This is a genomic window from Pantoea sp. X-Soil-YNGN-775 (assembly GCF_059730575.1).
Genome location: NZ_AP035945.1, coordinates 57462 through 172804, shown reverse-complemented (window position 1 = coordinate 172804; position 115343 = coordinate 57462). Strand labels below are relative to the sequence as shown.

Annotated in this window: 95 protein-coding genes, 5 tRNA genes and 4 other RNA genes (2 of these 104 cut by a window edge); 32 read left to right on the top strand and 72 right to left on the bottom strand. The window is 57.0% G+C overall.

Annotation, left to right across the window (positions count from 1 at the left end):
- The 9 genes from corA to AC6I8I_RS00740 all read right to left on the bottom strand — a co-directional run.
- Positions 1–102: the beginning of a magnesium/cobalt transporter CorA gene (gene corA / locus AC6I8I_RS00780; protein WP_031375037.1), read on the bottom strand. The gene continues 852 nt to the left of window position 1, outside the view; 102 of the gene's 954 nt are visible here — the first part of the coding sequence; the start codon lies at positions 100–102; its stop codon lies beyond the left edge, outside the window.
- A gap of 178 nt (positions 103–280) precedes the next feature.
- Entirely contained in the window at positions 281–337 is a 57-nt protein-coding gene (gene ysgD / locus AC6I8I_RS00775; RefSeq protein WP_409455982.1) for a YsgD/CorL family protein, read from the bottom strand.
- A 66-nt stretch (positions 338–403) separates the two neighbouring features.
- Positions 404–2566: a DNA helicase II gene (gene uvrD, locus AC6I8I_RS00770; RefSeq protein WP_233985650.1), complete on the bottom strand. Its 2163-nt coding sequence runs from the start codon at positions 2564–2566 to the stop codon at positions 404–406.
- A gap of 157 nt (positions 2567–2723) precedes the next feature.
- The gene (yigB, locus tag AC6I8I_RS00765; RefSeq protein ID WP_312054747.1) at positions 2724–3440 is read right to left on the bottom strand and encodes a 5-amino-6-(5-phospho-D-ribitylamino)uracil phosphatase YigB; all 717 of its coding nucleotides are present in this window, start codon (positions 3438–3440) and stop codon (positions 2724–2726) included.
- Complete coding sequence (gene xerC / locus AC6I8I_RS00760; protein ID WP_497828240.1) at positions 3437–4342, bottom strand: tyrosine recombinase XerC; 906 nt, start codon at positions 4340–4342, stop codon at positions 3437–3439. The genes yigB and xerC overlap by 4 nt, the downstream gene beginning before the upstream one ends.
- Positions 4339–5043, bottom strand: a complete 705-nt coding sequence (locus tag AC6I8I_RS00755; protein WP_031375040.1) for a DUF484 domain-containing protein — start codon at positions 5041–5043, stop codon at positions 4339–4341. Before AC6I8I_RS00755 ends, xerC begins: the two co-directional genes overlap by 4 nt.
- A complete protein-coding gene (dapF, locus tag AC6I8I_RS00750; protein WP_312054752.1) occupies positions 5040–5864 on the bottom strand; it encodes a diaminopimelate epimerase in 825 nt (274 codons plus the stop codon). Before dapF ends, AC6I8I_RS00755 begins: the two co-directional genes overlap by 4 nt.
- Positions 5865–5892: 28 nt before the next feature.
- Positions 5893–6093, bottom strand: a complete 201-nt coding sequence (gene lptM / locus AC6I8I_RS00745) for an LPS translocon maturation chaperone LptM (protein ID WP_031375042.1) — start codon at positions 6091–6093, stop codon at positions 5893–5895.
- A gap of 146 nt (positions 6094–6239) precedes the next feature.
- On the bottom strand, positions 6240–8798 hold the full coding sequence (locus AC6I8I_RS00740) for a class I adenylate cyclase (RefSeq protein ID WP_312054755.1): 2559 nt from the start codon (positions 8796–8798) through the stop codon (positions 6240–6242).
- Positions 8799–9111: 313 nt separating this feature from the next.
- Between AC6I8I_RS00740 and hemC the strand changes: the two genes are divergently transcribed.
- The 4 genes from hemC to hemY are packed head-to-tail and all read left to right on the top strand — an operon-like array spanning position 9112 to position 13136.
- Positions 9112–10053, top strand: a complete 942-nt coding sequence (hemC, locus tag AC6I8I_RS00735) for a hydroxymethylbilane synthase (RefSeq protein WP_312054757.1) — start codon at positions 9112–9114, stop codon at positions 10051–10053.
- Complete coding sequence (gene hemD, locus AC6I8I_RS00730; RefSeq protein ID WP_312054759.1) at positions 10050–10778, top strand: uroporphyrinogen-III synthase; 729 nt, start codon at positions 10050–10052, stop codon at positions 10776–10778. The genes hemC and hemD overlap by 4 nt, the downstream gene beginning before the upstream one ends.
- Positions 10779–10803: 25 nt before the next feature.
- Positions 10804–11937: a uroporphyrinogen-III C-methyltransferase gene (gene hemX / locus AC6I8I_RS00725; protein ID WP_031375046.1), complete on the top strand. Its 1134-nt coding sequence runs from the start codon at positions 10804–10806 to the stop codon at positions 11935–11937.
- 2 nt (positions 11938–11939) lie between these two features.
- Positions 11940–13136, top strand: a complete 1197-nt coding sequence (gene hemY, locus AC6I8I_RS00720) for a protoheme IX biogenesis protein HemY (protein ID WP_312054762.1) — start codon at positions 11940–11942, stop codon at positions 13134–13136.
- A 569-nt stretch (positions 13137–13705) separates the two neighbouring features.
- Here hemY and AC6I8I_RS00715 read toward each other — a convergent pair.
- The 22 genes from AC6I8I_RS00715 to trxA all read right to left on the bottom strand — a co-directional run bounded on the left by AC6I8I_RS00715 (position 13706) and on the right by trxA (position 29939).
- Positions 13706–13835, bottom strand: a non-coding RNA gene (locus tag AC6I8I_RS00715) — RtT sRNA.
- A gap of 33 nt (positions 13836–13868) precedes the next feature.
- Positions 13869–13998, bottom strand: a non-coding RNA gene (locus AC6I8I_RS00710) — RtT sRNA.
- A 33-nt stretch (positions 13999–14031) separates the two neighbouring features.
- A non-coding RNA gene (locus AC6I8I_RS00705) (RtT sRNA) lies at positions 14032–14160 on the bottom strand.
- Positions 14161–14192: 32 nt separating this feature from the next.
- A non-coding RNA gene (locus AC6I8I_RS00700) (RtT sRNA) lies at positions 14193–14321 on the bottom strand.
- A 32-nt stretch (positions 14322–14353) separates the two neighbouring features.
- Positions 14354–14430 (bottom strand) — tRNA-Pro (locus AC6I8I_RS00695).
- Between the two features lie 20 nt (positions 14431–14450).
- A tRNA-Leu gene (locus tag AC6I8I_RS00690) sits at positions 14451–14537 on the bottom strand.
- 16 nt (positions 14538–14553) lie between these two features.
- Positions 14554–14629, bottom strand: a tRNA-His gene (locus AC6I8I_RS00685).
- 102 nt (positions 14630–14731) lie between these two features.
- Positions 14732–14808, bottom strand: a tRNA-Arg gene (locus AC6I8I_RS00680).
- Positions 14809–14966: 158 nt separating this feature from the next.
- Positions 14967–15707, bottom strand: coding sequence for a lipopolysaccharide N-acetylmannosaminouronosyltransferase (gene wecG, locus AC6I8I_RS00675; protein WP_312054764.1), 741 nt, complete (start codon positions 15705–15707; stop codon positions 14967–14969).
- 25 nt (positions 15708–15732) lie between these two features.
- Entirely contained in the window at positions 15733–17076 is a 1344-nt protein-coding gene (gene wzyE / locus AC6I8I_RS00670; RefSeq protein WP_312054766.1) for an ECA oligosaccharide polymerase, read from the bottom strand.
- A complete protein-coding gene (gene wecF, locus AC6I8I_RS00665) occupies positions 17073–18140 on the bottom strand; it encodes a TDP-N-acetylfucosamine:lipid II N-acetylfucosaminyltransferase (protein ID WP_497828239.1) in 1068 nt (355 codons plus the stop codon). The genes wzyE and wecF overlap by 4 nt, the downstream gene beginning before the upstream one ends.
- A complete protein-coding gene (wzxE, locus tag AC6I8I_RS00660; RefSeq protein WP_312054770.1) occupies positions 18137–19387 on the bottom strand; it encodes a lipid III flippase WzxE in 1251 nt (416 codons plus the stop codon). Before wzxE ends, wecF begins: the two co-directional genes overlap by 4 nt.
- Complete coding sequence (rffA, locus tag AC6I8I_RS00655; protein ID WP_312759233.1) at positions 19387–20517, bottom strand: dTDP-4-amino-4,6-dideoxygalactose transaminase; 1131 nt, start codon at positions 20515–20517, stop codon at positions 19387–19389. Before rffA ends, wzxE begins: the two co-directional genes overlap by 1 nt.
- Positions 20504–21211 (bottom strand): dTDP-4-amino-4,6-dideoxy-D-galactose acyltransferase, encoded by a 708-nt coding sequence (rffC, locus tag AC6I8I_RS00650; RefSeq protein ID WP_497828238.1) that lies wholly within the window; start codon positions 21209–21211, stop codon positions 20504–20506. The genes rffA and rffC overlap by 14 nt, the downstream gene beginning before the upstream one ends.
- On the bottom strand, positions 21189–22070 hold the full coding sequence (gene rfbA, locus AC6I8I_RS00645) for a glucose-1-phosphate thymidylyltransferase RfbA (protein WP_497828237.1): 882 nt from the start codon (positions 22068–22070) through the stop codon (positions 21189–21191). The genes rffC and rfbA overlap by 23 nt, the downstream gene beginning before the upstream one ends.
- An 18-nt stretch (positions 22071–22088) precedes the next feature.
- On the bottom strand, positions 22089–23159 hold the full coding sequence (gene rfbB, locus AC6I8I_RS00640) for a dTDP-glucose 4,6-dehydratase (protein WP_497828236.1): 1071 nt from the start codon (positions 23157–23159) through the stop codon (positions 22089–22091).
- A complete protein-coding gene (gene wecC, locus AC6I8I_RS00635) occupies positions 23156–24415 on the bottom strand; it encodes a UDP-N-acetyl-D-mannosamine dehydrogenase (RefSeq protein ID WP_497828235.1) in 1260 nt (419 codons plus the stop codon). Before wecC ends, rfbB begins: the two co-directional genes overlap by 4 nt.
- Entirely contained in the window at positions 24412–25542 is a 1131-nt protein-coding gene (wecB, locus tag AC6I8I_RS00630; protein ID WP_497828234.1) for a non-hydrolyzing UDP-N-acetylglucosamine 2-epimerase, read from the bottom strand. Before wecB ends, wecC begins: the two co-directional genes overlap by 4 nt.
- Positions 25543–25552: 10 nt before the next feature.
- The gene (wzzE, locus tag AC6I8I_RS00625; RefSeq protein WP_312054981.1) at positions 25553–26623 is read right to left on the bottom strand and encodes an ECA polysaccharide chain length modulation protein; all 1071 of its coding nucleotides are present in this window, start codon (positions 26621–26623) and stop codon (positions 25553–25555) included.
- A gap of 3 nt (positions 26624–26626) precedes the next feature.
- Positions 26627–27715, bottom strand: a complete 1089-nt coding sequence (gene wecA, locus AC6I8I_RS00620; protein ID WP_312054782.1) for a UDP-N-acetylglucosamine--undecaprenyl-phosphate N-acetylglucosaminephosphotransferase — start codon at positions 27713–27715, stop codon at positions 26627–26629.
- A gap of 280 nt (positions 27716–27995) precedes the next feature.
- Entirely contained in the window at positions 27996–29255 is a 1260-nt protein-coding gene (rho, locus tag AC6I8I_RS00615; protein WP_031375060.1) for a transcription termination factor Rho, read from the bottom strand.
- Positions 29256–29606: 351 nt separating this feature from the next.
- Positions 29607–29939, bottom strand: coding sequence for a thioredoxin TrxA (gene trxA, locus AC6I8I_RS00610; protein ID WP_003851963.1), 333 nt, complete (start codon positions 29937–29939; stop codon positions 29607–29609).
- Positions 29940–30056: 117 nt separating this feature from the next.
- Here trxA and rhlB point away from each other — a divergent pair, with 117 nt between their 5' ends.
- Complete coding sequence (rhlB, locus tag AC6I8I_RS00605) at positions 30057–31349, top strand: ATP-dependent RNA helicase RhlB (RefSeq protein WP_031375061.1); 1293 nt, start codon at positions 30057–30059, stop codon at positions 31347–31349.
- A 7-nt stretch (positions 31350–31356) separates the two neighbouring features.
- Positions 31357–32841 (top strand): guanosine-5'-triphosphate,3'-diphosphate diphosphatase, encoded by a 1485-nt coding sequence (gene gppA, locus AC6I8I_RS00600; protein WP_312054785.1) that lies wholly within the window; start codon positions 31357–31359, stop codon positions 32839–32841.
- A gap of 58 nt (positions 32842–32899) precedes the next feature.
- Here the strand turns inward: gppA and rep are convergent, their stop codons facing one another.
- Positions 32900–34921, bottom strand: coding sequence for a DNA helicase Rep (gene rep, locus AC6I8I_RS00595; protein ID WP_312054787.1), 2022 nt, complete (start codon positions 34919–34921; stop codon positions 32900–32902).
- 75 nt (positions 34922–34996) lie between these two features.
- Here rep and ppiC point away from each other — a divergent pair, with 75 nt between their 5' ends.
- Entirely contained in the window at positions 34997–35278 is a 282-nt protein-coding gene (gene ppiC, locus AC6I8I_RS00590; protein ID WP_031375064.1) for a peptidylprolyl isomerase PpiC, read from the top strand.
- Here the strand turns inward: ppiC and AC6I8I_RS00585 are convergent, their stop codons facing one another.
- Both AC6I8I_RS00585 and pdeH read right to left on the bottom strand, forming a co-directional pair.
- A complete protein-coding gene (locus AC6I8I_RS00585) occupies positions 35279–37339 on the bottom strand; it encodes an AsmA family protein (protein ID WP_312054789.1) in 2061 nt (686 codons plus the stop codon). It lies immediately after the preceding gene.
- Between the two features lie 63 nt (positions 37340–37402).
- Positions 37403–38176 carry a cyclic-guanylate-specific phosphodiesterase gene (gene pdeH / locus AC6I8I_RS00580; protein ID WP_497828233.1) on the bottom strand — a complete coding sequence of 258 codons (774 nt, stop codon included), beginning with the start codon at positions 38174–38176 and terminating at the stop codon, positions 37403–37405.
- 283 nt (positions 38177–38459) lie between these two features.
- Here pdeH and kdgK point away from each other — a divergent pair, with 283 nt between their 5' ends.
- Both kdgK and AC6I8I_RS00570 read left to right on the top strand, forming a co-directional pair.
- A complete protein-coding gene (gene kdgK, locus AC6I8I_RS00575; protein WP_497828232.1) occupies positions 38460–39392 on the top strand; it encodes a 2-dehydro-3-deoxygluconokinase in 933 nt (310 codons plus the stop codon).
- 382 nt (positions 39393–39774) lie between these two features.
- A complete protein-coding gene (locus AC6I8I_RS00570; protein ID WP_031375068.1) occupies positions 39775–40647 on the top strand; it encodes an alpha/beta hydrolase in 873 nt (290 codons plus the stop codon).
- 4 nt (positions 40648–40651) lie between these two features.
- Here AC6I8I_RS00570 and AC6I8I_RS00565 read toward each other — a convergent pair whose 3' ends face one another.
- The 19 genes from AC6I8I_RS00565 to AC6I8I_RS00475 form a co-directional block, all read right to left on the bottom strand.
- Complete coding sequence (locus AC6I8I_RS00565; RefSeq protein WP_497828231.1) at positions 40652–42148, bottom strand: M16 family metallopeptidase; 1497 nt, start codon at positions 42146–42148, stop codon at positions 40652–40654.
- A gap of 246 nt (positions 42149–42394) precedes the next feature.
- Positions 42395–43684 carry a dicarboxylate/amino acid:cation symporter gene (locus AC6I8I_RS00560; RefSeq protein ID WP_312054795.1) on the bottom strand — a complete coding sequence of 430 codons (1290 nt, stop codon included), beginning with the start codon at positions 43682–43684 and terminating at the stop codon, positions 42395–42397.
- 225 nt (positions 43685–43909) lie between these two features.
- Positions 43910–45916 carry a biofilm formation regulator HmsP gene (gene hmsP / locus AC6I8I_RS00555; protein ID WP_312054797.1) on the bottom strand — a complete coding sequence of 669 codons (2007 nt, stop codon included), beginning with the start codon at positions 45914–45916 and terminating at the stop codon, positions 43910–43912.
- A 173-nt stretch (positions 45917–46089) separates the two neighbouring features.
- Entirely contained in the window at positions 46090–47097 is a 1008-nt protein-coding gene (locus AC6I8I_RS00550; RefSeq protein WP_497828230.1) for a family 8 glycosyl hydrolase, read from the bottom strand.
- A 9-nt stretch (positions 47098–47106) separates the two neighbouring features.
- The gene (bcsD, locus tag AC6I8I_RS00545) at positions 47107–47550 is read right to left on the bottom strand and encodes a cellulose biosynthesis protein BcsD (protein WP_312054799.1); all 444 of its coding nucleotides are present in this window, start codon (positions 47548–47550) and stop codon (positions 47107–47109) included.
- Complete coding sequence (locus AC6I8I_RS00540; RefSeq protein WP_497828229.1) at positions 47550–51353, bottom strand: cellulose biosynthesis protein BcsC; 3804 nt, start codon at positions 51351–51353, stop codon at positions 47550–47552. The genes bcsD and AC6I8I_RS00540 overlap by 1 nt, the downstream gene beginning before the upstream one ends.
- 11 nt (positions 51354–51364) lie before the next feature.
- Positions 51365–53971: a cellulose biosynthesis cyclic di-GMP-binding regulatory protein BcsB gene (gene bcsB, locus AC6I8I_RS00535; RefSeq protein ID WP_312759217.1), complete on the bottom strand. Its 2607-nt coding sequence runs from the start codon at positions 53969–53971 to the stop codon at positions 51365–51367.
- Positions 53968–56079 (bottom strand): UDP-forming cellulose synthase catalytic subunit, encoded by a 2112-nt coding sequence (gene bcsA, locus AC6I8I_RS00530; RefSeq protein WP_312759216.1) that lies wholly within the window; start codon positions 56077–56079, stop codon positions 53968–53970. Before bcsA ends, bcsB begins: the two co-directional genes overlap by 4 nt.
- 53 nt (positions 56080–56132) lie before the next feature.
- Positions 56133–56936, bottom strand: a complete 804-nt coding sequence (gene bcsQ, locus AC6I8I_RS00525) for a cellulose biosynthesis protein BcsQ (RefSeq protein WP_312054804.1) — start codon at positions 56934–56936, stop codon at positions 56133–56135.
- Positions 56927–57553 carry a cellulose biosynthesis protein BcsO gene (bcsO, locus tag AC6I8I_RS00520; RefSeq protein WP_497828228.1) on the bottom strand — a complete coding sequence of 209 codons (627 nt, stop codon included), beginning with the start codon at positions 57551–57553 and terminating at the stop codon, positions 56927–56929. Before bcsO ends, bcsQ begins: the two co-directional genes overlap by 10 nt.
- Positions 57554–58055: 502 nt before the next feature.
- Positions 58056–59078: a dipeptide ABC transporter ATP-binding subunit DppF gene (gene dppF, locus AC6I8I_RS00515; protein ID WP_312054808.1), complete on the bottom strand. Its 1023-nt coding sequence runs from the start codon at positions 59076–59078 to the stop codon at positions 58056–58058.
- Complete coding sequence (gene dppD, locus AC6I8I_RS00510) at positions 59068–60054, bottom strand: dipeptide ABC transporter ATP-binding protein (RefSeq protein WP_312759212.1); 987 nt, start codon at positions 60052–60054, stop codon at positions 59068–59070. The genes dppF and dppD overlap by 11 nt, the downstream gene beginning before the upstream one ends.
- Positions 60055–60066: 12 nt before the next feature.
- On the bottom strand, positions 60067–60969 hold the full coding sequence (gene dppC, locus AC6I8I_RS00505) for a dipeptide ABC transporter permease DppC (RefSeq protein ID WP_094120946.1): 903 nt from the start codon (positions 60967–60969) through the stop codon (positions 60067–60069).
- Positions 60970–60978: 9 nt separating this feature from the next.
- Positions 60979–61998, bottom strand: coding sequence for a dipeptide ABC transporter permease DppB (gene dppB / locus AC6I8I_RS00500; protein ID WP_312054812.1), 1020 nt, complete (start codon positions 61996–61998; stop codon positions 60979–60981).
- Between the two features lie 171 nt (positions 61999–62169).
- Positions 62170–63780: a dipeptide ABC transporter periplasmic-binding protein DppA gene (gene dppA, locus AC6I8I_RS00495; protein ID WP_312054814.1), complete on the bottom strand. Its 1611-nt coding sequence runs from the start codon at positions 63778–63780 to the stop codon at positions 62170–62172.
- A 1122-nt stretch (positions 63781–64902) separates the two neighbouring features.
- A tRNA-Pro gene (locus AC6I8I_RS00490) sits at positions 64903–64979 on the bottom strand.
- Between the two features lie 126 nt (positions 64980–65105).
- Entirely contained in the window at positions 65106–66797 is a 1692-nt protein-coding gene (gene eptB, locus AC6I8I_RS00485) for a kdo(2)-lipid A phosphoethanolamine 7''-transferase (RefSeq protein WP_312054816.1), read from the bottom strand.
- 327 nt (positions 66798–67124) lie between these two features.
- The gene (locus AC6I8I_RS00480; protein ID WP_031375563.1) at positions 67125–67553 is read right to left on the bottom strand and encodes an organic hydroperoxide resistance protein; all 429 of its coding nucleotides are present in this window, start codon (positions 67551–67553) and stop codon (positions 67125–67127) included.
- Positions 67554–67648: 95 nt separating this feature from the next.
- Positions 67649–68113 carry a MarR family winged helix-turn-helix transcriptional regulator gene (locus tag AC6I8I_RS00475; RefSeq protein WP_312054819.1) on the bottom strand — a complete coding sequence of 155 codons (465 nt, stop codon included), beginning with the start codon at positions 68111–68113 and terminating at the stop codon, positions 67649–67651.
- 63 nt (positions 68114–68176) lie between these two features.
- On the opposite strand from AC6I8I_RS00475, the gene AC6I8I_RS00470 reads away from it, so the two are divergent.
- On the top strand, positions 68177–68770 hold the full coding sequence (locus AC6I8I_RS00470) for an HD domain-containing protein (protein ID WP_312054820.1): 594 nt from the start codon (positions 68177–68179) through the stop codon (positions 68768–68770).
- A gap of 42 nt (positions 68771–68812) precedes the next feature.
- On the opposite strand, the gene AC6I8I_RS00465 is transcribed toward AC6I8I_RS00470, so the two are convergent.
- Entirely contained in the window at positions 68813–69106 is a 294-nt protein-coding gene (locus AC6I8I_RS00465; protein ID WP_031375566.1) for an HTH-type transcriptional regulator, read from the bottom strand.
- Positions 69107–69830: 724 nt separating this feature from the next.
- Here AC6I8I_RS00465 and AC6I8I_RS00460 point away from each other — a divergent pair.
- From AC6I8I_RS00460 to AC6I8I_RS00435, 6 genes are all read left to right on the top strand, one after another.
- The gene (locus tag AC6I8I_RS00460) at positions 69831–71429 is read left to right on the top strand and encodes a gamma-glutamyltransferase family protein (protein WP_497828227.1); all 1599 of its coding nucleotides are present in this window, start codon (positions 69831–69833) and stop codon (positions 71427–71429) included.
- A 259-nt stretch (positions 71430–71688) separates the two neighbouring features.
- The gene (locus AC6I8I_RS00455) at positions 71689–72405 is read left to right on the top strand and encodes a DUF3053 domain-containing protein (protein ID WP_497828226.1); all 717 of its coding nucleotides are present in this window, start codon (positions 71689–71691) and stop codon (positions 72403–72405) included.
- A 442-nt stretch (positions 72406–72847) separates the two neighbouring features.
- The gene (locus tag AC6I8I_RS00450) at positions 72848–74782 is read left to right on the top strand and encodes a PTS mannitol transporter subunit IICBA (RefSeq protein ID WP_312759204.1); all 1935 of its coding nucleotides are present in this window, start codon (positions 72848–72850) and stop codon (positions 74780–74782) included.
- A 95-nt stretch (positions 74783–74877) separates the two neighbouring features.
- Entirely contained in the window at positions 74878–76026 is a 1149-nt protein-coding gene (gene mtlD, locus AC6I8I_RS00445; protein WP_312054829.1) for a mannitol-1-phosphate 5-dehydrogenase, read from the top strand.
- A 64-nt stretch (positions 76027–76090) separates the two neighbouring features.
- Positions 76091–76636 (top strand): mannitol operon repressor MtlR, encoded by a 546-nt coding sequence (gene mtlR, locus AC6I8I_RS00440; protein WP_312054831.1) that lies wholly within the window; start codon positions 76091–76093, stop codon positions 76634–76636.
- Between the two features lie 104 nt (positions 76637–76740).
- Positions 76741–77103 carry a YibL family ribosome-associated protein gene (locus tag AC6I8I_RS00435; protein WP_031375572.1) on the top strand — a complete coding sequence of 121 codons (363 nt, stop codon included), beginning with the start codon at positions 76741–76743 and terminating at the stop codon, positions 77101–77103.
- A gap of 8 nt (positions 77104–77111) precedes the next feature.
- Here the strand turns inward: AC6I8I_RS00435 and AC6I8I_RS00430 are convergent, their stop codons facing one another.
- From AC6I8I_RS00430 to AC6I8I_RS00420, 3 genes are all read right to left on the bottom strand, one after another.
- Positions 77112–78074 (bottom strand): VirK/YbjX family protein, encoded by a 963-nt coding sequence (locus tag AC6I8I_RS00430; protein ID WP_312054834.1) that lies wholly within the window; start codon positions 78072–78074, stop codon positions 77112–77114.
- A 212-nt stretch (positions 78075–78286) separates the two neighbouring features.
- Positions 78287–78904, bottom strand: coding sequence for a superoxide dismutase [Mn] (sodA, locus tag AC6I8I_RS00425; protein ID WP_312054836.1), 618 nt, complete (start codon positions 78902–78904; stop codon positions 78287–78289).
- A 257-nt stretch (positions 78905–79161) separates the two neighbouring features.
- The gene (locus AC6I8I_RS00420; RefSeq protein ID WP_497828225.1) at positions 79162–80502 is read right to left on the bottom strand and encodes an aspartate aminotransferase family protein; all 1341 of its coding nucleotides are present in this window, start codon (positions 80500–80502) and stop codon (positions 79162–79164) included.
- Positions 80503–80679: 177 nt separating this feature from the next.
- Between AC6I8I_RS00420 and AC6I8I_RS00415 the strand changes: the two genes are divergently transcribed.
- Positions 80680–81456 (top strand): DeoR/GlpR family DNA-binding transcription regulator, encoded by a 777-nt coding sequence (locus tag AC6I8I_RS00415; protein ID WP_497819504.1) that lies wholly within the window; start codon positions 80680–80682, stop codon positions 81454–81456.
- Here the strand turns inward: AC6I8I_RS00415 and fdhD are convergent.
- Positions 81453–82277, bottom strand: a complete 825-nt coding sequence (gene fdhD, locus AC6I8I_RS00410; protein ID WP_409455981.1) for a formate dehydrogenase accessory sulfurtransferase FdhD — start codon at positions 82275–82277, stop codon at positions 81453–81455. The two genes, AC6I8I_RS00415 and fdhD, sit on opposite strands and share 4 nt — an antisense overlap.
- Positions 82278–82672: 395 nt before the next feature.
- Here fdhD and fdnG point away from each other — a divergent pair, with 395 nt between their 5' ends.
- From fdnG to AC6I8I_RS00385, 5 genes are read left to right on the top strand one after another with little or no spacing between them, the layout of a single operon-like run.
- The gene (gene fdnG / locus AC6I8I_RS00405; protein WP_497828224.1) at positions 82673–85723 is read left to right on the top strand and encodes a formate dehydrogenase-N subunit alpha; all 3051 of its coding nucleotides are present in this window, start codon (positions 82673–82675) and stop codon (positions 85721–85723) included.
- Positions 85724–85735: 12 nt separating this feature from the next.
- Positions 85736–86641, top strand: a complete 906-nt coding sequence (gene fdxH / locus AC6I8I_RS00400) for a formate dehydrogenase subunit beta (RefSeq protein WP_312054842.1) — start codon at positions 85736–85738, stop codon at positions 86639–86641.
- A complete protein-coding gene (fdoI, locus tag AC6I8I_RS00395) occupies positions 86638–87279 on the top strand; it encodes a formate dehydrogenase cytochrome b556 subunit (protein WP_312054843.1) in 642 nt (213 codons plus the stop codon). Before fdxH ends, fdoI begins: the two co-directional genes overlap by 4 nt.
- Positions 87279–88205 carry a formate dehydrogenase accessory protein FdhE gene (fdhE, locus tag AC6I8I_RS00390; protein ID WP_497828223.1) on the top strand — a complete coding sequence of 309 codons (927 nt, stop codon included), beginning with the start codon at positions 87279–87281 and terminating at the stop codon, positions 88203–88205. Before fdoI ends, fdhE begins: the two co-directional genes overlap by 1 nt.
- Before the next feature lie 18 nt (positions 88206–88223).
- Positions 88224–88835 (top strand): glutathione S-transferase, encoded by a 612-nt coding sequence (locus AC6I8I_RS00385; RefSeq protein WP_312054847.1) that lies wholly within the window; start codon positions 88224–88226, stop codon positions 88833–88835.
- A 76-nt stretch (positions 88836–88911) separates the two neighbouring features.
- Here AC6I8I_RS00385 and glyS read toward each other — a convergent pair whose 3' ends face one another.
- Both glyS and glyQ read right to left on the bottom strand, forming a co-directional pair.
- Positions 88912–90981, bottom strand: a complete 2070-nt coding sequence (glyS, locus tag AC6I8I_RS00380; RefSeq protein ID WP_312054849.1) for a glycine--tRNA ligase subunit beta — start codon at positions 90979–90981, stop codon at positions 88912–88914.
- A 9-nt stretch (positions 90982–90990) separates the two neighbouring features.
- Positions 90991–91902 (bottom strand): glycine--tRNA ligase subunit alpha, encoded by a 912-nt coding sequence (gene glyQ / locus AC6I8I_RS00375; RefSeq protein ID WP_031375581.1) that lies wholly within the window; start codon positions 91900–91902, stop codon positions 90991–90993.
- Positions 91903–92122: 220 nt separating this feature from the next.
- On the opposite strand from glyQ, the gene AC6I8I_RS00370 reads away from it, so the two are divergent.
- Positions 92123–93118 carry an acyltransferase gene (locus tag AC6I8I_RS00370; protein ID WP_312054851.1) on the top strand — a complete coding sequence of 332 codons (996 nt, stop codon included), beginning with the start codon at positions 92123–92125 and terminating at the stop codon, positions 93116–93118.
- Here AC6I8I_RS00370 and AC6I8I_RS00365 read toward each other — a convergent pair.
- Positions 93103–94035 (bottom strand): GlxA family transcriptional regulator, encoded by a 933-nt coding sequence (locus tag AC6I8I_RS00365; RefSeq protein WP_312054853.1) that lies wholly within the window; start codon positions 94033–94035, stop codon positions 93103–93105. The genes AC6I8I_RS00370 and AC6I8I_RS00365 overlap by 16 nt on opposite strands.
- A 13-nt stretch (positions 94036–94048) precedes the next feature.
- A complete protein-coding gene (gene yieH, locus AC6I8I_RS00360) occupies positions 94049–94708 on the bottom strand; it encodes a 6-phosphogluconate phosphatase (RefSeq protein ID WP_069728629.1) in 660 nt (219 codons plus the stop codon).
- 151 nt (positions 94709–94859) lie between these two features.
- On the opposite strand from yieH, the gene AC6I8I_RS00355 reads away from it, so the two are divergent.
- The gene (locus AC6I8I_RS00355) at positions 94860–96173 is read left to right on the top strand and encodes an NCS2 family permease (RefSeq protein ID WP_089561622.1); all 1314 of its coding nucleotides are present in this window, start codon (positions 94860–94862) and stop codon (positions 96171–96173) included.
- Positions 96174–96222: 49 nt separating this feature from the next.
- Here AC6I8I_RS00355 and AC6I8I_RS00350 read toward each other — a convergent pair whose 3' ends face one another.
- Together AC6I8I_RS00350 and AC6I8I_RS00345 are read right to left on the bottom strand one after the other, a co-directional pair.
- A complete protein-coding gene (locus tag AC6I8I_RS00350) occupies positions 96223–96999 on the bottom strand; it encodes a hydroxypyruvate isomerase family protein (RefSeq protein WP_497828222.1) in 777 nt (258 codons plus the stop codon).
- Between the two features lie 52 nt (positions 97000–97051).
- Positions 97052–98371 (bottom strand): MFS transporter, encoded by a 1320-nt coding sequence (locus AC6I8I_RS00345; protein WP_046289492.1) that lies wholly within the window; start codon positions 98369–98371, stop codon positions 97052–97054.
- A gap of 335 nt (positions 98372–98706) precedes the next feature.
- Between AC6I8I_RS00345 and AC6I8I_RS00340 the strand changes: the two genes are divergently transcribed.
- Positions 98707–99618 (top strand): sugar phosphate isomerase/epimerase family protein, encoded by a 912-nt coding sequence (locus tag AC6I8I_RS00340; RefSeq protein ID WP_312054861.1) that lies wholly within the window; start codon positions 98707–98709, stop codon positions 99616–99618.
- A gap of 43 nt (positions 99619–99661) precedes the next feature.
- Here the strand turns inward: AC6I8I_RS00340 and AC6I8I_RS00335 are convergent, their stop codons facing one another.
- The 8 genes from AC6I8I_RS00335 to rpmH form a co-directional block, all read right to left on the bottom strand.
- Positions 99662–100522 carry a sugar phosphate isomerase/epimerase family protein gene (locus AC6I8I_RS00335; protein WP_312054863.1) on the bottom strand — a complete coding sequence of 287 codons (861 nt, stop codon included), beginning with the start codon at positions 100520–100522 and terminating at the stop codon, positions 99662–99664.
- Between the two features lie 320 nt (positions 100523–100842).
- A complete protein-coding gene (locus tag AC6I8I_RS00330; protein WP_312054865.1) occupies positions 100843–101592 on the bottom strand; it encodes a 4'-phosphopantetheinyl transferase family protein in 750 nt (249 codons plus the stop codon).
- 189 nt (positions 101593–101781) lie between these two features.
- Complete coding sequence (locus tag AC6I8I_RS00325) at positions 101782–102372, bottom strand: malonic semialdehyde reductase (RefSeq protein ID WP_497828221.1); 591 nt, start codon at positions 102370–102372, stop codon at positions 101782–101784.
- Positions 102373–102665: 293 nt separating this feature from the next.
- Positions 102666–104030 carry a tRNA uridine-5-carboxymethylaminomethyl(34) synthesis GTPase MnmE gene (gene mnmE, locus AC6I8I_RS00320; RefSeq protein WP_497828220.1) on the bottom strand — a complete coding sequence of 455 codons (1365 nt, stop codon included), beginning with the start codon at positions 104028–104030 and terminating at the stop codon, positions 102666–102668.
- Positions 104031–104121: 91 nt separating this feature from the next.
- Positions 104122–105768 (bottom strand): membrane protein insertase YidC, encoded by a 1647-nt coding sequence (gene yidC, locus AC6I8I_RS00315; RefSeq protein ID WP_312054871.1) that lies wholly within the window; start codon positions 105766–105768, stop codon positions 104122–104124.
- Positions 105769–105770: 2 nt separating this feature from the next.
- Positions 105771–106028, bottom strand: coding sequence for a membrane protein insertion efficiency factor YidD (gene yidD, locus AC6I8I_RS00310; RefSeq protein WP_072051038.1), 258 nt, complete (start codon positions 106026–106028; stop codon positions 105771–105773).
- Complete coding sequence (gene rnpA / locus AC6I8I_RS00305) at positions 105992–106351, bottom strand: ribonuclease P protein component (protein ID WP_312054873.1); 360 nt, start codon at positions 106349–106351, stop codon at positions 105992–105994. The genes yidD and rnpA overlap by 37 nt, the downstream gene beginning before the upstream one ends.
- Positions 106352–106365: 14 nt before the next feature.
- Positions 106366–106506: a 50S ribosomal protein L34 gene (gene rpmH, locus AC6I8I_RS00300; protein ID WP_003849659.1), complete on the bottom strand. Its 141-nt coding sequence runs from the start codon at positions 106504–106506 to the stop codon at positions 106366–106368.
- A 596-nt stretch (positions 106507–107102) separates the two neighbouring features.
- On the opposite strand from rpmH, the gene dnaA reads away from it, so the two are divergent.
- From dnaA to AC6I8I_RS00265, 7 genes are all read left to right on the top strand, one after another.
- Positions 107103–108515, top strand: a complete 1413-nt coding sequence (gene dnaA / locus AC6I8I_RS00295) for a chromosomal replication initiator protein DnaA (protein ID WP_312054875.1) — start codon at positions 107103–107105, stop codon at positions 108513–108515.
- A 4-nt stretch (positions 108516–108519) separates the two neighbouring features.
- Positions 108520–109620 (top strand): DNA polymerase III subunit beta, encoded by a 1101-nt coding sequence (dnaN, locus tag AC6I8I_RS00290; protein WP_094119855.1) that lies wholly within the window; start codon positions 108520–108522, stop codon positions 109618–109620.
- A 314-nt stretch (positions 109621–109934) separates the two neighbouring features.
- Entirely contained in the window at positions 109935–111020 is a 1086-nt protein-coding gene (recF, locus tag AC6I8I_RS00285) for a DNA replication/repair protein RecF (RefSeq protein WP_312054879.1), read from the top strand.
- 18 nt (positions 111021–111038) lie between these two features.
- Positions 111039–113447, top strand: coding sequence for a DNA topoisomerase (ATP-hydrolyzing) subunit B (gene gyrB / locus AC6I8I_RS00280; protein WP_312054881.1), 2409 nt, complete (start codon positions 111039–111041; stop codon positions 113445–113447).
- 197 nt (positions 113448–113644) lie between these two features.
- Positions 113645–114124, top strand: a complete 480-nt coding sequence (locus AC6I8I_RS00275) for a NanQ anomerase/TabA/YiaL family protein (RefSeq protein WP_312054883.1) — start codon at positions 113645–113647, stop codon at positions 114122–114124.
- A 100-nt stretch (positions 114125–114224) separates the two neighbouring features.
- Complete coding sequence (gene yidA, locus AC6I8I_RS00270) at positions 114225–115034, top strand: sugar-phosphatase (protein WP_312054885.1); 810 nt, start codon at positions 114225–114227, stop codon at positions 115032–115034.
- A 130-nt stretch (positions 115035–115164) separates the two neighbouring features.
- Positions 115165–115343, top strand: partial view of a FadR/GntR family transcriptional regulator gene (locus AC6I8I_RS00265; protein WP_312759181.1) — the 5' portion only. Its footprint extends 520 nt past the window's final position; the window shows 179 of its 699 coding nt (coding positions 1–179); the start codon lies at positions 115165–115167; the stop codon falls past the right edge of the window.

The window sequence follows — 115343 nt, the reverse complement described above, 5'->3', positions numbered from 1 at the left end:
TTCGATCAGATCGACCCAGACGGAGGTGGTCAGTTTGTCGTTTTCGTCTTCCAGCTCCAGACGCGTCAGGCGGCTGTGATCCAGTTTAAATGCGCTCAGCATAGCAATACTCCCCATTGCAGACTAAATGGGACAAGGCATTCCGCCGTTCACTAAACGGAACGGGCAACCTGAACACGGAAACACAGTTTCAAAGGTAAATCAGTGCTGACTCGTGCGACGGGATTAGAAAAGGGAGGTCGCTGATAACCGCTAAGGCTACCCGCGTAGAGAGGTAGCCTTAGATGTTATTCCTGTTATCCAGGTTATTGAGCCAGCATCGACTGGGCGTGTCCAAGGCATTGTCCTCTCATGATAATAGTGGGCGCATGTTACGCTGAGACGAAAATGTCGTCAACCGCAGCTACAGGGTTTCCAGTTTGGCGTAAGCCGCCACTAACCACTTGATTCCCTGCCCCTGGAAAGCCACCTGCAGGCGGCTGTGCTCGCCGCTACCTTCCAGATTAATGATGGTGCCTTCACCAAATTTGGCGTGATGAACCCGCTGGCCGAGCGCGAAACCGCTGTCATTTTTGCTCACCGGCGCGCCCATCCGCTGGTGATTCACCGGACGGCTGACGCTGGCGCGTAAGCGCACTTCTTCAATGCACTCTTCCGGCAGCTCGCCGATAAAACGCGAAGGGCGATGATACACTTCCTTACCATACAGTCGGCGGGTTTCGGCATAGGTCAGCGTCAGCTTGATCATCGCGCGGGTCACGCCAACGTAAGCCAGTCGACGCTCCTCTTCCAGCCGGCCGCCTTCATCCAGCGACATCTGGCTTGGGAACATGCCCTCTTCCATGCCGACGATAAATACCTGGCTGAACTCCAGCCCTTTCGCCGAGTGCAGCGTCATCAGCTGCACCGCATCCTGCCATTTATCAGCCTGGCCTTCGCCCGCCTCCAGCGCCGCGTGCGATAAAAAGGCCTGCAACGGCATTAAGTCTTCATCTTCATCCTGATAGCTGAACTGGCGCGTGGCAGTCACCAGCTCCTCAAGGTTTTCGATTCGCGCCTGACCCTTTTCGCCTTTCTCCTGCTCGTACATCAGCCACAAACCGGAGTCTTTGATCACCCGGTCGGTCTGGACGTGCAGCGGCAGCTCTGCGGTTTCCGTCGCCAGCGAATCGACCAGTTCACAGAAACGTTGCAGCGCCGACGCGGCCCGGCCGGCCAGCGCGCGGGTTTGCAGCAGTTCGCGCGTTGCCTGCCACAGGGTCATCTGCCGTTCACGCGCGGTCTGGCGCACCACGTCGAGCGTACGATCGCCCACGCCACGCGTTGGGGTGTTGACCACGCGCTCAAACGCCGCGTCATCATTGCGGTTGGCCATCAGACGCAGATAAGAGAGCGCATCTTTGATCTCCTGACGTTCGAAGAAGCGCATACCGCCATAAATACGGTACGGCATACTGCTTTGCAGCAGCGCCTCTTCCAGCACACGCGACTGGGCGTTGCTACGATAGAGAATGGCGCAATCATTCAGGGCGTTGCCGTTTTCCATCCACGTCTTGATGCGGTTTACCACAAAGCGTGCTTCGTCCAGCTCATTGAAGGCGCAGTAGATCGAGATGGGCTCGCCGTCGCTGCCGTCGGTCCACAGCTCTTTACCCAGACGGCCGTTATTGTTAGCGATCAGGGCGTTGGCGGACTTCAGAATGTTGTTGGTTGAGCGATAGTTTTGCTCCAGACGGATGGTTTCCGCGCCGGGGAAATCCTGCAGGAAGCGCTGGATGTTCTCGACCTGCGCCCCGCGCCAGCCATAGATTGACTGATCGTCATCGCCGACGATGATCACCCGGCTGCTGTCGCCCGCCAGCATGCGGATCCACGCATACTGAATGTTGTTGGTATCCTGGAATTCGTCCACCAGCACGTTGGTGAAGCGTTCGCGGTAGTGATTCAGAATGTGCGGCTTATTGAGCCACAGCTCATGGGCGCGCAGCAGCAGTTCAGCAAAGTCGACTAAACCGGCCCGGTCACAGGCTTCCTGGTAGGCCTGATAGATGCGCAGCCAGGTCTGCTCGACCGGATTGCCATAACTTTCAATGTGCTTTGGCCGCAGACCTTCATCTTTTTTGCCGTTGATGTACCACATACCCTGACGCGCCGGCCACTGCTTCTCATCAAGATTCATCGATTTGATCAGGCGTTTAAGCAGGCGCAGCTGGTCTTCACTGTCGAGGATCTGAAAGTCCTGCGGCAGATTGGCATCCAGATGGTGGGCTCGCAGCAAGCGGTGCGCCAGGCCGTGGAAGGTACCGATCCACATGCCGCCCTGGCTGGTGCCGATCAGCTGCTCGATACGGTGACGCATCTCGGCCGCCGCTTTGTTGGTAAAGGTCACCGCCATAATTGAATAAGGTGAACAGTTTTCGACCGACAGCAGCCAGGCGATGCGATGGACCAGCACCCGCGTTTTTCCACTGCCCGCGCCTGCCAGCACCAGCAGGTTACTGCGCGGTGCCGCAACGGCCTCGCGCTGTTTGTCATTCAAACCGTCGAGCAGTTCAGAAACGTCCATAAGCCCCGTTTACCAAAGAAAAAAGGTCGTCGCCCGATCTATTACGCCTGACGCCAGGCGACGGCTGTGAGTGTCCGGCCTGCGGCGGGAAAACACCCGGCTGCCGCCACGGCCGCAGCGCGAAAGTAAGGGAGACGACTGGATAAATTTACAGCCATTATAGCAGTGAGGTGAGTGATGCCAACTGCGAAATTTCGACATGCGGCAACAGACGCGCATCGGCGATATGCATCAGGTTACCCTGACGCAGGTTAATCCAGCAGGCCTGCATACCGCAACGCAACGAGCCTGCCACATCGGTGGTGAGATCGTCGCCGACGTGCAGAATGTGCTGAGGAGCAATGTTAAGCCGCTGTGCCGCCCGCTGATACATATCCTGCCACGGCTTCGCACGCCCATCCGGCCCCGCCCGCAGCGTGAACCGAAAGTATTCTGCAATGCCCATTTTTTCCGGGCAGGCATTGCCGTTGGTAACCGCCACCAGCGGAACTTTCTCCGCCAGCATTTTCAGCGTCTGATGGGTCTCATCCGGCATCTCAACCTGGCTACGCCATTGATGAAACACCGCCATGACCTGCTCCGCGCCGGCCGTCGCCTCAGCAGCAGACAAGCCGATGTTCAGCATCGCCAGCTCAACAGAACGCCGACGCCACTCCGACACATCATGGTAGATTTCCGGTTCGCGCAGCAGCAACTCATCGCGCAGTGCCTGGTAAGCCTGCGGCGTAAAATCACGCAGCGCCGGATGAAAGGCCTGTAACGCCGCATGCGACTCAGCGGTGGTCCGGCGGATCACCGGATGGTTATCATACAGCGTGTCATCAAGGTCAAAGGTGATGGCTTTGATGGCAGCCAGCGGACGATAAAACTTCATTCGTTCTTTCCTCGTTTGGCCCGGGGATGCGCAGCATCATAGACCGAAGCCAGATGCTGAAAGTCGAGATGGGTATAAATCTGGGTGGTCGAGAGGTTGGCATGGCCCAGCAGCTCCTGCACCGCGCGCAAATCACCGCTCGATTCCAGCAGATGGGTCGCAAACGAGTGCCGCAGTTTATGCGGATGAATATGGCTGGTCACGCCCTGCTTAATGCCCCATTCGGCGAAACGCTTTTGCACGTTACGCGCCGAAATCCGGTTGCCGCGCGTAGAGAGAAACAGCGCGTCATCCTGGCCGCCAAAGCTGGCGCGCAGCGGCAGCCAGTGCTGGATCCAGCTGACCGCGGTGCGGCCAATCGGCACACGCCGCTCTTTGCTGCCCTTACCCACCACCCACGCTTCGCCGGAATCGAGATCGACATGCCGACAATCCAGATTCACCAGTTCAGAAAGACGCAGACCACCGCCGTACATCACTTCCAGCATGGTGCGGTCACGCACCGCCAGCGGATCGCTGGGATCGATCTCCAGTAGCTGGTTTACATCATCCACATCAATATTTTTCGGCAGATGGCGCGCCTTACGCGGCGTCATCACCCCTTTCGCCGGGTTCGCGCTGAGCAAACCCTGGCTGACCTGCCAGTCGAGAAAGCTGCGCAGCGCGGAGAGGCGTAATGCAAGACTGCTGGCGGCCAGACCGGCGCGACGACTGCGTGCCGCCATGCTGCGCACCTGCGCCGGTTCAAGCTGCGTCCAGGCACCGAGCTTCATCTCATCGGCAATCGCAACCAGCGCCGCCAGCTGGCGGGCATAGCTGCTCTGGGTCAGCGGGCTAAGCTGGCGCTCCACCTTCAGGTAGCGCAGAAATCCGTCGACGGCCTCCTGCAGCGCGCTGCTCATGCGCGTTCAATCCAGCGGGTCAGCAAATCAGGCATCATCTGCGACAGGTGCTGCAGCAGCAAAGTACCCATGCCGGATTGATAATGCTGGCTGTCGCGGCTGCTGAAGATCAGCACGCCGAGATCGCCGGCTTCGCCCATCAGCGACATCGCAACCGAACCGATCGCTTTCGCCTGCGGCAGCAGCAGCAATAATTCCGGGCCATTGATATTGCCCAGATAGTGATGCTGATTGCCGAAGCGCTGGATGCGCAGCGGCTCAAAGGCCTGACGCGACAGGCTAAGCTGGAAGAAATCCGAAGGCGCACCGAGCTGCCATTTATCGCTGAACAGCCGCACGTTGGCTCCGGCCAGGCCGAGTTCACGCGCCCAGCGGTGCAGGCGGTTCAGCATCTCCTGCAGCGAATCGGCCGCCGCCAGATGGCTTTGCAGCGCCAGCAAGCGGTCAAACAGCTCGTGATTGGCGGTAGCCTGTTCCATCAGCAGGGTAATCTCTTCTTCCAGCTGCTGGATATGGTTACGCTGCCGCGCCATGTGCCACTCAACCAGTGACACGCTGCCACGCACCGGATGCGGCACCGCCATCTGTTCAATCTGGCGGGCATTGCGGATGAAGAAATCGGGATTTTGCCGCAGATAATCACTGACGGCCTGATCGTCCAGCAGGACCGTACTGTCCGCCTGCTCTTCGATATTTTTCATAGATGAATAAACCCATCGTAGACATGTGTGGCGGGACCGGTCATATAGAGTGGCTGACCCGCCCCCTTCCAGGCGATATGCAGCGTTCCGCCGGGCAGATCAACGCGCACTTTCGGCGCCAGAATACCCTGCTGAATGCCACACGCAACGGCAGCACAGGCTCCGCTGCCGCACGCCTGCGTTTCCCCTGCGCCGCGTTCATACACGCGCAGACGAATGTGTTCCGGATTGATGATTTCCATAAAACCGACGTTAACGCGATCCGGGAAGCGCTCATGGCTTTCCAGAATCGGCCCCAGCAGTTCAACCTGCGCGGTTTTCACGCTGTCGACCTGAATAACGCAGTGGGGATTGCCCATCGAAACCGCCCCGAGCATTACCGTCTGCTCGGCCACGCGTAGCAGATAGAGATTCTCGGCTTTATTGGCGCGAAACGGCACCTGCTGCGGCTCAAAGTTGGGTTCGCCCATGTTGACGCGCACCTGATCGTCCGGCGTGACGCTTAGCACCATCCGGCCATTTTGGGTGCTGACGCGAATGTCGCTTTTGTTGGTCAGGCCTTTCAGCTGAACGAAGCGGGCAAAGCAGCGCGCGCCGTTGCCGCACTGCGCGACTTCACTGCCATCGGCATTGAAAATGCGATAGTGGAAATCGAGATCGGGATCGTATGGCGGCTCAACGATCAGCAATTGATCAAAACCGATCCCCAAATGACGATCGGCCAGCCGGCGGATCAACTCCGGCGAGAAAAAGACGTTTTGCGTCACCGCATCGACCACCATAAAGTCGTTGCCGAGACCGTGCATTTTGGAGAACTGCATTTTTAGCTCCGCCGGATAAGCCATGATATTAGTTCGCTTGCGCGCTCGAATCGCCGGTCACCAGACCGTTCACATCCGCTTTAGAGGCGTCTGCTTTCTGGCGTTCAGTCGGGGCTTGTTGCTTTTTCGGCTGGTCCTTCGGCGGGAAATAAAGCGGCCCTTTCAGACCACAACCGGCAAGGCTGGTCACGGCCAGCGCCATCGCCAACAGGCTTATCACTTTCTTCATTCTTTATGCTCTTCATGTCCTTTACCTGGATGCTTATCATCGCAGTTGAAGTTGGAAAAGCAACAGGAAATCCCCGCAAATAGCGTGAGCAGAGTGTCAGGCCGGGCAGATGACGGCCGCCTGAACAGGCAGGCGGCCGATCGGGTTCAATGCACCTGATAGCGCGGTTGATAGTCGCCGTTGTCGTTGTCAGGTGGCGAGGCGCACAGCTGCGTCAGCGTCTGGCTGCGGAACGGAATCACCTGGAAACGTTCACCGGTATTCACGATCTGATAGAACTGCGGCAGGTTGAAGTTGATAAAACTGGAACCGTAGGTAAAGCGATCGTGCGACGACGAGTAGAAACGACTAACGTCACGCACCAGCTCCTCTTTGCTGCCTTCGCAGTGATGATAAACCTCGACCCGGTTGGTCTCATCAAGAATATAGATGTTGAAACCGCGCTCATCGGTGGTGTTTTCAAAGAAAAACTGGATGATGCCTTCGCTGGCATAGCCGTTAACCACCGGCGGCAGCGGCGTCTGGTTGGTTTCCACCTTGATCGACAGGCCGTGCAGCTTGTTATTGGAAATCGCGCCGTAAAATTCGACGGCGTTTTCCAGCTTCTGTACCGAAACGCTCATGCGTTCAAAGAACAGACCCCAGGTCTGGCCGGCCATGCGCAGCGCTTTGAAGCGGCCCGGCTCCTGTCGCGTACTGGAGAGCCGCAGCTCAATGCATTCCGACACCAGTTGCTGCACGCGGGTCCGGATCAGCCCGCGCAGATGCTGGCTGTAGCAGAACACTTCAACCGTATCGGGCGGCGCGGCATCCTGATGCATCTTGCCAAGAATGGTTTTCAGCCCTTCGATCATCGCCTGTTCGCCGCTGAAGTGCAGCGTACGCACTTCATTCCACGAGTTACGGTAGAGCAGGTCGATACTGCCGATCAGGCACTGTTGCTGCTGGCCGAAGCTGAACACGTCGAGCTTACGGAAGTCGAAGTGCACCACCTGATTACGGAACGCCGAGGTCGGATCGTGCTCGAGGTTGACGATAATCGCGAGGTGACGAATTTCACACGGGCTGTAGAGCGCTTTTGGCGTCGGGGCCGGCAGGCGAAGCGGGAAATGACTGGAGACGTCATTGACCAGCTCCTGCAGACGCGCCAGATCGCAGATCTCATTGCCTTTAATGTGCAGCCGGGTTTTGCGGGTCAGCAGACCGTTGAACCACGCCCACGCCACCAGCTTATTCAGATAGCGGTTATATTCCAGCGGCTGATGGCTGATGATCGAGTCCATGTCCGGTGCCTGATTATACAGGTACCAGCCCGCGCGGTTGGCCCGGCCTGGCGGCACATGAATAAAGGTCAGGTTCGGCTCAGAAAGATCGGGCGAAATCTGTGGGTTGACCAGGGTAACCTTGCCCGGCAGTGCTTCAAACGCGGCGTACAGTTTACGGGTCAACACGCCGATGTCCTGCGGACTCGCGCTGACGCTTAAATTGTTGCGGCGGGCAAACCGGATCAGGTTGCGATAACTCTGCATCATCGCATCCAGCAGTTCGTTGTGCGCTTCACGCACCCGCTCGATTTTCCACTCTGCGCGGTTATCCAGGATGGCAATTTTCTCGTCATCCCAGCCCCACTCTTTCACCAGCTGCGACAGAATTTCACGCCGCCAGCCGGTGCGATGCTGATGCTCTTCGGTGCTGAGTTTCTCGCACACTTTGAGGTAGAAACAGCGGCGCACCAGATCGAGACGTGGCTGATCGTCCACGCTGGTCAGATAATGCGTGACGCGTTCCAGCATCATGCAGTAGGGATCAAGCCCGAAGCAGATGATTTCGCCGTCGTGCAGGCGCTGTTTGATGTCCATCGCCAGCAGTTGCGTATTCGGATATTCCCAGCTGTAAGCTTCCAGCAGCAGGGTTTTCAGCACCGCTTTATACGGCGAGTCGATACTTTTATACAGCTGCCACAGGCTGGCACCGAAGTACTCCTCCGCCGACAGCGTGCCAAGGCCGCCCAGATCGAGCCATTCATTCGGCGTCAACACACCTTTGGCGTAGAGCGACATCACGTAGTCGTCATAATGGTGCTCTTCTTCGCCGGGCACCATGTTCCACAGAATGCGTTTACCCGCCATGCGCACCGCAGTACGGTAAAACTCATCAAGCAGCAGAATGTGTTGGGTCGAGCCGCAATCTTCTCCGCCCAGATTACCGCTTTCGTTATGGCGGAAACGGTTCTCATCGATCAGGAAGAAGCTCACTTCCACGCCCATGGAGACGCACCATTTCTGCAGCATGGTACATTTACGCTGCAGATTAAGGCGCTCTTCATTGTCCAGCCAGGATTGATGACAGACCCAGATGTCGAGATCCGACACGCTGTTCTGACCGACCGACGAAGTGCTGCCCATCGAATAAATCGCGGTGATCGGCATTTCGCCTTTTGGCGCATCGGCAAGGCGCAGGTCGCTGTCGCCGGTCAAATCGGCCAGTAGCTGACGCTGATTTTCATCAGGCGTGAAGAAGCTGATGCCATGTGGAACGCTACCTTCAAGGTAACCCGGCATCTGCGGATGTTGATAATGTAATAAGGTTGGCAGCAGACTGTAGACGCGCTGAAAAGCGGGTCCCATGGCAGCCAGTGCACGATCGACGCGCAGCTGGTTGATTGCATCCAGTCTCTGTTTCAGTGTCTCAATGTAGAGGTACAAGACGTTTCGCCTGATTGTCCCAGTGTTTAAGCACCCTGTTTCCACCATCTGCCGCTTATAAAGTGAAAAAGTGGGCAGATTATTGCTGGAAACGTGATCAATCTAACACTCGGCAGATTGACCGTAAAGAAAGTTGCGCTACTTAACAGTTTAGCACGTTCTTACTGGCTTCCCGCCTTTTCAGCACCGGTATCAAATGAGACTTGATAAATCGGGCCTAATCCGCGAGCAGGCCGTTTTCAATCCGTTGAAACTGACAGCATTCCCCCATAGATGATAGGATATTCAGTGAACGATCAAAATGGTTAACAGCATGTTAGACAAAATTTTCAGAATTGCTACAAGACAAAGCCCGCTGGCATTATGGCAGGCACATTATGTACAGCAACGCCTGATGAGCGCTCATCCGGGCCTGCAGGTTGAACTGGTGCCGATGGTCACTAAAGGTGACATTATCCTTGATACGCCGCTGGCAAAAGTGGGCGGCAAAGGGCTGTTTGTCAAAGAACTCGAACAGGCAATGCTGGATGGCCGGGCCGATATGGCGGTGCACTCAATGAAAGATGTGCCGGTCGATTTCCCTGCCGGTCTGGGTCTGGTCACCATTTGTGAGCGCGATGATCCGCGCGATGCGTTCGTTTCTCATCACTATGACTCTATTGATGCCCTGCCGCACGGTGCGGTCGTCGGCACTTCCAGCCTGCGCCGTCAGTGTCAGATTAGCGCTCGTCGTCCGGACCTGGTGATCCGTTCGTTGCGCGGTAATGTCGGTACCCGACTCGGCAAACTCGATGCCGGCGATTATGACGCCATTATTCTGGCCGTCGCCGGGCTGAAACGCCTCGGACTCGAAGACCGAATCCGTCAGGCCCTGCCGGCGGATGTCTCCCTGCCTGCGGTCGGCCAGGGCGCGGTCGGCATTGAATGCCGTCTGAACGACAGCCACTTAATCAGCCTGTTGCAGGCGTTAAACCACGATGACACCGCCGTCTGCGTCAAAGCAGAGCGCGCCATGAATACCCGCTTAGAAGGCGGTTGTCAGGTGCCGATCGGCAGCTTTGCGGTGCTGGAAGGCGATGAGCTCTGGCTGCGTGGCATGGTCGGTGCGCCGGATGGCAGCGTGATGGTCAGCGGCGAGCGCCGTGGGCCGCGCGATCAGGCAGAACAGATGGGCATTTCACTTGCCGATGAGCTGCTGAACGGCGGCGCGCGTGAAATCCTGCGTGAAGTTTACCAGGGGCAACCGCCGGCATGACCATTCTGGTGACGCGTCCGGAACCCGCCGCGGCAGAGCTGGTATCACGCCTGCATGCGCTGGGTAAGCAGGCCTGGAGCCTGCCGCTGATTGAATTCGCGCCGGGCGTCGATCTGCCTCATCTGCCGCAAAAGTTAGCCGAACTGCAACCTGGCGATTTGGTTTTTATCCTGTCGCAGCAGGTTATCCACTACGCTCAACACGCTGTCACAGCGTGGCCCGCCGGGCTGGACTATTATGCAATTGGTCGATCTACTGCGCTGGCGTTCCATACCGTCAGTGGTCAGCAGGTGACCTGGCCACATGCGCATGAAACCAGTGAAGAGTTAATCCAGTTAAACACGCTGCAGCAGGTCGCCCATAAGCGTGCGCTGATTTTGCGCGGTAACCCTGGCCGGGAGCTGCTGGCGGAGACCTTAACGCAACGCGGCGCAGAGGTGTCGTTTGCCGCCTGCTACCAGCGCTGTCAGAAACACTATAACGGTGCGACAGAAGGCCGGCGATGGCGCGATCGCGGCGTCTCGGTGCTGGTGGTGACCAGTGGAGAAATGTTACAACAGCTTTTTTCGCTGTTCCCCGCGATCGATCGCGAGGAATGGCTGCTCAACTGCCGACTGATCGTCGTCAGTGAACGTTTGGCTACCCTGGCCGCAGGATTGGGTTGGCAGGATATTCAGGTAGCCGATGGTGCCGATAACGATGCGCTGTTGCGCGCGTTACGCTGAACTTTAACAATGGGATGTGCCACATATGACGGAACAAAAAGACTCCTCCGCCATGGTTGAAGAAACCACCCCAGCGGTCGACCGCTCTGCTGCCAGCAACGCCACACCACCCCGTAAAGCAAAAAACGGTGGCATGGTGCTGGGTGCGGTTGCGATCGTCATTGCGCTGGCGATTGGTGCAGGTTTATACCTTAATGGGAAACATCAGGCTGATTTACAGGCACAAACCAACCAGCGCCTGAGCGAACAGCTTAGCGCGCTTCAGCAGCAGGCCAGTAACGACAAACAGCAGCTAACGCAGCAGCTGAGCAGCACCGAAACCGCACTGCAGAAGGCGGAAGCCCAACAGGGCGCCTCCGCCAAAGAGCTGGAAACGCTGCGTGAGAAAGTGGCGGTGATTTCAGGCAACGACGTGCGCAGCTGGTTGCTGGCGCAGGCGGATTATCTGGTGAAACTGGCGGGTCGCAAACTGTGGAGCGATCAGGATGTCACCACCGCCGCCGCGTTGCTGAAAAGCGCCGATGCCAGCCTGGCTGACATGAACGACCCGAGCGTGATGAATGTCCGTCGCGCGTTAACCCAGGATATCAGCACCCTCTCGTCGGTCAGCCAGGTCGACTATGATGGCGTGATCCTGAAGCTGAATCAGCTATCGAACAATGTCGACAATCTGCGTCTGGCCGACAACGACAGCGATGATGCGCCGATGGACAGCGACGGCGGTGAGCTGTCAGGTTCAGTGCGCGAATGGCGGCAGAATCTGGTGAAAAGCTGGCACAACTTTATGGATGACTTCATTACCATCCGTCGCCGTGATAACACCGCACAACCGCTGCTGGCACCTAATCAGGATGTTTATCTGCGTGAGAACATTCGTTCCCGTCTGCTGATTGCCGCTCAGGCGGTTCCGCGTCATCAGGATGAGATCTACAAACAGTCGATCGACACCGTCTCCGCCTGGGTTCGCGCCTGGTACGATACCAACGATGCCGCCACCAAAGCTTTTCTCGCGCAGCTGGATGAGCTGAGCCAGCAGAGCATCAATATGGATCTGCCAGACAATCTCGAAAGCCAGCCGTTACTTGAGCAGCTGATGCAAACCCGCGTGCGGAACCTGTTAGCGCAACCCTCTGCCGCTGCTAATCAGCAGGGAGGCTAAGCATGCTTAAGGTATTTATCCTCTTTATCCTGCTGATTGCTGGCGTGGTGCTGGGACCGATGATCGCCGGCCATCAGGGCTACGTGCTGATTCAGACCGATAACTGGAATATCGAAACCAGCGTTACCGGCCTGGTGATTATTTTGATCATCAGCCTGCTGGTGATTCTGGCCGTGGAATGGCTGCTGCGCCGCGTGCTGCGTACCGGTGTCCGCACCCGCGGCTGGTTTACCGGCCGTAAACGTCGTCGCGCCCAGCGTCATACTCAGTCCGCGCTGATGAAGCTGGCGGAAGGTGACCATCGTCAGGTTGAAAAGCTGCTGTCTAAAGATGCCGATCATGCTGATGTGCCGGTTGCCAACTACCTGCTGGCGGCGGAAGCAGCACAACAGCGCGGTGATGAAGTGCGCGCCAATCAGCATCTGGAGCGGGCGGCTGAACTGTCAGACAGCAACACCATCCCGGTGGAAATTGCCCGCGCGCGTATTCAGCTGGCGCGTAACGAAGATCACGCCGCGCGTCACAGCATCGATCGTTTACTGGAAGTGGCACCGCGCCATCCTGAAGTGCTGCGCCTGGCCGAACAGGCTTATATCCGTACCGGCGGCTGGAGCGCGCTGCTGGATATTCTGCCGGCGATGCAGAAAGCACAGGTTGGCGATGAGGATCACCGCACTGCCCTGCAGCAACAGGCGTGGCTGGGCCTGATGAGTCAGGCGATGGCCGATCAGGGTAGCGACGGACTGAAGCGCTGGTGGGGCAATCTGAGCCGCAAAACCCGTCAGGAAACCACGCTGCAGGTCGCGATGGCTGACCACCTGATTGAGTGTGACGATCACGATACCGCGCAGTCAATCGTGCTGGAGGGGCTGAAACGCCACTATGACGATCGGCTGGTGCTGCTGATGCCGCGCATTAAGAGCGGCAACCCGGAGGCGCTGGAGAAAGCGCTACGTCAGCAGATTAAACAGCATGGTGCTACGCCGCTGCTGCACAGTACGCTGGGTCAGCTGTTGATGCGTCATGGTGAATGGCAACAGGCGGCCGAAGCGCTGCAGCAGGCGCTGGCACAGCGTCCTGATGCGTTTGACTATGCCTGGCTGGCGGATGTATACGATCGTCTGCGTCGCCCGGAAGAAGCGGCGAAGATGCGTCGTGAAGGCTTATTGCTGACGCTGAAGAACAATCCCGGCGCCTGATCGGCCGGAGAGAAAGATAAAAGCCGGGCTTGCCCGGCTTTTTTGTGCCCGACATTGACCGCCAGCCGGCAGTAAACCGCAGATAAAAAAACACCTGCCATTGGCAGGTGTAAGATCAGGTCGGTAAGACAACCGGCAGGTACCTGACTCAACGTGGTGTCTGTTAACCCTGTAAGACTTTCGCGATACAGGCAGGCAGACAACAGGTACCTAAAAATTGGCTCTGCATCATTCCCAGGTTTATGTAGCATCAGCAAACATAAGAGGTGGAATGAGCATCTACAGGTTTATTATTGCATAATTCATGCCAGCTTAGATTTTATTTTTTAAAAGCTTTTAAATCAGCTATTTAATAATGATGCAGGATAAAGTGGCGTGGGCAGCCTGCCGCGAGTGTCGGTATTCAGCGACACCGGCCCGCTTCGCTGTCTCTCTCTGGAGACAGCCGTGCGTAATCGCCTCGCATTGTTATAAAATCAACGGGTTATCTGTCGCAGAATAGCGACGCAACCGGTCATTCGCTAAACGACAGGCGAAAAAACCTGTCTTTTCAGACAGGTTGCTAAAAATGGTCGGCGAGAGAGGATTACCTGGCTCTGCGAGCCTGCCCTGCGGGCCGTTGCTGAAGCAACGTTTGTCTCGCTGCGCTCGGCTCAAACCTCCTTCGGAGGTCCTCATCCTCTTTTGCTACAGACGAAAAAAAACCTGTCTTTTCAGACAGGCTTCTAAAAATGGTCAGCGAGAGAGGATTACCTGGCTCTGCGAGCCTGCCCTGCGGGCCGTTGCTGAAGCAACGTTTGTCTCGCTGCGCTCGGCTCAAACCTCCTTCGGAGGTCCTCATCCTCTTTTGCTACAGACGAAAAAAAACCTGTCTTTTCAGACAGGCTTCTAAAAATGGTCAGCGAGAGAGGATTACCTGGCTCTGCGAGCCTGCCCTGCGGGCCGTTGCTGAAGCAACGTTGTCTCGCTGCGCTCGGCTCAAACCTCCTTCGGAGGTCCTCATCCTCTTTTGCTACAAACGAAAAAAAACCTGTCTTTTCAGACAGGTTTCTAAAATGGTCGGCGAGAGAGGATTACCTGGCTCTGCGAGCCTGCCCTGCGGGCCGTTGCTGAAGCAACGTTGTCTCGCTGCGCTCGGCTCAAACCTCCTTCGGAGGTCCTCATCCTCCTTTGCTACAAACGAAAAAAAACCTGTCTTTTCAGACAGGTTTCTAAAATGGTCGGCGAGAGAGGATTCGAACCTCCGACCCACTGGTCCCAAACCAGTTGCGCTACCAAGCTGCGCTACTCGCCGATTTTTTTAACTGTTTTGCCTGGTGCGAAGAGAGGGACTTGAACCCTCACGTCCGTTAAGACACTAACACCTGAAGCTAGCGCGTCTACCAATTCCGCCACCTTCGCGTATCCCAGCAAAATCTGGGGTGGCTAATGGGACTCGAACCCACGACAACTGGAATCACAATCCAGGGCTCTACCAACTGAGCTATAGCCACCACTGTACCGAATGTTACAAGTTTAAAACCTGCAGCATTTAAATCTTTACTGCCAACTAACGCGGTAAATCAAACCACCGAAGCTCATGCGCACAAACGATATGGCGCGCCCGACAGGATTCGAACCTGAGACCTCTGCCTCCGGAGGGCAGCGCTCTATCCAGCTGAGCTACGGGCGCGTAGCGCCGTTGCGGATGTGCATACTAGAGATAAGCGCCCATCGTGTCTAGTGCTTTTTGAATAAAAAAACGCGTTTGATTACGCTTTGTGCATTTCGTCGACAAATAGTGCATTTCTCCCGACTCGCCGGGTAAAAATGCGGCATTAATCAGCAATATCAGAGATCGCCGCGCCAGTGATAGCGCAAATATCTCAGCAGTTTTAATTGCCTGCGCCAGCGGCTCGGCTGCCTGATCAGCCGATAGAGCCATTCCAGTCCCAGCCGCTGCCAGATTTTAGGTGCCCGCTTCACATGGCCGGTGAAAACATCATAGGTGCCGCCAACGCCCATATAGAGCGCACCAGGCCAGTGGGCGCGGCACGCCAGCATTAACAGCTCCTGGCGGGGTGAACCCAGCGCAACCGTCACCAGCTTCGCACCGCTGGCGGCCACGCGGGCAAACAGCGCATCCTGCTCGGCTGGCGCAAAATAACCATCCTGCGCCCCGACAATGTTCACATTCCACTGCCGCCGCAGCTTGTCGCAGGTTTCATCCAGCACCGCCTGACGCCCACCAATCAGAAATACCGGGGTACCCTCACGTCCGGCGCGCTCCATTAGCGCTTCCCATAAGTCTGCGCCAGCAATGCGCTGTACCGAAGCCTGCGGGTATTTTTTACGGATTGAACGAACGATACTGATGCCGTCCGGATAAGCGAACTCGGCCTGGGTTAACAGGTTACGTAATCCCTCATCCCGTTCGGCAGTCAGAATCTTTTCTGCATTGATGGCGACTAAGATGCCGCTCCGCACGCCCTGCGGCGGCATTAAAAAATCCACCGCCGACGGCATGCTGTCGAAGCCATACAGTGCGACGCCGCGAATCCGGTACTGCGGCGAGTCAGGTAACTTTGTCATATCTTCCGTCAATCCCAGAGGTTAATCAGGAGGGGCTATGCAGCACCCGCTCGCTGCGATCGCGAATTAAACCGGCGCGATCCAATAACCAAAATAGTAATTTAGCCACTCCCAGACAGGCGGCAAAAATAATAGCGAAAAACACCACGCGTGAGCCAAACGCATCCAGCCCTTCACGCGCCAGCACGATCATGTTGAACACCGCGCCAAAACAGAAACTTTGCAGAATAGCTCCGCTGTAGCGATTGGTTTCCTGGCAGCCACGCGCATAGAGCGCATCGAAGACTTTGATAATCATCCCCACCGCCACCGCGCCGATCGGAATCGCCCAGACGCCGCCCATTACCACCAGTGAACCGATCAGCGTCGGCGAAATCGCCAGTCCCGAATGGTTATTCAGCACTTCCCAGGTGAAGTAGTTAGCGCTGTTCAGCACCGCCAGCGGACGATCCGGCCACAGCCAGCTGGGAATAAACACATAAAAATCACGCCAGAGCGGCGCCAGCCCCTGGAACTCAATTTTGGCATAGTTATCCAGCAGTAATGCCAGGTTCTCCCAAGGCGAGAAGGTATCACGCGTCAGGTAGAGAAAGGTATAAAAGGCTTCATCGCCCATCACGTCGAGGTTATAACGGCGCAGCGCCAGCCAGAACATGCCGGCAATCGCCATCACACCTGCGGTTGCCAGCATCCACAGGGTAATCCAGCCGCGGGTGATGCCTATAAACAGAAACAGGGCAAACGCGATAATGATATTGGCACGGGTTCCGCCGACCAGCGCGTAGGTCAGCAGACCAAAAGCGACGGTCACCAGCAGAAACAGCAGCCAGTTGCGTCGTGACGGACGCAAAAAATAGGGGATCAACATCGCCGGAATAAAGAAGTAGAAGAAGCGCTTGAGCGCCACGCCAGAGACTTCGCTGGAGAAGATCTGGTTATAGGCGGTCAGGCGGAACAGCAGAAAGCCGTTGTGGATGAAAAAAACCGTCACGGTGCCCAGCGCCACCAGCGCCAGGATCACGCAGGTCAGATGAGTTTCGACCCGATTCATCTGCAGCCAGGGTTTAGCCGGCGGGGCGTTAGCGGGCCGCAGTCGGACCTTATAGCTGACGTAATAGAGGGCATAAAATCCGGTGGCCGACAGCAGCGCCTGCAGCAGAGACGCCACCGGCACCACCTCAACATTAAAGCGGAACACCAGCACGCTGGTCAGCGGAAACCCGAAGTAAAAAGTCAGTAAGAACAGCAGTGTGAAGAACAGATGGAAGTTAAAACGCACGCGCTTAAACTCCCGCCAGGTCAGGGTGAGAATAAAACCCAGCGACAGCAGGTAGACCGCCAGCAGACCGCTAAACTGCATCAGGCTCATGACAACTCCCCTTCGCTGAGGCGTAATGCTGAGCGCCATCCGGCCAGATAGCCGGGCGCAAAAAAGGCTATCGCCTGTTTGTCGCAGCTCGCTAACTGACGACGCGCCTCGCTAATCACCGCAGGCGTGAGTGCATCTTCGCTGAACAGCACCGGCAACTGCTGCTCCGCCACATCACGCCAGAATGGGTTTTTACGACTCAGCACAAAGGGCACGTTGGCCTGGATTAACAGACACAAGGTCCCGATCCCCTGCTGACGTTCAAACATAAAATAGCCGACGTGGCAGCGCGCCAGCAGCGCTAAATAGTCATCAAACGCCATTTTCTCATCAATCAGCTTCACCTGTCCCTGCGGAAACAGCGCCTCAGCCGCCGCTCTCACCTGACTGATATAGGCCTGATTGTTCGGCGGATAACCCAGCGGTACCTCAATACGCAGCTGGTCGCCAAACTGCGCGTGAATCGCCTTGAGTCCGTCGATATGCCGGTTGCTCGGATCGCCTGAATTTCCCAGCAACAGAGTAAACGTCGGATCGGGCGCAGCATGGACCGCCACATCCGGCATGCGGGTCGGGAAATAGAGTAACGAACCGGGTACCCGGCGATGGCGTTGCTGGTAATGATGCAGATCGCCGCGCGTGGCAAAAACGTGCGCCACTCGCCCCTGCGCCATCCGGCGCAGAAAATAGAACAGGCGAAACTTCAGGCTGCGAGAATCTTCATACAGATCTGCGCCCCACACGTGCCAGAACAGCTGGGAACGATGCAGCTTGCCGCTGAGTAACGCCAGCCAGAGCCAGGGATTGAACTGGCCGTGGCAGAAGAAGCGTTGCTGACGCCGCCTGGCACGCTGCAATACCGCCTGCGCCAGCGCTTTTTTACTGGCAAAGCACTCAATCTGTAAGGCGCTGAACGGCGAAAAACTCTCAGGCTGTGGCGTTACCACCATAAAATGGCGTGGCGTAGCCGTGGGCTGTTCAACGCTCAGTACATCGTTGAAGAAGCGCAGCACCGTGAGGTTGTGGTGGGGAATATCCGATCCCAAAACGTGAATTAAAGTCATTTTTTCCGGCAATAAATCATAAAAGCGCCACAACACAGGGCAAAGTAAGCCATATAGGTAAACATGTAAGCCTGCGCCGCTCCCGTTGCGCCCTGTAACGGAATTAGCCAGCGCGAGAACAGCGTCAGCAATACAAACTGGCTGATCTCAGTCAGAACATAAAAGCGCAGCGAGGCTTTGGCGATCACCAGATATCCGAAAACATAGGCTCCCACTTTAAAAACATCGCCACACAGTTGCCAGACAAACAGATCGCGCATGCCACGGAACGCGTCGGAAAACAGCAGGCTGATGGCAACATCCCGCAGGATCCAGACCGCGAAACTGGCCACCGCCACCGCCGGCAGCACAAAGCGCAGCGCCCGGCCAATTTCCTGTGCAATATCGCGTTTGTTATCCAGTCGCGCCAGCGTCGGCAGCAGCCAGACGCTGAAAGTGGCGGTAATAAATTGCAGATAGGCATCGGAGATACTGGTCACGCCCTGCCACAGTCCGACCTGCGCCCAGCCTTGCTGCGCCGCCAGCAGGTTACGCATCATTACCCAGGCCACCGGTAGCGTCACGGTGGTAATCAACGCCATCAGGGTATATTTAGCCAGATTACGCGCCAGCTCGGGCTGCCATTGCGGACGCAGCCAGCTGAGCGGCAAAGGTACGCGGCGCTTCAGCAAGATCACAGCCGGCACCAGCAACAGGGCCGGCACCAGCGCCAGACCGATCAGTGCGCCCTGATAACCACCCAACCACCAGCACAGCAGATAACCCACGACGCCAATCAGGCTGCCGAGAATCAGCGCCAGCGCATTGCCGCGCGCATCACGATACCCTTTCAGCAGCGCCAGACTAAAGTTCGCCCACGCGATACCGAGCTGAAGAAACGCCACCACGCGGATCACGTTCTGATAGCGATCGTGACCAAAAAGCGCATTGCTGATCGGGCCTGCCGCCAGCAGGAACAGCAGCGCCAGCACGCCGGAAAAGCCCAGCACCAGGGTTGAGGCGGTGCCAACCAGCGCTCGTAACCGCTCGGGCTGCTGCTGATACTGCGCCACATAGCTGGTGACGCCGTTGAAAATTCCGGCCCCCGCCAGCACACCCAGCACGGTGATCAGCTGACGAAAGTTACCCGCCTGACCGACGCCCTCCGGCCCGAAGCTGACCGCCAGCAGTTTGACCACCAGCAGTCCGGCAACGATTTTTACCAGCGTGGACGACGCGGTCCACACTGAAGCTTTGGCCAGTGACATCAGGAAAAGAAGCTCAGCAGCGAGCTGATAACCGTGCTCTGGTTGTTATCCGACAGGTTATAGAACAGCGGCAGGCGCAGCAGGCGTTCGCTCTCAACGGTGGTGAAGCGGTCGTCGCCAACAAACTGCGAGAAACGCTGGCCAGCCGGCGAACTGTGTAGCGGAATATAGTGGAATACCGTCAGTATCTCGGCCTCTTTCATCCAGTTAATCAGCGCCTGACGATCGTCCTGATCGCGCAGTTTGATATAGAACATATGCGCGTTGTGCTCGCAGCTGGCGGGGATTACCGGCAGCGCGATTCGTCCCTGCTCTGCCAGCGGCTGTAACGCATCATGATAACGTTGCCAGATGCGCAACCGCTGCTGGTTGATACGTTCAGCCGCTTCCAGCTGCGCCCAGAGATAGGCTGCCTGCAAATCGGCCATCAGGTAGCTTGATCCCATATCGCGCCAGGTATATTTATCCACCTGACCGCGGAAAAACTGGCTGCGGTTAGTGCCTTTTTCGCGAATGATTTCGGCACGCTCGACCAGGCTGGCGTCATTAATTAAGGTCGCCCCGCCTTCACCACCGGCGGTGTAATTCTTGGTTTCATGGAAGCTGAAACAACCAATGTGACCTATGGTGCCCAGCGCACGGCCTTTGTAGCGTGACATCACGCCCTGCGCCGCATCTTCAATGACAAACAGCTTATGCTTCGCCGCCAGCGCCATTATGGTGTCCATTTCACAGGCGACGCCGGCGTAGTGCACCGGCACAATAGCGCGGGTTCTTTCGGTGATGGCGGCTTCGATCAGCGTCTCGTCGATATTCATGGTATCGGGACGCACATCGACAAACACGATGCGGGCGCCGCGCAGCACAAAAGCGTTGGCGGTAGAGACGAAGGTATAGCTCGGCATGATCACTTCATCGCCCGGCTGCAGATCGATCAACAGCGCGGCCATCTCCAGTGACGCGGTACAGGAGGGCGTCAGCAGCACTTTTTTACTGCCAAAGCGCTGCTCCATCCACTGCTGGCAGCGACGGGTAAAACCGCCGTCTCCGCACAGCTTGCCGCTGTTCATCGCCGACTGCATGTACTCAATTTCCGTGCCCACAACCGGGGGTGCATTAAATGGAATCATGACCTTTCCTGTAGAACCAGTAGGCGGTGCTGTCGATACGGGCACCGCTGCGTAAATAGAGGCGCATCGCCGTGAGATTACTGAGCTGAGTGGCGACCCGAAGCTGCGCCAGTCGCCGCACCCGCGCCCAGTCCGCTGCCGCCAGCATCAGCCGTTGGCCCAGTCCCTGGCCCTGCGCGTCAGGCAGCACCGCCAGCAAACCGATACGAGCGTCGCCGTCCACTTCACGCAACGAGACGAAGCCCTGTAGCTGGCCTGCCGCATCCGCAGCCACCAGGCATTGATGATCAAAGGTGCCACGCACCGCGTTTTCAATCCACTGGGCGTAGAAACGACCGCTGGCGTCGGGCGCATACCACGGCGCACGAAAGCGACTCTGACTGAACAGCTGTGAGGCCGCCTCGCGCAGGGCCGGAATTTGCGCCTCGCGTGCAATGCGAATGCCGACCTGTCGTTCGGTCTGGTTAATCAGCAGCGTCAGATCCGCTTCACCTTCCACCAGCTGGAACCGGTGCTGCTGCAGCGTATCAATCAGCGCGGTCTGGCTGGCGGGCACTTTGACCTGCAGCAGCGCGCAGGGATGTTGCAGCGCTGCATCCAGAGCGGTGTCACCGTTAAGATCCAGCCGCACGGTTTCAATACCGAAGAACTGGCTCTCCCAGCTAAGGGGATTAATATTGACGTGGACGGGCATGTAACAGATCCAGCAGGTATTGGCCGTAGCCGGTTTTAGTCAGCGCTTCGCCTGCCGCACGTAGCTGGTCATCACTCAGCCAGCTGTTACGCCAGGCGATCTCTTCCAGACAGGCGATCTTGAAGCCCTGACGTTTTTCAACCGTCTGCACAAACATGCTCGCTTCCACCAGGCTGTCATGGGTGCCGGTATCCAGCCACGCGAACCCGCGTCCCAGCAGTTCGACGGTCAGCTCACCGCGCTCAAGATACATCTGATTAATGGCGGTGATTTCCAGTTCACCGCGTGGCGAAGGCTTAACCTGTCTGGCGAAGTCGACTACCTGATTATCATAGAAATAGAGGCCGGTGACCGCCCAGCGAGACTTCGGCTGTTTTGGCTTCTCTTCAATAGAGATCGCTTTAAAATCATCATCAAACTCCACCACGCCGAAGCGTTCGGGATCCATCACCTGATAACCGAACACGGTCGCGCCGCGGTTCTGCTCTACCACTTTTCTTAGCTTCGGACTGAATCCCTGGCCGAAGTAAAGATTGTCGCCCAGTACCAGGCAGCAGTTATCGTCGCCAATAAACGATTCACCGATGATAAACGCCTGCGCCAGACCGTCCGGATGGGGCTGAACCGCGTAACTGAGCCGCAGACCAAATTCCGCTCCGTCGCCCAGCAGGCGCTCAAATTGCGCTCGATCTTCCGCCGTGGTAATCAGCAGAATATCGCGGATACCCGCCAGCATCAGTACTGACAGCGGGTAGTAGATCATTGGTTTGTCATAGACCGGCAGCAGTTGCTTAGAAACTGCACGGGTGATGGGATGTAACCGCGTTCCCGATCCTCCGGCTAAAATGATGCCTTTCATCGCTGCTCCTTTCGCTGATTATTGCGATAAGCCGAGGCGCTCACCACGGTAGCGTCCGTCGAGAATGGCCTGCCACCAGTCGGGATTCGCCAGATACCAGGCAACCGTTTTACGCATGCCGCTTTCAAAGGTTTCCTGCGGCAGCCAGCCCAGTTCACGCGCGATTTTGCTGGCATCAATGGCGTAGCGCTGGTCATGGCCGGGGCGGTCGGTTACGTAGGTGATCAGGTCGCGATAATGGGCCAGCCCCTGCGGTTTTTGATCTGCAGCCAGCTCTTCCAGCAGGCTGCATACGGTTTCCACCACCTCAATATTGCGTCGCTCATTATGGCCGCCAATATTGTAGGTCTCGCCAGGCTTGCCATGACTGACCACCTGATACAGCGCGCGGGCATGATCTTCGACATAGAGCCAGTCACGGATCTGTTGTCCGTTGCCGTATACCGGCAGTGCTTTGCCCGCCATGGCGTTGATGATGGTCAGCGGGATCAGTTTTTCCGGAAAGTGGCACGGACCGTAATTGTTTGAACAGTTGGTGACCAGCGTAGGCAAACCGTAGGTTCGCCGCCAGGCCCGGACTAAATGGTCGCTACTGGCTTTACTGGCAGAGTAAGGGCTGCTCGGCGCGTAAGGGGTAGTTTCGGTAAAGTATCCCTGACTATCATGCAGGTCGCCGAACACCTCATCGGTAGAGATGTGGTGAAAGATAAAGGCGGCTTTGCGCGCGGCATCCAGCGCCTGCCAGTAAAAACGCGCCGCTTCCAGCAGCTGGTAAGTCCCGACAATGTTGGTTTCGATAAAGGCGATCGGTCCGTCAATAGAGCGATCCACATGACTTTCCGCGGCAAGATGCATCACGCAGTCGGGTTGATGATGGGCGAAGATCTGATCGAGCGCCGGCCGGTCGCAAATATCAGCCTGCTCAAAGATAAATCGTGGCGAATCGGCGACGCTGCTCAGCGAAGCAAGATTGCCGGCATAGCTGAGTTTGTCGACCACCACCACCTGGTGGTCCGTTTCGGCAATCAGAAAACGAACCAGCGCCGAGCCGATAAAGCCGGCACCGCCAGTAATCAGAAAACGTTTCATCGCCAGACGCCTTTGGTATCGACCACCCACTGCTGGCGCACCCCGGCGGCATCCACTGCGCGGAAAGCACGATGATCCACCAGCATTACCAGGATATCGGCCTGTGCCAGCGCCTGCTCACTGGAGACCAGCGTGGCTTTATCCCTGAGGGACGCCGGAATCTGGTCGATGTGCGGTTCAACCACCCAGGTGCTGCCGCTGTGCCAGTCAGCAATCAGTCGGGCGACAACCATCGCCGGGCTTTCGCGCAGATCGTCAATGTCCGGCTTAAAGGCCAGACCGAAGCAGGCAATGGTCAACTCAGTGGCACGCTTACCGGTTTGCGTCAGGCTATCCGCCAGCGCCGTTTTAACCTGATCCAGTACCCATTGCGGCTTAGCGTCATTGACCTCACGCGCCGTGCGGATCAGGCGCGCCAGCTCAGGATTTTGCGCCACAATAAACCACGGATCGACGGCGATGCAGTGACCGCCGACGCCCGGTCCGGGCTGCAGAATGTTGACGCGCGGATGGCGATTCGCCAGCGCAATCAGTTCCCAGACGTTAATCCCCTGAGCGGCGCAAATCAGCGACAGCTCATTCGCAAAGGCGATATTAACGTCACGGAAGCTGTTTTCGGTCAGCTTACACATCTCAGCGGTGCGGGCGTTGGTTTCCACACATTCGCCTTTTAAAAACAACCGATAGAGTTCACTGGCGCGGGCCGAACAGGCTGGCGTCATGCCGCCAATCACCCGATCGTTATTAATCAGTTCCACCATCACCTTACCCGGCAGCACCCGCTCCGGACAGTAGGCGATATAAATATCGGGCGTTTCACCGTGCTGCGGGAAACGCAGATCGGGACGCGCAGCGGCCAGCCAGTCAGCCATCTGCTCGGTGGTGCCAACTGGCGAGGTTGATTCAAGAATCACTAAATCGCCCGGCTTCAGCACCGGCGCGATCGACTCCGCTGCAGCCTGCACGAAGCGCAGATCGGGCTGATGGTCTGCCTGAAAAGGCGTCGGCACGGCGATAAGAAACGCATCGGCGGCTTCCGGCTGGGTTGTCGCCCGCAGATCGCCGCGCGTGACGGCGGCGTGCACCACCTGGTCTAAATCAGGTTCTACGATATGAATCGCACCGCGATTGATGGTTTCAACCGCCCGGGCGTTGATATCCACCCCCACTACTTTTTTTCCCTTTGAGGCAAAAACGGCTGCCGTTGGCAGCCCAATGTATCCCAGTCCAATCACGGAAATGGTTTGAAAACTCATAAGTCGGCTCGGTTATCTTTTAAGGCTTGCAAAATACGGCCACAGGCTTTGCCATCGCCATACGGATTATGGGCATGGCTCATCGCCTGCCAGGCATTATCGTCCGTCAGCAAGGTGCTGACCTCGGCTACGATTCTGTCGATATCCGTCCCCACCAGTTTTACCGTACCCGCATCGATCGCTTCGGGCCGTTCAGTGGTATCGCGCATGACCAGTACTGGTTTGCCCAGCGAGGGCGCTTCCTCCTGAATGCCGCCCGAATCGGTGAGAATCAGCCAGGCGCGGTTCATCAGCCAGACAAAAGGCAGGTACTCCTGGGGCTCGATCAGAATGATATTTTCAATGCCGCTGAGTATGCGGTTAACCGGCTCGCTGACGTTGGGATTGAGGTGCACCGGGTAGACGATTTGCGCCTCCGGATGCTGCCGCGCAATCTGTGCCAGTGCGCTACAAATCCGCTCAAAACCGTCACCGAAGCTTTCACGCCGATGACCGGTCACCAGCACCAGCTTCTTGCTGGCGTCGAGAAACGGATAGCGCGCCGCCAGCTGGGCATTCAGATTGCAGTCATCCAGCACCCGATCGCGCACCCACAGCAGTGCATCAATCACCGTGTTGCCGGTCACCACGATGCGCGCATCCGGCAGGTTTTCCTGCAACAGGTTCTGGCGCGAACGCGAGGTTGGCGTGAAATGGAGACGGGCAAGATGGCCGGTGAGTTTGCGGTTCCCCTCTTCCGGCCACGGTGACGCCAGATCGCCGGTGCGCAGTCCGGCCTCAACATGGCCGACCGGGATTTGCTGATAAAACGCCGCCAGGCTGGCCGCTAAGGTGGTGGTGGTGTCGCCATGAACCAGCACGATGTCTGGTCTGAAGTCGAGCAACACGGTTTTCATGCCCTCTAAAATGCGGCAGGTGATCTCGGTCAGCCCCTGCTCAGGACGCATAATATTCAGGTCATAGTCCGGCTGCAGCTGAAACAGGCGCAGCACCTGATCGAGCATTTCACGATGCTGTGCCGTGACGCACAGACGCGAGTCAAACACCGGATCCTGCGCCAGGGCCTGAACCAGGGGCGCCATTTTAATGGCTTCGGGACGGGTACCAAATACTGTCAGAACTTTCACACTGTTTCTCTCAATGACGCTGGTCTGACATCAGACGCGGACGACGTGCCAGCGCCACACCAGCCCCAACCAATGCCCCTACGGCACCCCACATAATCATCATGAACAGGCGGCGTGGACTATCACGCGACACCGGCTCTTCGGGGGTACGCAGGTAACGGTAAGTCTGGAATTTACTGTTCAGCGTCGGGCCGGCGACCAGCGTGGTCAGCATGGCTCTGTTCTGATCATAGCTTATATCGAAGTTCGGGCCGGTGGCGCGCAGGGTCTCGAGCTGCCCTTGTAAAACCGGCTTGCCCAGCAGAAACAGGTCGCTGTCCGCCAGGTTTTCGCCCGCTTCGCGCGCCTGTTTTTCATTAATGCCTTGCTGGCTGGCAATCTTCAGTGCCTGTTCCAGACGATGCTGCTGACGCTGAAACACCGCATTGGCCACATCTTCCTGCCGCTTAACCTGCGCCTGAAGCTGAGCCGTCCGCGCCTGCCAGGCCCCTTTGAACTCTTCGTTCAGATGACGGGCTGCACGCTCACTGGCGTAGGCAATGTACTGGCGCAGCAGGTTATTCGCATCGCCGGCGGTTTCTGCTTTTAGCCGCACGTTATCCGGCAGGTTGTGCGCCGCATCGGCGGGCGTGAACAGAATATTGCTGATCATATCGTCAAGCAGCGCAGCATCGTTGTGCGCATTACCGGTTTTTCGGCTTTTATAATAATCGGTTTGCTGCCAGAACTCGCGGCGTGTATCCCACGAGGCTAGCTGCATGGTGAATTCCTGATAGACCTCATCCATCACCGTGGGCGACGGAGCGGTCAGCGTCAGGGCGTTGTTACGCACATCCAGATTGGCGAGGAACTGCTGCTGCGCATAGTAAGATCCAAGCATGTTCACCGTCGGACGATCGGTGACCGCCGTGGTGCTCCAGACTTGTTTCATCAGCAGCGTCGCCAGCCAGGCGACCAGCGCAAACAGCAGCGCCAGTCCGACAATCCAGCGCTTGCCACGCCATAAACGGCAACATAAGCCGCGAATATCCAGTTCGTTGTCCACAATTTCAGCAGGCATGGCAGCGTTATCCTTTGTCAGCGCTTAGCGGGGTAAGTTTTTTTTGGCGTCGCGGTAATGGCTCAGACGGCGTTTGATCCGCCGGACACGTCGCGCCACGCGCCACGCATGCTTCAGGCAGTAGCCGTAAACCATAAAGGCCACCAGGAACAGCAGCAGCATCACCCATTCGGGAATGAACGCCAGGTATTCGCCTAAAACGCCGATACCGGCGAGGATCGCGGCGGCAACGGTAATCAGGACAAAGGCCTGACGCGAGCTAAAACCGGCGCGCATGATCAGATGGTGAATATGCTGGCGGTCGGCAGAGAACGGGCTCATGCCTTTACGCAGACGGCGATACATAATCGCCACCATGTCCATTAATGGAATGGCAATCAGCCACAGTGCGGTCACCGGCGTAATCGGATGGCTCAGGCCCTGAGTGGTTTCCAGCAGGATCCAGATGATGGTGAAGCCAATCATCGTACTGCCCGCATCGCCCATAAAGACTTTGAAGCGACGGCCGAGGAAGCCGAGGTTAAGCAGGATGTAGGGCAGCGTGGCGGCGATCATCGCAAAACACCACATGGCGAGGCTGGTCTGGCCATCAAAGTAGAGGATGATGCCCATAGCCGCGAAGGTCACCGAGGAAAGTCCGCCCAGCAAGCCGTCAATCCCGTCGACCATATTAAAGGCGTTGATCGCCGCCCAGACGGCAAACAGCGTCAGCACGTAGCCAAACGGCCCAACGATCAGTTCAAACGGGCCGACGATAAACCCGAGGCTAAGCAGATAAAGTTTGGCACCGACCATCATCACAACCGCGACCATCGCCTGCACCACGGCACGGATTTTCACGCTGATATCGAAACGATCGTCCAGCGCGCCAACCAGCACCAGTACCCCGGCGCACCCCAGATAGAGCAGCGCATGCGGCAGATAATAATTGGTTATCGCGAAGGTGAAGCAGATACCTGCGAACACAGAAATGCCGCCAACCAACGGAATCGCGCCATGATGACGTTTACGTGAGTTAGGCTTATCAACTAAACCAATTTTTTTAGCTGCTTTTCGAGCAAAAAAGAGGAAAGCCAGGGAAAAGAGAAAAATTAAACCAAGCTCAGTACTCATAGTGAGTAAATTCACGTTAAACGCTCTCAGCTAACATCCCGGGCAACAATACGCGAAAAAGTGCGTTCATCGCTGCGTCGGATTCCGAATTCTGCATAAAGAGATGCACGAACGGTCATTAATTCGTCACCACTACCACAGTCATTATAAATGCTCCTGTCAGTGTTCAATCCTATAGCTCACAAATGAAAAACGCCACGTTGAGACGTGGCGTAAGGTCGATTTTCTGCGCATTTAAGCTAAAAAAGCCGAATCTGTGGTTCGGCTTTACAGTATCGGATTAGGAACGCTTCATCATATCGAAGAATTCATCGTTGGTTTTGGTCATCGCCAACTTGTTGATGAGGAACTCCATCGCGTCGATCTCGCCCATTGGGTGAATAATCTTACGCAGGATCCACATCTTCTGCAGCTCTTCCTGAGAGGTGAGCAGCTCTTCTTTACGGGTACCAGAACGATTGTAATCAATCGCCGGGAAGACGCGTTTTTCTGCGATTTTACGTGAGAGATGCAGTTCCATGTTACCGGTACCTTTAAACTCTTCGTAAATCACCTCATCCATCTTCGAACCGGTGTCTACCAGCGCAGTCGCGATGATGGTCAGGCTACCGCCCTCTTCCACGTTACGTGCCGCACCGAAGAAACGCTTCGGACGGTGCAGGGCGTTGGCATCGACACCACCGGTCAGGACTTTACCTGATGCCGGAACCACAGTGTTGTATGCACGTGCCAGACGGGTGATGGAGTCAAGCAGGATGATCACGTCTTTCTTGTGTTCAACCAGACGCTTGGCCTTTTCAATCACCATTTCAGCAACCTGAACGTGGCGCGAAGCGGGCTCATCAAAGGTAGAGGCGATAACTTCACCTTTGACCAGACGCTGCATCTCGGTGACTTCTTCCGGACGTTCGTCGATCAGCAGCACCATCAGGGTGCAATCCGGGTAGTTGTACGCCAGGCTCTGCGCGATGTTCTGCAGCAGCATGGTTTTACCGGCTTTCGGCGGTGCCACGATCAGGCCACGCTGACCACGACCAATCGGTGAAGCCAGGTCCAGTACACGTGCGGTTAAATCTTCCGTTGAGCCATTACCCCGCTCCATACGCAGACGTTTATTCGCGTGCAGCGGCGTGAGGTTTTCGAACAGAATCTTATTACGCGCGTTTTCCGGCTTGTCGTAGTTAACTTCATTAACTTTCAGCAGCGCAAAATAACGTTCACCCTCTTTTGGGGGACGAATTTTGCCAGAGATGGTGTCACCTGTGCGGAGGTTGAAGCGGCGGATTTGGCTGGGGGAAACGTAGATATCATCAGGACCGGCGAGGTAGGAGCTGTCTCCGGAACGGAGGAATCCAAATCCATCCTGCAGTATCTCCAGCACGCCATCACCGAAGATGTCTTCGCCGCTTTTCGCGTGCTGCTTCAGGATGGAGAAGATAATGTCCTGCTTGCGCATGCGAGCCTGATTTTCCAGCCCCATATTTTCGCCGAGAGTAATCAGCTCAGCAACCGGCGTATTCTTTAATTCGGTAAGATTCATAGTGATGGGTTCTTAAACTCGGGGTAATACTCGAAATGTTTGTCGTGAATGGTATGGCAATTAATCCATGCCGTTAATGGCTCTTTTCGACTCTTCTCGACGATCATCGTCTGGGATGGCGACCTGGAAGCGAGGAGACGGTCGATTGCGATGCCAGAGTTGGAGCTAACCGTCAGATTGCTAAACCGTTCTATCTCTATAAGGTACAGTGCGACAGGGTTTAACAAGGGAAAACTTTAGATGCTAACTACAAGGTAAGTTCGTAATGCAGTATTGGTAACTTAGCACGCCTGAAAGCGAACGTCCAGCAGCAGGAGATAAATTCACCACTGCCGAACGTTCAGCCCTGAATTACGCCAGGTTGGCGTTCAGGAACTCTTTCAGCTGGCCTTTAGACAGCGCGCCCACTTTGGTCGCGGCGACTTCACCATTTTTAAACAGCAGCAGCGTCGGGATACCACGAATGCCGTATTTCGGTGCCGTGCCTGGGTTATCATCAATATTCAGCTTAGCGATGGTCAGTTTGCCATCATACTCTTCTGCAACTTCATCAAGGATTGGGGCGATCATTTTGCAAGGACCACACCATTCAGCCCAGAAATCTACCAGTGTAACGCCGTCGGCTTTCAGCACGTCGGTGTCGAAACTGTCATCAGTCAGATGAACGATTTTATCGCTGCTCATGTTTTACTCCACAAGATTATGCCTGGCGAATTGGCGTAATATAAACCAATGTAGGTTGACTTTATTTCATCGGATACGCTTTCGTAAAGCGATAGTAAGCTGATATTCTACCACACTATGAGCAAAACACACTTAACTGAACAGAAGTTTTCCGACTTCGCCCTGCACCCAAAAGTGGTTGAAGCCCTTGATAGTAAAGGCTTTCAATACTGCACGCCGATTCAGGCGTTAGCCCTGCCCTTTACGCTTTCCGGGCGTGATGTTGCAGGCCAGGCGCAAACCGGTACCGGCAAAACGATGGCGTTTCTGACGTCAACGTTTCATCATCTTCTCTCTCATCCTGCGGCCGAAGGTCGTCAGGTTAACCAGCCGCGGGCGTTAATTCTCGCGCCAACGCGTGAACTTGCAGTGCAAATTCATGCCGATGCAGAACCGCTTACCGCCTCAACGGGCCTGAAGCTGGGTCTCGCTTACGGCGGTGATGGCTACGATAAACAGCTGAAAGTGCTGGAGCAAGGCGTCGACATTCTGGTCGGAACCACCGGTCGTCTGATCGATTACGCGAAGCAAAACCACGTTAACCTCGGTGCCATTCAGGTGATGGTGCTGGACGAAGCCGACCGCATGTTCGATCTCGGCTTTATTAAAGATATCCGCTGGCTGTTCCGCCGGATGCCTGCGGCGACTCAGCGCCTCAGCATGCTGTTCTCCGCTACCCTCTCTTATCGGGTTCGTGAACTGGCGTTTGAGCACATGAACAGTGCTGAATATGTTGAAGTGGAACCGGAACAGAAAACCGGCCACCGCATTCAGGAAGAGCTTTTCTATCCGTCTAACGAAGAGAAAATGCGCCTGCTGCAAACCCTGCTGGAAGAAGAGTGGCCGGATCGTGCCATTGTGTTCGCCAACACCAAGCACCGTTGCGAAGATATCTGGGGCCATCTGGCTGCGGATGGTCACCGTGTCGGCCTGCTGACCGGCGATGTCGCTCAGAAGAAGCGCCTGCGCATTCTTGACGACTTCACCAAAGGGGATGTGGATATTCTGGTTGCGACTGACGTTGCCGCCCGTGGTCTGCATATTCCTGCCGTCACCCACGTGTTTAACTACGATCTGCCGGACGATTGCGAAGATTACGTTCACCGTATCGGTCGTACGGGTCGCGCAGGTGCCAGCGGACATTCTATCAGCCTGGCCTGTGAAGAGTACGCACTGAACCTGCCGGCGATTGAAGAGTACATTGGTCACAGCATTCCGGTCAGCAAATACAACAGTGATGCATTACTGACCGATCTGCCGCCGCCTAAACGCCTGGCGCGTAGCCGCACCGGTAACGGTCCGCGTCGCGGAGGAAATAACGCCAATCGTCGCGGTGCGCCACGCAACAACAACCGTAAACGTTCGGGTTAAGCTCACCATGCTAAGCGCATCGTCACTTTATGCTGCGATTGATTTAGGTTCTAACAGCTTTCATATGTTGGTGGTGCGCGAGGTGTCTGGCAGTATTCAGACCATCGCGAAAATTAAGCGCAAGGTACGCCTTGCGGCCGGTCTGGATAAAAGCAACCATTTGTCAGCTGAGGCGATGACGCGCGGCTGGCAATGCCTCAAACTGTTCTCTGAACAACTGCAGGACATCCCTCTCGATCAGATCCGCGTGGTGGCGACCGCCACGCTGCGTCTGGCAGCGAATGCGCAGGAATTTCTCGACACGGCGCAGCAGATTCTCGGCTGTACCATCAACGTGATCAGCGGTGAAGAAGAGGCGCGCCTGATTTATCAGGGCGTGGCGCACACCACCGGCGGTTCCGATCAGCGTCTGGTGGTGGATATCGGCGGCGGCAGCACTGAGCTGGCGACCGGTGATGGCTCGCACGCCACGGTGTTGTTCAGCCTGTCGATGGGCTGCGTCACCTGGCTGGAACGCTTTTTCAGCGATCGGCATCTGGCAAAGGAAAACTTTGACCAGGCTGAACAGGCGGCACGTGAAATGATCCATCCGATTGCCGCGCAACTACGGCAACAGGGCTGGCAAGCCTGCGTCGGCGCCTCGGGCACAGTACAGGCGCTGCAGGAGATCATGGTGGCGCAGGGCATGGATGAGCGTATCACCCTGAATAAACTGCAGCAGCTAAAGCAACGCGCTATTCAGTGCGGCAAGCTGGAAGAGCTGGAAATTGAAGGGCTGACGCTGGAACGGGCGCTGGTGTTTCCCAGCGGCCTGTCGATTCTGATCGCCATCTTCCAGGAGCTCAGTATCGATAGCATGACGCTGGCGGGCGGCGCGCTGCGTGAAGGGCTGGTCTATGGCATGCTGCACCTGCCGATCGATCGCGATATCCGCACCCGCACGCTCCAGAACGTGCAGCGTCGTTTTAGCATTGATGTTGAGCAAGCCGATCGGGTCCGTCAGCTGGCAGAAAGCTTTTTCCGTCAGGTCTGTACGCTATGGAAGCTGGATCAGCGCTGTCGTGACCTGCTGCTCAGCGCCTGCGCTATTCATGAAATTGGCCTGAGCGTCGACTTCCGTCATGCGCCGCAGCACGCGGCTTACCTGGTTCGTCACCTCGATCTGCCTGGCTTTACCCCGGCGCAGAAGAAGTTGCTGGCCTGTCTGCTGCAAAACCAGAGCGGCAGTATCGACCTGGCGCTGCTGACGCAGCAAAACGCCTTACCGCCGCGGCTGGCGGAACGGATGTGTCGTCTGCTGCGTCTGGCGATCATCTTCTCCAGTCGCCGTCGCGATGATACCCTGCCTGCGGTCCGGCTGCAGGCCGACGATGATGCGCTGCATCTGACCTTGCCGGCTGGCTGGCTGGAGGCGCATCCGCTGCGCACCGAGCTACTGGAGCAGGAGAGCCATTATCAGTCCTATGTACACTGGTTATTGACCCTGTCGTGATCGGGCGTGAAGTCAGCATGAGGCGAACCGCCGTCGCCTCAGCGCTTTACCCGCCGACTTAGCCTTTCTTCGCCTTATCCAGCATCGCTCGCAGGCCCGCCACGCGGCTCTGCCCGGTTTTCATCCGCTCTTCAGCACTGACCACTTTGCGCTCCGTTTCCCACTGTAGATCGTCCTGCGGCAGCTCCAGCAGAAAACGACTCGGTTCCGGCCGCACTAACTCGCCATATTGCCGACGTTCGCGACATAAGGTAAAGGTCAGCTCCTTCTGCGCCCGGGTGATGCCGACGTAAGCGAGACGCCGCTCCTCTTCGATGTTGTTCTCATCAATACTGCTCTGATGCGGCAACAGTCCCTCTTCCATCCCCACCAGAAACACATAGGGAAACTCCAGACCTTTAGAGGCATGCAGCGTCATCAGCTGCACCTGATCAAGCTCTTCGTCGCTTTCCCCGCGTTCCATCATGTCGCGCAGGGTAAAGCGCGTCACCACCTGCGCCAGGGTCATCGGCTCATCCAGATCGCTGCCTTCCAGCATCTCCGTCATCCACTGAAACAGCGTATTGACGTTCTTCATCCGCATTTCTGCCGCTTTCGGACTGCCCGAGGTTTCAAACAGCCAGCTTTCATAATCGATGCCGCGAATCAGGTCGCGTACCGCATTGACCGGCTCGCGTTCGGTCAGCTGGATAATCTCATGCAGCCAGTGGGTGAAGCGTTGCAGATGTTCCAGCCCGCGCCCGCTCAGCGTCTGCCCCAGCCCGACATCAAAGCTGGCGTTAAACAGACTCTTATTGCGCAGGTTGGCCCATTCACCCAGTTTTTGCAGCGTCGCCGGGCCAATCTCGCGGCGCGGCGTATTCACGATGCGCAAAAAGGCGCTGTCATCGTCGGGATTGGTCAGCACGCGCAGATAAGCCAGCAGGTCCTTGATCTCCGGGCGAGAAAAGAACGAAGTGCCGCCAGAGATGCGATAAGGAATACGGTTCTGCATCAGAAACTTTTCAAACACCCGCGACTGATGGTTGCCGCGGTAGAGAATCGCGTAGTCTTTGTACTGCGTCTTGTTGATAAAGTGATGAGCGATCAGTTCACCGGTCACCCGCTCCGCTTCGTGCTCTTCACTGTTGGCGGTCACCACCTTCAACTCGCTGCCCTGGCCCAGTTCTGAGAATAAGCGCTTCTCAAACACGTGTGGATTATTGGCGATCAGGATATTCGCCGCTTTCAGGATGCGCTGGGAGGAGCGGTAATTCTGCTCCAGTTTCACCACTTCCAGCGCGGGGAAATCCTCTTTCAGCAGCACCAGGTTTTGGGGTCGCGCCCCGCGCCACGAGTAGATCGACTGATCGTCATCGCCCACCACGGTAAAGCGCGCCCGCGCGCCAACCAGCAGCTTAACCAGCTCATACTGACTGGTATTGGTGTCCTGATACTCATCCACCAGCAGATAGCGGATGCGCTGTTGCCAGCGTTCACGCACCTCCTGATTACGCTGCAGCAGCAGCGTCGGCAGCAGGATCAAATCGTCAAAATCCAGCACATTACAGGCTTTAAGATGCTGGTCGTAAAGCGCATAGCAGTGGGCGAAGATTTTATCGCGCTCCGATTGCGCCAGTGCGGCCGCCCGGGGCGGATCGACCAGATCGTTTTTCCAGTTTGAAACGGTAGAGATCAGCTGTTGCAGCAGGGTCTTATCCTCTTCCAGCCACTCTTTGGTCAGCTCTTTCAGCAGGCCAAGCTGATCCTGATCGTCAAACAGCGAAAAGTTGGACTTCATGCCCAGCGCCGCGGTTTCACGCTTGATGATTTCCAGCCCCAGCGTATGGAAGGTCGAGATCATCAGGCCGCGCGCCTCTTTGCGGCCCAGCGTCTGCGCCACGCGCTCTTTCATCTCTCGTGACGCTTTATTGGTGAAGGTGACCGCGGCGATATGGCGCGCCTGGTAGCCACACTCGCGAATCAGATGGGCGATTTTATTGGTGATTACGCGGGTTTTGCCCGATCCCGCGCCCGCCAGCACCAGACAGGGACCGGTAACAAATTCGACGGCGCGTTGTTGGCTGGGGTTTAAACGCATAGGAAAAATCGCTCAGTTGAATCAAAAGAAAGGGGTTTATACTGGGCGGCAATTATACACAACCGAGATAGCAACATGGCGAAAACCGCGGCGGCTTTACACATCCTGGTAAAAGAGGAAGCGCTGGCAAAAGAGATTCTGGCGAAACTGGCTAAGGGCGGCAACTTTCAGCAGCTGGCAAAGAAGCACTCAACCTGTCCTTCCGGCCGCAATGGCGGTGATTTGGGGGAATTTCGTCAGGGACAGATGGTGCCGGCCTTTGATAAAGCGGTCTTTACCTGCCCGCTGTTAACGCCTTACGGGCCGGTAAAGACCGGTTTTGGTTATCACATTATCAAAGTGCTCTACCGCAGCTGATTATTTCTGCTGCTTCATCTGCTGCAATACGGTGCTGCACTGGTTGTCGTCGTTATCACTCGGCGAGATCAGTGCCAGCAACGCCGCAGCCGGACCGACCACGGTGCCCAGCGCCACTGCCGCTGCACCACGGGCCAGCAGCGGACCGGCTTTCACGCCAGCATCCGGATTTTTAAAGGTGCCGCGTACATAGAGCGGTGAACGCAGGGTGATGATGCGCACCCCTTTACTCTCCGGATTGACCGAAAGATCCATCCGCTCGGTGGCAAAGTTGGCGTTGCCGGTGACGTTAATCACCGCATTTTCGGTATCAAACACAAACAGGTTTGGCGTCGCCAGACCGTTTTGCAGTTTGATATCGGTAGCGGCGCAGTTAATCCGTACCTGATCGTCGCCAAACAGCTTGCCTACCACGTAGTTACCGACGTTCAGTCCGGCAATCTCCATCAGGCTACGGCTGATCACGCCGTCGTTCATCAGCAGCTTCAGCTGGCCGTTACTGGTCGCCAGCAGATCGGCCACCGAGTTACCGGTACCGGTGAAGCTGGCATCACCGTTTAGCTGGCCGAGACTGTTTTGCATCGCCTGAACATCCGGGAATAGCTGACGCAGGCGCAGCTTACGCGCATGAATATCAGCCCGGCCGCGCATCGGCGAGCGATCGCCTTCCAGCCGGATCGTACTGTTGAGCGTGCCGCCCGCCATGCCAAACCGCAGAGGATCGAGCAACAGATCGCCATTTTTTAGCTGCAGATGGGTGTAAAGGTCGCTCAGCGGCAGTGAATTGCTGTGTTCAATGCGTTTCCCACTGAACTTAACGTCGGCATCCATCACGTCCCAGTTTTTAGTGTCGAACCGATCGTGTGGCAACACCCGATCGGCCGGCTGGTTCGATTTCTCACCGCGCCGCGATTTTGCCTGCGCGGTTTTGTCGCTGCCTTTACCGGAGTCGACCCCAATCAGCGGCCCCAGATCGGCCATCCGCAGTTGGTCAGAGGTCAGCTCACCGCTGAGTCGGGGGCGCGGTTTGCCCTGACTGTAGGTCAGCGAACCATGAATATCGCTGTCGCCAATGTGGCCGTTAAATTTCTGATAGTGATAGACCGCGCCCTTATCGTCGTTGAATTTCGCGATCAGATGGCCATCGGTTTCGTACGGCGGCGTATCAGGCAACAGCACGCCGGTCAGTCCATACAGATTCGCCAGCGTGTCACCGGAGAAGCGCAGTCGCACATCCAGTCCGCCGAGGTTCATCGGGTCTTTCACCCCGCCGGTCACCTGCACGCGCGTGGTGCCGTTGCGGATATCAGCCTGCACCGGGAACGGCGTCGTCTGGCTGCGCAGCGACAGCATTCCGCCAATCTTGCCTTCACCGTTCAGCTGCTCGTCGTTATAGGTTCCGCGCGCCTGCCAGCCGAAGACAAAGTCGCCTGCGCCCTGCTGCTTATCGTCACCGCCCGCGATCTGACCATACGGCACCGGTTTACCCAACGGATTAACCTGTACCGTCACATCGGCATGGTTAATCGCATCGCGATAGCGAATCTGGCCCTGATCGAACAGGATGTTATCGAGGCGGAATGACCAGGCCGAAGGTGCCGCCTGCTGATCGTTGCTGTCGCTGTTGGCGAGAGTAAAAGTCCAGTTATTTTTCTTATCCGCGGTCTGAACCAGCCGCGCATCGGGCCGCTGCAATTTAATCCACGGGATGAACAGCTCTTTATGCAGTAACGCCAGCGGAGCCAGCGTGGCATCGACCCGCTGCAGATGCACCATAGTCAGGTCAGGAATATCGGGCGGATTGCCTAGCATGATATCTTCCGCATGCACCTGCGGCCATGGCACCCAGCGCCGCCAGCCCTGCTCCTGCGGATTGCGCGCCCAGTCGACGCCGAGATCGCCGCGTATCGCAAACGGACGATTGAGTTCGGTGGTGACTTTCTTATTGATGGTGGGTTTCAGGCGGTTCCAGTCAAAGGTGGCAATCACCACAATGACGATCACGATTAACAACAACAGAATTCCTGCAACCCAACTGACTATTTTCCCGGTACGCGACATTGCGCTTTCTCCTTGCACTTTCACGGTCTCCGTTAAAGATAGTCGAGACCGTGGGCAACGGGGTCAGGGAAGCTGGATAGTGAGATGATTCAACTCAGAAAATGGGAGCGGACGCGAAAAGAAATAGCCCTGCGCGGCGATAGCGGGTGAACGTCTGACCTGCTGCCACTCATCCTCAGTTTCCACTCCTTCAACGATCACCCCGTTACAGTAGCGGTTGATCAGCGCCAGCAGCATTGAAAACAGGCTGCGTCCTTCATCGGAGTTGCGCAGCAGGATAAACAGCTCACGCGACAGCTTGATGTAGTCATATCTCAGTTCGGTCAGCGCCGAGAAATTGGCCATACCGGAGCCAAAATCATCCAGCCACAGCGGCCCGAGTTCCGGCATCCGGGCGATCATCTCTTCCTGCGGCAGGACATGGTGTTCTGTCAGCTCAAAGCGAACCCAGGGCAGGCGAATAATCAGGCTGCGGATCGCCGGATGATGCTGAATAGACAACAGTGACGGCCCATCAATGTTGACCGAGGCAACCACCGCATTCTGCTCAAAGAAAGGAGCCCACTGCGTTAACAGTTCGAGTTGTTCCTGTACCACATGCAGCCGCTGCGCAATCTCAAGCCCGGCAAAATAGGCTTCCGGCGACAGGATGTGTTCCGGTGCAGACGGATGAGTAATGGCCGTCAGCAACTCGATTGCCAGCAACCGCCCCGTCACCTGATAAATCGGCTGAAAGCGATAAAATCGTTGGCATTGGTGCCAGAAATGCGGTGTTTCCGGTTGGGAGATGAGGTCAGTTGAAGAAGGTAGCCATTGACTAATACTCTCCATCACCATGATATTTTCCTGGTTGGTAATGAGCGCTCAAAATTGGCGACTCAGCGGCGATTATCGACCATGCCTGTGATCGCTTGATGAAATGTCCGGCCACATTAAAGCGGGGAGTTTATCAACCTTTAATCAGGCACTATCGCCAAAACAAGCCAAAAATAGCCCTCTTTATCAGCGCGATCGCCACTATTCGTCACCTTAAGTTAAATTAAAACACCGTTTTAAAACCATTGACGTCTGCCATACCAGACGCGAGACTAAGGCGATATTTCACTACAGGTCTAAAACCATGACGCAGAAAAAAATTGCCATTATTGGTGAATGCATGATTGAGCTGTCCGAAAAGGGTGAGAACATCAAACGCGGCTTTGGCGGCGATACGCTGAATACCGCGGTCTACCTCGCCCGCCAGGTAGATGAAGACCAGCTTCGGGTCGATTACGTTACTGCACTCGGCGTCGACTCCTTCAGCGATCAGATGATCGCCGCCTGGCAGCAGGAGAAGGTTAATACCGACCTGATTCAGCGCCTCGACAACAAGATGCCCGGCCTGTATGTGATTGAAACCGATGCTGAAGGCGAGCGCACCTTCTGGTACTGGCGCAGCGATGCCGCAGCCCGTTACTGGCTCGACAGTCCTCAGTCAGAGGCGCTCTGTCAGCAGCTGGCGCACTACGACTATCTCTACCTGAGCGGCATCAGCCTGGCGATTTTAGCCCCGGCCAGCCGTGATAAGCTGATGCAGTTGCTGGACCGCTGTCGGGCTAATGGCGGTAAGGTCATTTTTGATAACAACTATCGTCCGCGCTTATGGGCGGATCAGGCCAGCGCGCAGACAGCTTACCGCGCCATGCTTAACCGCACCGATACCGCTTTTCTGACGCTGGATGATGAGCATTTACTGTGGGGCGAACAGCCGCTGGAGGCGGTGATTGCCCGCACCCGCCAGGCGGGTGCCAGCGAAATTGTGATTAAACGCGGCGCAGAATCGTGCCTGGTCGCCGTAGGTGATGAACCTTTGGCAGATATTCCGGCGGTGCGTCTGGCAAAGGAAAAAGTGATTGATACCACCGCCGCTGGCGACTCGTTCAGTGCCGGTTATCTGGCCCGCCGTCTGACCGGTGCTTCAGCCGAAGCCGCTGCGCAGCGCGGCCATCTCACCGCCAGCACCGTGATTCAGCATCGCGGTGCGATTATTCCCGCGGAGGCGATGCCCGATTAAACGGCTCCGGCGAGGCGCGTAGCCGTACCGCCAGTCGCCTGACCGACCCATCATGGTCTCTTAACAGCCCGCAGCGAAATATCCGGTAAATTCCGGCTAGCAAAGCGGGCTATACCGGACATTTCTCTTAAGCGGATAAATCGTCATTAATCACCGATCCTGCCGCCTTTCCGCCTCCAGAACCACTTATAAATTATTGTTTAAAATTAGTTGGTTACTGTCAAAAAAACGCCACCAGGCATAGTCCGAATCTGGCTATTTTTACCGTTTTCGGATGGACGTCCGGCTGAAAAAAGACCATCTTTTAATCAACAACAGCAGGACGCTGTGCTCTCCGGCCGCGAACAAAACAATTAAAACATCCCTCGCATCAGGACATGTTATGCACACAGAAATAATTAATATCTGGCCGCACGGTGATGCGCCAGGCGCCAGCGATTCGCGCGCACAGCCGCAAATTATCGATATGGCCAAACAGTATGAGCCTTACGATCGCGCCGCCACCGGCGTACGTTGCCCGGAAATGGCGATCTGGCATCCGGTGGAGTCGAACGGTATTACCCTGCTGGTCGCGCCGGGCGGTGGCTATCATCGCGTGATGATCGATCGTGAAGGGAGCGCGCTCGCCACCTTCTTTACCTCAATGGGCTACACCCTGGCGGTGATGACCTATCGGCTACCTTATGATGGGCATCATGAGGGACCGGATGCGCCGCTGGCCGATGCGCAGCGGGCGGTACGGGTGTTACGTGAACGTGCGCAGCGCGGCCTTAACGGCAAATACATCGTGATGATGGGCTTTTCAGCTGGCGGACACGTTGCTGCCAGCCTGGGTACCCGTTTCGCCGAAAAGCTCTATCCGGTACAGGATGGCGCAGAAAACTTCTCGCCGCGTCCCGACGCGATGGTGCTGGTCTATCCGGTGATCAGCATGCGTGACGGCATTGCTCATGAAGGTTCGCGCACCCGATTACTCGGCGCGTGGCCCGACCAAAAAACCATTGAGGCTTATTCACTGGAAACCCGGGTTCACCCGCTGGTGCCGCCGACCCTGTTGATTCACGCCGCCGACGACGAATCGGTGTCGGTGAACCACAGCATGGCGTTTTTCGGTGCATTACGGGAGCACAACGTGCCGGCAGAGGTGCATTTCTATCAGAAGGGCGGCCACGGATTTGGTATCCGCGGCGTGGCAGATTTGCCCCTTGCCAGCTGGCCGATGCTGGTGACCGAGTGGCTCAGGGCAAAAACCTGAGGGATTACGCGGCGGGCGGCTGAATGTCGCTGACGCTGTTATCCGGCTGGCTGGCATCGTTGCCGGCCGCCGGTGCCGCAGGCGGCGCCATCACCTTCTCCCAGCTGCTTTGCAGGCTTTTCACGTTGGTTTCGGCTTCCCCTTCCGGCTGAATCAGCACCATCATCAGTTCCTGGCTAAGCAGCTGACGCAGTTCCTGATTCAGCTGCTCGCGGGTCAGACCGGCGAGAAACGCCTGCCGCAGTTTCTGATACTGTTCCGGGGCGATATCCACCACCGAGTTCTGCTGTGAACGCAGACGCTGGCTCATCAGCACATCGGTATCGGTGCGGGCGTAGGTGGTGAACAGCTTGTTGAGCTCCAGCAGTTTTTGCGCCATCAGCGCATCAAACTCCTCCTGCGGTAAGCCTTTATCACGCACCGTTGCCAGTTCACGCGCCACCAGCGTCATGTTCTGCGCCAGCGATTCGTTGCGCGCGTCCAGGTTGATGGAACACTGCGCACGCTGATAAAGCACGCGGCAGTCAAAACCAACCTGCACGCCCTGCGCTTTGCTGTCACTCAGCACACGCTGGACATGCCAGAACAGAGCTTCACGCGCCAGATCGCCTTGCCAGTAACGCTGCAGGTTCTGGGAGTCACGGATCGGTTGCCAGGGCGTATCCCACACCAGCGACAGACGATCCTGGGTGATTTTGCCGTTGACCAGATTCACCGGCTCATGCGGCAGCGGCGATAAGGTCGGCAGCGGCGCAGGCGTTTCACGTTTACCGGTTAACGGCGAAAACGCTTTGTTGATCTGCTCAGAGAGGCTCCGGCTATCAACATTCCCCACCACATACAGCGTCATCGCATCAGGCGTATACCACTGGCGGTAAAAATCATTCAGCTGGGTTAAATTGACCGGCGCACGCGGTTGTGCTGCAGGATCGTGCGCCAGCAGGGCCGAGCCTTTCAGGCGATAACGCCACCAGACATCCTGGGTATCTTTTGGCCAGGTCGCGACCGGATCGGAGGCGCTCAGCGCGGTATTCACTACCTGTTCGGTAATCGCCATATTGCCGGCGGTGGCCGCCAGCCAGCTCAGCGCTTCTTTCAGCAGTTCAGGACGATTGTTCGGCAGGCTGAGATTGTATTGGGTGAAATCATAGGAGGCGATGACGGGGGGCAGCGGGTGTTGGGGATCCATGGCCTGTTGCCATAACGCGCGCTGCTGGTTGGTGTCGAGCGCGGTGTTATGCACCATCGCCAGACGTGGCAGCAAATGGCTGAAACCCGCCTGTTGCGCACTCTCAACCAGCGAGCCGGTATTCACCACCATGCGCAGCTCGATGCGGTCACTGGGACGTTGCGGTGTGGCCAGTAACTGCCAGTTAAATCCGTTATCCAGCTTGCCTTCCTGCCAGGCCGGATCCGGTTGCAGCGTTTCTGCGTGGAGACCATAGCTGGTCGCTGCCAGCACTAATCCACCAACCAAAAGCCGAATTCTGGTGCCCTGCATGTGAACCCCTACTCAAATAATTCAAATATCGTTATCGCTGGCACGTTTTGCCGCTGTTATTAGCGATTCGACTGACGCCGAATTGCGCTGTTATCCAATAACAGAGTGTTTGACCACAGGAAGCTTAGGATGTCGCGCAACGAAGTGAAAAACGTCAAAAAAAACAAGCAGGGTTTATTATCCAAATGCCCGCTGTCAGGGCAAGTGACAGCGGGCATTTGTCGGGATTTAAGTGAAAATCAATGGTTAAAGTGTAGAATCAGCTGCTTTTTTCGCCTTATTCCCACCGGCCAGCGTCTCTTTCAGCTGTTTTTGATCCAGCTGGTCGACCCACTTCGCCACTACCACCGTCGCCACGCCGTTACCCACCAGGTTGGTGAGTGCACGGGCTTCGGACATAAAGCGGTCGATACCCAGAATCAGCGCCAGACCGGCCACCGGCAGATGGCCGACCGCTGAAAGCGTCGCCGCCAGCACGATGAATCCGCTACCGGTGACCCCGGCGGCGCCTTTCGAGGAGAGCAACAGCACCACCAGCAGGGTAATCTGATGGAAGATGTCCATATGCGCGTTGGTGGCCTGGGCGATAAACACCGCCGCCATGGTCAGGTAGATCGACGTGCCATCAAGGTTGAAGGAGTAGCCGGTCGGTATCACCAGGCCGACCACCGATTTCTTACAGCCCAGTCGCTCCATCTTATCCAGCATCCGCGGCAGCGCCGACTCCGAAGAGGAGGTCCCCAGCACGATTAACAGCTCTTCTTTAATGTAAGCGATAAATTTGAAGATGCTGAACCCGGCAAACAGCCGCGCAATCAGCCCCAGTACCACCACCACGAACAGGATACAGGTGATATAGAAGCAGATAATCAGCTGGCCGAGCTGCACCAGCGAGCCAACGCCATACTTACCGATGGTGAACGCCATCGCGCCGAATGCGCCGATCGGAGCCAGACGCATGATCATATTGATAATCCCGAAAATCACGTTCGAGAAGCTCTCAATCACGTTGAAAATCAGCGTGCCGGTATTACCGAGGCGATGCAGCGCGAAACCAAACAGAATGGCAAACAGCAGTACCTGCAGAATGTTGCCGCTGGCAAAGGCGCCAATGACGCTGTTAGGGATCACATCCAGCAGAAACGCGACCACGCCCTGCTGCTCTGCCTGCTGGGCGTAAACCGCCACCGCTTTGGCATCCAGCGTGGCCGGATCGACGTTCATTCCCGCGCCCGGCTGCACCACATTGACCACCACCAGACCGATGATCAGCGCAATGGTACTGACAATTTCAAAATAGAGCAGCGCCACCGCACCGGTGCGGCCGACCGCCTTCATACTCTCCATACCGGCTATGCCGGTCACCACGGTACAGAAAATAACCGGGGCAATAATCATCTTGATCAACTTAACGAAGCCATCTCCCAACGGCTTCATCTGGGTCCCTAATTCCGGATAAAAATGGCCTATCAAAACGCCGATGCCAATCGCCATCAGCACCTGGAAGTAAAGGCTTTTAAAAAGTGAGGTTTTCATAAACAGGTGTCCACTAACGCCGTGAGGTGATGTTGTCGGATTCGTTATTGTGACTGACGGGCAACACAGGCGGCGCCTGACAGTAACCCGAAAATAACACTCTGTTTACGTGATTAATACAGGCTTACAAACCACGGGGAAATGATACAGACGTAATTCTGAACTGAAACGCTTCAGCAGCGGGTTTTGTAACTAAAATTCTCGCAAAATCAATGAATCAGGTAATTATTCCGGCCGTGAGCGGTTTTCGACCCACGCCTGATTGAAGCGCGCCAGCGGCAGGGCTTCAGCATATAGATAGCCCTGCCCGATATGAATGCCGCGCGCCAGCAGCCAGTCGCGCTGCTCGGCGGTTTCGACGCCTTCCGCAATCACATCCAGATGAATGATCTCAGCTATTGCCGCCACGATGCGCACCATGGTGTCATCATCCGGCAGCGCCGCGACAAAGCTGCGATCCATCTTCAGCTTATTGACCGGCAACGCTTTGAGCTGATGCAGCGAGTTAAGGTTGGAGTAGCCCATACCGAAGTCATCCAGCGCCACCGCCACCCCGGTCTGCTGCAGGGTCCGCAGCAGCGAGATCGCCTGGCCGGTATCGCCGATATGAGCGGTTTCCGTCACTTCCAGCACGAAGGTGCCCGGCGCAATCTGATGGCGCTTCAGCAGCGCCTGCAGATGGGCGACCATTGCGGTATCGCGCAGCTGAACCGCTGAAATATTCACGCTTAGCGGCAGCATAATGCCCTGCCGCTGCCAGCCGGCCAGAATGCGACACGCCTCTTCAAACACCCAGCGGCCAATCGCGGTAATCACGCCTATCTCTTCCGCACTGGCGATAAACTCCTCGGTCAGACCGAAACTGCCGTCCGGCTGACGCATCCGCAGCAGCGCTTCTGCACCGGCCAGTTCGCCGGTGCGCATATCAATCTGCGGTTGCAGGTAAAGCGCAAACTGATCGTCATGCAGCCCCTGCAAAATGTCGTGTTCCTGAGTCAGGCGTTTTTGCGCCCGCTCGGTTAAGGCGGCATCAAAGAACAGGATCTGATTCTTACCCTGATGGCGCGCTGACATCATGGCGGAAGTGGCGCGATCCAGCAGTTCATTGGCGCTCAGCGGCCGATCGTCGCGCAGCGCCAGGCCGATGCTGGCATTCGGTCGCAGCTGCAGCTGATACAGATTAACCGGCTGGTTAAGGCGAATCATCAGGTTACGCGCCAGCCGCAGCGCGCGGAACGGAGTACTGGCGCGCTTCATCAGCAGGACGAAGTCGCTGGGACCGGTTTGCGCCAGCAGGGTGTGGTCATCCAGCGTGCTGCGGATTTTATCGACCAGCGTCAGCATCAGGGTGTCGCGCTGCTCATCACTCAATACGCCATTGGCTTCCTGCAGGGTTTCAATGCGGATCACCATCAGGCCGAGTGGCTGATCAGGATTGCCCATGTACTGCTCGACCAGCGCCAGGAACAGCGCCCGGTTGGGCAGATCGGTGACGTCAAAATGGGTGGTCAGCCGGCTCATCTCATCATGCACTGACTCAAGAACCTGCTGATTACGATTGTAACTGCGGATCAGCATGCCAATTTCATCGTCACGGTGGCTCGGCGGCAGCGTCAGTTTATGGGTCAGAATCGACTGCGGCGGCAGCTCCTGCAGTTCACGTGAGATGTTACGCAGCGGATGGACCACCAGCCGGTTAATGCACCAGCTGATCGCCACCGACAGAATCAGCGCCAGCAGCAGATAGGTGGTGATCATGGTCGACAGCGTACTGAGGATAAACTGGTAGACGCGCGTCGAGTTGGCCTGCAGCACCAGATAGGCCAGCGGTTTCGGCAGCCCGGTGTTTTCAACCGAGTAGAGCGGCAGGGTAATCTGCACCGGTAGCTCAAACAGGCGTGCCACCAGCCGCGGCACCGGCTTCTCGTTTTCGAAGTCGGCATGCAGCGCCTGGAACGCGTTGGGCAGCACCACGTCGGCGCGCGATAAAATCCCGGCGGGTTTCAGCGAGTGGAGAATGCGTTCAGCCTGCGGAATGTCCGCTCTCAGCACCGCTTCTGACAGCGGCTGCCGGACGGTATGGGCGATATTCTCCATCTGCTGGGCGTAGTCAATCCTGCGCTGCTGCACAAAATGAAACAGTTGGATGACGATAAAGATACTGATGGTGATAACCGCAACCAGCGAAACCGTCGCCATCTGCTTTATCGTAAGTGACCGGCTTACCCGCAAAAATTCTCTCCCGACTATAAAAAAGCTCAGATATCAGACAGGAAAATGTCCGGCAAGTATATCCCAACGTTGGTTTTTTTTGTTGGCAATAGCGCCGCAGCGGGGAGATTCGGATTCTCTACCCGATAAAGGCGGTTTTTTCCGCACTTATCGGGCAGGCAATACCAGCAGGATTAACGCTTTTCCTGAAACGCCGTCCAGGTCAGCAGTTGCAGGCTGGCCGAAAAATAGTTCTGATCCGCTGCCAGCCGATCGCTCAGATAGCCGGTCTCATTCAGCGTCAGATCGCGCACCGCCAGCAGTCCGCCTTCAAGATGGTAAGGCGCGGGAGTATTGGCCAGAACATCAAACCAGGCCGGCGTCATCATCCGGCTATAGCCCTGCCAGACCTGCTGAAACGGCACCAGCGCCAGGCTGTGCGGATCGTACCACCAGATATTCAGCGGCACGCGAATCGCATCGTAGCTAAAGCGGCTGGAATAGCCGATAGCCGGGGCGACCGAGCCGTCGGCATTCAGCGCCACCCAATCCAGCGGCAGGCCACTGTTACCGAAATGCAGCTTAGCGAGCAAATCAAGACCGCTCTCAATCAGCTGATTCCACACCTGCAGATGACTGTGTTCACCAAACTCCCGCCACGCCTGAAACAGGAAGTAAGAGGGGTTGAGCACCACATAGCTGCTTTTATTGAAGCCCTGCGCGCCGGGCAACAGCACGGTATGGCCGCCAAACGTCACCACATCCAGCTTAATAATCGCCCGCTGAATACGATCAGATGCCTGCTGATAACTTTCTACCTGCCACTTCTGCGCGGCCCGTTGCAACGCCCAGGCCAGAAGAACATCGCCATCAGAGGCGTTATTTTTATCCGCAACCGGGTTGGCGGTGCCCGGCGTATAGCGCCAGTAAAACAGATCGGTTTGTGGATTCCCTAACTGGCTGCGCGTCCACTGCCACAGCCGATCAAAGGTGGCGCGATCGTCATTCGCCACCGCCAGCAGCATGCCGTAGCCCTGCCCTTCGGTATGGCTGACATTGTTATTCGCGGTGTCGATGACCCGCCCTTCTGACGTGACAAAGCGACTTTTAAAACTGTCCCAACCGCTGGCATCGGCTTGCGCACTGCCGAGTAACAGCCAGATACAGCAGATCCATCCCAGCCACTGTGGCTTAACGTTCATTTATCTATCCTATTGATAACGGTAATACAGCGCGTTGCCATCATTCAGTTCAGGCGTTACCGGCACCGCACTGCTGCCGCCCTGAGCCTGCAGCCAGCCTGAGAACAGCCCCGCCGCGACTGCGCCAAATGCCGCCTGCCAGTCAGCAGGCGTATGGATATTATCACCCGCCGGTAAGGCGTGATGACCGATCAACAGCGCCTTCTCTTCCGGCTGGAGCTGCACAAAACCCCAGTTAAAACGCGCCAGTTGCAGATTCATTTCCCGTTCCAGATCCTGCACCGTGCGTGCTTCAGGCAACGGATAGCGGGCTGCCAGCGATTCACCCATGTTGTAGAGGAACGCTTCAGCCTGTTGCTGGCCGCCGTTGGCGACCATGCCTTCAATCAGTACGCTGACCAGATCAAACCAGCCGGGTGGATGCGGATGCGACACGCCAGAATGCTCATTCATTATTTATCTCCAAACAGATAACGGACATAAAGCTGCGCACTGCTTTCGTTGTAATCACCAAAGGTGTCGTAGCCCAGCTGGCCGCCTATCGTCACCTCTTTATTAAGTTTGTAATCGGCACCGGCGTGCAGGTTATAACCCACCCCGTTTTTACTGCTGCCGGAGTAGTACGCACTTTTCACGCTGCCGTCGGCAGCCAGCCCTTCCAGCTGTGACTGCAGGCTGGCATCGTCCGGGAAGTAAGCGCTTTTATCCTGACTGTAGGACTGATAGCCGACCGAACCGCCCAGCCTCACTTTCAGATCGTCATACTGACGAGAGAAGTCGACCGGGAATGAGACGGAAGCGTAGTTTTGCGGACTGAAGTAGCCGCCCTGGCCATAACTGAAATAGCTCAGGTTTTTCGAGAAGTCCATCCATGACAGGCTCATCCCCACCTTCAGCTCACGGTCGTCGGCGTGATAAGGACGCACATAAGCACCGGCGGTCGCCTGCAGATTGTTGTTACTGGCGACATTCTCGCCAAGGTAGCTGTACGCCCCCGCGCCAGCGTAGAAGCCGGCATCGCCATTGTCATAACTCAGTAAGGCATTGCCGCCGTTTTTGGTGACGCGGCCCCACCGCTTGCCGCTGGTCTTGTCCTCTGCGCCGACATACGACAGCAGACTGTCGGTAATCGCGCGACGTTCGCCGGTCAGAATCAGCGTCAGGAAGTCGGTAAGCTTCGGCGACCACTGCACCCCACCCACCAGCGTACTGAGATCCTGGCCCAGCGGCGTACTGCCGAGATCGACCTTGTAGCTGTCGCCTTTCAGCGCCAGGTTCAGCTCGACGCCCGAGGCGGTTTGTGAATCGGTCGTGGCGTTCGGCACATCATTCAGGGTTGCGCCACCGGCGGCGACTACCCGGCCCTGGGTTAAGGCGTTGGTGCCAAAACGTCGCCATGCATCGCCCGCGGCGCTACCAGCCGTCAGCGACACCGGCGTCATGGTGAAGTCAAAGCGCGACTCACCAAACGGCACGGTGGAGAAGGTCAGTGGCGCTTTGGCTTCGGTCAGCTTGCTCAGTCCCGATTCGCCATCACGACCGCGCACCTGCACCATTCCCTGACTCCAGCTGGCCGTTTTCTCCTGCAGCGAATCCATCATGGTGTCAATCTGACGCAGGGTCTGCGACGCGTTAGATACCGTCGTATCGCCTTCTGCCTGCTCAGGGCTGGCCGACGTGGTGACGGGCGCGACCTGCCAGGGCAGCACGGTGCCGTAGCGGGAAGCGGAACGCCCGACCGGCGAGGTATTGCGGTCGATAAACGGATTATCTGCCAGCACCAGCCCGCCCACGGTCGGCATACTGCCCGGCTGCGCACCCTGCAGGCCAATCAGCTGTCCGCGTGCCGAGCGCAGATAGCGCATCGCCTCGCTATGCTCGCCATTCGCTTCGGCCACCCGCGCCAATAGCAACAGGCGATCCGGCGTCTGGGTAGCGCTGTTCAGGCCGCGCGTCAGCGTGTTGGCGCGCTGAACATTATTCTGCGCCAGCGCGACGTTGATCGCCCCGACGCGCGCATCCTGAGTCGGCGTATCCTGGGTCATCAGGTAGTCATATACCACGCCCGCGTCCCGGTTCATCTTGCCGTCCTGATAGAGTCGCGCCATGGCGAACATCAGATCGCGGTTCTGCGGATCCTGCTGTAACGCACCGATCAGCTTATCGTAGGCCGCCGCATACTGCCGCTGCTGCCGCAGGCGATCGACTTCATTAATCAGATAACCGTTACGCATCGCTGCCAGCTGCGTCGGGGTGCTGCGCGCCTGCAGTTCCGGGCTGCTGAGGAAGCGCTGCGCTTCTGCGCTCAGCCCGGCCTGGTTCAGCACCGTCACCTGCGCGGCGTAATCACCGGCATTACCCTGTACACCGCGCTGCATATTGGTGCGTACCACCGAAACCGCGGTGGTGAGATCGCCAGCCTGCGCCAGCTTCTGCGCCAGATTACCGGCATCAGCCGGGTTGCTGGGCGTATTCACCGCTAACGCTTTCAGGGTGTTGGCAGCGGCAGCATTGGCACCCTGAGACAGATACTGATCTGCGGTGCTCATTTGCAGGTTAAAATTGACCCGCTGCGCCAGTGCGCGCATCTCACGCGTTTGGGCAGCAGCCGGAATGCGCGACAGCAGCACGCTGGCCTGCTGCCAGCCGCCGCTTTCGCTGGCGTTGAGTGCGCCAGCATAAAGTTCACTGCTGCTGGCACCGCTGCGCATCACCGGCTGCATTACATTAGCGGCCTGTAAAGGTTCACCCTGCTGTCGGTAGAGACGGGCCAGATCAAGCCGCAGCCAGCCATCGGTTGGATAACGCTGGACTCCCTGCTGCAGCGTCGCGATGGCCGCGGCGTTGTTGCCGGCGGCCAGCTGACGCTTCGCCTGCTGACGTAGCGTATCGGCGCCGTTTGCCTGCGGCGTCACGCTCTGACGGACGCTGGCTGGCAGCGAGCCCAGCAGGGTATTGGCTTCGGCACTGCGATTCTGCTGACGCAGCACGTAGAACAGCCCCTCTTTGGCGCTGCGGTTACTGGCATCGCTCTGCAGCACAGAACGGTAGGTCTGCTCGGCCTGCTCAAGCTGGTTACTGCGCCGCTGCACGTCAGCACGGAACAGGCGAGCGGCAATGCCTTTTTCGCCTTCGGCCTGCGCCAGCGGTTCGCTTAATGCCAGCGCCTGTGCGCTGTTGCCGCTTTTCAGCGCCTGCTGCGCATTGGCCAGCTGCGCATAAAAACGGGCATCATCGGCCTGCTGCTGACGGGCTGAACCCTGATCGCCGCCCAGCTGCGCGGCGCGCTGCAGATAGTCCGCCGCTTCCTGATAACGGCCGGCACGCTGGGCGACATAGCCCATGCCCGCCAGCGCATCGGCATCCTGCGGATTGGCGCTCAGCACTTTTTCGAAGCTGCTCTGCGCACCGCCCACGTCACCACTGTTGAGCGCACTGAAACCGGCGCCTTTCTCAGCACCCCCGACGTTTTTACGGTAATAGTCGATCACCGCGCTATCCTGCGGATGACGCTGTTGCCAGGTCTGATACAGCGCGGCATCGGTAGGCTGCGGACCAAGCCACAGCAGCGCCTGCCGCAGCGAACGGTCGGCCTCCTGGTTCCCACTCGCCAGCGCAGACAGCACCTCAATCCCTTCGCGACGGGTCGACTCCTGATAGGTCAGCGCTTTACCCAGCGCCAGCTGCGCCCCGGTGTCCTGCGGATGCTGCGCGGCAAACTGCCGCAACGCCTCTACCGCCTGTGGCAGCAGGCTACGGTCACCGGCCATCGTCAGATAATATTCTGCGGCCACGCTGGCTGGCGGCTCATTGCCGCTGAAGGTATTACGCCAGGTCTGCAGGGCGGCAGCAATGTTGCCGCTGCGCGCCTGCTGACGCGCCAGCGACAGCTGCGCCTGCGGAATCGTCTGTAGCTGACGGGCATTATCCAGCTCGCTCAGGTGCGGATCGTTGGGTGACGCTTTGCTCAGACGCTCGCGATACTGCGCAGCGGCGGCATTGTCACCGCCCTGCTGGGCGTACAGCGCCAGTAAATAGAGCGCCTGCGGGTTGTTGGGTTCCACCATCAACACCTTCTGCAGCGAGGATATCGCCAGATCGTCATGTGCTTTCTGGTGCCAGTAAGCCGCCTGATCGAACAGCGCCTGCAACGCCGGATTAGTGCTTTCAGCCGCCAGCAGCGACGGTGACAACGCCAGCAAGCCGCCCAGCAGTAACGCATGATGAACACCGGCACTTATCAGATTTTTTTTCATTGTTGTTATCCTTACTTCTTGCCGGAATCACTATTCTGCTTCGGATTCAGTCGCCGCCACGCATGACGCTTCAGCATCACCCAGACCGCACTGCCCACCAGCGCAGAAAGCAGCAGCGCCGCCAGCGCCAGGAACACCGAATGCTGGTTGGCGTACCACACCACCATCATGTACCAGGGCATTTCCCCGACCGGGAACTGCGCGCCAACGCGGAAGCTGCGAATGCCATTCTCATCGGTGATGATGGCGGTATCGCCACGAATCGCGGCATTGATACGTGCCGAACTGAGATCGTTGTGGAGCCGCAGCAGTTGATCGTCACTGGTCGCCACCGTAACCACCACCAGCCGATCGCGATTCCACGGCGAGCGATAGCTCAGGAAGCCACGCCACGCTTCGTTAGAGGAGAAGTACCGATCGGCATCCAGCTGTTGACGACTCCAGTCACCGCTTAGCCAGCCGCGCAGTTTCTCCAGCGTACCGGACTCCTTCACACCAAAGGTGCTGCTGCTGGCGTCATAAGGTGAAGAGGCCAGTAACGCCCGGTTGAAATCACTGTTGCCGGTGGTACTTACCGCCAGCAGGTCGTTCTGCTGCAGCCGTGCCAGATAGGTGCCGCCCTGCGGCAGACCAAACAGCACCTGATTCTGCGTCAGGGCTACGCCGGTCGCGTTACCGGCACGCGCCGCCAGATCCAGCAGCGTCGACAGTTCGGCATTGCTGGGTTTTTCCGGCAGCAGCAGCGTGGTCTGGCCGAAATCCGCCAGCCGTGAGAACGGGAACGAGGCGCCGACAAAATAAGAGAGGTTCGGCAGCATGCTGAAGTGGCGGGTGTGGCTCAGATCGATCCACGAATCCTCTTCAATCCGGCTCTTGATGTTGTTGTTCAGCAGCACGCCACAGGGCGCATCCGCCCGCGGCTTGATGTTGAAGTAGAGCGCCAGCTGGTTATCGCCATAAATCAGGTAGGGTTCGAGATTGAGCTGATATTGTTCCTGCCGCGCATCGCCCCCTAAACGGTGCCAGACATTCTCCAGCAGCCCGACCTTATTCACGGTCAGGTTGCGCAGGAAGGTCCCGTTCAGCATCACGTTAAGAAACGACTTATCTTCATCGATCCAGCTTTCGGACGGGAAACGATAGTGCAGCTTGACCGGCACGGTATCGCCATCCCACAGAAACAGATCGGGCGCGGCACGGAAATTGACGCGCAGCGCATCGTGCCAGATGCCGCTGCTGGTCAGGGTCTGATCTTTTCGCAGCAGTTCACTGAGACGCACCGGGCGATCGGTATTGATCCAGCGCGGCGCGTCATAGGGTTTGCGATTGCCGAGCGTTTGCGGTTTTACCGGCAGCTGGCTGTCGTCAGTGGTCAGCGGCTGCGTGGTCAGACGGTTGGCCGCCTGACGCAGTTCGGCGTCGTTGTTACCGCTCACCAGCAGCAATTTATACACCGGGTTGTTCGGGTTATCGACCACCTGCAGCATCGGCCCTTTGCTGGCCGGAAAGGTCAGCGTACCGATGCGATCGCCGGGATGACCAAACAGAATGCCGTTGTGCTCCGGCAATTCATCCCGCATCACCGGGAAGCGAATACCGCGATAATCGCTCTGAATGCCGAGCCAGGACGCCACCAGCGCCGCCGCACTCACGGCATCCGGCGCGACATTGCTGGCGAATCCAATGGTAACGGTGGCGGCGGTCATGCGTTGCGGATCGAGGAACGGCCGCGGGAAGTTGCGCAGGCTGGTGCCGATATTCAGCTGCTGGCCCTCAAGGCTCAGGGTGGTTTTCGGCATGATGGTGACCTGATACTGCTCGGCGCTCTCGCGCTCGCACAGTAACTGGTCGGCATCATTAATTTTGAAGCTGAGGTTATTGCTGGAGACCACCATCGCCGCCGGAATATCCAGCTGATAGTCGCTGGTATCACTGTCGCTGGCACCGAGCGGCAGCGTGCCAAGCGGCTGGCCGTTCAGCATTAGCTGCAGTGAAGTATTGCGCGCCGCCAGCGCCGGTGAGACGCGCAGCGTCAGGTTGAGACGCGCATTGGTCACCACCTCATCCGAGGGCAGCGTAAAGGTAATACCTGACTGCAACTGGCCGCCGGTCAGGGTGATGCCGCGCGGCTGGCCCATCTGCGCCACAGAAATGCTACTGCTGATCGGCTGGTTAATGGCAGCACTGATCACCGGCTGCGGTTCCACTACTGGCGCTTCGGCCACCGGCGTTACGGCCTGACCCGGCGCGTAGGGCAGCGCACTGGCGGCCGCTTCCAGCGCCGGGTCGCCATTGCTCAGCCCTTGCGGCAACGGCACGGTAGAGAGCGCACCGCTGTCCTGCGTCACCGCAGCCCCAGCCGGTGCGGGCGCGGCAGAAGTCACCGCCGGCGCATTCTGTGTCGCTGCAGACTCAGACTGAACGCCAGATGACGCCTCGCCAGACGCAGGCTGGGCTGATGGCGTCGCTTGCGCAGTCGGCTGCACGGTCGGTGCCGCGCTGTTAACCGGCGCGGGGTTGCTGGTGTCATCAGCAGATGGCGTTTCGGCCCAGGCTGGCGTCAGCCACAGCGCCGCGGTCAGTGAACTGACCAGCAGCGTTTGGGTCAGGGTTTTCATACTGCGCCATCCTCTTTGGCCGCCGCGGCAACCGGGTCGACATTTTTACGTTTATCGTGGCGTCCTTTCCAGGTCAGCCAGAACAGCTCAAACACGGTACGGATAATGGTTCCCAGCGAGATCAGCGGGTTATCCTGCTTATACTCCGGCTGAATCCAGGCATCGGCGCGCGCCAGCACCACCCGTACCAGCTCACGGCGGCGCGCCAGAGGCATCGCCTCAAAGCGCAGACGGATGGTTTCCGCATCGCCAGAAATCTTACTGACCGGAATGGTGATCGCGCCGGATTTAAGCAGCAGGTCGATCTCTTCAATCTCATCGTATTCATGGCGGTTATCTGGCGCATCCAGCTGCGCGCCCCCCATGGAAAGATCGCTGGTCAGGGTGCGTGACGAAATACCGCTGGCGTAGTGAATAATCGCTGGGATCTGCACCTCAATACGGATGGTTTTACGCACCTGTTTGGTTTCGCGCGCCACGGCGATCGCCGCCATCAGAATGATCAGGCTAAAGATGGCCCATCCGACGTTGAGCGCAATAACGTAAGGATCGACGCCAAAATAGTCATGCATCACTGCCCGTACCACGCCCGCCACAATGCCGATGCCCAGCAGCAGCGCCACAATGACGTGCGGACGCACGATGTGGAAATCGAAGAAGCCCTGATCCAGCACCCCGCCTTTATCGGTCACGTTGAATTTGCCGTGCTTCGGCGACAGCAGCGTCAGGATGGTCGGGATCACCAGATGGAAACACATCACCGTTTCGTAAATTTCACCCCAGAAGGTGTAGCGGAAACGGCCATTCATCCGCGAGTTGACGTACAGCGACATCACCAGATGCGGCAGCACGTACGCAAAGATCAGCGACGCGGAGGAGTGAATAATATTCAGATTAAACAGCAGGTAAGCCAGCGGCGCGGTGAGAAAGGCTACGCGCGGCAGACCAAACTGGAAGTGCAGCATGGCGTTAAGGTAACAGAGGCGCTGCTGCCACTTCAGGCCGCGGCCAAACAGCGGATTATCCACCCGGAAAATCTGCGTCATACCGCGCGCCCAGCGGGTACGCTGAATAATGTGCAGGCCGAGACGCTCGGTCGCCAGACCGGCCGCCAGCGGAATGGACAGAAACGCCGATCCCCAGCCAAGGCGCTGCATTTTCAGCGCGGTATGCGCATCTTCGGTCACGGTTTCTACCGCAAAACCACCAATCTGCTCCAGCGCTGCGCGGCGGATCACCGCACAGGAGCCGCAGAAGAAAGTGGCATTCCAGTTGTCATTGCCCTGCTGAACCGGGCCGTAAAACAGTGAACCTTCATTCGGGATGCTGCGCGCGGCGCGCAGATTACGCTCAAACGGATCGGGCGAGTAGAAATAGTGTGGCGTTTGCAACAGCGCCAGTTTCGGATCTTTCAGGAACGGGCCTACCGTCGCCTGCAGGAAAGTACGCGTCGCGACGTGGTCGCAGTCAAAAATGCAAATCAGCTCACCTTTAGTGATTTTCATTGCATGGTTGAGGTTGCCGGCTTTAGCGTGATTGTTGTTGTCACGGGTGATGTAGCCTACGCCCACATCGGCGGCGAAGCGGGCGAACTCACTGCGCTTGCCGTCATCCAGCAGATAGACTTTCAGTTTGTCGCGTGGATAGTCGATACACTGCGCGGCCAGCACGGTGTCGCGCACTACATCAAGGCTCTCATTATAAGACGGCACGTAAATATCCACCGTCGGCCACAGATCGGTATCATCCGGTAACGGTTCGATGGTGCGCTTTAATGGCCAGGTGGTTTGCAGAAAGCCGAGAATTAAAATCAGCCAGACATAAAGCTCAGCCAGATATAAGCCAATGCCTAATATCGCTTCGACTTCGGAATTAAAATGCAGGGTTTCTGTGGTGCGCCACCAGATATAGCGGGTAGACATCAACGCCGACAGGATCACCATCATCACGGTTATTTTGCGGCTTTTGCTGAAACCCAATAAAAACATCAAACCGATGCTGATCAGGCCAAAAATATACTGCTTCTGGCTGTCCATTGGCGTAATGATGATCACCGCGGCAACGGGTGCAAGCACCAGCAGCAGCAGGTAAAACCCGATTTTACTCATGATTCACCCTGAGAAGAGCTGTTTTAATTCAATCACCTGTTCACGTCAGGTGATTAATATGGGTTAGTACGGATGGGAGCCTGAACTTCGCCGTTGCCGACGGTGATATTCAGAATGCTGCTGACACGTTTGGCAATCAGTTCAATATCAAAGGCCGCCGCAGACGCGGGACTAAAATCATACACAGACTGCTGGGAAGCATTCGCCTCACCCACGCTTTCGTCGCGGTGAACCACGCCGAGTAAATTATCGCCCAGTCGCTGTTGCATAAATGCCGTCACATCACGATTAATATTGCGACGGTTATCGCACTGGTTCAGGACGAAATAGTGACCCTGTTTATTATTGAGAGGTTTGCCGGTCATCCGGTTCTCCTCAATCTGCGGTAATAAAGAGACCGAGGCGGTATCCGCTAACATCACCACTAAATGCATATCGGCCAGCGCCGTCATTGCTTTAAGGGCCGGACCCGGACCGGGTGGAAAATCAGCCACGATCACCAGGCCAGGATAATTGAGCACCGTGTCGAGTCCGCGCTGAATAAAGTGCGGATCTTTCATCAGCTGTTCTTCAAAGCGCTCACGCTGCGGCTCGGTCACGTCGCCATAGGGCAGCACGAAGATATTGCCACCGGTGGTCAGAATCGACTGGCTCCAATCCGCCTGCTCTTCCGAACGGGCCACAAATCCTCGCCCGTCATGGAGCGGAACGCCAAAATGCAGACGCAGAGCATTCTGCACATCAAAATCAATTGCCAGAACTTTGCTACCGGAACGCGCCAGACTCCAGGCCAGGTTCGCCGCCAACGTGGTTTTCCCTACTCCCCCTTTCGGCGAGCACACACAAACTAACGGCATAGCGCAATCTTCTCCAGTAACGGTTTCAGTAAGGTCTCTTTTGGCAGATTAACCGGTTCGCCGCCGCGTGAGCGGAACAAGGCACCAAAACGTCCCGGTTCGGCGCGGTTCGCCGCCTCAGACGAGGCGAACGCCGTCGGTGGGTTTGCCGCCCCAGACGAGGTGAACGCCGTCGGTGGGTTCGCCACCGCCGCGGGCTGAACAGCAGCAGGGCGCAGCGTTGCCACCGGCTCTGTCGGTTTTAGCAAGGGCGGCGGGAACAGCGATGAAGAACCAGCTTCAGCGGTCACGTTTGTTGCGGCTGCACTGCCCGCCAGACTGTCCAGAATCGAGCCGCGGGCTGCCGTTGCCGGTTGCGCACTGAGGATCGACTGACGCGGCAGAGCGGCAGGAGCCGGGGCGCTGAATTCATCACCGCGCAGCGGCTGAGGCTGAGGCAAATCGATACGCTGACCGCCGCCAAGGGCATTCTGCTGGGCATCACTCGCCAGCTGACGAATCAATGACCATTTACTGTGTTCCGCCGCTTCCTGCGTCTGGCCAGACATATCTTTAAAGGCGATGTCGAGCGTTTGCGTCTTCTCTTTAAAACGCTGCAAATCGTCGTAATTCTTCATTGATCATGGCCTGCAACAAGGGGGGAATTTTCCTGGAATATAGCACATCCGCTTAAACTCAGTGAGAAAAACCTGATTACAAAAACAGCGAATTCAATAAAATAGTTTAATCAGAAAGATTCGATAAGAGCCGAAAAAGGGCGATGTTGACTGCTTTTGCCCTGAAATTAATAAGTGTGATTTAAGTTAAATTGATTAGCAATATTTTAACATTCAGCTACCGAAGGAGGCGAGTGTAACGGCTGGCACAGCCAGCAGAGACAAGATGAGAATAATCCCTGTCAATGACTAAGGTTGCCCGGCGACTTAACCCGCAGCTGTCAGCGTGAAATGGCCGTCAAACGTTGAGGATATTTACCGGTTTTTGCTGCAATGATCAGCGACCGGGTCATTGATTAATCAGGATAATGAAAAAGGACAGCGGAGGAAGGTAAGCGACACCCGGATGTGCGCTGAGCGGGACGCGTCAGTAAAAAAGGCCCCTGCAGGAGCCTTCTTATCTTTAACCGACTTTTTCTGCCGCGCCGACCGGCTGATTTTCATCCTGGTCGACGGCGAAGCAGGCGATCTGCTGGCCACCGTAGCTTTTCAGCTTCGGTTGCAGCTGAACGCAGGTGCCAAAGCGCCGGCGGCAGCGCGCGTTGAAGGCGCAGCCCGGTGGCGGACTGAGCGGACTCGGCAGTTCGCCGGTCAGCTTAATCCGCTCACGGCGGTCATCCGGATTCAGACGCGGCGTGGCCGACAGCAGAGCCTGGGTGTACGGATGGCGTGGATTAGCAAAAATCGCCTCTTTGCTGCCCTTTTCAACGCAGCGCCCGAGGTACATCACCATCACTTCATCCGCAATGTGCTCCACCACCGACAAATCGTGCGAGATAAAGACGTAGGAAAGTCCCATATCCTGCTGCAGATCCATCATCAGGTTCAGCACCTGGGCACGCACCGAGACGTCGAGCGCTGAAACCGGCTCATCGGCAATCAGCACGTCCGGATCAAGCATCAGCCCGCGGGCAATCGCAATACGCTGGCGCTGTCCCCCGGAGAACATGTGGGGATAGCGATCGTAGTGCTCGGTCTTCAGGCCCACTTTCGCCATCATCTCCAGCGTCTTCTCGCGGCGCTCGGCTTTGGTCAGCGTGGTATTGATGATCAGCGGCTCTTCCAGAATCTGACTCACTTTCTTGCGCGGATTCAGTGAACCATAGGGATTCTGAAAGACGATCTGAATTTTCTGACGACGCAGTTTCTGTGCCTGCGGATCGTGCTTCAGCAGATCCTGACCATGCCAGTAAAGCTGCCCTTCGGTCGGGGTTTCGATCATCGTCAGCAGGCGGCCAAGGGTGGACTTTCCACATCCTGACTCACCGACTACCGCCAGCGTTTTGCCGCGCTCCAGATTAAACGACACGCCATCCAGCGCTTTTACCAGACGTTCCTGACCAAACAACCCTTTCTTCACCGGGTAGTGCTTTTTCAGATCGATCGCCTGTAATAAATACTCATGCTTAGTTGTTTCATGACTCATAAGTCGGTCTCCCGGCATCGTCCAGCGGATAGTGACACTTGGACTGGCGGCCTGGAATGGTGCGCAGTTCCGGTTCTACCTTACGACAATGATCAGTGGCATAAGGACAGCGTGGGTTGAGCAGGCAGCCAACCGGGCGATCGTATTTGCCCGGTACCACGCCCGGCAGCGAGGCCAGACGGGCTTTATCGGCAGCAAACTCCGGCAGAGCACGCAGCAGCGCCTGGGTGTAAGGATGGCGCGGTGCCTTAAAGATATCAGTCGCTTTGCCGCTCTCCACCACCTGTCCGGCATACATCACAATAATGTGGTGCGCTGCTTCGGCCACTAACGCCAGATCGTGGGTGATCAGGATCAGCGCCATGTTCTCCTGCTGCTGTAACTCCAGCAGCAGTTCAATGATCTGCGCCTGAATAGTCACGTCGAGCGCGGTGGTGGGCTCATCGGCAATCAGCAGCTTCGGACGGCAGGCAATCGCCATGGCGATCATGACACGCTGGCTCATCCCGCCCGACAGCTGGTGCGGATAAACATCCAGTCGCGACGCCGGATCGGGGATGCCCACCTGATTCAGCAGGTCGATTGCCCGCTGACGCCGGGTACGCTTGTTGCCGCCCTGATGCACTTTGATCGCTTCCATGATCTGGAAGCCCACGGTGTAACAGGGGTTGAGGCTGGTCATCGGGTCCTGAAAAATCATCGCCACTTCCGCGCCCACCAGCTGGCGGCGCTCTTTTTCGGAGATGCGTTTCAGGTCGCGCTGGTTGAACTCCAGCTTTTCCGCCATCACTTTGCCCGGGAAATCGATCAGTCCCATAATCGCCAGCGAGCTGACCGATTTACCGGAGCCGGACTCGCCGACAATGCCGACCACCTGGCCCTGCTCCACCTGATAACTGATGCGGTCAACCGCCCGGAACGGTGCCTTTTCGTCGCCGAAATGCACCGACAGTTTGTCTACATTTAATAACGCCATCTCGGTGCCTCTTTACTGCTTGAGTTTCGGGTCGAGTGCATCACGCAAACCATCGCCCATCAGGTTAAATGCCAGCACGGTAAGCAGAATGACTAATCCAGGGAACGTCACCACCCACCAGGCACTTTGCGCATACTGCAACACGTCGGAGAGCATGGTGCCCCACTCCGGGGTTGGCGGTTGCGCACCCATACCGAGAAAGCCCAACGCCGCCATATCCAGAATGGCGTTGGAGAAACCTAACGACGCCTGCACGATCAACGGCGCAAGACAGTTAGGCAGAATATTAACGAACATCTGACGCAGCATACCGGCCCCGGCGACGCTGGAGGCGGTCACGTAGTCGCGGTTTACCTCCACCAGTACCGCGGCACGGGTCAGTCGAATGTAGTGCGGCAGCGCGACAAACGTCAGGGCGATAGAGGCGTTAACGATCGAGGGACCGAAAATGGCCACCAGCACCAGCGCCAGCAGCAGGCTCGGCAGCGCCAGCATGATATCGACCAGGCGCATAATGGTGGCATCCACCACGCCGCCGAGGTAACCGGCCAGCAGACCGAAGATCACCCCGAAAATCAGCGATAGCACTACCACCAGACAGCCGACCAGCAGCGACAGTCGCGCGCCGTACATCAGACGCGACAGCACATCACGGCCAACATCATCGGTGCCGAGAATGTAGCTCCAGCTTCCTCCTTCCTGCCAGACCGGCGGATGCAGCAGCGCATCGCGGAACTGTTCCGCCGGCGCATGGGGCGCCAGCAGATCGGCGAACACCGCCACCAGCAGCATAATAATGATGTACGCCAGGCCCACCACGGCGCCTTTATTGCGTTTAAAATAGTGCCAGAATTCCTGAAACGGGGTCATCGGCTTGGGTGCAGCGGTTACGCTGGCGGGATCAACAACAGACATGATGCCCCCTTATTTCTTATGACGTATGCGCGGGTTAACCACGCCATACAGCAGATCAACCAGCAGGTTGACCAGGATAATCAGTACCGCCGTCAGCAGCACCCCGCCCTGCACCACCGGATAATCACGGCGTTGCAGCGCTTCGATCAGCCAGCGACCCAGACCCGGCCACGAGAAGATGGTTTCGGTCAGGATCGCGCCGGCCAGTAAGGTTCCGACCTGCAGACCGATGACGGTCACCACCGGCAGCATGGCGTTACGCAACGCATGCACCACGATAACCCGCATCCGCGTCAGGCCTTTGGCGCGTGCCGTACGGATGTAATCTTCACCCAGCACTTCCAGCATCGCCGAGCGCGTCATACGCACAATCACCGCCAGCGGGATGGTGCCAAGCACGATAGCGGGCAAAATCATGTGCATCACCGCATCGTGGAAATCACCCGCCTCGCCCCAGAAAAAGGTGTCGATCAGCATGAAGCCGGTCAGTGGCATGGTGTCATCAAGGAATACGGTGTCGCCGACGCGGCCGGAAACCGGCGTCAGGTTGAACTGCACTGAGACCAGCATGATCAGCATGATGCCCCACCAGAAGATCGGCATCGAGTAGCCGGTCAGTGAGATGCCGACCGCGGTGTGATCGAAGATCGAGCCACGTTTAACCGCCGCCATCACCCCAACCGGGATACCGACCGCGACCGCAAACAGCATCGCGCAGACACCCAGTTCCAGCGTGGCTTTAAAGCGCGGCACAAATTCATCCCATACCGGGATGCGGCTCTTGAGTGAAATGCCGAGATCGCCATGTAATACGCCGTTAATGTAGTTCAGGTACTGTTTCCACAGCGGCTGATCCAGGCCTAACAGCGCCATTAACTGCGCGTGACGTTCAGGGGAAATACCGCGTTCGCCCGCCATGATCAGCACCGGATCGCCGGGGATCATGTGAACAAATGCGAAAGTGAGTAATGTAATACCGATAAACGTTGGGATGACAAGGCCCAAACGTCGGAGTATGAACTGCAGCATAATCCGGGTTCTCTCTTGTCCGCGCGACCGTCGCCGCGAGGGTAGTTATTGCTTACATCTGACGATCGGGTAGGCCCGACCGCGACGCAGCCAGGCTGCGCCTCTACCGTTTCCAGTAAAACAGGGAGATAAAGCCGGAGCGACGCGTAGCCGCTCCGGAAAAGGCAACAATTATTCCTGAATGTCTACCTGGGCAAAGTAGTGTCCGCCAAGCGGATCGACTTTGTAGCCGGAGACTTTCTTGCTGACCGGTTCGTAGACCGTTGAGTGCGCGATCATCAGCGCCGGTGCCTGGTCATGCATCACAACCTGTGCCTGCTTGTAGTACTCGATGCGCCTGGCCTGATCGGCGGTGGCGCGTGCTGGCTGAATCTGATCCTCAAAGGATTTATCGCACCAGCGCGAGTAGTTAGAGCCATCTTTGGCCGCTGAACAGCTGAACAGGGTGGCGAGGAAGTTATCCGGATCCCCATTATCACCGGTCCAGCCCATCATTACGGTCTGGTGTTCGCCGGCTTTGGCACGCTTCAGATATTCGCCCCACTCATAGGTCACAATCTTGGCTTTCACGCCAATCTTCGCCCAGTCGGACTGAATCATCTCCGCCATACGGCGCGCGTTCGGGTTGTAAGGACGCTGTACCGGCATCGCCCACAGGTCGATGGAGAAGCCGTCAGCCATGCCTGCTTCTTTCAGCAGCGCTTTGGCTTTTTCAGGATCATAGGTGTAGTCCTTAACGGCGTCGTTGTAACCCCACATCGTTGGCGGGATCAGGTTTTTAGCCGTCTGGCCTGCACCCTGATAAACGGCATCAATGATTGCCTGCTTGTTCACCGCCATGGTCAGGGCCTGACGTACTTTCAGGTTATCCAGCGGTTTTTTCTCAACGTTATATGAAAGATAGCCGACGTTCAGGCCAGCCTGCTCATACAGGTTGATGTTTTTATCCTGCTTCATGCGCGCAATGTCAGCCGGGTTTGGATACGGCATGACCTGACATTCGCCCTTTTGCAGTTTGGCGTAACGCACAGAAGCATCCGGCGTAATGGAGAAGACTAACCGATCGATTTTCGGTTTGGTGCCCCAGTAGTCCGGGTTGGCTTTATACAGAATGCGCGAATCTTTCTGGTACTGCAGCAGCTGGAACGGGCCGGTACCGACCGGATTCAGGTCGACTTTTTGCGGTGAGCCAGCTTTCAGCATGTTGTCCGCGTACTCTTTCGACAGAATAGAGGCGAAGTCCATGCCGAGATCCGCAAGGAACGGCGCTTCAGGACGGGTCAGCACAAAGCGCACGGTATGATCGTCCACTTTTTCAATTTTGCTGATCAGCTTCGGCATATCCATGCCTTCGAAATATTCGTAGCTGCCGCCGGAGACGCCATGGTAGGCGTTGTTTTTATCCAGCTGGCGTTCAAAGGTGAACACCACATCATCCGCGTTAAATTCGCGCGTCGGTTTGAAATCTTTGGTGGTCTGCCACTTCACGCCTTTGCGCAGGTGGAAGGTGTAGGTTTTGCCGTCTTCGCTGACATCCCACTTCTCGGCCAGTGCCGGGTGCAGTTCAGTGGTGCCGATGGTGAACTCAACCAGACGGTTATAAATCTGGCGTGAGCTGGCGTCGTAAGTGGTACCCGAGGTGAACAACTGCGGGTTAAAGCCTTCCGGAGAACCTTCTGAACAGTAAACCAGGGTTTTTGCCTGAACACCGGCGGCGACAGTCATAGCAATCAGGCTCAGACCGACCTTCAGCATCCCGGATTTAGCCAGGGAGTTGATCATGCTTTTGCTCCATTGTGATGTGATGTTGTGTGCATTGCCCGACCTCTGGTTTTTTTATGCGGTTCAGGCGTACCACCGAACGGGTGGCTAAAGCGCGTCAGGTTTTTTTATGTTTTTCCGGGTGCCGTGGAAGCGGTCGGAAAATTCCGTAACTGCACTTTATTGACGCATCAATTTGTCAACAGTTGCAATGAACGTCAATACAACGGTTAGTTATTTACACAGAGTGTGAGGGATAGCAAGCAACGGTAAAAAAAACCCTTTTCGGCTAAAAGCCATACAAAGCACAGTGTCACTGGCGTAACGTCCGGACTTTCTGCTGGATAGGCAGTTTGTCGCTAGTGATTCTCACCGCTAAAAAACTTAAAACTTTTACCGGCAAATGTTGAATAACTGAACGATTCACCGTGCGTTATGACGTTCAGCCAGCGGAATATGCTGGCATTGAGGCATAAGAAATTAGCAACTTGCCGCTTTCGGTCATAAGAAGAACGTGTCACGAATTATCCCTGCGTCGCAGATGTAGCAAGGCCTGCCGACCGGAAAAGCGGATTAATCCCGGCTGAAAAGCAGATAGCGTTACGGAAGCCTGTTATTGGAACTTTCTGGAAGATTGCAAAAAAGAACAGCCAGCGAAGGAAAGCGGGGAAAGCGTAAAGAAGAAGAGAGTGGCCCGATTCGTTACAGGCTCCTGCCTGCAGAGTAAACACGGTCAGACTTACCCTGATTAGGGTTCGTCAGCCGTCTATCGCCCTGCCGGACGTAAAGCGAAGGGAGCCTACGCCGGTAGCAAAGCATAGCGGGCCATGGAAGGCGTCTTTTGCGTCTTTGCGCAAGGCGTATGCTCCCTGAAGCCTGACTGGCGTTGAAACCGGGACTGCTCCGGGAACACGGCCAGATCGGAAAGACGCTAAAGCCAATCCCTGGCCGCTCGGCCCGCGCCGTCCATGGCGCGGGACGCTTTCCTCTTCTGCCCGTGTTCCCGGCGCCTTGAGCTTATTCGTTGCGGCCAGATTCACCCTGACTGGGCCAATCAGCAGGCTCAAACCTCCTTTGGAGGTTCTCATCCTCTTTAGCTACAGACGAAAAAAAACCTGTCTTTTCAGACAGGTTTCTTAAATATGGTCGGCGAGAGAGGATTCGAACCTCCGACCCACTGGTCCCAAACCAGTTGCGCTACCAAGCTGCGCTACTCGCCGATGGGGGCGCATGTTACTGCGACCCCCGATCAGCGTCAACCGCTTTTTGCGCTTTTGCCGCCGATCGCCTGGAAAGCGCGCGGTTACTGACAATCCCGCGCCCTTTCCACCAATTCGGCGTTGTTATTACAGCGGTTTCGCCGGGCTGGTCGCCGGAGCCTGACACCAGTTATTGGCCGGATTAATCCCGCCATCTGGCGAGGTGTAACCCAGACAACCAAGAATGGTATCAAACAACTCTACGTGGCGATGGGTTTTGCCGACGCGCTGCTGCGCCTGCAAACGCTCAAAGTTGCTGCGGTTCTGGCTGTCGGCAAGATACTTATCAGACGCCCACACCATCATCGGAACGCGGAACTGCTCCGGCGGAGCCATCTCACGTGGAGTACCGTGCAGGTGCATATTTTCGCTAATCGACTCACCGTGGTCAGCAGCATAGAAGACAATCGCCTTCTTATCACGCAACTGATCCAGCACGCTGTCGAGCATGCTATCGACATACAGCACCGAGTTGTCATAGGCATTAATCAACTGCGCTTTGCTGCAGGTCTCATCAACCCCCATACATTCCGGCTGGTACTTCGCAAAACTGCGCGGGTAACGCTGAGAATAGAGATAGTGCGACCCCTTAGTGTGCAGCACGACCAGATGCTTGCCTTTCGGGAAGCGATCCAGCGACGCCTTCATCTCAGGCACCAGCAGCATGTCATCGACCGCTTTACCCTGGTTACGCTTCTCTGAACCAATCTGCTCACGGAAAGCAAAGTTATTGGCGTTGATGTTGTCGTAAAACCACACCTCACTCTGCATCGCAAACAGCTCAGAGGTAAAGCCCAGCTCTTTCATCACCGCAAACACGTTTTGCTCTTTCAGCGTACGGCCGGGGTTATCCATGGTGCCGCCTTCGCGCACGAACATGCAGCGCAGCGACAGTTTGGTGGCGGTATCACAGGATTCACCGCGGAACGCGACCAGGTTTTTCTCTTTAGAGAGCTTCGGCGTGGTATCACGTTCGTAGCCGAGCATGCCCATGTGATCCCAGCGGGTGGTTTCACCAATCACAAACACCACATAGGTATCATCCAGCCCGGCAGGCGCGACGTAGGTAAATTTCTTCGCCGGGTCGAGCAGTTCCTCGCTATTCAGCGACTCATCTATGCGGGTCCAGGCAAACAGCCCCACCGCCGCCAGCCAGTTAGATGGCAGATAAGAGTGCGCCACCACACCGCCGTAGCTCGGCAGATCGATGTTGGTGATCTCTTCATTATTCTTCTGCAGCTTGTCGAAAAACCGAATTGGCAGCCAGACCAGCGCCACGCAGACCAGCATAATCAGGGTCGGCTTCAGGCGTTGCCCCGGCGTACGCAGCTGTTCATTCAGCGTCATACTCAGTTTGTTTCGCCAGATCATTAACAGCGGCAGCGCGCTAACCAGCACCATCCACAGCACGAAGTGATAGCCAATCACCTCTTTCGACAGGTCGGTATCGGTGGTCATCACCGATGCCACAATGCCGTAGCCAATCACGACGTTAAAAAATGCCATGTAATAGGCAGCGGCAACAGAAATCAGCACGATAAGCGTGGCGAGCACCCGATAAAACCACTTTCCACCCAGCGACAACAGCCGCATCAGGAAGAAAGTCAGCAGCACAATTGCCACCACTTCGGTCACGGCAGTTAGCCAGTTGGTCACCGTCGATTTCGTCAGGAAACCGTCAAAACGGCGATAAAAAATCGGTAAATTCAATAATATACCGAGATAGAGCGCGAGCAGTAGCGACAACTTTTGCTGCGTTAAGGTTTTAATATAATTCATGAAAAATGGAGTTTCCCCGGAATGATGCGCTTTACCAAATCTTTAATGTGACTACCGAAACGCGGCAGAGTTCGCTGAATAAGCGGACCGGACCCGATGAAGGAGAATTCTGAACGGATTTCAGGCTATAACGCGAGGTGGCCCAGTAAAACATGGCAACACCCGATAGACCAGAAAATAATCTTTGTCGAGCCGATTAGCACATTTTTTGTGCAAACGGTATTGCCGGTCGGATCCCGACTGAGGCAAACAAGGCAGAAGTGCGGGATAAGGCGTGGCGGGCGGACGGAAGAGAGAGCGGGCCAGCCTGGCTGGCCCGCGGTACGCTTAGCGAATGATATTCAGCGTCACGTCAATGTTATTGCGGGTTGCGTTTGAGTAAGGGCAAACGATATGTGCAGCATCAACCAGCTTCTGCGCTTCGGCTTCATCCATCTCTGGCAGGTGAATGTTCAGGGTCGCTTCGATACCAAAGCCATTCGGGATTGGGCCGATACCCACTTCACCTTCAATCCACGCCTCTTTCGGCATCGCGATTTTGTCACGGCCAGCGACAAATTTCATTGCGCCCAGGAAGCAGGCTGAATAGCCCGCAGCGAACAGCTGCTCAGGGTTAGTCACTTCACCACCTGCGCCGCCCATCTCTTTTGGTACGCCCAGCTTCACGTCCAGCACACCGTCAGAAGAGGTTGCACGGCCATCACGACCACCGGTTGCTTTGGCTTTTGCGCGGTAAACCACTTGTTCTAAAGACATGACATTTCTCCGTTACGCTATTTAATCGCTCACTACTTGTAACGCGGTAATGAGGCGGTGAGGTTCAACGGGCACGATACGCCCGTCAGTAAGATTTATCGTGATCGGTTGAGATTGTCGCGTAAGCCATCCAGCTGCACTTTCAGCGCCAGCAGCGCATCATCGTCGCAGGCGGTCGCGCATTTGACCGCTTCCGGAATAGATTCCGCCTTGCTGCGCAACGCCCGGCCAGCCTCGGTCAGCGTTACCGCCACCTGGCGCTCATCCTGGCGGGTGCGCTGACGCATAATCAGTCCGGCACTCTCCAGTCGCTTCAGCAGCGGCGTCAGCGTGGCTGAATCCAGGAAAAGCTGCTCGCCAATCTCTGAAACCGTAAGATCGTCCTTCTGCCACAGCACCAGCATCACCAGATATTGCGGATAGGTAATGTCGAGTTGGGTCAGCAGCTGACGATAGACCTTATTCATCGCCAGATTAGCGGAATAAAGTGCAAAGCAGAGTTGCTGATCGACCAACAGTGGCATCGTTTTCACTTTTTTGTCATCTTGATCACTGTTCATGGTGGTAAATATAGATAGCGCGCTAGATAATTGCAAGCAAACTTTTTGAACAGGGGAAAACGCATGCAGGATTCACTGGAAGAACGCGCGCGACGCTACGCTACGCAGGCCCATGCCGATGCCGGCCAGCGCCGCAAATATACCGATGAACCGTATATTGTTCACCCGGCGGCAGTGGCGGAGCTGGTCCGCAGCGTCAGCGATGACGACGCTCTGCTGGCGGCGGCATGGCTTCATGATACGGTTGAAGATACGCCGACCACGCTGGCAGATATCGACACGCTGTTTGGTGCCCGCGTTGCCAGCCTGGTCGAGATGCTGACCGACAGCGCACCGGCGTCCGCAAAGAACCGGGCAGCGCGCAAGCTGGCGCACTTCCGGCATACCGCCAGCGCCAGTCCGGAGGCGCAAACCATCAAGCTGGCTGACATCATCGACAACACCCGAGCGATCGTGCGCTTCGATCCCCACTTCGCCCGCATCTACCTGGTGGAAAAACAGGTGCAGATTGACCTGCTGAAGCAGGGTAATGCGCAGCTCTGGCAGCAGGCCTCAACCATTATCGAATCGGGCATTGCCCAGTTGGGGCAGCCGCCTTATAACGTGCCGGACAGCTGGTTTGAGAAACAGGCGGCCAGATACCGTGAGCCAGGCTAAAAAAAAACCCGCCACGGCGGGTTCCTTTGGATTTTTTCTTCATTATTCCAGCAGCTGCCGACCCAGATAGGGGTTGGCATGCAACAGCTTCATTAATTTCTGAGCTGTCGCGGAAGGACGGGTACGTCGGGCTTCCCAACTTTTTACTGAAGAAACGCTTACGCCCATCACTTTTGCAAATTCATCAACCTGCATGCCGGTCATTTCGCGCAGACGCTGTGGCTCTGGCACGGCAGGTTGGCGTTGAATAGAGATCTCAGCGGGACGGTTGTCACGTGTCAATACAATCTGCTCAAGGCTGCTGAGCAATTCAAACATTGGGTCTTTTAATTCCATAGAGAACTCCTTAAAAACTCACTATGAAGCACGTGAAAGTAGAGAGGTACGAGTCTGAAGTCAGACTCTGAAACCGGGCCTGGTCAGGCTGTATCCCGCAAGGGTTTGTTTTTATTATGAGAAAACCACTACGGGAAACAGCCTGCTGTGCACTGCTTGTAAACATGTCAGGTCAATGCAACAAATGCCGGGAAGCTAAGTATGGATAGAGACCTGACGATTTGCCGCGCAATTTATAATTATTTTTTTATCTTTTCTTAGCTGGAAAAGTTCCAGCGCCACTAAGTGTTTGAGGCTAATATCTTTTGTGCCTCAGCAAGCGGCAAAAAAATCAAATTATGTTTGGTAGTAATGTGGATGCCGTCATGCTTTCTGCCAGCATATTTTCGATTCTGTGAGGAAATACACTCCCTGCTGAACGAGTGCAAAATATACGCCAATGGCTCACTTCTTAAACATTTATATTCACTGTATTAATCAAATTAAGAATAGTCCTAGGCTGATATACCGCGCAGCCGCGGCGTGGCTCACATCCGTGAGCTAACAATTCTTTTACCCTGCCGTAACCTTTTTAGCGGCAGATGCAGCTTTCGCGCGCGGGTGCCTTATACAGGTGCGTACGAGCGTTCTGCGTGAGCCAGTTGCGCTGTCGTGGTGCACTAACGGACGGCAGCATTAAAGGGAGTGCTCTGCGGATGGGATCAATCAATCAAAAGGAACAGCGATGAGTGAAGTCGATTTCAATGTGAGTTATGCCTCCCATCGGGTGCCGATGATGGGGCGTAATGCCGTCGCCACCTCACAGCCGCTGGCGGCCCAGGCCGGCATTCGAATGCTGCAACAGGGCGGTAATGCGGTGGACGCCGCCATCGCCACCGCTATCGCGCTGACCGTGGTCGAGCCGACCGGCAACGGCATCGGCAGTGACGCCTTCGCCATTGTCTGGGATGGCCAGCAACTGCACGGCCTGAACGCCTCCGGGCGGGCGCCAGCCGCCTGGAGCCCGCAACGCTTTGCCGGACATCAGGTGATGCCGGAGATCGGCTGGGAGTCGGTCACGGTGCCCGGTGCCGTTTCGGCGTGGGTGGCGCTGGCCCAACGCTTCGGCACGCTGCCGCTCACCACCTTAGCCCAGCCGGCGATTGACTATGCGCGCCACGGTTTTCCGGTTTCGCCGCTGATTGGCCAGCTGTGGCAGCGCGGCTACGACAAGCTGCGGCATCAGCCTGGCTTCAGCGACTGTTTTGCCCCGCAGGGCCGTCCGCCACGCATCGGTGAACTGTTCCGTAACCCGGCGCAGGCCAGCACTTTGCAGCAGATTGCCGCGAGCCAGGGGGAAAGCTTTTATCGCGGTGAACTGGCGCAGAAAATGGTGGCCTTTGCCCGCGAGCACGGTGCCGCCCTGACGCTGGACGATCTCAGCAAGCATCGCGCTGACTGGGTGAAATTACTGTCACGTCCGTTTGCCGGCGGATCGGTGCAGGAGCTGCCGCCTAACGGTCAGGGCATCGCCACCTTAATCGCCCTCGGTATCCTCGAAGAGTGGGACATTGGCCGCTATGCGCCCGACTCACCGCAGTGGCTGCATCTGTCAATTGAGGCGATGAAACTGGCGCTGGTCGATCTGACGCGCTACGTCAGTGATGAAGATCACCTTGAGTTCCCGGCGGACCGGCTGCTGAGCGCGGACTATATCCGCCAGCGGGCCGGGTTAATCGATCCGGCACAGGCGGGTGATTACGCGTTTGGTGCTCCGCAGCAAAGTGGCACGGTTTATCTCTCCACCGCCGATGCCAGCGGCATGATGGTGTCATTTATTCAGTCTAACTACATGGGTTTTGGATCGGGCGTGGTAGTGCCGGATACCGGTATCAGCCTGCAGAACCGCGGCGCGGGCTTTTCACTCGATCCGCATCATCCCAACGTGGTGGCGGGCGGCAAGCGGCCGTTCCATACCATTATTCCCGCCTTCGCGCTGGACGGTCAGGGTCAGCCACTGATGTCGTTTGGTGTGATGGGCGGCCCGATGCAGGCGCAGGGGCACCTGCAACTGGCGCTGCGGATTATGCTGCATCGGCAGAATCCGCAGGCCGCGATCGATGCGCCGCGCTGGCGGGTGGAACAGGGCCGTGAAGTGGTATTTGAATCGACTCTTGACCGCAATACCCTTAGCACTCTGCGCCGCATGGGCCACCAGGTGCTGCTGGAAGATCCGCTGAGCAACTATAACTTTGGCGGTGCCCAGGCGATTGTCCGCGATCCGCAGGGCTTCTATATCGCCGCCACCGAAAGCCGTAAAGATGGGCAGGCCGTGGTGTTCTGAGGCCGTCTTAGCGCAGCTGCAACGCGTTATGCTGCCGCTGGTCTGCGGTTGCGGAGGCGGTTGCGGAGGCGGGCGGACAACGGCCGTGATGACCACCACAACCTCATCGAATGTGTCGCGCATCCTGCCCGGCAGCAGACAACCGCGATCGGCTGCATATCAGTGATGGTTTCACATTGTGCCGCGACGCGGGTTTGTTCTATTCTTTAGGCCATTCTTACCTGGACATCAGCCAGTTTCACTGACAGGAGTTGAACGTATGGCTTTAGGACTCACACGCCTCTGGGCGCGCGGCGCGTTTTTAGTCGCTAGCGCGCTGATCGTGCTGCAACTCACCGCGTGCGGTGATAAAGAAGGCGAGCAGCGCAAAGCATTTATCGATTTTCTGCAGAATACCGTGATGCGCAGTGGCGAGCACCTGCCGAGCCTGAGCGAAAACCAAAAACAGAGTTTTGGCAATTTTGCCGGTGATTACGCCATCCTGTATGGCTTCTCGCAGCAGGCGAATAAAGCGGTCGATCAGGGTATGCGTCCGGTGGTGGATGAGCTTTCTGCCATTCGCGTGCCGCAGGACTACCTTAATCGTCGCGATTCGCTGCGCCAGGCAAACAGTGCGCTGGTAATTGTCACTCAACAGATTGAAAGCGCCAAAATGCAGGCGGACAGCAGCAAAGCGGCCCTGAAGCAGTCTGATGATCTGAAAAAAGTCTACGATACCGCCTACAACAAAGTGGTCACCGTGCCGGCGAATCAGCTTATTCCGCTGTTGCCACAGCTGCAGGCGCTGAGCCAGGCGGCGGTGCAGACCGGTGATTTCCTGCAAACCCAGGGCACCCGCGTCAGCTTTAACGATGGCGGCGTACAGTTCCCGACCCAGGAGCAGGCTTCGCAATATAACGCGCTGATGAGCACCTTATCCGCCAATGCCCAGGCGCTGACCCAGGCACAACGTGCCGTTCAGGGTGGTTTGCAGTAACCTCGTTTAGCGGCAGGCGTCGATCGCCTGCCCTTCTCTCTCTCCGTTTGATCCTTACTCTCCCCCTGCTTTCTGCTGGCCGGTCCAAAGTGTGATCGGGCGCATTTTTGACCAAAAATAGTTTGTGATCTAAGTCACATAGTTATAACAAACTGCCGCTTTCCAATTGTGACAATCGTCACAGATAAGCCAGTTTTGCGGTTAAAGTTTCGCCAACTTAAGACTGTTCTTAGTTTGTTTTGTGATCTTAATCACTAAAAATACCCCCGCTACCACCAGCATTACGTGATCTGAATCACACTTATTTCGGCCGCTACGCAGCGTCATATTCGCGTGATAGAGTCCGGCTGCATACAGTAATACCATCGGCTGACTGCCGGGGTGGCTAAACAAAAACAAGCGCGCTCTCCTATTGCAGCGCGTCTCAATAAGGGGTGGGTTTATGTCCTCATCAGTGAAGGTCAAAGTACAGAGCTTTGGTCGCTTTCTGAGTAATATGGTGATGCCAAATATCGGGGCGTTTATCGCCTGGGGTATCATCACTGCACTGTTTATTCCAACGGGCTGGATTCCTAACGAAACGTTAGCCAAACTGGTTGGCCCGATGATCACCTATCTGCTGCCGCTGCTGATCGGCTTTACCGGTGGACGTCTGGTTGGCGGCGATCGCGGCGGCGTGGTCGGTGCTATCACCACCATGGGGGTGATTGTTGGTGCCGATATGCCGATGTTCCTCGGCTCAATGATTGCCGGTCCACTGGGCGGCTGGGCGATCAAATCGTTTGACCGGGTCGTCGACGGCAAAATCAAAAGCGGCTTCGAGATGCTGGTCAACAACTTCTCTGCCGGCATTATCGGTATGCTGCTGGCGCTGCTGGCGTTCCTGGCTATCGGTCCGCTGGTTGAAGGGTTGTCGCACATCCTCGCGGCGGGCGTAAACCTGATGGTGCAGAATAACCTGCTGCCATTAACCTCCATCTTCGTCGAACCGGCGAAAATCCTGTTCCTGAACAACGCCATTAACCACGGCATCTTCTCGCCACTCGGCATCCAGCAGGCGAGCGAAGCGGGCAAATCAATTTTCTTCCTGATTGAAGCCAACCCAGGTCCCGGCATGGGCGTGCTGATGGCGTACATGTTCTTTGGTCGTGGCAGTGCGAAACAGTCTGCGGGCGGCGCGGCGATTATCCACTTCCTCGGCGGCATCCATGAGATCTACTTCCCGTATGTACTGATGGCGCCGCGTCTGCTGCTGGCGGTGATCCTCGGCGGGATGACGGGCGTCTTTACCCTGACGCTGCTGAATGGCGGTCTGGTCTCCCCTGCTTCACCAGGTTCTATCCTCGCCGTGCTGGCGATGACGCCAAAAGGCGCTTACTTCGCCAATATCGCGGCGATCATCGCGGCATTCGCGGTTTCCTTCGTAGTCTCTGCCATCCTGCTGAAAACCAGCAAAGTGAAAGAAGATGACGATATCGAAGCCGCAACAAAACGCATGCAGGACATGAAAGCGCAGTCTAAAGGCCAGACTACCGCAGGCGCAGCGGTTGCCAGCGATGCAATGAGCGTTGAGCTGCACCACGTGCGTAAAATCATTGTGGCCTGTGATGCCGGCATGGGTTCCAGCGCCATGGGCGCAGGCGTACTGCGTAAGAAGGTGCAGGATGCCGGGTTAAGCAACGTGTCGGTAACCAACACCGCGATTAACGCCCTGCCGGGTGATGTCGACCTGGTGATTACCCACCGTGACCTGACCGAGCGTGCAATTCGTCAGGCGCCTCATGCGCAACATATCTCGCTGAATAACTTCCTCGACAGCGCGCTCTACAGCACCCTGACCGAGCGTCTGGTGGCGGCTAACCGCAGCGAAGTCCACCGTGAAACGGTGAAGACTGCACTGTCAGACAGCTACGACGAAGGCAACGCGCACCTGTTTAAACTGGGTGCGGACAACGTGTTCCTCGGCCTGAGCGCCAGCAACAAAGAGCAGGCGATTCGTTTTGCCGGCGAACAGCTGGTGAAGGGCGGTTACGTTGAGCCGGAGTATATTGACGCGATGCTGGCACGTGAAAAACTGACGCCAACCTACCTCGGTGAGTCGATTGCCGTACCGCACGGAACGGTTGAGGCGAAAGACCGGGTGCTGAAAACCGGCGTGGTATTCTGCCAGTATCCGGCAGGCGTGCAGTTCGGTGATGATGCGGAAGATGTGGCGCGGCTGGTTATCGGTATTGCTGCCCGCAATAACGAGCACATTCAGGTGATCACCAGCCTGACCAACGCGCTGGACGACGACAGCGTGATTGAAAAGCTGGCCAACACTACCAGCGTGCAGGACGTGCTGGATCTGCTGTCAGGCAAACCGGCTACCGCATAATTTAAACGGATTATCTTCCCTGGGGCGGTCAGGCCCGTCCCGATTCCTGGGGCGGGCGTGCCCGCCCCTTCGTCATTTGATATGGGTCAAAAATTATGAAAGCGTTACATTTCGGAGCAGGAAATATTGGTCGCGGCTTCATCGGTAAATTACTGGCGGATGCAGGTATCGAACTGGTTTTTGCTGATGTGAATCAGGTGGTGCTGGATGCACTCAACGCGCGTCATGAGTATCCCGTTCATGTGGTTGGCGAACAGGCTAAAGTGGAAACGGTAAAAGGCGTCAGCGCAGTGAACAGCACCAGCGATGAGATTATCACGCTGGTGTCAGAGGTTGATCTCGTTACCACGGCGGTTGGCCCGCAGATTCTGGAGCGCATCGCCGCCAGCGTCGCCAAAGGTCTGGCTAAGCGCAGCGACAACGGTAATCTCCGTCCGTTAAACATTATCGCCTGTGAAAATATGGTGCGCGGTACCAGCCAGCTGAAACAACATGTGCTGAAGGCACTGCCGCAGCAATATCACGCCTGGCTGGAGCAGCATGTCGGTTTTGTGGATTCCGCGGTCGATCGCATCGTGCCGCCTTCCGAAGCCGGCAGCACCGATCCGCTGGAAGTAACGGTAGAAACCTTCAGTGAATGGATTGTCGATAAAACCCAGTTCAAAGGCGATCTGCCCGCCATTCCGGGCATGGAGCTGACCGATAACCTGATGGCCTTCGTCGAGCGTAAACTTTTCACCCTGAATACCGGTCATGCCATCACCGCTTATCTTGGTCAGCTGGCGGGTCACCAGACTATCCGCGATGCGATCCTTGATGAAAAAGTGCGGGCGATTGTTAAAGGCGCGATGGAAGAGAGCGGCGCCGTGCTGATTAAGCGTTACGATTTTGACGCCGAAAAGCACGCGGCTTATATCCAGAAAATCCTCGGCCGGTTTGAAAATCCTTATCTGAAAGATGATGTTGAGCGGGTCGGCCGCCAGCCGTTACGTAAGCTGAGCGCGGGCGATCGCCTGATCAAGCCGACGCTGGGTACGCTGGAGTATGGCCTGCCGCACGCCTGTCTGGTACAGGGCATTGCGGCCGCGATGCACTATCACAGCGATCAGGACCCGCAGGCTCAGGAGCTGGCTGCGCTGCTGGCAGAGAAAGGCCCACAGGCCACGCTGGCTGAAATTTCCGGGCTGGACGCCAACAGCGAAGTGGTGGCTTCTGTGGTGAGCGCCTGGCACGCTATGGCATAATGCGCGCGTGTTAGTGACGCAAGCCGGGCGCAGTTTGCCTGCGCCCAACGGCGGTATTGAACCTATGCAGGCAATAATGGAACAGAAGCAAGCTTTTGAGAACCGGGTGCTTGAGCGCCTGAACGCCGGTCGCTCGGTGAGAAGCTTTCTGATCGCCGCCGTTGAGCTATTGGCTGAAGCGGTCAATTTGCTGGTGCTGCAGGTGTTCCGCAAAGACGATTACGCCGTCAAATACGCGGTAGAACCGCTGCTGCTGGGCAATGGTCCGCTGGGCGAACTGTCGGTGCGCCTCAAGCTGATTTACGGACTCGGCGTCATCAGCCGGCACGAATATGAAGATTGTGAACTGCTGCTGGCGCTGCGCGAGGAACTGAATCACGACACCGGTGATTACCGCTTTACCGACGATGAGATCCTCGGGCCGTTTGGCGAGTTACACTGCGTGACCGCCTGGCCGCCAGCGCCGGTGTTTCACACCGAGGATGCAGAGCTGCGTAGCATGCAACAGCAGCGCTATCTGCAAATGGTGCGTTCCACCATGGTGCTGTCGCTCACCGAGCTGATCTCCCGCATCAGCCTGAAGCAGGCTTTCAAAAAGTCCGCCAATTAAATCTATCAGGTGCCCGACCGGCACCTGATATCGCTGTAACCTCACCGGGAATATGCGCCCGATTTGGTGTATCCTTTGCCTGTTTTCCTCAACGAGTTGTTGTCATGAAAGAGCAAGAAAAGAACGAAATCAAACGTCTCAGCGATCAGCTGGACGCCCTTAACCGCAAAGAGCCACAGTTACTTGAATCGGGTGATGTCGAGAAACTGGGCGCATTGCTGAAAGAAAAAGAGACGCTGGTCACGGAGATTGAGCGCCTGCGTAATCAGCGCGTCGAGAAGCTGAGTGCCGAAGCGCAGAAGCTGCAAAAGATGGGCTTCAGCCGCGAAATCACTAAGAAAGAGCAGGCGAACCTGGGCGCGCTGAAAAAAAGCGTGCGCGGCCTGGTGGTGGTGCATCCAATGACCGCGCTGGGACGTGAAATGGGTCTGCAGGCGATGACCGGCTTCGCTAAAACCGCGTTCTGAGTGGGCGATCAGGCGGCAGCCTGATCGATCCTGTGCTCGCCGGCGGCAGCATCAACCTGCTCCGCCAGCGCATCCAGCAGTTGGTAACGGCGGCGATACTCTGCACGCTTTTTGCTGGCAATCTCTTCCAGGGTTTTACGTGGCAGACTTAACGGCAGCGTAAACATCCCATCCCGGCGCGCCTCTCCGTTCAGCGACAGCCAGAATTCGCTATAGCTGGCAAAGAACTTATCTCCTTTACTGTGACGATAGCGCAAGCTACGGAAAACATGGGTTTCATCGCCGACTGCCAGAATATTTTCTACTCCACACTGCCGTGCCACAATAAACACCACCTCCATTAACAGGCGTTTCGGAAATAGACCGTGTGCCGCTTTAGTCGCCTCACGTATAATCTCATTGCTGATATGTTTACGCGGCCCTTGTAATCCCCCAATTAATAAAGTGCGTTTTTTATGCTCGTTAATAATCGAGAACGAGAGCGAGGCAATAATTTCGCCGTTATAACGCAGCACCAGCGTCACTTCGCCCTCACGATCGAAATAACCCGAACTGCAGGAAAGTAAAAACGTCTCGTCATTTTTACCGTTCAGCGACGCCAGTAAATTATCACCGCTGCTTTGCAACAGCTGGCGTAACGCCGGATTCGGCAGATTATTCATCAGGGTATAGTGATCCAGAATCGCCTGTGCACGCGCCGCAATGCTGATGCCAGCCCGCAGATAAGGCCGGTGCAGCTTGGCGGGTAGCAGCCCCTGGGTGCTCATCAGCAGCCCGATTTGCGGTAAATGCGACAGCTGATGTAAATAACGCAGCGTTGTCAGCGGCGATATTAAGCTCCTTAACACAAATTTCAGCCGAAAACGCTTACTCAGCCAGAGCTTATTGGGGATATATTTACCACTGATTAACTGAAAAAATAGCGAAGCAGATGAATCAGTGCGGGTCGGGTGAGTAGTTATAATTGACATAGTTAGCGACACACAGTTAGCAGGAATGTCACTGAGGATAAAACAACCATTATCAACGGCAGGTTAATGTGCCATAAGCTTAAAAAGCATCCCGCTTTAAACCGGCAATTTGTTTATTTTTGGTTTAATTAAGCCTGGCGGGAATTAAGGCGAAAAAAAACCGGCGGAACGCGTCCACCGGTTTATTATCATCACGTTAACGCAAAGATGGCTTACTGAGCAGCAGCAAAGCGCGCTGCAGCTTCGTCCCAGTTAACCACGTTCCAGAACGCTTTGATGTAGTCAGGACGCTTGTTCTGATACTTCAGGTAGTAAGCGTGTTCCCACACATCCAGACCGAGGATTGGGTAGCCAGAAACGCCGGCGATCGCTTCGCCCATCAGCGGGTTATCCTGGTTAGCAGTAGAAACGACCGCCAGTTTGTCGCCTTTTTTAACCAGCCACGCCCAGCCAGAACCGAAACGGGTTGCTGCGGCTTTCTCAAACTCTTCCTGGAATTTTTCCACGCTGCCGAAATCTTTTTCGATGGCGGCTTTCAGGTCGCCCTGCAGGGTGGTGCCGGTTTTCAGGCCTTTCCAGAACAGGCTGTGGTTAGCGTGACCGCCAGCGTTGTTGCGCAGTGGGCCTTTTTTGTCTGCTGGCAGCTGATCCAGTTTGGTAATCAGCTCGTCGACCGGCAGATTGGCAAATTCAGTGCCTTCCAGCGCCGCGTTCGCGTTGTTGACATAGGTCTGGTGATGTTTAGTGTGATGGATTTCCATCGTCTGCTTGTCGAAATGCGGTTCCAGTGCGTCGTATGCGTAAGGCAGGGATGGCAGTGAATAACTCATGTTCTTCCTCTCCATTTAGTATTTGAGCAGCACGACGAATTCGGGACGTGCCGCGTAAGCAGTCGAATCATTATAGTTAAATTCATGTAGCGTAAAAGGGTAATCAATGCCCTATTAACCATAAGGATTTGAGCAATCCGGCAAAAGCAACCCGTTGTTTTTACAGACTGCCGCCCAGCATGACGCTTTTCAGGCGGCTTTGCACTTGCTTCTGCGCGAGGTGGCGGCAGCCTCAGCGTCTCTCTGGCTGGCGGGGATCAGCGACCCAGCTCGCGCAGCGCGCTGTCGAGCGCGCCAACCAGCCAGTCGATGTCGCCCTGCTGAAACGCCAACGGCGGACGCAGTTTCAGCACATTCCCATACGGGCCGGCGACCGATGTCAGCACCCGATGCTCACGCAGTTTCTCAATCAGGTCCAGCGCCAGCGCTTTGTCAGGCGTTTTGCTGTCACGATCGGTGACCAGCTCAAAGCCAATAAACAGCCCAGCTCCGCGCACATCGCCGACACAGTCGTAGCGATCCATCAGGCTGCGCAGTTCGGCCAGCAGCTTCGCCCCGACCACGCGGCTATGCTCCTGCAAACCCTCTTCAGTGATCACGTTCAGCACCGCCTGCGCTGCCGCCATCGCTACCGGGTTACCGCCAAAGGTATTGAAGTAAGGAATTGAGTCGCTGAAGGCTGCCAGCACCTCACTTTTGGCCAGCAGGCCCGAAACCGGAATGCCATTGCCCATCGGTTTTCCGGTGGTGATGATATCCGGCACCACATCGTGACGACCAAAACCCCAGAAGGCATCGCCGGTACGGCCAAAGCCCGGCTGCACTTCATCGGCGATGAAAATGCCGCCGTTAGCATGCACCACCTCCACGGCGCGCTTCAGGAAACCACGCGGATCGGGCAGTACGCCGTCGGATGAGAAAATCGAATCCGCCAGAAAACCGGCAAATTTAATGCCGTGCGCAGCCATATCATCAATCTGCTGCTGAATCTGATCGGCGAACCATTCGCCCAGATCGGGCGCATCAACCCGATATGCATCGGGCGGCATCACCAGCCGGGTGGTCGGGGCCAGCGGCTGCCCGCTACCGAGCGCCGGTGAAGCGCCGGAGGTCAGCTCACTGGTGCCGTGATACGCCTCTTTACTGACGATAATGCCGCTGCCGCCGCTAAAGGCGCGCGCCACGCGAATCGCCAGATCGTTTGCCTCGGAGCCGGTACACATGTACATAGCGCGATCGATTGCCGCGGGCGTGGTGGCCAGCAACGCTTCGCTGTAATCGAGGATATTTTCATGCAGATAACGGGTGTGGGTGTTCAGCATTTTCATCTGCTGCGTCACCGCCTCAATCACCGCCGGATGGCAATGACCGATACTCGCCACGTTGTTATAGACGTCAAGATACTTGTCGCCGGCTGCGTCCCACAGATATTGCCCTTCACCGCGCACCAGATGCACCGGCTTACGATAGAACAGGCGATAGGATTCGCCGAGCACTTTGCTGCGTTTTTCGGTCATTTTACGGGTGTCGCTATCCAGCGCATCCGCATGTTCGGCCCGAAAACTGTTGGTATCCATAATAGTGGAACGCGTGGCCATGGTAACTCCCGTTGCGAGGTGAAGTGGTTGAGACTGATAACCCATCATGCCTGCCTGCGCTAAAAATGCAACCAAATACACAAATACAACCAAATACACATGACGGCATCCGGGCGCTAAGGTAAGCTTAGTCACTGATTCAGCCGTCTTTCGCACTGCGCTTATAAGGAACCGACCATGCTGCAGGAAACGCGTCTTCAGCGCATTCGTGCTCTGCTGACCACCTTAAATCAGGTCAGCACCGATCGCATCATCAGGGAGCTGGGGGTGTCACGTGAAACCGCACGCCGCGACATTATTGAGCTGGAAGCGCTGGGGCAGGCACGCCGCGTCCACGGAGGCCTGGTAGCGATTGAGTCGCCGCCGGAGCCGCCGCTGACGGTACGCCGTGCCGCGCAGGCCAGAGAAAAACGCGCCATTGCCCGGGCAGCCGCCCAGTTATTGCAGCCGGGACAGACGCTGTTTATTGATGCAGGCAGCACCACCACCCTGTTAGCCGGGGAGCTGCGCGCGCTCTCCGGCCTGACCATCCTCACCAACAGTCTGCAGGCTGCGCTGGCACTCAGCGCCGGCGAGGAGCATGACGTGCTGGGTAACGAGATTATTTTACTGGGCGGAACACTGTCAGCCGGCGCGCAGCAGACGCGCGGCGAAATTACCGTCGGAGAGATCGTGCGTTATCGCGCTGATGTTGCGCTGTTGTCGCCGGTCGGCATTGACGCCAGTCGCGGTGCCACCAGTTTTCATCCGCACGAAGCGGCGATTGCCCGGGCGATGGTGCAGCAGTCCGCCACCACCGTTTTACTGGCTGATCACAGCAAACTGGGCGTGGTCAGCCGCACGGTGTACGCGCCACCGCAGGCGATTAGCACGCTGATTACCGATGGCGGCGGTGAGGTTTCCTCGGCGCTGGCCGCCTTACAGCAGGCGCTGCCGCAGGTGATGGTGGTTTAAATCAGGCGCTGCGGATGGCTGTAAACGGTCGCGCGTCCCGGCTTGCTGAAGCCGACCAGCGTCAGATTGCATCGCTCAGCGACCTCAACCGCCAGCCGCGTCGCCGCCGAAACCGCAAACAGGATTTCGACGCCGCACATCGCCGATTTCTGCACCATTTCATAGCTGGCGCGGCTGGATACCAGTACCGCGCCATCGCCCCAGTCTGACTGGCTGCGGTAGCCCAGCAGCTTATCCAGCGCCACATGACGGCCGACATCTTCACAGCCGCCCGCCAGCTGGCCATCCGGCTGGATCCACGCAGCGGCGTGGGTACAACCGGTTTTCTGCCCGACCGGCTGGTAATCTTTCAGCTGGCCCAGCGCCCGATCCAGCTGTGCCAGAGCAAAGGTCTGGGTAAACGGTAAGGGCGACAGCGGTTTGCCAATCTGATCCAACTGTTCCACGCCACAGACGCCGCAGCCGGTGCGACCGGCCATCGCCCGACGCTGCGCTTTCAGCGCCATAAAACGGCGGCTGGAGAGTTCAATCTGCACCTCAATGCCGTTACATCCCGGCACCACATCCATCCCGAAAATGTCTTCCGGCGCGTCGATAATCCCCTCCGACAGCGAGAAACCCAGCGCAAACGCCTCCAGATCTTTTGGCGTCGTCATCATCACCACGTGGGAAATACCGTTGTAGACCAGTGCCACCGGGACTTCTTCCGCCAGCCAGTCAGGCTGCGCCACCGCAAGGTCAGCGCGTTGCCACACCTGGGCCTCGCTGAGGCCGGGCTGAATTGTTAAATCTTCGTCGGAGGTGTGCGGAATAACGTTCAAAGGGTACGACCTGTTGTTAACAAAATATGAAAGAGAACTGACCGCGCTGCTGCACAAAAACAGCACCACTGCGGCTAATTTTGCCCTCTGGCAGAGAGCAGCGCAAATAAACCACGGGGCAATTGATGCGGTTCCGATTGCACAGATTGCGCCCGCTGGCGGTCGAATGAGAATGATTATTTCTCGCGCGTTAACCGCGGTCAGCCTCCGGCTGCGATCGTCGTTGTCTGCTACCCATAACGGGGGAGTAACAGGACTTTTTTGTCAGAGAAATTTTAACACTATGTAAAAAATGGATTACTAATGACTAACCTGTTGACCCGGGTCAATTTACATACAGGGAGGGCTGCTATTTTGCATTGATTCGCAATGGAGTTAATTAAGAAGAATAATCAATGCAAGTAAGCAGACGAAGTTTTTTCAAAATTTGTGCCGGCGGTCTGGCTGGCACCAGCGCAGCATTATTAGGCTTTGCCCCGGTAAATGCCCTGGCAGGCGTCAGAGAATATAAGCTGATTCGCGCCAGAGAAACGCGCAATAACTGCACCTACTGTTCGGTTGGCTGCGGCATGCTGATCTACAGCCTGGGTGACGGTGCGAAAAATGCCAGCGCCTCGATTTACCATATCGAAGGCGATCCCGATCATCCGGTCAGTCGCGGCTCACTCTGTCCAAAAGGGGCCGGCGTGCTCGACTTTATCCACAGTGAGCAGCGGCTGAAATACCCGGAATACCGCGCGCCAGGCAGCGATAAATGGCAGCGCATCAGCTGGCAGGAGGCGTTTGAGCGCATCGCCCGGCTGATGAAGCAGGATCGCGACGCCCATTTCCAGACCAGCAACGCCGACGGACTGACGGTTAACCGCTGGCCAACCACCGCGATGCTCTGTTCATCCGCCGCCAGCAACGAGACCGGCCTGCTCGACCAAAAATTTGCGCGCGCGCTCGGCATCGTGGCGCTGGAGAATCAGGCGCGGCTCTGTCACGGCCCCACCGTGGCCGCACTGGCACCGAGCTTTGGGCGCGGCGCGATGACCAATCACTGGAACGACATCAAAAACGCCAATGTGGTGATGATCATGGGCGGCAATCCGGCCGAGGCGCATCCGGTCGGGTTTAAATGGGTGATTGAAGCCAAAATTCACAACCAGGCCCAGGTGATTGTGGTCGACCCACGCTTTAACCGCTCTGCCGCGGTCGCCGATCTCTACGCCCCGCTACGCGCCGGCAGCGACGTGGTGTTCCTGATGGGGGTGATCAACTATCTGCTGCAGCATGACCACATTCAGCACCAGTATGTGCGCGCCTTCACCAACGCCGCGCTGATTGTTGATGAGGGCTACAGCTTCAGCGACGGTCTGTTCAGCGGCTACGATACCGCATCACGCCATTACGATCGTCAGAGCTGGCGCTATGCGCTCGACGAAAACGGCCATGCGCAACGCGATGAGAGCTTTAGCCATCCGCGCTGCGTGCTCAACCTGCTCAGGGCTCACGCCAGCCGCTATACGCCGGAAATGGTGGCGCGCCTGTGCGGTACGCCGCAGGAGAGCTTCCTCAGCATATGCCAGCAGCTGGCCGCCACCAGCGTGCCCAATCGCACTGCCACTATCCTGTATGCGCTCGGCTGGACCCATCACACCAACGGTTCGCAGATTATCCGCACCGCCGCCATGATCCAGCTGCTGCTCGGCAATATTGGTATGCCCGGTGGCGGCATCAATGCGCTGCGCGGCCACTCCAATGTGCAGGGCTTTACCGATCTTGGCCTGCTGGCACAAAGCCTGCCGGGCTATCTGCCGCTGCCGTCAGAGAAAATGCCCACCCTGGCGAGCTATCTGCAGCAGGCGACGCCTGCGGCCCCGCTGCCGGGCCAGGTTAATTACTGGCAGAACAGTGACAAATTTTTCGTCAGCCTGATGAAAAGTTTTTATGGCGATAACGCCACCGCGGAGAATCAATGGGGTTACCACTGGCTGCCGAAGTGGGACAAAAGCTACGACTGCATGGCGCAGGCGGAGATGATGGAGCAGGGCGAGCTGAACGGTTGCCTGATTCAGGGCTTTAACCTGCTGGCGGCCTTCCCGGATAAAAATAAAGCCTGTCGCGCCCTGTCGCGCCTGAAATATATGGTGGTGATCGACCCGCTCAGCACTGAAACCGCCAGCTTCTGGCAGCATCATGATGAGTTCAATGACGTCGATCCAGCTGATATTCAGACCGAGGTGTTCCGCCTGCCCTCCTCCTGTTTCGCTGAGGAAGCGGGTTCAGTCGCGAACTCCTCGCGCTGGCTGCAGTGGCACTGGGCCGCCGCCGAGCCGCCGGCTGAAGCGCTGCACGACGGCAAAATTCTCGGCAATCTGTTTTTGCGCCTGCGCGATCTTTATCGTCAGGAGGGCGGCACCGCCCCCGAGCCGCTGATGGCCATGCGCTGGGATTACCACGACCCCGCCAACCCGTCGCCGGAAGAGGTGGCGCAGGAGAGCAATGGCCGGGCGCTGGCTGACATTTATGATAACAGCGGCACGCTGCTGCTGAAGAAAGGCCAGCAGCTTAACGGCTTCTCGGAACTGCGTAATGACGGTACCACCGCCAGTGCCTGCTGGATCTACGCGGGCAGCTGGACCCCACAGGGCAACCAGATGGCGCGGCGCGATAACGCCGATCCTTCCGGCCTGGGGGCCATCTCCGGCTGGGCCTGGTCCTGGCCCGCTAACCGGCGCATTCTCTACAACCGCGCCTCTGCCGATGCCGACGGCAAAGCCTGGGATCCGCATCGCCGCCTGATTGAATGGGATGGCGCACGCTGGCACGGCATTGATGTACCAGATTATCCGCTGACCCTGTCGCCACAGCAGCAGGCCGGACCGTTTATCATGCAGCCCGATGGTCTCGGCCATCTGTTTGCGCTCGACAAACTGGCTGATGGCCCGTTCCCGGAACACTACGAACCGATGGAAAGCCCGCTGGCGGACAATCCACTGCATCCGCAGCAGCGGCACAGTCCGGTGGTGCGATTGTTCCGCAACGATGCGGCCCGACTGGGCGAAGCGGCTGACTTCCCGTGCGTGGCGACCACCTACTCGATTACCGAACTGTTCCGCCACTGGACCAAACACGCCCTGCTGAACGCCATTGCGCAGCCGGAGCAGTTTGTCGAGATCGGCACCGAACTGGCCGCAGAGAAAGGAATACGCGCTGGCGACAGCGTCAGGGTGACCTCACGTCGTGGCTATATCAAAGCCAAAGCGGTGGTAACGCGCCGCCTGCCACGTCTGATGATCGACGGCAAGCCGGTCGATACCGTGGGCATTCCCTGTCACTGGGGCTTCGAAGGCACCACGCGCAAAGGCTTTCTCGCCAATACGCTGACCCCTTCAGTTGGCGATGCCAACTCACAGACCCCGGAATACAAGGGATTTTTAGTGAACGTGGAAAAAGCGTAACGGTGGATGACGATGGCTTACCAATCACAAGATATTATTCGTCGCTCAGCGACCAATGGATTCACCCCGCCGCCGCAGGCGCGCGATCATCAGCGCCAGGTCGCTAAATTAATCGACGTCACCGTCTGCATTGGCTGTAAAGGCTGCCAGGTGGCCTGCTCAGAGTGGAACGACATCCGCGCTGAGGTTGGGCATAACGTGGGGATTTATGACAACCCCACCGATTTAAGTGCTAAAGCCTGGACGGTGATGCGTTTCTCCGAAGTGGAGGAGGACGGCAAGCTGGCGTGGCTGATTCGCAAAGATGGCTGTATGCACTGCGCCGATCCCGGCTGCCTGAAAGCCTGTCCGTCGGCGGGTGCCATTATTCAGTACGCCAACGGCATCGTCGATTTCCAGTCAGAGCAGTGTATCGGCTGCGGCTACTGTATCGCCGGCTGCCCGTTCAACGTGCCCCGGCTGAATAAAGAGGATAACCGCGTCTACAAATGCACCCTGTGTGTCGATCGCGTCAGCGTCGGCCAGGAGCCGGCGTGCGTTAAAACCTGCCCGACCGGTGCCATTCATTTTGGCAGCAAAAGCGACATGCTGACGCTGGCCGCTGAACGCGTGGCTGAACTTAAAACACGCGGTTACGCCCAGGCCGGGGTGTATAACCCGGCTGGCGTTGGCGGCACCCACGTGATGTATGTCCTGCATGACGCCAGTCAGCCACAGCGCTACCACGGTTTACCGGCCGATCCGCACATCAGCCCGACCGTCACCTTCTGGAAAGGCATCTGGAAACCGGTGGCCGCCGTCGGCTTTGCCGCCACCTTCGCCGCCTCGCTGTTCCACTATGTCGGCGTTGGCCCGAACCGGGTCGCCGAACACCACAACGATGACGACGACGATCAGTCGCAGGAGCGCAAATCATGAAAACTTCCGATCGCCTGGTGCGTTATCGCCCGGCAGAACGCATTAATCACTGGATTGTCGCCGTATGCTTTGTGCTGGCGTCGCTGAGCGGGTTAGGCTTTTTCTTCCCCTCTTTCAACTGGCTGATGCTGATATTCGGCACGCCACAGCTGGCGCGCATTCTGCATCCGTTTGTGGGTGTGGTGATGTTTGCCGCCTTTATGCTGATGTTTTTACGCTACTGGCGGCATAATCTGGTCAATCGCGACGACCTCTACTGGGCCAGAAATATTCACCGTATCGCGCTGAATGAAGAGGTCGGTGATACCGGAAAATATAACTTTGGTCAGAAGTGTGTGTTCTGGGCTGCTATCATCTGCTTAGTCGTGCTGCTGGGCAGTGGCATTGTGATCTGGCGTCCTTACTTCGCCGGTGCATTCACTATTCCGCTGATTAGACTGGCACTGGTGGTGCATTCGGTTTCCGCCACGGCGCTGATTTTGATGATCATGGTGCATGTTTATGCCGCGCTGTGGATCAAAGGCACCCTGACGGCGATGGTAGAGGGCTGGGTCAGTTCCGACTGGGCCAGACAGCATCATCCGCGCTGGTACCGTGAGCAGCGTAATCAGCCTCTTAAACAGGAAAAACGCCCCTGATGAGTATTCGCATTATCCCGCAAGATCAGCTGGAGAAGAGCGAAAAAACGACGGCGGAGATGATTCCGCCGTTACTTTTTCCACGGCTGAAAAACCTGTACAGCCGTCGGGCTGCGCGACTGCGCGACCTGGCGGCTAAAAATCCACTGGGCGACTATCTGCGTTTTGCCGCGGTGATCGCCGAAGCGCAGGAAATCGTGCTGTATGATCATCCGCTGCATATGGATCTGCAGGCGCGGCTGGTTCAGAGCGCCAGTGAGGGCAAGCCGCCGCTGAATATCCATACGCTGCCGCGCAATACCCACTGGCACCGATTGCTGCACTCGCTGATCGCCGAACTGAAGCCCGAAATGAGCGGCCAGGCGCTGGCGGTGCTGGAAAACCTGGAGAAAGCCTCTGCGACTGAGCTGGAAACGCTGGCCAGCGCGCTGTTTGCCGGCGAATATGCGCAGGTCAGCAGCGACAAGGCGCCGTTTATCTGGGCGGCGCTGGCGCTTTACTGGGCGCAGATGGCCGCGATGATCCCGGGCAAAGCGCGCGCCGAAATGGGCGACCAGCGTCAGTTTTGTCCGGTCTGCGCCAGTATGCCGGTCGCCAGTGTGGTGCATATGGGTAGCCATGATGGCGCACGTTATCTGCATTGCAACCTGTGCGAGAGCGAGTGGTACGTGGTGCGCAGTAAATGCACCCAGTGCGAACAGACCCGCGATCTGCATTACTGGTCGCTCGACAGTGAGCACGCGGCGGTGAAAGCGGAGAGCTGCGGCGACTGCGGCACCTATCTGAAGATGCTGTATCAGGAAAAAGACCCGGCTATCGAACCGGTCGCCGACGATCTGGCGTCGCTGGTGCTGGATGCCCGGATGGAGCAGGAAGGCTTTGCCCGCAGCAGCCTTAACCCGTTTATGTTTCCTGGCGAATCGTAGCTAACCTGGAGAAACCCGATGAAACTGATTGGCAGCTATACCAGCCCGTTTGTGCGTAAGATTTCGGTCATCATGCTGGAAAAAGGCATTATCTTTGAGTTCGTTAACGCATCGCCCTACAGCGATGACAGTCACGTTCCGCACTACAATCCGCTGGGAAAAGTCCCGGCGCTGGTGGCTGACGATCAGCAAATCTGGTTCGATTCCAGCATCATTGCTGAGTTTCTGGAGCTGCGCGGCGATGCGCCCGCCCTGCTGCCTGCCGATCCCCATCAGTCACTGCAGATTCGCCAGCTGGAGAAGCTGGCGGATGGCGTCAGCGACGCTGCGCTGGTGATCGTGCGTGAGCAGATGCGGCCAGGCGCTCAGCAGTCGGAAGAGGTGTTGCTGCGTAACCGGGAAAAAATCCAGCGCAGTCTTGATATGCTGGAAAGCATCGCCACCGAGGGGAAATGGCTCAATAACGGCCAGCTCAACCTGGCCGATATCGCCACTGGCTGCATGATCGGCTACCTCAATTTCCGGCGGGTGGTACCAAACTGGTGCGTGGAGCGGCCGGCACTGGTGAAACTGGCGGAAACGCTGTTTCAGCGTGAGAGTTTTGCCCGGACAACGCCGCCTGCGGCGTAACAGGCCGGCGCGGTGCGCCGCCACGGCCATAAAAAAAGGGACGATAGCTCGTCCCTTTTCCGCACAACAAATAGCATTATTGCAGCAGCGAGATATCCGCCACCTGCAGGAACAGCTCACGCAGTTTCGCCAGCAGCGTCAGGCGGTTAACCCGCACCGCCGGATCGTCAGCGTTAACCATTACTTTATCGAAGAAGTTATCCACGGCTTCACGCAGCTGCGCCAGTTCGATCAGCGCATCCTGGTAGCGTCCTTCCGCAAAGTACGGCTGCAGCTTGCTGCTCAGCGCGGTAACAAACGTCGCCAGCTGGATCTCTTCATTCTCTTTCAGCAGTGACGCCTGCACGCTGTCATTCAGCGTTTCGGTCGATTTTGCCAGAATGTTAGAGACGCGCTTGTTGGCGGCGGCCAGCGCAGCGGCTTCATTCAGCGTACGGAAGTGCGATACCGCTTTCATGCGGGCATCGAAGTCAGCCGGACGGGTCGGACGACGCGCCAGCACCGCCTGCAGCGTATCAATGCTGTGACCTTCTTCCTGATACCAGGCGCGGAAGCGACCCAGCATAAAGTCGATCACATCATCCACTACGCTGGCGTTGCTCAGCTTGCTGCCATACAGACGCACCGCTTCTTCGGTCAGGGTTTGCAGATCAAGCGGCAGATTTTTCTCGACGATGATGCGCAATACACCGAGTGCGGCACGACGCAGGGCAAACGGATCTTTGTCGCCTTTTGGATGCTGACCAATGCCAAAAATGCCGGCCAGCGTATCCATTTTGTCGGCGATCGCCAGCGCACAGGCAACCGGGCTGGAAGGCAAATCGTCACCGGCAAAGCGCGGCTGATACTGCTCATTCAGCGCAACGGCCACATCTTCGGCTTCGCCATCGTGACGGGCATAGTGCATCCCCATCACGCCCTGGGTGTCGGTGAACTCGAACACCATGTTGGTCATCAGGTCACACTTCGACAGCAGGCCCGCGCGGGTCGCATGATTAACATCAGCGCCAATCTGACCGGCAATCCAGCCGGCCAGCGCCTGGATGCGATCGGTTTTGTCACGCAGCGTGCCCAGCTCTTTCTGGAACAGCACCGTTTCCAGGCGCGGCAGATGATCTTCCAGACGCTTTTTACGGTCGGTATTGAAGAAGAATTCCGCATCGGCCAGACGCGGACGCACCACTTTCTCGTTACCCGAGATAATCTGGCGCGGATCGCTGGATTCGATATTGGTGACGAAAATGAAGTTCGGCAGCAGGTTGCCGTTATCGTCATATACCGGGAAATATTTCTGATCGCCTTTCATGGTGTAGACCAGCGCTTCAGCCGGCACCTTAAGGAATTTCTCTTCAAAGGTGGCGGTCAGTACCACCGGCCACTCCACCAGCGAGGTCACTTCTTCCAGCAGGCTGTCGCTGAGATCGGCATTACCGCCCAGACGACGGGCGGCGGCTTCAGCATCGGCCTTGATCATCGCTTTACGGGTCTGGTAGTCGGCGATCACCTTGCCGCGTTTTTCCAGCACGTCCGGGTACTGATCGGCGTTGTCGAGAGTAATGTCATGCTCGCCCATGAAGCGGTGGCCACGAATGGTGCGCGCAGAGTCCACGCCCAGAATGGTAGCGGGAATCAGCTCATCGCCCAGCAGCAGCGTCACGGTGTGAACCGGACGAACGAACTGTACGTCGCTGTCGCCCCAGCGCATCAGTTTTGGCACCGGCAGTTTGCTCAGCGCGGTGGCGATCATCGCCGGCAGCAAAGCCTGGGCCGCTTCGCCCTTAACCTGAGCGCGATAGACCAGCCACTCGCCTTTGTCGGTGCTCAGACGTTCAGCCTGATCAACGGTGATGCCGTTACCCCGTGCCCAGCCCTCTGCGGCTTTGGTGGCGTTACCGTCGGCGTCAAACGCTGCGCTGACCGCCGGGCCGCGCTTTTCCACTTCCCGATCGGGTTGTGAGGCGCTCAGGTTCGCCACTTTCAGCGCCAGACGGCGCGGTGCGGCAAACCAGCTGACGTCGCCGTGGTTCAGATTGGCGGCATCAAGTTCCGCAGTGACCTGCGCGGCAAAGGCTTCCGCCAGGCTGCGCAGGGCTTTTGGTGGCAGCTCTTCGGTGCCGATCTCCACCAGGAAGGTTTTCTCAGTCATGGCTGCCTCTTACTTTTTGTTATTGCACATCGGGAAGCCCAGTGCCTCGCGAGAGGCGTAGTAAGCTTCAGCCACGGCTTTCGTCAGGGTGCGGATACGCAGAATATAGCGCTGACGCTCGGTGACCGAGATCGCCTTACGCGCATCCAGCAGGTTGAAGCTGTGTGCGGCTTTCAGAATGCGTTCATAGGCGGGCAACGGCAGCGGTTTTTCCAGCGCCAGCAGGTGCTGCGCCTCTTTCTCGTACTGCTCGAAGCAGGTAAAGAGGAAATCCACGTCGGCGTATTCGAAGTTATAAGTGGATTGCTCCACTTCGTTCTGATGGAACACGTCGCCGTAGGTGGTTTTACCCAGCGGACCGTCGCTCCACACCAGATCGTAGACGCTGTCGACGCCCTGGATATACATCGCCAGACGTTCGAGACCGTAAGTGATTTCACCGGTCACCGGTTTACACTCCAGGCCGCCCACCTGCTGGAAGTAAGTGAACTGCGTCACTTCCATGCCGTTGAGCCACACTTCCCAGCCCAGTCCCCAGGCACCCAGCGTTGGGTTTTCCCAGTTATCTTCCACGAAGCGAATATCATGCACCGTCGGGTCCATACCCAGCTCTTTCAGCGACCCGAGATACAGCTCCTGAATGTTGTCCGGTGACGGTTTGATGATCACCTGAAACTGGTAATAGTGCTGTAAGCGGTTCGGGTTTTCACCGTAGCGACCATCGGTCGGACGGCGTGACGGCTGCACGTAAGCTGCGGCGATCGGCTCCGGGCCGAGTGCGCGCAGGCAGGTCATTGGGTGCGAAGTGCCAGCGCCTACTTCCATGTCCAGCGGTTGAACAATGGTGCAGCCCTGACGTGCCCAGTAATCCTGCAAGGTCAGGATCAGGCCCTGAAAGGTCTTGGTATCAAACTTTTGCATGTTGAATTTGCACGCGATTGGCTAGATGAAAAAAGAGTGCGACAGTATACCCTTTGACCGCGCGATGTGCAGCCGGAAATCCTGTACGGTTGCGGCGCGGTTTGGTTGTCGCGTCCTTTTGCCACCATACAGAGGGCTCCGAATCCTGCCGGCAAAGGTTGTTGCCACCGCCGCGCCTGGCTACCCTTCTCCGCACGGACGTTATGCGCAAGAGGACGCCATGCCGCAGAAGATTTACTGGATCGATAATTTACGCGCGGTTGCCTGCCTGATGGTGATCGTGATCCACACCACGACCTGGTATATCACCGGGCCGATGGCGGTCACCGGCACGTCGTGGGACGTCGCCAATCTGCTGAACTCCGCCTCGCGGGTTTGCGTACCGCTGTTTTTCATGATCTCCGGCTACCTGTTTTTTGGCGAACGCAGCGCCCAGCCGCGTCATATGATCCGGCTGGTGCTGTGTCTGCTGTTCTACAGCGCGGTGTCACTGGCGTATATCACCTGGCTGACGCCGATCAGTGAAGGCCGATCGATCCTGAAAATGCTGCAAAAACCGGTGTTTTATCACCTGTGGTTTTTCTTCGCGCTGATCGGTATCTATCTGATGTCGCCGCTGATTCAGGTGAAATCGGTCCAGGCGCGCTATGTGGCGCTGCTGGTGCTGGTGCTGGCGGTGCTGGCCAATCCGAACACCGTCAGTCAGTCGCTGGGGCCGTTTCACTTCCTGCCGGTCAATCTCTATGTCAGCGGCGACAGCATTTATTACCTGCTGTATGCGCTGTTAGGGCGGGCTATCGGCACCATGGAGACGGAAAAACGCGGGCTGACGCCCGTTGCCAGCGGGGTGTTTATCGCCTGTGTGATTGGCATTGCGCTCGGAACAAAACAGGCGTTACGGGACAACGGCGCGTTTAACGACACCTGGTATCTCTACTGCGGACCGCTGGTGTTTATCGCGGCGATCAGCTTACTGCTGGTGTTTAAAAATGCCCTTAACCAGCGCGCGCTGCCGGGTTTATCGCTGATTGCGCGCTATTCCCTGCCGATCTACGGTTTTCACGCGCTGTTTATCCACTATCTGCGAACCCATCACTACGATGATATGTCGCGTCCGTGGTTCGATCTGCCGTGGGTATTCGGGGTGACGCTGGGCGGCAGCCTGCTGCTGGCGATAGTGCTTAAACGCGTTGATAAACGTCACTTCGTCAGCTGATCGGCGTCACGCTGACAGGCACGACGCAGCTGGCGTGCCGAAGAGAACCCGGCCGCCAGCGCCGCTTTCTCGGCTGATTTACCCTGCTGCTGATGCTGGCGCGCAATGCTGACCCGCAGCTGTTCATGGTATTCGCGCACGCTGATGCCCAGATGCTGGCGGAACAGCCGCGCCAGATGGCGACTGCTGACGTGCGCCCGCGCCGCCAGCTCGGTCAGCGACCAGCTGTGTTCAGGATGGGCAATCATCGCATCCTGCGCCCGATGAACCGCCGGATGCAGATGGTTACGGTAACGCAGCCAGGGTGAAAGCTGCGGATCGTCACCGGCGCGGCGGAACCACACCACCATTTCACGCGCTACCGCCAGCGCGGTCGGCGTATCACACAGCTGATTAATCAGATGCAGTGCCAGATCGATGCCCGCCGTAATGCCGGCGCTGGTCCAGATATTGTCATGCCCGACAAACACCCGATTTTCCTGTACCCGAGCCTGCGGCGCAGCCGCTTTCAGCCGATCGATGACTTCGTGATGGGTGGTGCAGCGAACGCCATCCAGCAACCCCGCCTGCGCGGCCAGCAGCGCACCGGAACAGACGCAGACCAGCATCAGGGCCTGTGAACGCAGCGCTGCCTGCTGCTGCTTCAGCCACTGGCGCGCCTGTTGCGCTTCGGGCATGGCATAACAGATCTGCGAGTCATAAACACCAGGCACCACCAGCAGGCTGTCGGCCGGCAACGCTGCCGGTAACGGCTCAATCCCGCCGATGGTCATCCCGGTGGAGCAGATCACCTGCGGTTGCGGTCCGATGTAGCGCAGCACAAAGCGATCGCCCACCAGCTTAAGCGCCTCCGCCGGGCCCGTCAGATCGAGCGCCATCACCCCGGGCAGGGTTAAAAACCAGACGGTCTGTTTCATCGGCTGGCCTGGGTTACACCAGATCCCAGCCGCGGGCGCGCCACAGCGCGGGCAGGTCCGCCATGTTGTCGAACCGCGTGACCAGCGGATGATCCAGTTCCGGATTATGCGCATCGGCGCAGTAGTAGAACACCGGAATACCGGCGGCAATGCCGGCCCGCGCGCCCGCTTCAGAATCATCCACCAGAATGCAGCGCTCAATCGCAACCTGCATCTGCTCGGCAGCGTGGTACATCAGCTCCGGATCGGGCTTCCAGTGCAGAATGTCATAACCGCTGTAGAGGTGATCCGCAAACAGCGGCAGCATGCCGGTTAAGCCCAGCGAGTGCTGCATCTTCTTCACCGTTCCGTTCGATACTACGCACATCGGCACTTTTATCTGCTCAACCAGCGCTTTGGCACCGTCGATCGGCTGCAGGTGCTGATCAAATAACTGCGCCACCTCGGCACGATAGGCGGTTTCCACCTCTTCCATCGGCAACGATTGCTGATGCGCCTCACCGACGTCGCGAATGATGTCGTACAGTTTGACGCCTTTATACTGCTCAAACATCTGCTGCAACGACAGGTCGATGCCATAGCGGGCGAAAGTATTGACGTAGGCCTGGGTGCAGAGCAGTTCGCTGTCCACCAGCGTGCCATCACAATCGAAAAAGACGCATTCTACTGACATCAGACTCTATCCTTTGATTTTGTGGAAGTCCCTCACTCTACCGTACTGAGCGCAGATTGCGAGAGTGGCAATCGGTTGCGAAAAATCATTGTATTGGCCTGGTAAAATCGCCAGGATACGCGCCGATGATTTTTTCTTCTGGATGGATGGCATGAGCAAGCAAGGCCTTTTGCAGCGCATCTTCAAGCTGCAGGAACATGGCACCACGGTGCGCACCGAAGTGATCGCGGGTATGACCACCTTTCTCACCATGGTCTACATCGTCTTTGTGAACCCGCAGATCCTCGGCGTGGCCGGTATGGATACCCAGGCGGTGTTTGTCACCACCTGCCTGATTGCCGCCTTCGGCAGTATTCTGATGGGACTGTTTGCCAATCTGCCGGTCGCACTGGCCCCGGCAATGGGGCTGAATGCCTTTTTCGCCTTTGTGGTGGTCGGCGCAATGGGCTATTCGTGGCAGGTCGGTATGGGGGCGATCTTCTGGGGCGCTGTCGGTCTGCTGATCCTGACGCTGCTGCGGGTGCGTTACTGGATGATTGCCAATATCCCGCTTAGCCTGCGCGTCGGCATTACCGCCGGAATTGGCCTGTTTATCGCCATGATGGGGCTGAAAAATGCCGGCATCATCGTGCCAAATCCCGATACGCTGGTGGCGGTGGGCAACCTGACCTCGCACAGCGTACTGCTGGGCGCGCTCGGCTTCTTTATCATCGCTATTCTGGCGTCACGTAATATCCATGCCGCCGTATTGATTTCGATGGTGGTGACCACGGCGATTGGCTGGATGCTGGGCGACGTGAAGTTCGTTGGCCTGTTTTCCGCCCCGCCCGCCATCAGTTCAGTGGTCGGCCAGGTCGATATCAAAGGCGCCTTCAACATCGGCATGGCGGGTGTGATCTTCTCCTTTATGCTGGTCAATCTGTTCGACTCGTCGGGCACGCTGATCGGCGTCACCGATAAAGCCGGGCTGACCGATGAAACCGGCACCTTCCCACGCATGCAGCAGGCGCTGTACGTTGACAGCATCAGCTCGGTCAGTGGCGCGCTGGCAGGCACCTCCTCGGTCACCGCCTACATTGAAAGTAGCTCGGGCGTAGCGATTGGTGGCCGCACCGGATTAATGGCGGTGGTGACCGGCGTGCTGTTTTTGCTGGTGATGTTCCTGTCACCGCTGGCGGCAATGGTGCCAGGCTACGCCGCCGCCGGTGCGCTGATTTATGTCGGCGTACTGATGACCGCCAGCCTGTCGCGCGTGCGCTGGGATGATTTGACCGAATCGGTGCCGGCCTTTGTCACCGCCGCGATGATGCCGTTCAGCTTCTCAATCACTGAAGGCATTGCGCTGGGCTTTATCGCTTACTGCGTGATGAAGCTCGGCACCGGCCGCTGGCGGGAAATCAGCCCTTGCGTGGTGATTGTCGCGCTGATGTTCGTGCTGAAGATTGTGTTTATCGACGCACACTAAACGCTGCGATAACCGCATCAGGCCGCTCCCGTCAGGGTAGCGGCCTTTTTTATTTCAACACCCCGAGCTGACGAAGATGGGCAAAGCTGGCGTCCGTTGCGCCCTGCGGATGAAACTCAAGGCTGACCCAGCCGGGATAGTTGAGGTTATCCAGCAGGGTAAACAGCCGCTCGAAATCGACCTCACCGCTGCCGGGCTGGTGACGGCCAGGCACATCCGCAATCTGGATATGCGCAATACGGTCAATAAAGGCGGGCAGCACCTGATAGGGATCTTCACCGGCACGCAGTGAATGCCAGAGATCGTACTGCACCGCCAGGTTGTCGCTGCCAATCTGGTCAAACAGCCGCACCGCCTGCTCCACGCCGGAAATCACCGCGCCGGGCACGTCGCCGTGATTGATCGGCTCCAGCACCAGCTGAATGTCGTGCGCCTTGAGCGCGCTGGCGGCCAGGGCAAAGTTTTCGCGCAGGGTTGGCAGCGGATCTCCCTGACCGGCGGCCGGTCCCGACGGGCAGTTAATACGCGGCGGTTTCAGCTGCTGACCATAACTCACCGCCTGATCGATAGCCTGGCGAAACTCGTCACGCCGCGCCGGTTGCGCCGCAAATCCGCGGTCGCCCGCATCCCAGTCACCCAGCGGCATGTTAAACAGCACCAGCTGCTGCTGGTTGCGATCCAGCGCCTGCTGGATATCGGCGCTCTCCAGCCCATAGGGGAAGAAAAATTCAACCGCCTCAAATCCGGCCTCAGCGGCGCGGTCGAAGCGTTCATAAAACGGATATTCGGTATAGAGCATGGTCAGATTAGCGGCGAAACGAAGCATATTCTCTCCTGTTAAGATGTCGCCCGGCAGCCTCGCCGCCAGGCGAGTGCGGTTAGCTGACTTGAGTGCTGCCGGCCGGCAGCGGCGCGGTCGGCGGCGCAAAACGGATAAACAGCGTGCCAATTACGTAAAGCGCGGCGCACAGGGTAAAGAAGGTCAGTACGCCGCCGTATCCGCCGGTGAGTTGCAGGATCAGACCGGCGAGAATCGGCACCAGAATGCCGCCCACGCTGCCGGCCATATTCATAAAACCGCCGACCAGGCCGGCGCGTGCCGGATGGGCGATCAACGCCGGAATACTCCAGTAAATGCTGCCGCCGCCGGTCAGGAAGAAAGAGGCGACCGACAGCATCGCCACGGCGGTAATCGGATTCGCCACGTCCGGCAACGCAAAGAAGATCAGCAGCGTAACGCCGCCCGACAGCGCAATCAGGCTTTTCACCACCGTGCCGTGCTGATAGCCGCGCTTCACCAGCGCATCGACGGCGAATCCGGCCCCCAGTGATCCGGCAGCACCCAGCATAAAAATCACAAAGGTGGCATTACCGATGGAGCGCAAATCGAAGCCGCGTGCCTGCGCCAGATAGCTGGGTCCCCATGTCATCAGGCCAAAGTAGATCATCGCCCAGGTGGCCCGGCCAAACATCAGGCCGCACAGCGATCGCCAGTCAACGCCCGGACCGGCGGGCGGCGGCGCATCCGGCGCCACACCGTCGTCACGGCCCTGCCGTATCAGCGCCATTTCGGCGGCGTTAACCCGAGGGTCCTCTTCCGGGCGATCGCGCAGCTTGTACCACGCCAGTAGCGCCAGCGACATGCTGAACAGACCGGCGAGGATAAACGCCAGCCGCCACGAGTCGAGCATGTCGATCAGGTAGGCGATGATCAGTCCGCCAAACGCCACACCCAGCGGGCTGCCGCAATCCATGATGGCCGCGCCGCGTCCACGTTCCGATTTGGGCATCCAGCTGGCATTCATTTTGCCGCCAGAGGGCGAAATCGGCGTTTCCGCCACGCCCAGCGCGATGCGGGCAAAGATTAGCGACAGTCCACCGGTTGCCAGCGCCAGTCCAATCTGGCTGAGGCCCCACAGTATGCTGGAGAAGGTCAGCACCTTACGCGGGCCAAAGCGATCCAGCGCCCAGCCGCCTGGCACCTGTAACAGCGCATAGGACCAGAAAAAACTGCTGAGAATCAGCCCCTGCATGGCAGGCGACAGATGGAACTCATCCTTGATGAACGGAATACCGATTGAGAGCGTGATACGGTCCATCAGGTTGACCGCCAGCAGGAAAAACAGCACGGCGAAAATGCGCCAGCGAACCCGGGTAGGCTGGGACGCGGCATCGGAATCAGGGTGTAACGCTTGCATAACTTTCTCCCGCTTGTCAGTGGCGATGCCGGGTAAATCCCGGACACTGAACATATGTTCATTAACATATCTTATGTTTAGACATTAAAGCGGATCCTGTGAGAAAAGATTTGCGGCAGCTCACACTTCAGTAAATGCAGAGAAAATGGGCTATAGCAACGCAATAAATTGAATAATGGCTGCCAATGATTAATAACAGTGACTAATTAACGGTGCCTGGAAAGTTGGCTCGATGTCTGAAGTGTGAAGTTAAGCGCATTTTTAACAGCATCACTGCACTTCCCCCTATGAACATATGTTTTACTTAGTAACTTATGAATGAATCAGGAGGCAGGATGAAACAGACCATGCTGGTGCCTTCAGCTCATATTGCTGAGCTGTTCTTTCCGGATATGCAGGATGAAAGCAGAGTCGTCGACATTGCTGATCACCTCAGTCAGCAGCCATTTTATCGTTTCATTGAAACCGGCATGGTGCTGCAACCGGCGCAGGCCCGGCGACTGCGGGATATCAGCGAAACGAAACAGGTGAAGCTGACACAGTGGATGACCTTTGTGCTGAATCAGCAGGGGCTGAACCTCAGCAGTCCTGACCGGATTCAGCGTAAACGCAGCATGAAACGGGCCTGTGAACTAGTGCATCGCGCCGCCGAATGTGGCGCAACGCGGATTGCCTTTGTCAGCGGCAGCGATCCCGGCGCGGCACAGCGTGAAGCGGCAAAAAGCGCGCTCGGCGAGACGCTGGAACAGGTCGGCGAGGTGATGAGTCAATACCCGCAGATGATCATGCAGCTGGAGCCGCTGGACCGCTTCGCCCATAAATGCCAGCTCATCGGCCCCACCGACGAAACCCTGCGCTGGATGCAGCAGCTGCGTCGGACCTGCCCACGGCTCTATCTCGCCTGGGACAGCGCGCATGTGGCGCTCAATCAGGAAGATCCTGTCGAGGCTCTGCGTCTGTGGGGAGCGCTGGTGTCACAGCTGCATCTGGCTAACGCCATCCTTGATCCGCACGATCCGGGCTATGGCGATCACCATATGCGTTTTGGCGCGCCCGGTTTCCTGACGCCCGCTGTGGCGACGGCTATCGTGGCAGCAGCCCGGCAGCTGCCGAACGATCCGCGATTAGATGAACGCAGTATTGCGGTGGAGATGCGCACCACGCCCGATGACGATCGCTGGCAAATCGAGCAGGCGTGCCGGGAATTTCTGCAGCAGGCACTCGCCGGGACCGGAGAGATGGCATGACACTGCCGGTACGTCGCGTGCGTACCGGCTGAGGGCCCATCCGTTAGTGGTCTGCAGCCAGCCGGTAGCCCAGCATTTTTTCCAGCGCCAGCCGCGAACGAATTAACACCTCAAGGCTGATGGCCGGATCAACCGGCTGGTCAGCCCGCTGCGGCCAGCTATCGGGCTGGCGATGCATCCGCAGGGGGATCTCCAGGCTGGCCGGAATCTCATTTTCCGCCAGCGCCTGAAGCAGCGGCGCATAATTCAGTTCACCCTCTCCAATCGGCGGGAAATGATATTCCCCGTTCTGTCGCATCACGTCTTTAATGTGGCAATGCCGGGCGCCAGGCAGCATTGTCAGTGCCTCAGCGATAGGATCCTGCTGTGGACAGAGCGACACCATGTTGCCGGGATCAAGGTTAAATGCCACCGCCGGATGGCTGACCGCTTCCAGCAGCGCGAAGCCATCCTCAGCCACCGCAAAGGCGTCATAATCCGGATCGCCTCCATTTTCGATACACAGAATGCAGCCAGCATCTTCGGCAATCGGCGCCATCTGCCGCAGGTTTGCAATTAACGCCGCGCGATTATCGCGTCGGGCAGTGCAGGCATTGAGATAACGGGCACCAATCAGCCGGGCGAACCCCACCCGCTGCCGGAATTGTTCCACCGCATCCGGCGCGGCCAGGTTAATGGTGCAGCCAAGCGCGTGCATTTTCAGGCCGGTCCGCTGTTTAAGATCGTTGATGCGGGCAGCATTCTCCTGACCAAACAGGGCCGGGTCGAGCTGGCCAACATAACCCTGGTTATAGGCCAGCTCAATGTAAGCGAACCCCGCCGCACGCACGGTCTGGAAGGCGACTTCCGGCGGATGTCCATCGAACATGGCGCTATTCACACCCAGTTTCATTTTTTCCATCATCGTCTCCTTAAGACGTTAGCTATAACGCCAGCTTCAGCGCTTTTCATCCCGAATCTGACAAAAGTTCATTCCTTAAACTTATGTTCAAAGATATAGAGAAAAGCACGCCAGAGTGAAGTGATGACGGTCACAAAAAGAGGCATAACCCGGATCGACAGTCAGAGTTGCGGCCAGGCTCACAGCGTGCAAAAAGGGAGATGGCGCAACAGGATTCCGATCGGGCTTCCAGTCAGAGCCAACGCAGCGGACGTGATTGAACAAATGATTTAACAATGCGCTTATGAACGAAGAGTCAGGCGATCGCCAACGGCAGCTATCCGTCAGATTTCGGGGTGCACGCTGCGTTCATTGGGCAGGCTGGTCAGCCGCAGGGTGCGGGGACCGATATTCGGTTTACTCATTTCTACTTCACGTAAGGCGAACCACTGATGGGCGTTATCCATCTCCCACAGATGCAGCCGCTGGGTTGCGGGCGAGAGCGCGCAGGACCAGACCAGCATCGGTTCAGCGTCGCACACCACCTGGATATCGGGATAGAGCGAGGAGCGCAGACGGCCTGCGCCCGGCAGCAGCCGCAGCGAATCGAGCCCCGCTTCGCGCTCACCGGTCAGTTTGAGCAGGCTCTGGCGCAGCGTCCAGATTTGCGTCACCGCTTCCATAAAATCCTGCTGAGCATTGATCCAGGCGATCTCCCCGGAGGTTAATCCCTGCATCAACTGCTCCTGAGTCTGGCGACTGCGTGCCCGCACGATCTCCATGTCCAGTCCGGCGCGGCCGCCCTCTTCGGCCAGCAGTACGCCGACCGTATTGCCAGCATAAGCGATGCTGAAATCAGGCAAATCGTGGTCAGCAAAAGCGGGACGTCCGTGGCAATCGGTGGTCAGGCGCGGCAGCGTATTAATGCCATAAACCCGCAGCATCAGCTGGGCCAGCAGCGTGCGCGCGGCAAGAAAACGCCCACGACGCTTATCAGCAAACAGCTGTGCCGTATCAATAATATGCTGGGGAATGCGCATATCTTGTGCAGAGAAGTCGGGGTTACCGGTCCAGCGTACAAAATGACCAGCCATCTGTCGCTCCGTGAAAATGGTCAGATAATCATCAGCTGCATTGTAAGAATTTTCTTAACTTAATGCATCCGGCACAACACAGAATGAACCAAATTAGGAATAGGATGAGCGATCTGGCTAGATTCGCGGCGGTGAAAATTCAGCCGGTTCAGAATATGCGTCGCGACGGATATCGCGACGCGAGCGGCATCAGGCGAACCGGCACGCCTGTTCAAAACTGAGGCGCGGCAGACGCGGATGCAGTTTTGACGCCTCGCCATAGCCGAGGTTAATCAGCAGGTTAACCTGATACTGACCATCAGCAAAGAACGCCTCATTCACCTTCACCGGATCGAAGCCGGACATCGGGCCGGCATCCAGTCCCAGCGAGCGGGCCGCCAGGATCAGGTACCCGGCCTGCAGGCTACTGTTACGAAAAGCGGTCTCTTTCGCCGCTTCCGGGCTGCCGGTAAACCAGCTGCGGGCATCGGCATGCGGGAACAGCGCAGGCAGTTGCTCATAAAATTCGCGGTCCCAGGCGACGATCACCGTGACGGGCGCACTCATGGTTTTTTCGAGGTTGCCGGAAGAGAGCGCCGGTTTCAGCTTCTCTTTACCTTCCGCCGACGTTACGAAAACAAAGCGGGCGGGCGAGCAGTTAGCCGAGGTCGGGCTCAGCGCCGTTAAGCTATACAGCTGTTCCAGCAGGGCGTTGTCGACCGGCTTCGCCTGCCAGTAACTGTGGGTGCGGGCGTCGGTAAACAGCGTGTTCAGTGCGGCAGTGTCAAGCGGTGTACTCATGCAACTCTCCTGTTTCAGGCAAAAAATTTCGCCCAAGGGTGACCACGAATAGGGGTTCGCTGCCGGCGCGATGTAGCGACGGCGCAGATAATGGCGAATATCAGAGCGAATAAATCGCCGCCATCCGTCGTCGATCATCAGGTCGGTGCTTTGACCGTTATACTGCAATGCCGGCCCGCCGCAAAATAACATATCAGCAAGAATCACCGCAGGTGCGCAGTAAAGTGGAAGCATGAAAGCGGGAAGAGGAGCCGGTCTGACAAGGACGAACTATCGGACCGGCAAAAGCGAGGTTATTTACCGATACAGAAGCTGGAGAAGATGCGGCCCAGCAGATCATCCGAGGTGAACTCGCCGGTAATCTCGCTCAGCGCCTGCTGAGCCAGGCGAAGTTCTTCTGCCAGCAGCTCACCAGCCCAGGCACCCAGCAGCTGCGCTTTGCCCTGCAGCAGGTGCGTCGCTGCTAACTCCAGCGCCTGCAGATGACGACGGCGCGCCAGGAAGCCGCCTTCCATATTGCCGGCGAACCCCATGCTCTGCTTCAGATGATCGCGCAGTTCATCAACCCCGGTGCTGGTGCGTGCCGACAGCCGAATCACTGCGTGGCCATTTATCTCTGTCAGGCCGGGCTGTTCACCGGTGACGTCGGCTTTATTGCGCACCACGGTAATCGGTAACTCAGGCGGCAGGCGTGAAACAAAGTCGGGCCAGATGGCCGCGGCTTCGGTCGCGTCGGTGGTAGTGCCATCGACCATAAACAGCACCCGGTCAGCCTGCTCAATCTCCTGCCAGGCGCGCTCAATACCGATGCGCTCGACTTCATCGCTGGCCTCACGCAAACCGGCGGTATCGATGATATGCAGTGGCATACCATCAATATGAATATGTTCACGCAATACGTCGCGCGTGGTGCCGGCAATGTCGGTGACAATCGCCGCCTCACGGCCCGCCAGCGCATTCAGCAGGCTCGATTTGCCCGCGTTAGGCCGGCCCGCAATCACCACCTTCATCCCTTCACGCAGCAGGCTACCCTGGCGCGCCTCCGCCCGTACGCCATCGAGATCGGCGATCACCGCATTCAGCTGCGCTTCGATTTTGCCGTCAGAGAGGAAGTCGATCTCCTCATCCGGGAAGTCGATGGCTGCTTCAACATAGATGCGCAGGTGAGTCAGGGCTTCCACCAGGTGGTTGACGCGGGTGGAGAACACCCCCTGCAGCGAGTTGACCGCAGAACGGGCCGCCTGCTCAGAGCTGGCATCGATCAGATCGGCTATCGCCTCGGCCTGCGCCAGGTCGAGCTTATCGTTGAGAAACGCGCGCTCTGAAAACTCACCCGGCTGGGCGATGCGTACGCCGGGCAGCGCCACGATGCGTTTCAGCAGCAGATCAAGGATCACCGGACCGCCATGGCCCTGCAGCTCCAGCACATCTTCACCGGTAAACGAGTTAGGTCCCGGAAACCACAGCGCAATGCCCTGATCCAGCACGCTGCCGTCGGCATCGGTAAACGGCAGATAGTCGGCATAACGCGGCTTAGGCAGTTTGCCCAGCAGCTGCTGCGCCACCTCGGCTGCACGGGCCCCGGAGATGCGCAGAATACCTACGCCGCCGCGTCCGGGCGGCGTAGCCTGGGCAACAATGGTATCGCTGTGGCTCATAAATTCTCTCTCGCTACAAAAAACAAAGGCGGTCGCTTTGACCGCCTGAGGATAGACCGTTTAGGGCGGGATCGCTCCCGCTTTACATCGCTTAGGCTTTCTTCTTGTCGCGGCTATGCAGACCACGTTTTTCCAGGCCGCGATAAATCAGCTGCTGCTGGAGAATGGTCACCAGGTTGCTGACGATGTAGTACAGCACCAGACCTGACGGGAACCACAGGAAGAACACGGTGAAAATCACCGGCATGTAGGTCATGATCTTCTGCTGCATCGGATCGGTCACGGTGGTCGGTGACATCTTCTGAATGAAGAACATGGTGATGCCCATCAGAATCGGCAGGATGTAGTACGGGTCCTGCGCGGACAGGTCATGGATCCACAGCACAAACGGCGCGTGACGCAGTTCAACAGAACCTGACAGCATGTAATACAGCGCCAGGAAGATAGGCATCTGGATCACCAGCGGCAGACAGCCACCCAGCGGATTGACCTTCTCTGCTTTATACAGCGCCATCATTTCCTGGCTCTGCTTCTGCTTGTCATCACCCAGACGTTCACGCATCGCCTGAATCTTCGGCTGCAGCATGCGCATCTTCGCCATCGAGGTGTACTGCGCTTTAGTCAGCGGGTACATGATGCCACGCACGATGAAGGTGATCACGATAATGGAGAAGCCCCAGTTACCGATGAAGCTGTGGATAAATTTCAGCAGCTTGAACAGCGGCTGAGAGATAAACCACAACCAGCCGTAATCGACGGTCAGATCAAGGTGCGGCGCAATGGCTGCCATCTTGTCCTGAATTTCCGGACCGACCCACAGGGTTGCACCAAGGTTCTGCTGTGCGCCTGCGGCAATAGTTACCGGGGCAGATTTGTAGCCAATCGCCGCCACGCCATTACCCAGGTTGCTGGTGTAAAGGGTGTTGGTGCCATCGGTACGCGGAACCCATGCGGTGGCGAAGTACTGCTGCAGCATCGCCACCCAGCCGTTGCTGGTGGTGGTGCTCAGGTTTTCGTTATCCGCGATAGTGTCGAATTTGTACTTCTCATATTTCGAATCGCTGGTGGAGTACGCCGCGCCACGGAAGGTATGCAGTGCAAAGTTGTTGCTGCCGGTATCACGGTGCTTCGGCAGATCAATGGTCTGCTTCAGCTGGCCAAACAGCGACACTTCCAGCGGCTGCTGAGTGGTGTTGTTGACATGATAATCGACGTTAACCGCATATTCGCCACGCTTGAAGACGAAGGTTTTGGTGTAAACCACGCCGTTTTCAGCGGTATAGGTCATCGGCACACGCAGCTCGGACTGGCCTTCCGCCATTTCGAAGTGATCCTGCGTGGTGGTGAACAAAGGACGCGCGCCGTTGTTCGGGTTGTCCGGGCCATTACGACCGGTCAAACCACTCTGTGCCTGATAAAGGAACGATGGCGTCGTTTCAAGCAGCTGGAACGGCTGGTCGGAACCCAGTTTGTCCGGGAAAGTCAGCAGCTGTGCTTGTTCAACATCACCGCCGCGGGTGTTGATATTTAATGACAGGACATCAGTCTTAACGGTGATCGTCTGGCCCTGACCGCTGGCCGGTACACCCTGACTGGCGGCATCACCCGCTACGCTGTTAGTGTTTTGTGTGGTCTGCGTCTGCTGTGGCTGCGGAGCGTGGTCCGTCTGCCAGGCTTGCCAGATCATAAAAGACACGAACAGAAAAGCGATGAGAAAGAGATTGCGTTGCGAATCCATCGTTAATGTTCTCTGGTATCAAAGGTTTTTGGCGGCACAGGATCGTCACCACCCGGGTTCAAAGGGTGGCATTTTAATACGCGTTTTAACGTCAACCAACTGCCTTTTATCACCCCAAACCTGCGTAACGCCTCAATTCCGTATTGAGAGCAGGTCGGATGAAACCGACAGTGTGGGCCCAGTAATGGACTGATGCCGCGTTGATAGACGCGTATCAGGACGATCAGGAGCCGCGCGCCAGGCGACAGTGACGACGCCATAATTTCTCCAACGCTTCCGCCAGCATACGGTTATCCAGATCGGCAACCCCTTTCTTCGCCACCACCACGAAGTCCATCGGCGGCAGTTCATGTTGACGCAGACGAAAGCTTTCGCGGGTCAATCGCTTGATCCGGTTACGTTCGTGGGCGCGTTTCACATGTTTTTTAGCGACGGTGAGACCGATGCGGGGATGCCCCAGCGCGTTAAGGCGGCCGAGAATAGTAATTTGCGGCGTGCCAGCCCGTTGTGGCTGCTGGAAGACGAAAGTGAAATGAGTGGGAGTTAACAAGCGTAACTCCCTGGGAAATGCGAGCTTACCCATCAGGGCTAGCTTTATTACTTAGAAACGGTCAGACGAGAACGGCCTTTAGCACGACGACGTGCCAGAACCTGACGACCATTTTTTGTAGCCATACGAGCACGGAAACCGTGTGAACGGTTGCGCTTCAGTACGGACGGTTGAAAAGTGCGTTTCATGGCGGTTTCTACCTAAACTTGAAAATTTTCACTGGGTGACGCGTTTCGGGCCAATAAATCGACCGACGCCTCAATGTGTCTTTAATAAAGAGGCGGGATTGTAATAATTGTACAGTCCCGAGTCAATTTACTTCGCGTGTCGCAGTACCTGGAAACACGGATACAGCCCGCTGAGTCCGGGCATTGGGCTTAACGCGACAACGCCGGGTGACGAATTATACGGGCTCCCGGTTAAAGCGCAAGGATCGCGCCGGATCTTATTGCGATCAAATTGGCGGATCGTGGGGATAAAACGAGAAGTCACCCGAAAATCTGACGCATTCAGCCAGATTCCTGCTGGTTTTTCCCGCAACTGGCGTAAACTTCTCTGCGCGCCTTTCGCCTGTGGATAAAAAGGATCAAAACTGTGTAGAAAGGGAAGATCTCTGTCTCGCTTTGCGCTATGATCCGCCCTTCCGCTGACGATCCTCCGGTGATTGCAGGACGGAAAACCGCTGATAGCGGTCGCAGGCGCTTTCTTACGTCTGTGTCAAAAATGAACGTTTCTTAGAGTAACGCCTACTATTCTTATCGAATTTGTACGAGTGGAGTCCGCCGTGTCACTTACGCTTTGGCAACAGTGTCTTGCCCGTTTGCAGGATGAGCTTCCTGCCACCGAATTCAGCATGTGGATTCGTCCACTACAGGCTGAGTTAAACGACAATACGCTTGCCTTGTATGCTCCAAATCGCTTCGTACTCGACTGGGTTCGGGACAAATACCTCAATAGCATTAACGCATTACTGAATGAATTCTGCGGTCCGAACGTACCGTTATTGCGTTTTGAAGTGGGTACACGCCCGGTTCAGCAAGCAGCCGCCGTCAGCCAGCCGGTGATGGCCAGCGTCAGCGCGCCTGCTATCCCGGTACAGAGCCACATCCGTCCGGCCCCGACGCAGATCATGCGTCCAAGCTGGGATAACGTGCCGGCACCGGCTGACGTGACCTACCGTTCGAATGTGAATAACCGCCATAACTTCGATAACTTCGTCGAAGGTAAATCTAACCAGCTGGCGCGCGCGGCGGCACGCCAGGTGGCAGATAATCCGGGCGGCGCCTACAACCCGCTGTTTCTGTATGGTGGCACCGGCCTGGGGAAAACCCACCTGCTGCACGCGGTAGGCAACGGCATTATTGCGCGTAAACCCAATGCTAAAGTGGTTTACATGCACTCCGAGCGCTTCGTCCAGGACATGGTTAAGGCGTTGCAGAACAATGCGATCGAAGAATTTAAGCGCTACTACCGTTCGGTCGATGCGCTGTTGATCGATGATATTCAGTTCTTCGCCAATAAAGAGCGTTCGCAGGAAGAGTTCTTCCACACCTTTAACGCCTTATTAGAAGGCAATCAGCAGATCATCCTGACCTCGGATCGTTATCCAAAAGAGATCAACGGGGTGGAAGATCGTCTGAAGTCGCGTTTTGGCTGGGGATTAACGGTAGCGATCGAGCCGCCTGAACTGGAAACGCGCGTGGCGATCCTGATGAAAAAGGCCGACGAGAATGATATTCGTCTGCCGGGTGAAGTCGCCTTCTTTATTGCCAAGCGTTTACGCTCCAACGTCCGTGAGCTGGAAGGCGCGCTGAATCGCGTGATCGCCAACGCCAATTTTACCGGCCGGGCGATCACCATCGACTTCGTGCGCGAAGCGCTGCGCGATCTGCTGGCGCTGCAGGAAAAGCTGGTCACCATTGATAATATTCAGAAGACCGTGGCTGAGTACTACAAAATTAAGGTCGCGGATCTGCTGTCCAAACGCCGTTCGCGTTCGGTAGCCCGTCCGCGCCAGATGGCGATGGCGATGGCAAAAGAGCTGACTAACCATAGCTTGCCAGAAATCGGCGATGCCTTTGGCGGACGCGACCACACGACGGTGCTTCACGCCTGCCGCAAGATTGAGCAGCTGCGTGAAGAGAGCCACGATATCAAAGAAGATTTCTCTAATCTCATCAGAACATTATCTTCCTGACGCTATGAAATTTATTGTTGAACGTGAGCAGTTACTGAAGCCGCTGCAACAGGTGAGCGGCCCGCTAGGGGGTCGCCCGACGCTGCCGATTCTTGGAAACCTGCTGTTGCAGGTGACAGAAGGTACGCTGTTGCTGACCGGTACCGATTTAGAAATGGAAATGGTGGCGCGCGTTGCCCTGACCCAGGCTCATGAGCCTGGCGCAACCACCGTGCCGGCGCGGAAATTCCTCGATATCTGTCGCGGATTGCCGGAAGGCGCGGAGATCACGCTGTCACTGGAAGGCGATCGCATGTTAGTGCGTTCAGGCCGCAGCCGCTTCTCGCTGTCGACCCTGCCCGCCAGCGACTTCCCGAATCTCGATGACTGGCAGAGTGAGGTTGAATTCACCCTGCCGCAGGCGACGCTGAAACGGCTGATCGAAGCGACCCAGTTCTCAATGGCGCATCAGGATGTTCGCTACTACCTCAACGGGATGATGTTTGAAACCGAAGGGGAAGAGTTACGCACCGTGGCGACCGACGGTCACCGTCTGGCGGTCTGTTCAATGCCGATCGGTCAGGCGCTGCCGAGCCATTCGGTGATTGTGCCGCGTAAAGGGGTAATTGAGCTGCTGCGGCTGCTGGATGGCGGCGATAACCCGCTGCAGGTGCAAATCGGCGGCAGTAATATCCGCGCGCACGTCGGCGACTTTATCTTTACGTCGAAGCTGGTTGATGGTCGTTTCCCGGACTATCGTCGCGTATTGCCGAAGAACCCTGATAAAGCGCTGGAAGCCGGCTGCGATCTGTTAAAGCAGGCCTTTGCCCGCGCAGCGATCCTCTCGAATGAGAAGTTTCGCGGCGTTCGCCTCTATATCACCGAAAATCAGCTGAAAATCACCGCCAATAACCCTGAACAGGAAGAAGCGGAAGAGATGCTGGATGTCAGCTACAACGGCACCGAACTGGAGATCGGCTTTAACGTCAGTTACGTGCTGGATGTGCTGAACGCGCTGAAGTGTGAAAATGTCCGTCTGCTGCTGACCGACTCGGTGTCGAGCGTACAGATTGAAGATGTGGCGAGTCCGGCGGCAGCCTACGTCGTGATGCCCATGCGCTTGTAGAATATATCGGCCTGGCTTACTTGCCATTCTGGTTCCGGGCAGTGCTCGCCCCTGGTCACATACTTCAGTATGCTGCCAGGGCCTGCGCGCTTCTTGTAGAATATATCGGCCTGGTTTACTTGCTACGTTGTGCCCCGGCAGTGCTCGCCATCCTCACGTACTTCAGTACGCTCCGGTGGCTGTGCGCTGGCGGGGCGCAACGTAGCTGCGACGCCGACGGCCTGGTGACTGAGGTATCGGGCAAACCAGCTTTGCCGTTGACGCCCTGGACCGCCAGGCCCAAAATTTTATTGCCCTTCACGCTGGATTGATTCATGGCTTTAACCCGCCTCCTTATCAAAGATTTTCGCAATATTGAACAGGCTGACCTGGCGTTAGCGCCCGGCTTTAATTTCCTGGTCGGCGCTAATGGCAGCGGTAAAACCAGCGTATTAGAGGCAATTTACACCCTGGGCCACGGTCGGGCGTTTCGCAGCCTGCAGGCGGGCCGCGTGATCCGTCACGACGAAGCAGCATTTGTGCTGCATGGCCGGCTGGAAGGTAAAGAGCGGGAGATTTCTGTCGGGCTGACCAAAAACCGCGCCGGTGACAGTAAAGTACGCATTGACGGCAGCGACGGCCACAAAGTGGCTGAACTGGCGCAGCTGTTACCGATGCAGTTAATCACGCCGGAAGGGTTTACTTTGCTCAATGGCGGCCCCAAATACCGTAGAGCCTACGTCGACTGGGGCTGCTTTCATAATACGCCCGGTTTTTTCAACGCCTGGAGCAACCTGCGCCGCCTGTTAAAACAGCGCAACGCCGCCCTGCGCCAGGTCTCACGTTACAGTCAGATTCGTCCCTGGGACCAGGAACTGGTACCGCTGGCTGAACAGATAAGCCAGTGGCGCGCCGAATACAGCGCGGCGATTTCGGCGGAGATTACTGCCACCTGCCGCCAGTTCCTGCCCGAGTTTGAGCTGCGCTTTTCATTTCAGCGCGGCTGGGACAAAGAGAGCGATTACGGCGAACTGCTGGAACGCAACTTTGAGCGCGATCGCGCCCTGACCTACACCGCCAGCGGGCCGCATAAAGCCGATTTTCGTATTCGGGCTGAAGGGACGCCGGTGGAAGATTTACTCTCACGCGGGCAGCTAAAACTGCTGATGTGTGCATTGCGTCTGGCGCAGGGCGAGTTCCTGACAAGCCAGAGCGGACGCCGTTGTGTTTACCTGATTGATGACTTCGCTTCTGAGCTGGATGACAGCCGCCGACGCCTGCTGGCAGAGCGGTTAAAAGCCACCCAGGCGCAGGTGTTTGTCAGCGCTATTTCTGCCGAGCATGTAATCGACATGACCGACGAAAAGGGCAAGATGTTCCGCGTGGAACAGGGTAAAATAGCGGTTCAACCTGAAGATTAAAATGAGCGAGAAACGTTGATGTCGAATTCTTATGACTCCTCAAGTATCAAAGTCCTGAAGGGACTTGATGCGGTACGCAAACGCCCGGGCATGTATATCGGCGATACCGATGACGGTACCGGTCTGCATCACATGGTATTCGAGGTCGTGGATAACGCAATCGACGAAGCGCTCGCTGGTCACTGTAGTGACATCGTGGTCACCATTCATGCGGATAACTCCGTTTCGGTGCAGGATGATGGGCGCGGCATTCCAACCGGCATTCACGAAGAAGAGGGCGTTTCCGCTGCTGAAGTGATCATGACCGTGCTGCATGCCGGCGGTAAGTTCGACGATAACTCGTATAAAGTCTCCGGCGGTCTGCATGGCGTTGGTGTCTCGGTGGTTAACGCCCTGTCACAGAAGCTGGAGCTGACCATTCGTCGCGAAGGCAAAGTGCACCAGCAGGTCTACGTCCATGGCGTGCCACAGGCACCGCTGTCGGTGACCGGCGAGACCGATTTGACCGGTACTCGCGTGCGCTTCTGGCCAAGCCACGAAACCTTTACCAACGTGCGCGATTTTGAGTATGACATTCTGGCGAAACGCCTGCGTGAACTGTCGTTCCTCAACTCAGGCGTATCGATTCGTCTGGAAGATAAGCGTGACGGCAAGTCTGATCACTTCCACTACGAAGGCGGCATCCGGGCATTCGTTGAGTATCTCAACAAAAACAAAACCCCGATTCACCCAACCGTGTTCTATTTCTCTACCGAGAAAGATGGCATCGGTGTGGAAGTGGCGCTGCAGTGGAACGATGGCTTCCAGGAAAACATCTACTGCTTCACCAACAACATCCCACAGCGTGACGGCGGTACCCACCTTGCAGGTTTCCGTGCGGCGATGACCCGTACCCTGAATGCCTACATGGATAAAGAGGGTTACAGCAAGAAAGCCAAAGTCAGCGCCACCGGTGACGATGCGCGTGAAGGTCTGATCGCAGTGGTTTCGGTGAAAGTGCCGGATCCAAAATTCTCTTCACAGACCAAAGACAAACTGGTTTCGTCTGAAGTGAAGTCGGCGGTTGAGCAGCAGATGAACGAACTGCTGGCGGAATACCTGCTGGAAAATCCGGGCGACGCAAAAATCGTGGTCGGCAAAATCATCGACGCAGCGCGCGCCCGTGAAGCCGCACGTCGTGCCCGTGAAATGACCCGTCGTAAAGGCGCGCTGGACCTGGCGGGTCTGCCAGGCAAACTGGCGGATTGCCAGGAGCGCGACCCGGCGCTGTCTGAAATCTACCTGGTGGAGGGTGACTCCGCTGGCGGTTCGGCCAAACAGGGCCGTAACCGTAAGAATCAGGCGATTCTGCCGCTGAAAGGTAAGATCCTTAACGTTGAGAAAGCGCGCTTCGACAAAATGCTCGCTTCGCAGGAAGTGGCCACGCTGATCACCGCGCTCGGCTGCGGCATTGGTCGCGACGAGTACAACCCGGACAAGCTGCGCTATCACAGCATCATCATCATGACCGATGCCGACGTTGATGGTTCGCACATCCGTACGCTGCTGCTGACCTTCTTCTATCGTCAGATGCCGGAAATTATTGAGCGCGGCCACGTCTATATCGCGCAGCCGCCGCTGTATAAAGTGAAGAAAGGCAAGCAGGAGCAGTACATCAAGGATGACGACGCGATGGATCAATACCAGATCGCTATCGCACTTGATGGTGCCACCCTGCACACCAATGCCAGCGCCCCGGCCCTGGCCGGTGAGCCGCTGGAGACGCTGGTCTCTGACTTCAACAGCACCCAGAAGATGATCAAGCGTATGGAGCGCCGTTATCCGGTCGCCCTGCTGCGCGCGCTGATTTATCACGACACGCTGAGCGATCTGAGCAATGAAGCAGAAGTGACCCGCTGGCTGAACAGCCTGGTGAGCTATCTCACCGAGCGCGAAGCGCACGGTAGCACCTACCTGGCGCAGGTGCGTGAAAACCGCGAGCTGAACCTGTTCGAACCGGTGCTGCGCGTCCGTACCCACGGTGTCGATACTGATTATCCGCTGGAAGCCGATTTCATTCAGGGTCCTGAGTACCGCAAAATCTGTGGCCTCGGCGACAAGCTGCGTGGCCTGCTGGAAGAGGATGCTTACATTGAACGTGGCGAGCGTCGTCAACCGGTGGCCAGCTTCGAGCAGGCGATTGAGTGGCTGGTGAAAGAGTCGCGTCGCGGCCTCTCGGTACAGCGCTACAAAGGTCTGGGCGAGATGAACCCGGAACAGCTGTGGGAAACTACCATGGATCCGGATAGCCGTCGTATGCTGCGCGTTACCATTAAAGATGCGATTGGCGCTGACCAGCTATTTACTACCCTGATGGGCGATGCAGTTGAACCGCGCCGTGCCTTCATCGAAGAAAATGCGCTGAAAGCGGCCAATATCGATATCTAATCGGCTGCTGACGTCACAGGCCATCACGCAAGTGATGGCCTTTTTTTTGCCCTGGGCAACCTGAAATCGTCCATCGACTGCACCACGTTGCCTGCAGGCTGCGATCGCGATCACTTTTTAGCGGCTGGCCCTCCCTTACTCTTGCCTCTCTTCGCGCCTTTGCGGCGCACTATGCTGTTCAGACAGGGAGTTACACCATGATTATTTGCGATCGTCTCGACTGGGCCACAGAACGTCACGCCTTTCATCCGATAATCGACCAGGCGATAAGCTGGATTGCTGAGACAGATTTCAGCCAGCTTGAAAGCGGGAAATACCCGATCCTCGCGGACGACAAAATGTTCTGTCTGGTGCAGGAGATGATGACCGAACCGGCCAGCGTCCGTCGGGCCGAATCCCACGTCAGCTACATCGACATCCAGTACCTGCTGGCTGGCGTAGAGAATATTGGCGTGGCCCGCTCGCACCCGGAGCATGTGGTGACCGAAGATTTTATCCAGCAACGCGACGTGGTTTTTTATCAGCAGACGATAAACGAGTCGATGATCACCCTGACGCCCGGCATGTTTGCGCTGTTCTTCCCGCATGACGTTCATCGTCCCTGCTGTGCGCCCGCCGAACCGGCGCTGATTCGAAAAGCCGTGATTAAAATCCACCGCGATCTGTTTACCGGCTGAAGTCCGGGCATCAGCTATTTGTCATCGCTTGCCGCTAAACTGGTCAATGTGAGCTGAATCGCGCTAGCATTGAACAAAACCCAGACGCAACGAGGACCCTATGGCTATTAAATTGATCGCTATCGATATGGATGGCACCCTGCTTAATCCGCAACATGAAATCACGCCGGGCGTGAAATCCGCCCTGGATCGCGCCCGCCAGCAAGGGGTCTCGATTGTGCTGACCACCGGCCGGCCGTTTGTCGGTATCCAGCGCTACCTGATGGAGCTGGATATGCAGACGCCCGGTCAGTACGCGATCAGCAACAACGGTGCGCTGGTCCATCAGGCTGAAGATGGCGAATGCGTAGCGGAAGTGACGCTGACCTTTGACGACTACCTCTACATTGAGCAGCTGGCGCGTGAGCTGGGCGTGCATTTCCAGGCGTTCGACAAGTCCCATCTCTATACACCGAATAAAGACATCAGTGAATACACCATTCATGAAGCCAGCCTGACCGGGATTCCGGTACGCTACCGCGCCGTTGACGAGATGGATCGTGCCACCCGCTTTCCGAAACTGATGATGATCGACCGGCCTGCCCTGCTGGACGCGGCGATTGCCCGTCTGCCCGAACAGGCGCACCAGCGTTACACCATTCTGAAGAGTGCGCCTTACTATCTCGAAATTCTCGATCGTCGGGTCAATAAGGGCCAGGGCGTCAAAATGCTGGCTGAGAAGCTCGGCCTGAAGCAGGAAGAAGTGATGGCGATTGGCGATCAGGAAAACGATCTGGCGATGATTGAGTATGCTGGCACCGGGGTAGCAATGGGTAATGCCATTGATTCAGTTAAGAAAATCGCCCAGTTCGTGACCAAAACCAATATGGAAGATGGCGTGGCGCACGCGATTGAAGAGCTGGTGCTGTAACCGTCTGTTTTCCTGCTGGCAGGCTGCAGCGTAACAGATTGTCTGTTTTGTGATCGGCATTGTAGTGCCACTTTACCAGGTGGTACTACAATTTTTGCTCAGGCATTGGCCGGACACAGGAACACAGACAGTGGAAAAGCAGGACGTCAGCAAAACCGATCGGATTCTTTTGACGCTGGGCGAAGAGATTGTCTCTGGCCAGTTTGCGGCGGGCCAGCCGTTACCCGCCGAGGTGGACCTGTGCGAACGGTTCGCCACCTCGCGTAATATCATCCGCGAAGTTTATCGCTCGCTGACCGCGAAACGCCT

What these genes read in the sequence shown, in the direction of transcription:
- uvrD (WP_233985650.1), bottom strand. Translation starts at nt 2,566, where the DNA reads ATGGACGTTTCTGAACTGCTCGACGGTTTGAATGACAAACAGCGCGAG.
- yigB (WP_312054747.1), bottom strand. Translation starts at nt 3,440, where the DNA reads ATGAAGTTTTATCGTCCGCTGGCTGCCATCAAAGCCATCACCTTTGAC.
- xerC (WP_497828240.1), bottom strand. Translation starts at nt 4,342, where the DNA reads ATGAGCAGCGCGCTGCAGGAGGCCGTCGACGGATTTCTGCGCTACCTG.
- AC6I8I_RS00755 (WP_031375040.1), bottom strand. Translation starts at nt 5,043, where the DNA reads ATGAAAAATATCGAAGAGCAGGCGGACAGTACGGTCCTGCTGGACGAT.
- dapF (WP_312054752.1), bottom strand. Translation starts at nt 5,864, where the DNA reads ATGCAGTTCTCCAAAATGCACGGTCTCGGCAACGACTTTATGGTGGTC.
- lptM (WP_031375042.1), bottom strand. Translation starts at nt 6,093, where the DNA reads ATGAAGAAAGTGATAAGCCTGTTGGCGATGGCGCTGGCCGTGACCAGC.
- hemC (WP_312054757.1), top strand. Translation starts at nt 9,112, where the DNA reads ATGTTAGACAAAATTTTCAGAATTGCTACAAGACAAAGCCCGCTGGCA.
- hemD (WP_312054759.1), top strand. Translation starts at nt 10,050, where the DNA reads ATGACCATTCTGGTGACGCGTCCGGAACCCGCCGCGGCAGAGCTGGTA.
- hemX (WP_031375046.1), top strand. Translation starts at nt 10,804, where the DNA reads ATGACGGAACAAAAAGACTCCTCCGCCATGGTTGAAGAAACCACCCCA.
- hemY (WP_312054762.1), top strand. Translation starts at nt 11,940, where the DNA reads ATGCTTAAGGTATTTATCCTCTTTATCCTGCTGATTGCTGGCGTGGTG.
- wecG (WP_312054764.1), bottom strand. Translation starts at nt 15,707, where the DNA reads ATGACAAAGTTACCTGACTCGCCGCAGTACCGGATTCGCGGCGTCGCA.
- wzyE (WP_312054766.1), bottom strand. Translation starts at nt 17,076, where the DNA reads ATGAGCCTGATGCAGTTTAGCGGTCTGCTGGCGGTCTACCTGCTGTCG.
- wecF (WP_497828239.1), bottom strand. Translation starts at nt 18,140, where the DNA reads ATGACTTTAATTCACGTTTTGGGATCGGATATTCCCCACCACAACCTC.
- wzxE (WP_312054770.1), bottom strand. Translation starts at nt 19,387, where the DNA reads ATGTCACTGGCCAAAGCTTCAGTGTGGACCGCGTCGTCCACGCTGGTA.
- rffA (WP_312759233.1), bottom strand. Translation starts at nt 20,517, where the DNA reads ATGATTCCATTTAATGCACCCCCGGTTGTGGGCACGGAAATTGAGTAC.
- rffC (WP_497828238.1), bottom strand. Translation starts at nt 21,211, where the DNA reads ATGCCCGTCCACGTCAATATTAATCCCCTTAGCTGGGAGAGCCAGTTC.
- rfbA (WP_497828237.1), bottom strand. Translation starts at nt 22,070, where the DNA reads ATGAAAGGCATCATTTTAGCCGGAGGATCGGGAACGCGGTTACATCCC.
- rfbB (WP_497828236.1), bottom strand. Translation starts at nt 23,159, where the DNA reads ATGAAACGTTTTCTGATTACTGGCGGTGCCGGCTTTATCGGCTCGGCG.
- wecC (WP_497828235.1), bottom strand. Translation starts at nt 24,415, where the DNA reads ATGAGTTTTCAAACCATTTCCGTGATTGGACTGGGATACATTGGGCTG.
- wecA (WP_312054782.1), bottom strand. Translation starts at nt 27,715, where the DNA reads ATGAGTACTGAGCTTGGTTTAATTTTTCTCTTTTCCCTGGCTTTCCTC.
- rho (WP_031375060.1), bottom strand. Translation starts at nt 29,255, where the DNA reads ATGAATCTTACCGAATTAAAGAATACGCCGGTTGCTGAGCTGATTACT.
- trxA (WP_003851963.1), bottom strand. Translation starts at nt 29,939, where the DNA reads ATGAGCAGCGATAAAATCGTTCATCTGACTGATGACAGTTTCGACACC.
- rhlB (WP_031375061.1), top strand. Translation starts at nt 30,057, where the DNA reads ATGAGCAAAACACACTTAACTGAACAGAAGTTTTCCGACTTCGCCCTG.
- gppA (WP_312054785.1), top strand. Translation starts at nt 31,357, where the DNA reads ATGCTAAGCGCATCGTCACTTTATGCTGCGATTGATTTAGGTTCTAAC.
- rep (WP_312054787.1), bottom strand. Translation starts at nt 34,921, where the DNA reads ATGCGTTTAAACCCCAGCCAACAACGCGCCGTCGAATTTGTTACCGGT.
- ppiC (WP_031375064.1), top strand. Translation starts at nt 34,997, where the DNA reads ATGGCGAAAACCGCGGCGGCTTTACACATCCTGGTAAAAGAGGAAGCG.
- AC6I8I_RS00585 (WP_312054789.1), bottom strand. Translation starts at nt 37,339, where the DNA reads ATGTCGCGTACCGGGAAAATAGTCAGTTGGGTTGCAGGAATTCTGTTG.
- pdeH (WP_497828233.1), bottom strand. Translation starts at nt 38,176, where the DNA reads ATGGTGATGGAGAGTATTAGTCAATGGCTACCTTCTTCAACTGACCTC.
- kdgK (WP_497828232.1), top strand. Translation starts at nt 38,460, where the DNA reads ATGACGCAGAAAAAAATTGCCATTATTGGTGAATGCATGATTGAGCTG.
- AC6I8I_RS00570 (WP_031375068.1), top strand. Translation starts at nt 39,775, where the DNA reads ATGCACACAGAAATAATTAATATCTGGCCGCACGGTGATGCGCCAGGC.
- AC6I8I_RS00565 (WP_497828231.1), bottom strand. Translation starts at nt 42,148, where the DNA reads ATGCAGGGCACCAGAATTCGGCTTTTGGTTGGTGGATTAGTGCTGGCA.
- AC6I8I_RS00560 (WP_312054795.1), bottom strand. Translation starts at nt 43,684, where the DNA reads ATGAAAACCTCACTTTTTAAAAGCCTTTACTTCCAGGTGCTGATGGCG.
- AC6I8I_RS00550 (WP_497828230.1), bottom strand. Translation starts at nt 47,097, where the DNA reads ATGAACGTTAAGCCACAGTGGCTGGGATGGATCTGCTGTATCTGGCTG.
- bcsD (WP_312054799.1), bottom strand. Translation starts at nt 47,550, where the DNA reads ATGAATGAGCATTCTGGCGTGTCGCATCCGCATCCACCCGGCTGGTTT.
- AC6I8I_RS00540 (WP_497828229.1), bottom strand. Translation starts at nt 51,353, where the DNA reads ATGAAAAAAAATCTGATAAGTGCCGGTGTTCATCATGCGTTACTGCTG.
- bcsB (WP_312759217.1), bottom strand. Translation starts at nt 53,971, where the DNA reads ATGAAAACCCTGACCCAAACGCTGCTGGTCAGTTCACTGACCGCGGCG.
- bcsA (WP_312759216.1), bottom strand. Translation starts at nt 56,079, where the DNA reads ATGAGTAAAATCGGGTTTTACCTGCTGCTGCTGGTGCTTGCACCCGTT.
- bcsQ (WP_312054804.1), bottom strand. Translation starts at nt 56,936, where the DNA reads ATGCCGTTAGTTTGTGTGTGCTCGCCGAAAGGGGGAGTAGGGAAAACC.
- bcsO (WP_497828228.1), bottom strand. Translation starts at nt 57,553, where the DNA reads ATGAAGAATTACGACGATTTGCAGCGTTTTAAAGAGAAGACGCAAACG.
- dppF (WP_312054808.1), bottom strand. Translation starts at nt 59,078, where the DNA reads ATGAGTCATGAAACAACTAAGCATGAGTATTTATTACAGGCGATCGAT.
- dppD (WP_312759212.1), bottom strand. Translation starts at nt 60,054, where the DNA reads ATGGCGTTATTAAATGTAGACAAACTGTCGGTGCATTTCGGCGACGAA.
- dppC (WP_094120946.1), bottom strand. Translation starts at nt 60,969, where the DNA reads ATGTCTGTTGTTGATCCCGCCAGCGTAACCGCTGCACCCAAGCCGATG.
- dppB (WP_312054812.1), bottom strand. Translation starts at nt 61,998, where the DNA reads ATGCTGCAGTTCATACTCCGACGTTTGGGCCTTGTCATCCCAACGTTT.
- dppA (WP_312054814.1), bottom strand. Translation starts at nt 63,780, where the DNA reads ATGATCAACTCCCTGGCTAAATCCGGGATGCTGAAGGTCGGTCTGAGC.
- eptB (WP_312054816.1), bottom strand. Translation starts at nt 66,797, where the DNA reads ATGAATTATATTAAAACCTTAACGCAGCAAAAGTTGTCGCTACTGCTC.
- AC6I8I_RS00480 (WP_031375563.1), bottom strand. Translation starts at nt 67,553, where the DNA reads ATGTCTTTAGAACAAGTGGTTTACCGCGCAAAAGCCAAAGCAACCGGT.
- AC6I8I_RS00475 (WP_312054819.1), bottom strand. Translation starts at nt 68,113, where the DNA reads ATGAACAGTGATCAAGATGACAAAAAAGTGAAAACGATGCCACTGTTG.
- AC6I8I_RS00470 (WP_312054820.1), top strand. Translation starts at nt 68,177, where the DNA reads ATGCAGGATTCACTGGAAGAACGCGCGCGACGCTACGCTACGCAGGCC.
- AC6I8I_RS00465 (WP_031375566.1), bottom strand. Translation starts at nt 69,106, where the DNA reads ATGGAATTAAAAGACCCAATGTTTGAATTGCTCAGCAGCCTTGAGCAG.
- AC6I8I_RS00460 (WP_497828227.1), top strand. Translation starts at nt 69,831, where the DNA reads ATGAGTGAAGTCGATTTCAATGTGAGTTATGCCTCCCATCGGGTGCCG.
- AC6I8I_RS00455 (WP_497828226.1), top strand. Translation starts at nt 71,689, where the DNA reads ATGGCTTTAGGACTCACACGCCTCTGGGCGCGCGGCGCGTTTTTAGTC.
- AC6I8I_RS00450 (WP_312759204.1), top strand. Translation starts at nt 72,848, where the DNA reads ATGTCCTCATCAGTGAAGGTCAAAGTACAGAGCTTTGGTCGCTTTCTG.
- mtlD (WP_312054829.1), top strand. Translation starts at nt 74,878, where the DNA reads ATGAAAGCGTTACATTTCGGAGCAGGAAATATTGGTCGCGGCTTCATC.
- mtlR (WP_312054831.1), top strand. Translation starts at nt 76,091, where the DNA reads ATGCAGGCAATAATGGAACAGAAGCAAGCTTTTGAGAACCGGGTGCTT.
- AC6I8I_RS00435 (WP_031375572.1), top strand. Translation starts at nt 76,741, where the DNA reads ATGAAAGAGCAAGAAAAGAACGAAATCAAACGTCTCAGCGATCAGCTG.
- AC6I8I_RS00430 (WP_312054834.1), bottom strand. Translation starts at nt 78,074, where the DNA reads ATGTCAATTATAACTACTCACCCGACCCGCACTGATTCATCTGCTTCG.
- sodA (WP_312054836.1), bottom strand. Translation starts at nt 78,904, where the DNA reads ATGAGTTATTCACTGCCATCCCTGCCTTACGCATACGACGCACTGGAA.
- AC6I8I_RS00420 (WP_497828225.1), bottom strand. Translation starts at nt 80,502, where the DNA reads ATGGCCACGCGTTCCACTATTATGGATACCAACAGTTTTCGGGCCGAA.
- AC6I8I_RS00415 (WP_497819504.1), top strand. Translation starts at nt 80,680, where the DNA reads ATGCTGCAGGAAACGCGTCTTCAGCGCATTCGTGCTCTGCTGACCACC.
- fdnG (WP_497828224.1), top strand. Translation starts at nt 82,673, where the DNA reads ATGCAAGTAAGCAGACGAAGTTTTTTCAAAATTTGTGCCGGCGGTCTG.
- fdxH (WP_312054842.1), top strand. Translation starts at nt 85,736, where the DNA reads ATGGCTTACCAATCACAAGATATTATTCGTCGCTCAGCGACCAATGGA.
- fdoI (WP_312054843.1), top strand. Translation starts at nt 86,638, where the DNA reads ATGAAAACTTCCGATCGCCTGGTGCGTTATCGCCCGGCAGAACGCATT.
- fdhE (WP_497828223.1), top strand. Translation starts at nt 87,279, where the DNA reads ATGAGTATTCGCATTATCCCGCAAGATCAGCTGGAGAAGAGCGAAAAA.
- AC6I8I_RS00385 (WP_312054847.1), top strand. Translation starts at nt 88,224, where the DNA reads ATGAAACTGATTGGCAGCTATACCAGCCCGTTTGTGCGTAAGATTTCG.
- glyS (WP_312054849.1), bottom strand. Translation starts at nt 90,981, where the DNA reads ATGACTGAGAAAACCTTCCTGGTGGAGATCGGCACCGAAGAGCTGCCA.
- glyQ (WP_031375581.1), bottom strand. Translation starts at nt 91,902, where the DNA reads ATGCAAAAGTTTGATACCAAGACCTTTCAGGGCCTGATCCTGACCTTG.
- AC6I8I_RS00370 (WP_312054851.1), top strand. Translation starts at nt 92,123, where the DNA reads ATGCCGCAGAAGATTTACTGGATCGATAATTTACGCGCGGTTGCCTGC.
- AC6I8I_RS00365 (WP_312054853.1), bottom strand. Translation starts at nt 94,035, where the DNA reads ATGAAACAGACCGTCTGGTTTTTAACCCTGCCCGGGGTGATGGCGCTC.
- yieH (WP_069728629.1), bottom strand. Translation starts at nt 94,708, where the DNA reads ATGTCAGTAGAATGCGTCTTTTTCGATTGTGATGGCACGCTGGTGGAC.
- AC6I8I_RS00355 (WP_089561622.1), top strand. Translation starts at nt 94,860, where the DNA reads ATGAGCAAGCAAGGCCTTTTGCAGCGCATCTTCAAGCTGCAGGAACAT.
- AC6I8I_RS00350 (WP_497828222.1), bottom strand. Translation starts at nt 96,999, where the DNA reads ATGCTTCGTTTCGCCGCTAATCTGACCATGCTCTATACCGAATATCCG.
- AC6I8I_RS00345 (WP_046289492.1), bottom strand. Translation starts at nt 98,371, where the DNA reads ATGCAAGCGTTACACCCTGATTCCGATGCCGCGTCCCAGCCTACCCGG.
- AC6I8I_RS00340 (WP_312054861.1), top strand. Translation starts at nt 98,707, where the DNA reads ATGAAACAGACCATGCTGGTGCCTTCAGCTCATATTGCTGAGCTGTTC.
- AC6I8I_RS00335 (WP_312054863.1), bottom strand. Translation starts at nt 100,522, where the DNA reads ATGATGGAAAAAATGAAACTGGGTGTGAATAGCGCCATGTTCGATGGA.
- AC6I8I_RS00330 (WP_312054865.1), bottom strand. Translation starts at nt 101,592, where the DNA reads ATGGCTGGTCATTTTGTACGCTGGACCGGTAACCCCGACTTCTCTGCA.
- AC6I8I_RS00325 (WP_497828221.1), bottom strand. Translation starts at nt 102,372, where the DNA reads ATGAGTACACCGCTTGACACTGCCGCACTGAACACGCTGTTTACCGAC.
- mnmE (WP_497828220.1), bottom strand. Translation starts at nt 104,030, where the DNA reads ATGAGCCACAGCGATACCATTGTTGCCCAGGCTACGCCGCCCGGACGC.
- yidC (WP_312054871.1), bottom strand. Translation starts at nt 105,768, where the DNA reads ATGGATTCGCAACGCAATCTCTTTCTCATCGCTTTTCTGTTCGTGTCT.
- yidD (WP_072051038.1), bottom strand. Translation starts at nt 106,028, where the DNA reads ATGGCGTCGTCACTGTCGCCTGGCGCGCGGCTCCTGATCGTCCTGATA.
- rnpA (WP_312054873.1), bottom strand. Translation starts at nt 106,351, where the DNA reads ATGGGTAAGCTCGCATTTCCCAGGGAGTTACGCTTGTTAACTCCCACT.
- rpmH (WP_003849659.1), bottom strand. Translation starts at nt 106,506, where the DNA reads ATGAAACGCACTTTTCAACCGTCCGTACTGAAGCGCAACCGTTCACAC.
- dnaN (WP_094119855.1), top strand. Translation starts at nt 108,520, where the DNA reads ATGAAATTTATTGTTGAACGTGAGCAGTTACTGAAGCCGCTGCAACAG.
- recF (WP_312054879.1), top strand. Translation starts at nt 109,935, where the DNA reads ATGGCTTTAACCCGCCTCCTTATCAAAGATTTTCGCAATATTGAACAG.
- gyrB (WP_312054881.1), top strand. Translation starts at nt 111,039, where the DNA reads ATGTCGAATTCTTATGACTCCTCAAGTATCAAAGTCCTGAAGGGACTT.
- AC6I8I_RS00275 (WP_312054883.1), top strand. Translation starts at nt 113,645, where the DNA reads ATGATTATTTGCGATCGTCTCGACTGGGCCACAGAACGTCACGCCTTT.
- yidA (WP_312054885.1), top strand. Translation starts at nt 114,225, where the DNA reads ATGGCTATTAAATTGATCGCTATCGATATGGATGGCACCCTGCTTAAT.